The 114,768-nt window shown below is 67.2% G+C and carries 109 protein-coding genes, 1 tRNA gene, 1 other RNA gene and 1 pseudogene (2 of these 112 cut by a window edge); 72 read left to right on the top strand and 40 right to left on the bottom strand.

The window, feature by feature from the left end:
- The 4 genes from KIK15_RS10980 to KIK15_RS10965 all read left to right on the top strand — a co-directional run.
- Nucleotides 1-244 carry the 3' end of an NADP-dependent succinic semialdehyde dehydrogenase gene (locus KIK15_RS10980; RefSeq protein ID WP_214244324.1) on the top strand. 1,130 nt of this gene lie to the left of the window's left edge, so only the last 244 of its 1,374 coding nucleotides appear in the window; its start codon lies off the left edge, out of view; the stop codon is at nt 242-244.
- Nucleotides 245-338: 94 nt separating this feature from the next.
- Nucleotides 339-953: a lipocalin family protein gene (locus KIK15_RS10975; RefSeq protein WP_214244323.1), complete on the top strand. Its 615-nt coding sequence runs from the start codon at nt 339-341 to the stop codon at nt 951-953.
- 187 nt (nt 954-1,140) lie between these two features.
- Entirely contained in the window at nt 1,141-1,545 is a 405-nt protein-coding gene (locus tag KIK15_RS10970; RefSeq protein ID WP_214244321.1) for a TetR/AcrR family transcriptional regulator, read from the top strand.
- Nucleotides 1,542-2,690, top strand: coding sequence for a diguanylate cyclase (locus tag KIK15_RS10965; protein WP_214244319.1), 1,149 nt, complete (start codon nt 1,542-1,544; stop codon nt 2,688-2,690). Before KIK15_RS10970 ends, KIK15_RS10965 begins: the two co-directional genes overlap by 4 nt.
- A 49-nt stretch (nt 2,691-2,739) precedes the next feature.
- On the opposite strand, the gene egtD is transcribed toward KIK15_RS10965, so the two are convergent.
- The 6 genes from egtD to KIK15_RS10935 all read right to left on the bottom strand — a co-directional run bounded on the left by egtD (nt 2,740) and on the right by KIK15_RS10935 (nt 9,661).
- Nucleotides 2,740-3,711 (bottom strand): L-histidine N(alpha)-methyltransferase, encoded by a 972-nt coding sequence (gene egtD / locus KIK15_RS10960; protein ID WP_374222845.1) that lies wholly within the window; start codon nt 3,709-3,711, stop codon nt 2,740-2,742.
- Between the two features lie 33 nt (nt 3,712-3,744).
- Nucleotides 3,745-4,503, bottom strand: coding sequence for an ergothioneine biosynthesis protein EgtC (gene egtC, locus KIK15_RS10955; RefSeq protein ID WP_214244317.1), 759 nt, complete (start codon nt 4,501-4,503; stop codon nt 3,745-3,747).
- Between the two features lie 4 nt (nt 4,504-4,507).
- A complete protein-coding gene (gene egtB / locus KIK15_RS10950; protein WP_214244315.1) occupies nt 4,508-5,827 on the bottom strand; it encodes an ergothioneine biosynthesis protein EgtB in 1,320 nt (439 codons plus the stop codon).
- Entirely contained in the window at nt 5,827-7,110 is a 1,284-nt protein-coding gene (egtA, locus tag KIK15_RS10945) for an ergothioneine biosynthesis glutamate--cysteine ligase EgtA (protein ID WP_214244313.1), read from the bottom strand. Before egtA ends, egtB begins: the two co-directional genes overlap by 1 nt.
- Before the next feature lie 374 nt (nt 7,111-7,484).
- Entirely contained in the window at nt 7,485-8,960 is a 1,476-nt protein-coding gene (locus KIK15_RS18770; protein WP_214244311.1) for a HAMP domain-containing sensor histidine kinase, read from the bottom strand.
- Nucleotides 8,957-9,661, bottom strand: a complete 705-nt coding sequence (locus KIK15_RS10935) for a response regulator transcription factor (protein ID WP_307851835.1) — start codon at nt 9,659-9,661, stop codon at nt 8,957-8,959. The genes KIK15_RS18770 and KIK15_RS10935 overlap by 4 nt, the downstream gene beginning before the upstream one ends.
- Nucleotides 9,662-9,848: 187 nt before the next feature.
- On the opposite strand from KIK15_RS10935, the gene KIK15_RS10930 reads away from it, so the two are divergent.
- From KIK15_RS10930 to KIK15_RS10885, 10 genes and pseudogenes are all read left to right on the top strand, one after another.
- The gene (locus KIK15_RS10930) at nt 9,849-10,442 is read left to right on the top strand and encodes a hypothetical protein (protein WP_214244309.1); all 594 of its coding nucleotides are present in this window, start codon (nt 9,849-9,851) and stop codon (nt 10,440-10,442) included.
- A gap of 120 nt (nt 10,443-10,562) precedes the next feature.
- Nucleotides 10,563-10,928: a helix-turn-helix transcriptional regulator gene (locus tag KIK15_RS10925; RefSeq protein ID WP_214244308.1), complete on the top strand. Its 366-nt coding sequence runs from the start codon at nt 10,563-10,565 to the stop codon at nt 10,926-10,928.
- Nucleotides 10,925-12,037: an ACR3 family arsenite efflux transporter gene (arsB, locus tag KIK15_RS10920; RefSeq protein ID WP_214244306.1), complete on the top strand. Its 1,113-nt coding sequence runs from the start codon at nt 10,925-10,927 to the stop codon at nt 12,035-12,037. Before KIK15_RS10925 ends, arsB begins: the two co-directional genes overlap by 4 nt.
- 70 nt (nt 12,038-12,107) lie before the next feature.
- Nucleotides 12,108-12,328 (top strand): annotated as a pseudogene (locus tag KIK15_RS10915) (hypothetical protein).
- A 19-nt stretch (nt 12,329-12,347) separates the two neighbouring features.
- A complete protein-coding gene (locus KIK15_RS10910) occupies nt 12,348-12,809 on the top strand; it encodes an ArsI/CadI family heavy metal resistance metalloenzyme (protein ID WP_214244304.1) in 462 nt (153 codons plus the stop codon).
- A 192-nt stretch (nt 12,810-13,001) separates the two neighbouring features.
- A complete protein-coding gene (locus tag KIK15_RS10905; RefSeq protein WP_307851834.1) occupies nt 13,002-13,577 on the top strand; it encodes an HNH endonuclease family protein in 576 nt (191 codons plus the stop codon).
- Nucleotides 13,578-13,596: 19 nt separating this feature from the next.
- On the top strand, nt 13,597-13,857 hold the full coding sequence (locus KIK15_RS10900; protein ID WP_214244302.1) for a hypothetical protein: 261 nt from the start codon (nt 13,597-13,599) through the stop codon (nt 13,855-13,857).
- A gap of 102 nt (nt 13,858-13,959) precedes the next feature.
- On the top strand, nt 13,960-14,808 hold the full coding sequence (locus KIK15_RS10895; RefSeq protein WP_214244300.1) for a glycosyltransferase: 849 nt from the start codon (nt 13,960-13,962) through the stop codon (nt 14,806-14,808).
- A complete protein-coding gene (locus KIK15_RS10890; protein ID WP_214244298.1) occupies nt 14,805-15,593 on the top strand; it encodes a putative protein N(5)-glutamine methyltransferase in 789 nt (262 codons plus the stop codon). Before KIK15_RS10895 ends, KIK15_RS10890 begins: the two co-directional genes overlap by 4 nt.
- A 171-nt stretch (nt 15,594-15,764) precedes the next feature.
- Nucleotides 15,765-17,243, top strand: a complete 1,479-nt coding sequence (locus KIK15_RS10885; RefSeq protein WP_214244296.1) for an SDR family oxidoreductase — start codon at nt 15,765-15,767, stop codon at nt 17,241-17,243.
- Nucleotide 17,244: 1 nt separating this feature from the next.
- On the opposite strand, the gene KIK15_RS10880 is transcribed toward KIK15_RS10885, so the two are convergent.
- Both KIK15_RS10880 and KIK15_RS10875 read right to left on the bottom strand, forming a co-directional pair.
- A complete protein-coding gene (locus KIK15_RS10880; RefSeq protein ID WP_214244295.1) occupies nt 17,245-18,492 on the bottom strand; it encodes an APC family permease in 1,248 nt (415 codons plus the stop codon).
- Nucleotides 18,493-18,620: 128 nt separating this feature from the next.
- On the bottom strand, nt 18,621-19,562 hold the full coding sequence (locus KIK15_RS10875) for an alpha/beta hydrolase family protein (RefSeq protein ID WP_214244294.1): 942 nt from the start codon (nt 19,560-19,562) through the stop codon (nt 18,621-18,623).
- A gap of 170 nt (nt 19,563-19,732) precedes the next feature.
- Here KIK15_RS10875 and KIK15_RS10870 point away from each other — a divergent pair, with 170 nt between their 5' ends.
- Together KIK15_RS10870 and KIK15_RS10865 are read left to right on the top strand one after the other, a co-directional pair.
- The gene (locus KIK15_RS10870) at nt 19,733-20,209 is read left to right on the top strand and encodes a MarR family winged helix-turn-helix transcriptional regulator (protein ID WP_214244292.1); all 477 of its coding nucleotides are present in this window, start codon (nt 19,733-19,735) and stop codon (nt 20,207-20,209) included.
- Between the two features lie 59 nt (nt 20,210-20,268).
- Entirely contained in the window at nt 20,269-22,074 is a 1,806-nt protein-coding gene (locus KIK15_RS10865) for an MFS transporter (protein WP_250324438.1), read from the top strand.
- Between the two features lie 94 nt (nt 22,075-22,168).
- On the opposite strand, the gene KIK15_RS10860 is transcribed toward KIK15_RS10865, so the two are convergent.
- Entirely contained in the window at nt 22,169-22,381 is a 213-nt protein-coding gene (locus tag KIK15_RS10860) for a molybdopterin-binding protein (protein ID WP_214244288.1), read from the bottom strand.
- A 227-nt stretch (nt 22,382-22,608) separates the two neighbouring features.
- On the opposite strand from KIK15_RS10860, the gene KIK15_RS10855 reads away from it, so the two are divergent.
- From KIK15_RS10855 to KIK15_RS10845, 3 genes are read left to right on the top strand one after another with little or no spacing between them, the layout of a single operon-like run.
- Nucleotides 22,609-23,754 (top strand): acyl-CoA dehydrogenase family protein, encoded by a 1,146-nt coding sequence (locus KIK15_RS10855; RefSeq protein ID WP_214244286.1) that lies wholly within the window; start codon nt 22,609-22,611, stop codon nt 23,752-23,754.
- 50 nt (nt 23,755-23,804) lie between these two features.
- Nucleotides 23,805-24,569 carry an SDR family NAD(P)-dependent oxidoreductase gene (locus KIK15_RS10850; protein WP_214244284.1) on the top strand — a complete coding sequence of 255 codons (765 nt, stop codon included), beginning with the start codon at nt 23,805-23,807 and terminating at the stop codon, nt 24,567-24,569.
- Between the two features lie 46 nt (nt 24,570-24,615).
- Nucleotides 24,616-25,008, top strand: coding sequence for an ankyrin repeat domain-containing protein (locus KIK15_RS10845; RefSeq protein WP_214244282.1), 393 nt, complete (start codon nt 24,616-24,618; stop codon nt 25,006-25,008).
- Between the two features lie 8 nt (nt 25,009-25,016).
- Here KIK15_RS10845 and KIK15_RS10840 read toward each other — a convergent pair whose 3' ends face one another.
- Complete coding sequence (locus tag KIK15_RS10840) at nt 25,017-25,349, bottom strand: hypothetical protein (RefSeq protein ID WP_214244280.1); 333 nt, start codon at nt 25,347-25,349, stop codon at nt 25,017-25,019.
- A gap of 98 nt (nt 25,350-25,447) precedes the next feature.
- On the opposite strand from KIK15_RS10840, the gene KIK15_RS10835 reads away from it, so the two are divergent.
- The 10 genes from KIK15_RS10835 to KIK15_RS10790 all read left to right on the top strand — a co-directional run bounded on the left by KIK15_RS10835 (nt 25,448) and on the right by KIK15_RS10790 (nt 38,245).
- Nucleotides 25,448-26,401, top strand: a complete 954-nt coding sequence (locus KIK15_RS10835; protein WP_214244279.1) for a hypothetical protein — start codon at nt 25,448-25,450, stop codon at nt 26,399-26,401.
- A 39-nt stretch (nt 26,402-26,440) separates the two neighbouring features.
- Complete coding sequence (locus KIK15_RS10830) at nt 26,441-26,959, top strand: hypothetical protein (RefSeq protein WP_214244277.1); 519 nt, start codon at nt 26,441-26,443, stop codon at nt 26,957-26,959.
- A gap of 339 nt (nt 26,960-27,298) precedes the next feature.
- Nucleotides 27,299-27,754 carry a hypothetical protein gene (locus tag KIK15_RS10825; RefSeq protein WP_214244275.1) on the top strand — a complete coding sequence of 152 codons (456 nt, stop codon included), beginning with the start codon at nt 27,299-27,301 and terminating at the stop codon, nt 27,752-27,754.
- A gap of 232 nt (nt 27,755-27,986) precedes the next feature.
- Nucleotides 27,987-29,153, top strand: a complete 1,167-nt coding sequence (locus tag KIK15_RS10820; protein WP_214244273.1) for an acyl-CoA dehydrogenase family protein — start codon at nt 27,987-27,989, stop codon at nt 29,151-29,153.
- Nucleotides 29,154-29,241: 88 nt separating this feature from the next.
- Nucleotides 29,242-31,002, top strand: a complete 1,761-nt coding sequence (locus tag KIK15_RS10815; protein ID WP_214244271.1) for a long-chain fatty acid--CoA ligase — start codon at nt 29,242-29,244, stop codon at nt 31,000-31,002.
- Between the two features lie 55 nt (nt 31,003-31,057).
- A complete protein-coding gene (locus KIK15_RS10810) occupies nt 31,058-32,269 on the top strand; it encodes an acetyl-CoA C-acetyltransferase (RefSeq protein ID WP_214244269.1) in 1,212 nt (403 codons plus the stop codon).
- A gap of 70 nt (nt 32,270-32,339) precedes the next feature.
- Nucleotides 32,340-34,526: a 3-hydroxyacyl-CoA dehydrogenase NAD-binding domain-containing protein gene (locus KIK15_RS10805; protein ID WP_214244267.1), complete on the top strand. Its 2,187-nt coding sequence runs from the start codon at nt 32,340-32,342 to the stop codon at nt 34,524-34,526.
- 4 nt (nt 34,527-34,530) lie between these two features.
- Nucleotides 34,531-35,163, top strand: a complete 633-nt coding sequence (locus KIK15_RS10800; RefSeq protein ID WP_307851833.1) for a helix-turn-helix domain-containing protein — start codon at nt 34,531-34,533, stop codon at nt 35,161-35,163.
- Nucleotides 35,164-35,198: 35 nt separating this feature from the next.
- A complete protein-coding gene (locus KIK15_RS10795; RefSeq protein WP_214244263.1) occupies nt 35,199-36,731 on the top strand; it encodes a long-chain fatty acid--CoA ligase in 1,533 nt (510 codons plus the stop codon).
- Complete coding sequence (locus tag KIK15_RS10790; protein ID WP_214244261.1) at nt 36,728-38,245, top strand: aldehyde dehydrogenase family protein; 1,518 nt, start codon at nt 36,728-36,730, stop codon at nt 38,243-38,245. The genes KIK15_RS10795 and KIK15_RS10790 overlap by 4 nt, the downstream gene beginning before the upstream one ends.
- A gap of 12 nt (nt 38,246-38,257) precedes the next feature.
- Here KIK15_RS10790 and KIK15_RS10785 read toward each other — a convergent pair whose 3' ends face one another.
- The gene (locus tag KIK15_RS10785) at nt 38,258-38,875 is read right to left on the bottom strand and encodes a TetR/AcrR family transcriptional regulator (protein WP_214244258.1); all 618 of its coding nucleotides are present in this window, start codon (nt 38,873-38,875) and stop codon (nt 38,258-38,260) included.
- Nucleotides 38,876-38,996: 121 nt separating this feature from the next.
- On the opposite strand from KIK15_RS10785, the gene KIK15_RS10780 reads away from it, so the two are divergent.
- The 7 genes from KIK15_RS10780 (at nt 38,997) to KIK15_RS10750 (ending at nt 48,706) form a co-directional block, all read left to right on the top strand.
- Nucleotides 38,997-39,947 (top strand): metal-dependent hydrolase, encoded by a 951-nt coding sequence (locus KIK15_RS10780; RefSeq protein WP_214244257.1) that lies wholly within the window; start codon nt 38,997-38,999, stop codon nt 39,945-39,947.
- Nucleotides 39,948-39,949: 2 nt separating this feature from the next.
- Nucleotides 39,950-41,047 carry a PDR/VanB family oxidoreductase gene (locus tag KIK15_RS10775; protein ID WP_214244255.1) on the top strand — a complete coding sequence of 366 codons (1,098 nt, stop codon included), beginning with the start codon at nt 39,950-39,952 and terminating at the stop codon, nt 41,045-41,047.
- A gap of 33 nt (nt 41,048-41,080) precedes the next feature.
- Complete coding sequence (locus KIK15_RS10770; protein WP_214244253.1) at nt 41,081-42,658, top strand: NAD(P)/FAD-dependent oxidoreductase; 1,578 nt, start codon at nt 41,081-41,083, stop codon at nt 42,656-42,658.
- A complete protein-coding gene (locus KIK15_RS10765; RefSeq protein ID WP_307851832.1) occupies nt 42,655-43,488 on the top strand; it encodes an SDR family NAD(P)-dependent oxidoreductase in 834 nt (277 codons plus the stop codon). Before KIK15_RS10770 ends, KIK15_RS10765 begins: the two co-directional genes overlap by 4 nt.
- Nucleotides 43,489-43,536: 48 nt before the next feature.
- On the top strand, nt 43,537-44,646 hold the full coding sequence (locus KIK15_RS10760) for a DUF1524 domain-containing protein (RefSeq protein ID WP_374222844.1): 1,110 nt from the start codon (nt 43,537-43,539) through the stop codon (nt 44,644-44,646).
- 423 nt (nt 44,647-45,069) lie between these two features.
- Nucleotides 45,070-47,904: a DEAD/DEAH box helicase gene (locus KIK15_RS10755; RefSeq protein ID WP_214244595.1), complete on the top strand. Its 2,835-nt coding sequence runs from the start codon at nt 45,070-45,072 to the stop codon at nt 47,902-47,904.
- 31 nt (nt 47,905-47,935) lie between these two features.
- The gene (locus KIK15_RS10750) at nt 47,936-48,706 is read left to right on the top strand and encodes an SWIM zinc finger family protein (protein ID WP_214244251.1); all 771 of its coding nucleotides are present in this window, start codon (nt 47,936-47,938) and stop codon (nt 48,704-48,706) included.
- 27 nt (nt 48,707-48,733) lie between these two features.
- Here KIK15_RS10750 and KIK15_RS10745 read toward each other — a convergent pair whose 3' ends face one another.
- The 3 genes from KIK15_RS10745 to KIK15_RS10735 form a co-directional block, all read right to left on the bottom strand.
- On the bottom strand, nt 48,734-49,987 hold the full coding sequence (locus KIK15_RS10745) for an FAD-dependent oxidoreductase (RefSeq protein WP_214244249.1): 1,254 nt from the start codon (nt 49,985-49,987) through the stop codon (nt 48,734-48,736).
- Complete coding sequence (locus tag KIK15_RS10740; RefSeq protein ID WP_214244247.1) at nt 49,980-51,803, bottom strand: NAD-binding protein; 1,824 nt, start codon at nt 51,801-51,803, stop codon at nt 49,980-49,982. Before KIK15_RS10740 ends, KIK15_RS10745 begins: the two co-directional genes overlap by 8 nt.
- 84 nt (nt 51,804-51,887) lie before the next feature.
- Complete coding sequence (locus KIK15_RS10735) at nt 51,888-53,393, bottom strand: NAD(P)/FAD-dependent oxidoreductase (protein ID WP_214244244.1); 1,506 nt, start codon at nt 53,391-53,393, stop codon at nt 51,888-51,890.
- Nucleotides 53,394-53,619: 226 nt separating this feature from the next.
- On the opposite strand from KIK15_RS10735, the gene KIK15_RS10730 reads away from it, so the two are divergent.
- From KIK15_RS10730 to KIK15_RS10715, 4 genes are all read left to right on the top strand, one after another.
- A complete protein-coding gene (locus KIK15_RS10730) occupies nt 53,620-54,954 on the top strand; it encodes a lipase family protein (RefSeq protein ID WP_214244243.1) in 1,335 nt (444 codons plus the stop codon).
- Between the two features lie 155 nt (nt 54,955-55,109).
- Nucleotides 55,110-55,625 carry a hypothetical protein gene (locus KIK15_RS10725; RefSeq protein ID WP_214244241.1) on the top strand — a complete coding sequence of 172 codons (516 nt, stop codon included), beginning with the start codon at nt 55,110-55,112 and terminating at the stop codon, nt 55,623-55,625.
- A gap of 102 nt (nt 55,626-55,727) precedes the next feature.
- Nucleotides 55,728-56,453: a thioredoxin domain-containing protein gene (locus tag KIK15_RS10720; RefSeq protein ID WP_214244239.1), complete on the top strand. Its 726-nt coding sequence runs from the start codon at nt 55,728-55,730 to the stop codon at nt 56,451-56,453.
- Nucleotides 56,450-57,091, top strand: a complete 642-nt coding sequence (locus KIK15_RS10715) for a vitamin K epoxide reductase family protein (RefSeq protein WP_214244237.1) — start codon at nt 56,450-56,452, stop codon at nt 57,089-57,091. The genes KIK15_RS10720 and KIK15_RS10715 overlap by 4 nt, the downstream gene beginning before the upstream one ends.
- Before the next feature lie 54 nt (nt 57,092-57,145).
- Here the strand turns inward: KIK15_RS10715 and sigC are convergent, their stop codons facing one another.
- Complete coding sequence (gene sigC, locus KIK15_RS10710) at nt 57,146-57,703, bottom strand: RNA polymerase sigma factor SigC (RefSeq protein ID WP_214244235.1); 558 nt, start codon at nt 57,701-57,703, stop codon at nt 57,146-57,148.
- Between the two features lie 143 nt (nt 57,704-57,846).
- Here sigC and KIK15_RS10705 point away from each other — a divergent pair, with 143 nt between their 5' ends.
- Nucleotides 57,847-60,201 (top strand): cation-translocating P-type ATPase, encoded by a 2,355-nt coding sequence (locus KIK15_RS10705; RefSeq protein WP_214244233.1) that lies wholly within the window; start codon nt 57,847-57,849, stop codon nt 60,199-60,201.
- Nucleotides 60,202-60,289: 88 nt separating this feature from the next.
- Here KIK15_RS10705 and KIK15_RS18895 read toward each other — a convergent pair whose 3' ends face one another.
- The 5 genes from KIK15_RS18895 to KIK15_RS10680 all read right to left on the bottom strand — a co-directional run bounded on the left by KIK15_RS18895 (nt 60,290) and on the right by KIK15_RS10680 (nt 62,679).
- The gene (locus KIK15_RS18895; protein WP_374222849.1) at nt 60,290-60,625 is read right to left on the bottom strand and encodes a lysophospholipid acyltransferase family protein; all 336 of its coding nucleotides are present in this window, start codon (nt 60,623-60,625) and stop codon (nt 60,290-60,292) included.
- Nucleotides 60,597-61,631, bottom strand: coding sequence for an Ldh family oxidoreductase (locus tag KIK15_RS10695; protein WP_214244231.1), 1,035 nt, complete (start codon nt 61,629-61,631; stop codon nt 60,597-60,599). The genes KIK15_RS18895 and KIK15_RS10695 overlap by 29 nt, the downstream gene beginning before the upstream one ends.
- A 236-nt stretch (nt 61,632-61,867) precedes the next feature.
- Nucleotides 61,868-62,248 carry a glyoxalase gene (locus tag KIK15_RS10690; protein WP_214244229.1) on the bottom strand — a complete coding sequence of 127 codons (381 nt, stop codon included), beginning with the start codon at nt 62,246-62,248 and terminating at the stop codon, nt 61,868-61,870.
- 37 nt (nt 62,249-62,285) lie between these two features.
- A complete protein-coding gene (locus KIK15_RS10685; protein WP_214244227.1) occupies nt 62,286-62,531 on the bottom strand; it encodes a hypothetical protein in 246 nt (81 codons plus the stop codon).
- A 63-nt stretch (nt 62,532-62,594) separates the two neighbouring features.
- Nucleotides 62,595-62,679, bottom strand: a tRNA-Ser gene (locus KIK15_RS10680).
- Between the two features lie 96 nt (nt 62,680-62,775).
- Here KIK15_RS10680 and ffs point away from each other — a divergent pair.
- The 8 genes from ffs to KIK15_RS10640 all read left to right on the top strand — a co-directional run bounded on the left by ffs (nt 62,776) and on the right by KIK15_RS10640 (nt 70,940).
- An RNA gene (gene ffs, locus KIK15_RS10675) (signal recognition particle sRNA small type) lies at nt 62,776-62,870 on the top strand.
- 36 nt (nt 62,871-62,906) lie between these two features.
- Nucleotides 62,907-64,187 carry an aminotransferase class I/II-fold pyridoxal phosphate-dependent enzyme gene (locus KIK15_RS10670; protein ID WP_214244225.1) on the top strand — a complete coding sequence of 427 codons (1,281 nt, stop codon included), beginning with the start codon at nt 62,907-62,909 and terminating at the stop codon, nt 64,185-64,187.
- Between the two features lie 8 nt (nt 64,188-64,195).
- On the top strand, nt 64,196-65,527 hold the full coding sequence (locus KIK15_RS10665) for a glycosyltransferase 87 family protein (RefSeq protein ID WP_214244223.1): 1,332 nt from the start codon (nt 64,196-64,198) through the stop codon (nt 65,525-65,527).
- Between the two features lie 43 nt (nt 65,528-65,570).
- Nucleotides 65,571-66,947 (top strand): glycosyltransferase 87 family protein, encoded by a 1,377-nt coding sequence (locus KIK15_RS10660; protein ID WP_214244221.1) that lies wholly within the window; start codon nt 65,571-65,573, stop codon nt 66,945-66,947.
- 10 nt (nt 66,948-66,957) lie between these two features.
- The gene (locus tag KIK15_RS10655) at nt 66,958-69,114 is read left to right on the top strand and encodes a DNA polymerase III subunit gamma and tau (protein WP_214244219.1); all 2,157 of its coding nucleotides are present in this window, start codon (nt 66,958-66,960) and stop codon (nt 69,112-69,114) included.
- 228 nt (nt 69,115-69,342) lie between these two features.
- Complete coding sequence (gene msrB, locus KIK15_RS10650; protein WP_214244217.1) at nt 69,343-69,831, top strand: peptide-methionine (R)-S-oxide reductase MsrB; 489 nt, start codon at nt 69,343-69,345, stop codon at nt 69,829-69,831.
- Entirely contained in the window at nt 69,831-70,379 is a 549-nt protein-coding gene (gene msrA, locus KIK15_RS10645; protein ID WP_214244215.1) for a peptide-methionine (S)-S-oxide reductase MsrA, read from the top strand. Before msrB ends, msrA begins: the two co-directional genes overlap by 1 nt.
- A 66-nt stretch (nt 70,380-70,445) precedes the next feature.
- Nucleotides 70,446-70,940: an HD domain-containing protein gene (locus tag KIK15_RS10640; RefSeq protein WP_214244213.1), complete on the top strand. Its 495-nt coding sequence runs from the start codon at nt 70,446-70,448 to the stop codon at nt 70,938-70,940.
- Here the strand turns inward: KIK15_RS10640 and KIK15_RS10635 are convergent.
- Genes KIK15_RS10635 through KIK15_RS10625 form a run of 3 tightly spaced genes read right to left on the bottom strand, consistent with a single transcriptional unit; the run spans nt 70,937 to nt 74,809 of the window.
- Nucleotides 70,937-72,034 carry an NAD(P)/FAD-dependent oxidoreductase gene (locus KIK15_RS10635; RefSeq protein WP_214244212.1) on the bottom strand — a complete coding sequence of 366 codons (1,098 nt, stop codon included), beginning with the start codon at nt 72,032-72,034 and terminating at the stop codon, nt 70,937-70,939. The two genes, KIK15_RS10640 and KIK15_RS10635, sit on opposite strands and share 4 nt — an antisense overlap.
- Nucleotides 72,035-72,059: 25 nt before the next feature.
- Nucleotides 72,060-73,412: a class I SAM-dependent methyltransferase gene (locus tag KIK15_RS10630; protein ID WP_214244211.1), complete on the bottom strand. Its 1,353-nt coding sequence runs from the start codon at nt 73,410-73,412 to the stop codon at nt 72,060-72,062.
- Nucleotides 73,409-74,809 (bottom strand): FAD-binding oxidoreductase, encoded by a 1,401-nt coding sequence (locus tag KIK15_RS10625; protein ID WP_214244591.1) that lies wholly within the window; start codon nt 74,807-74,809, stop codon nt 73,409-73,411. Before KIK15_RS10625 ends, KIK15_RS10630 begins: the two co-directional genes overlap by 4 nt.
- A gap of 156 nt (nt 74,810-74,965) precedes the next feature.
- Here KIK15_RS10625 and KIK15_RS10620 point away from each other — a divergent pair, with 156 nt between their 5' ends.
- From KIK15_RS10620 to KIK15_RS10590, 7 genes are all read left to right on the top strand, one after another.
- Complete coding sequence (locus KIK15_RS10620) at nt 74,966-75,400, top strand: OsmC family protein (protein ID WP_250324436.1); 435 nt, start codon at nt 74,966-74,968, stop codon at nt 75,398-75,400.
- A gap of 140 nt (nt 75,401-75,540) precedes the next feature.
- Entirely contained in the window at nt 75,541-75,978 is a 438-nt protein-coding gene (locus KIK15_RS10615) for an SRPBCC family protein (protein ID WP_214244209.1), read from the top strand.
- A gap of 29 nt (nt 75,979-76,007) precedes the next feature.
- Nucleotides 76,008-76,937 (top strand): pseudouridine synthase, encoded by a 930-nt coding sequence (locus KIK15_RS10610; protein ID WP_214244207.1) that lies wholly within the window; start codon nt 76,008-76,010, stop codon nt 76,935-76,937.
- Nucleotides 76,938-76,989: 52 nt separating this feature from the next.
- Nucleotides 76,990-77,328, top strand: coding sequence for a hypothetical protein (locus KIK15_RS10605; protein ID WP_214244205.1), 339 nt, complete (start codon nt 76,990-76,992; stop codon nt 77,326-77,328).
- Nucleotides 77,329-77,397: 69 nt separating this feature from the next.
- The gene (locus tag KIK15_RS10600; RefSeq protein WP_214244589.1) at nt 77,398-77,706 is read left to right on the top strand and encodes a YbaB/EbfC family nucleoid-associated protein; all 309 of its coding nucleotides are present in this window, start codon (nt 77,398-77,400) and stop codon (nt 77,704-77,706) included.
- A gap of 7 nt (nt 77,707-77,713) precedes the next feature.
- Nucleotides 77,714-78,325, top strand: coding sequence for a recombination mediator RecR (recR, locus tag KIK15_RS10595; RefSeq protein WP_214244203.1), 612 nt, complete (start codon nt 77,714-77,716; stop codon nt 78,323-78,325).
- Nucleotides 78,322-78,876 (top strand): uridine kinase, encoded by a 555-nt coding sequence (locus KIK15_RS10590; RefSeq protein WP_214244201.1) that lies wholly within the window; start codon nt 78,322-78,324, stop codon nt 78,874-78,876. Before recR ends, KIK15_RS10590 begins: the two co-directional genes overlap by 4 nt.
- On the opposite strand, the gene KIK15_RS10585 is transcribed toward KIK15_RS10590, so the two are convergent.
- The 4 genes from KIK15_RS10585 to KIK15_RS10570 form a co-directional block, all read right to left on the bottom strand.
- Nucleotides 78,870-79,499, bottom strand: a complete 630-nt coding sequence (locus KIK15_RS10585; RefSeq protein ID WP_214244199.1) for a hypothetical protein — start codon at nt 79,497-79,499, stop codon at nt 78,870-78,872. The two genes, KIK15_RS10590 and KIK15_RS10585, sit on opposite strands and share 7 nt — an antisense overlap.
- A gap of 109 nt (nt 79,500-79,608) precedes the next feature.
- Nucleotides 79,609-80,325: a type 1 glutamine amidotransferase gene (locus tag KIK15_RS10580; protein ID WP_214244197.1), complete on the bottom strand. Its 717-nt coding sequence runs from the start codon at nt 80,323-80,325 to the stop codon at nt 79,609-79,611.
- On the bottom strand, nt 80,318-81,583 hold the full coding sequence (locus KIK15_RS10575) for a Mur ligase family protein (RefSeq protein ID WP_214244195.1): 1,266 nt from the start codon (nt 81,581-81,583) through the stop codon (nt 80,318-80,320). The genes KIK15_RS10580 and KIK15_RS10575 overlap by 8 nt, the downstream gene beginning before the upstream one ends.
- Before the next feature lie 201 nt (nt 81,584-81,784).
- Nucleotides 81,785-84,535, bottom strand: a complete 2,751-nt coding sequence (locus tag KIK15_RS10570; RefSeq protein WP_214244193.1) for a tetratricopeptide repeat protein — start codon at nt 84,533-84,535, stop codon at nt 81,785-81,787.
- Nucleotides 84,536-84,684: 149 nt separating this feature from the next.
- On the opposite strand from KIK15_RS10570, the gene rarD reads away from it, so the two are divergent.
- A complete protein-coding gene (rarD, locus tag KIK15_RS10565) occupies nt 84,685-85,569 on the top strand; it encodes an EamA family transporter RarD (protein WP_214244588.1) in 885 nt (294 codons plus the stop codon).
- A complete protein-coding gene (locus KIK15_RS18765) occupies nt 85,566-86,267 on the top strand; it encodes an HAD family hydrolase (protein WP_214244190.1) in 702 nt (233 codons plus the stop codon). The genes rarD and KIK15_RS18765 overlap by 4 nt, the downstream gene beginning before the upstream one ends.
- Before the next feature lie 123 nt (nt 86,268-86,390).
- Here KIK15_RS18765 and leuA read toward each other — a convergent pair whose 3' ends face one another.
- The 3 genes from leuA to KIK15_RS10545 form a co-directional block, all read right to left on the bottom strand.
- Nucleotides 86,391-88,205: a 2-isopropylmalate synthase gene (gene leuA, locus KIK15_RS10555; RefSeq protein ID WP_214244188.1), complete on the bottom strand. Its 1,815-nt coding sequence runs from the start codon at nt 88,203-88,205 to the stop codon at nt 86,391-86,393.
- A gap of 187 nt (nt 88,206-88,392) precedes the next feature.
- Nucleotides 88,393-88,962 (bottom strand): nitroreductase family protein, encoded by a 570-nt coding sequence (locus KIK15_RS10550; protein ID WP_214244186.1) that lies wholly within the window; start codon nt 88,960-88,962, stop codon nt 88,393-88,395.
- Between the two features lie 57 nt (nt 88,963-89,019).
- The gene (locus KIK15_RS10545; RefSeq protein ID WP_214244184.1) at nt 89,020-90,531 is read right to left on the bottom strand and encodes an MFS transporter; all 1,512 of its coding nucleotides are present in this window, start codon (nt 90,529-90,531) and stop codon (nt 89,020-89,022) included.
- Nucleotides 90,532-90,631: 100 nt separating this feature from the next.
- Here KIK15_RS10545 and KIK15_RS10540 point away from each other — a divergent pair, with 100 nt between their 5' ends.
- Nucleotides 90,632-91,363, top strand: coding sequence for a TetR/AcrR family transcriptional regulator (locus tag KIK15_RS10540; protein WP_214244182.1), 732 nt, complete (start codon nt 90,632-90,634; stop codon nt 91,361-91,363).
- 47 nt (nt 91,364-91,410) lie between these two features.
- On the opposite strand, the gene KIK15_RS10535 is transcribed toward KIK15_RS10540, so the two are convergent.
- Complete coding sequence (locus KIK15_RS10535; RefSeq protein WP_214244180.1) at nt 91,411-92,430, bottom strand: TerC family protein; 1,020 nt, start codon at nt 92,428-92,430, stop codon at nt 91,411-91,413.
- Nucleotides 92,431-92,614: 184 nt separating this feature from the next.
- Complete coding sequence (locus KIK15_RS10530) at nt 92,615-93,919, bottom strand: hypothetical protein (RefSeq protein WP_374222843.1); 1,305 nt, start codon at nt 93,917-93,919, stop codon at nt 92,615-92,617.
- Between the two features lie 129 nt (nt 93,920-94,048).
- Between KIK15_RS10530 and KIK15_RS10525 the strand changes: the two genes are divergently transcribed.
- The 6 genes from KIK15_RS10525 (at nt 94,049) to KIK15_RS10500 (ending at nt 98,312) form a co-directional block, all read left to right on the top strand.
- Nucleotides 94,049-95,314 carry an aspartate kinase gene (locus tag KIK15_RS10525; RefSeq protein ID WP_214244178.1) on the top strand — a complete coding sequence of 422 codons (1,266 nt, stop codon included), beginning with the start codon at nt 94,049-94,051 and terminating at the stop codon, nt 95,312-95,314.
- Between the two features lie 3 nt (nt 95,315-95,317).
- Complete coding sequence (locus KIK15_RS10520; RefSeq protein WP_214244176.1) at nt 95,318-96,337, top strand: aspartate-semialdehyde dehydrogenase; 1,020 nt, start codon at nt 95,318-95,320, stop codon at nt 96,335-96,337.
- A gap of 13 nt (nt 96,338-96,350) precedes the next feature.
- Entirely contained in the window at nt 96,351-96,971 is a 621-nt protein-coding gene (locus tag KIK15_RS10515) for a hypothetical protein (protein ID WP_214244174.1), read from the top strand.
- Nucleotides 96,972-97,039: 68 nt separating this feature from the next.
- On the top strand, nt 97,040-97,471 hold the full coding sequence (locus KIK15_RS10510) for an Ohr family peroxiredoxin (RefSeq protein ID WP_214244172.1): 432 nt from the start codon (nt 97,040-97,042) through the stop codon (nt 97,469-97,471).
- A gap of 26 nt (nt 97,472-97,497) precedes the next feature.
- On the top strand, nt 97,498-97,944 hold the full coding sequence (locus KIK15_RS10505) for a CrcB family protein (RefSeq protein WP_214244170.1): 447 nt from the start codon (nt 97,498-97,500) through the stop codon (nt 97,942-97,944).
- Nucleotides 97,920-98,312, top strand: coding sequence for a CrcB family protein (locus KIK15_RS10500; RefSeq protein WP_307851830.1), 393 nt, complete (start codon nt 97,920-97,922; stop codon nt 98,310-98,312). The genes KIK15_RS10505 and KIK15_RS10500 overlap by 25 nt, the downstream gene beginning before the upstream one ends.
- A 187-nt stretch (nt 98,313-98,499) precedes the next feature.
- On the opposite strand, the gene KIK15_RS10495 is transcribed toward KIK15_RS10500, so the two are convergent.
- The 6 genes from KIK15_RS10495 to KIK15_RS10470 form a co-directional block, all read right to left on the bottom strand.
- Nucleotides 98,500-99,252, bottom strand: coding sequence for an AIM24 family protein (locus KIK15_RS10495; RefSeq protein WP_214244168.1), 753 nt, complete (start codon nt 99,250-99,252; stop codon nt 98,500-98,502).
- 10 nt (nt 99,253-99,262) lie between these two features.
- Nucleotides 99,263-99,952 carry an AIM24 family protein gene (locus KIK15_RS10490; RefSeq protein ID WP_214244166.1) on the bottom strand — a complete coding sequence of 230 codons (690 nt, stop codon included), beginning with the start codon at nt 99,950-99,952 and terminating at the stop codon, nt 99,263-99,265.
- Between the two features lie 5 nt (nt 99,953-99,957).
- On the bottom strand, nt 99,958-100,605 hold the full coding sequence (locus KIK15_RS10485) for an AIM24 family protein (RefSeq protein ID WP_214244164.1): 648 nt from the start codon (nt 100,603-100,605) through the stop codon (nt 99,958-99,960).
- 136 nt (nt 100,606-100,741) lie between these two features.
- A complete protein-coding gene (locus tag KIK15_RS10480) occupies nt 100,742-101,197 on the bottom strand; it encodes a 6,7-dimethyl-8-ribityllumazine synthase (RefSeq protein ID WP_214244162.1) in 456 nt (151 codons plus the stop codon).
- A gap of 79 nt (nt 101,198-101,276) precedes the next feature.
- Nucleotides 101,277-102,653, bottom strand: a complete 1,377-nt coding sequence (locus KIK15_RS10475) for an NAD(P)/FAD-dependent oxidoreductase (RefSeq protein ID WP_250324435.1) — start codon at nt 102,651-102,653, stop codon at nt 101,277-101,279.
- Between the two features lie 54 nt (nt 102,654-102,707).
- Nucleotides 102,708-103,553: an SDR family oxidoreductase gene (locus tag KIK15_RS10470; protein ID WP_214244160.1), complete on the bottom strand. Its 846-nt coding sequence runs from the start codon at nt 103,551-103,553 to the stop codon at nt 102,708-102,710.
- 217 nt (nt 103,554-103,770) lie between these two features.
- Between KIK15_RS10470 and KIK15_RS10465 the strand changes: the two genes are divergently transcribed.
- The gene (locus KIK15_RS10465) at nt 103,771-104,370 is read left to right on the top strand and encodes a TetR/AcrR family transcriptional regulator (protein WP_214244159.1); all 600 of its coding nucleotides are present in this window, start codon (nt 103,771-103,773) and stop codon (nt 104,368-104,370) included.
- A gap of 1 nt (nt 104,371) precedes the next feature.
- Here the strand turns inward: KIK15_RS10465 and KIK15_RS18600 are convergent, their stop codons facing one another.
- A complete protein-coding gene (locus tag KIK15_RS18600) occupies nt 104,372-104,998 on the bottom strand; it encodes a TetR/AcrR family transcriptional regulator (protein WP_214244157.1) in 627 nt (208 codons plus the stop codon).
- 144 nt (nt 104,999-105,142) lie between these two features.
- Between KIK15_RS18600 and KIK15_RS10455 the strand changes: the two genes are divergently transcribed.
- The gene (locus KIK15_RS10455; protein ID WP_214244155.1) at nt 105,143-106,597 is read left to right on the top strand and encodes an NAD(P)/FAD-dependent oxidoreductase; all 1,455 of its coding nucleotides are present in this window, start codon (nt 105,143-105,145) and stop codon (nt 106,595-106,597) included.
- Nucleotides 106,598-106,618: 21 nt separating this feature from the next.
- Here the strand turns inward: KIK15_RS10455 and KIK15_RS10450 are convergent, their stop codons facing one another.
- Nucleotides 106,619-108,106: a bifunctional phosphatase PAP2/diacylglycerol kinase family protein gene (locus tag KIK15_RS10450; RefSeq protein ID WP_214244580.1), complete on the bottom strand. Its 1,488-nt coding sequence runs from the start codon at nt 108,104-108,106 to the stop codon at nt 106,619-106,621.
- A 189-nt stretch (nt 108,107-108,295) separates the two neighbouring features.
- On the opposite strand from KIK15_RS10450, the gene KIK15_RS10445 reads away from it, so the two are divergent.
- From KIK15_RS10445 to KIK15_RS10425, 5 genes are all read left to right on the top strand, one after another.
- Nucleotides 108,296-110,890, top strand: a complete 2,595-nt coding sequence (locus tag KIK15_RS10445) for an alpha/beta fold hydrolase (protein WP_214244153.1) — start codon at nt 108,296-108,298, stop codon at nt 110,888-110,890.
- Entirely contained in the window at nt 110,887-111,816 is a 930-nt protein-coding gene (locus KIK15_RS10440) for an ABC transporter permease (RefSeq protein WP_214244151.1), read from the top strand. The genes KIK15_RS10445 and KIK15_RS10440 overlap by 4 nt, the downstream gene beginning before the upstream one ends.
- 148 nt (nt 111,817-111,964) lie before the next feature.
- A complete protein-coding gene (locus KIK15_RS10435) occupies nt 111,965-113,485 on the top strand; it encodes an aldehyde dehydrogenase family protein (RefSeq protein ID WP_214244149.1) in 1,521 nt (506 codons plus the stop codon).
- Between the two features lie 100 nt (nt 113,486-113,585).
- Nucleotides 113,586-114,599, top strand: a complete 1,014-nt coding sequence (locus tag KIK15_RS10430; RefSeq protein WP_214244147.1) for a zinc-dependent alcohol dehydrogenase — start codon at nt 113,586-113,588, stop codon at nt 114,597-114,599.
- Between the two features lie 42 nt (nt 114,600-114,641).
- Nucleotides 114,642-114,768, top strand: the 5' end (the start) of a protein-coding gene (locus KIK15_RS10425) for a response regulator transcription factor (RefSeq protein WP_214244145.1). The gene runs 533 nt beyond the window's last position; only the first 127 of its 660 coding nucleotides appear in the window; it begins with the start codon at nt 114,642-114,644; its stop codon lies off the right edge, out of view.

Below are 114,768 nucleotides of genomic sequence, written 5' to 3'. Positions count from 1 at the left end.
CGACGCCCTGCGCATCGCCAACGACTCCGTTTTCGGACTCGGGTCCAACGTGTGGACCACCGACGCCGGCGAGATCGAACGGTGCATCGACGAGTTGCAGGCCGGGCAGGTCTTCGTCAACGGCATGACCACCTCGTACCCCGAGATCGCGTTCGGCGGGATCAAGACCAGCGGGCACGGCCGTGAGCTGGCGAATTACGGCATGCTGGAGTTCTGTAACATCAAGACCGTGTGGGTCGCCTGAGGGGGGTCCTGCCCGGTGCGCAAAGCAGTTGTGCGCCAACGAGATCACTGCAATTCTCGCCGTTCGGCGAGACACTTTTCGACAGGAGCACTCCATGAGCACGTCCTCCACCCGTCGCCGGTCGGCGCTGGTCGCTGCGATCATCTCGCTGGCGAGCGTCATCGGACTCGTCGTCGGCGCCGGCGGCGCGGCCGCCGCCCCGTTGGCCCCGGTGGCCAAGCTGGACCTCACCCGGTACGTGGGCGTCTGGAACCAGGTGGCTGCCATCCCGGCGCCGTTCAACATCGACTGCCTGCGCAACACCCAGGCCCGTTACACCAAGCTCAGCGACATCGACATCAAGGTGGAGAACTCCTGCACCCCGCTGGTCGGGCCGCGACGCACCATCGTCGGCAACGCCCGCCTCAACGACAAGAAGACCAACGCTGCGTTGCACGTCAGCTTCCCGTCGGTACCGTTCATGAACTCCAAGGACGGCCCCAGCAACTACATCGTCAGCTACATCGCGCCGGACTACTCGTGGGCGCTGGTCGGTAGCTCCGAGCGCCTGTCGGGCTTCGTGCTCAAGCGCGACAAGCAGGTCAACGCCTCGCAGTGGAAGCAGATCAAACAGGTCGTCTCCTCGCGCGGCTACAACACCTGCTTCTTCCTCACCACTCCGATCGACGGCGCGTACCCCAACACGCAGCCGTTGTGCACCGTGCGCTGAATTTTGTGAGCTGACATACCCCGTAGGCCCATTCCGGTCTGCGGGGTTTGTCGTATCCGGCACCATGACAACCATGGTTGTGACATCGGACGGTAATCGGTGTGGTGCCGCAGAGGTGCAGCGCAACCGAGGGGGTCGTCCACGTGATGCGACCGTGGACGCTCGCGTGCTACCAGTGGTGCGCGAGATGTTGATCGACGGGGGGTGGGACGACGTGAGTATCCGTGAGGTGGCGCAGCGCTCGGGGGTGGCGCGGGCGACGATCAACCGCCGCTGGCGGTCCAAAGCCGGACTGGTGGTGCACGCGCTCAGCGGGGATCCCGAGGCGATGGGGCCCCCGATGGCGCGTCCGGCCGTACGGCTGGCCCTGGCGGGGCTGCTGAGCGCGGCCGCACGTGACCCGGACCTGCGATCGGAGCTCCGTGAGCTGTTGTTCGGGCCGATCGGTCCCGACCCCGACGGTGCCGCGCGCGCGGCCATTGCCGCTGCCGCTGTGTTGGTGACCGATCTGCTCGCCGTGGACGACGACCCTCGACTGGCCGCCATCCGCGCTCGCATCGACGCCCACCTCGCCACCGCGATGCCCACATGACGCCTGTGGAGCCCGACGAGGGCCGCGCGGGTCGACGTGCGGCGCCGATCGGCGAAGTGGTGAACGCGTTCAACGCGAAGGTCTCCGAATGGTGGAACACCCCCGGTGACTACGAGTGGTTGATCCGCGAGGTCCGGGTACAGCGCTTCCACCGCACTCTGCTGAGCACGGCCTCGCTTGCCTACGGCACCTCCGGGGTGCTCACGGCCTGGTGGTTCAGTCAGGGCCACGGTCGCCCCGGTGCCGCCCCGGTGGCCCTGATCATCGGGCTCTCGTCGATCCTCATCGCCATCGCCTGGTTGCGGGGACCATTTCCCTCGCAGCGCATGTCGCTGGCGATCATCGCCTACGCCGACATCACCACCGTGCTGGTGGTGGCGATGTACAAGACCTACTTCGACGCGCTGCCTGGGCTGGCGCTGTTGGCGGCCAACGGCATCTATCTCGTCATCCACCACCGGCCCTGGGTGATGGTGGTGCACTTCGTCTTCTCGGTGATCGCCATGTCGTTCTTCGTCACCATGGCCGCCATCCAGGGGCCGGCCCCGGTGGGTCTGGTCGTCAACAGGATGTTCGCGCTGAGCCCGGTGGTGCTGGGTATCCCGCTGATGTTGATGCCGTTGGTGATCGCGTTACGCCGCGACGCCCTGCGCGCGTTCCGCGACCCACTGACCGGGATGAACAACCGGCGTGGATTGTTCGCCGATGTCGAGCAGCTGCCCGACGGCGACAGGGAGGTGACGGCCCTGGTGATCGACATCGACAAGTTCAAGTCGATCAACGACCGGTTCGGACATGCGGTGGGTGACGCGGTGCTGATGGCCGTGGCCGAGATCATCGACCACGTAGTGCCCGACGGCGCGATCACCGCCCGCACCGGGGGTGAGGAGTTCGCGGTCGTGATACCTGCGGGCGTCCGCGCCGACAACGCCGGCCCGGGCGAACGGTTCTGCTGCGACACGCTGGCCGCCCGCCTCCGACGGTCCATCGCCTGGGTGGACGACCGGGTGACGGTGACCATCAGCATCGGGCTGTCCGCCGCGACCACGATCGAGTCTGCACGTGACCTCGACGACCTGTTGGTGGCGGCCGACCTGGCGATGTACCGGGCCAAGACGTTGGGCGGTAACCAGGTCAGTCGGTGACGATCACCCGGGACCACTCACCCGGTGACCGACACCCTGGCCCGCCCGCTCAGCGCCGTTCGGCGAGGACAACTGCGAATCGGTCGTCGGCGTCAGACCAGATGCGTTGCACGTCGAAGCCGGCCGCGGTCAGCTCCTCGGTGATGCCACTACGACGGAACTTCGCGGAGATCTCGGTCAACATCTCCTCGGCCGCCTCGAACGACACCGTCAAATCCAGGTCGTTGACAGCCACGGTCATCGCATGCCGCGCCCGCAGCCGCATCTCGATCCACTCGTTCTCGGCGTCCCACACCGCGACATGGTCGAAACCGCTCGGGTCGAAGTCGGCACCGAACCGGTGGTTGAGTACCGAGAGCACGTTGCGGTTGAACGCTGCGGTCACCCCGGCGGCATCGTCGTAGGCGGGGACCAACACCGCCGGGTCGATGACCAGACCCACCCCGATCAGCAGGTGTTCGCCGGGACGCAATGCCGCAGCGATGCCGGCCAGGAACGGTGCGCGTTGCGCTGGGATCAGATTGCCCAGGGTGCCGCCGAGGAACGCCACGGTCCGCTGCGGGCGTTGGGGGATCGACGCTGTCGTGTCGGTGAAGTCGCTGACGATGCCCGCCACCTCGAGCCCCGGATACTCGACCCCGAGCTCGTCGACCGCCTGCTGCAGCGCGGTCACCGAGACATCCTGGGGCACATAGGTGTGCAGGGTTCCCGCGCGCAGTCCCGCCTCAAGGAGCAGGCGGGTCTTCTCCGACGAGCCCGAGCCCAGCTCGATCAGCGTCGCCATCGATGTGGCCGCGGCGATCTCGTCGGCGTTCGCGGCGAGGATCGCCTTCTCGGTGCGGGTCGGGTAGTACTCGGGCAACCGGGTGATCTGCTCGAACAGGTCGCTACCGTGCGCGTCGTAGAAGTACTTGGGCGGCATCGACTTCGGTGACGCGCTCAGCCCGGTCCGGACATCGGCGATCATCGCCGCGTCCAAAACGTCGGGGCTGATGTGGATCTCCAGTGCTGCAGCGGACACGCTGCCTCCCTTGGGGTCGGTTGGGGATGTGGCTCACAGGGGTGTCACCGCAACGGTGTCGGCGGTGGCGACCACCAGTGAACGATCAGGTACTGCCGTCCAGGTCGGATCGTCGTCGAGGGGTTCTGATGCCAGCACGGTGCTGGTGCCGTCGTGGCGGGTGGACAGTGAGTGGTGCACTGTGGTGGCCCACAGGGTGTGTCCGTCGCCGAGCATCAGGTTCAGCCGCGACTGCGGGGCGCGGTGGTCCAGCTCGGCGACGAGGGCACGTAGTACAGCAGCGGGATCGGCTGTGGCGCAACCGGTGTCGTCGATTCCCAAGCGGTGGCGCACGATGGTCCACAGGGCGGCGGAGTCGGTGGGTGCGGGCAGTGTCAGCAACTGCGCCGCAGGTACCTGCGCGGCCACCTCAGCCAGGCTGTGTGGCCATCCGGTCACCACGCCGTTGTGGCTGAAGGCCCAGCGACCCTCGACGAACGGTGCGCAGGCCTGCGCCGAGACCACCATCCCCACCGTGGCTGAGCGCACCGCGGCCAGCACGGCCGACGACCGCACCTCACCCAGCACCCCGGTCACCGCAGGATCGGACCAGATGGGCATCGCGCAGCGGTGATCACGTGCCGGTGCGGCGTCCTGCGGCCACCATGCGGCACCGTATCCGTCGGCGTTGACCACCGCCGCGCACCGCATGTCCCGCGGCGCCCACGACTGCGTCATCAGCGAATGCGTTCCCCGCGTGAGCATCTCACCGACCGAGACGGTCGGTCCCAGGTATCCCAGATGGCGACACATCGATTCAGGCGACGTCCCGCGCCAGTCGTACCCCGGAGAAGATCTGGCGGCGGATCGGGTGATCCCAGTTGCGGAACGTGGCCCGTACCGCCACCGGGTCGCTGCCGAACGATCCGCCGCGCAGCATGCGGTAGTCGCCACCGAAGAAGACCTCGGAGTACTCCGGATACGGAAACATCGTGAAGTCGGGGTAGGCGTGGAAGCCCGACGACGTCCACTCCCACACGTCACCGAACATCTGCTGCACCCCCGACGGTGATGCACCGTCGGGGTAGGCGCCGATGTCGGCCGGTTCGAGGTGTCGCTGACCCAGATTCGCCTGTGTCGCAGTGGGTTCGTCCTCGCCCCAGGGGTAGCGGGTGCTGCTGGTGGTACCGGTGGCCGGGTCGAAGCGGGCGGCCTTCTCCCATTCGGCTTCGGTGGGCAACCGCTTGCCTGCCCACCGTGCGAAGGCCTGCGCCTCGTGAAAGCTGATGTGCACCACGGGTTGCTGCGCGCGCAGCGCGACGGTGCGGCCGAACATCCGCCGCCACCAGGTGCCGTCGGAGTCCCGCTCCCAGAACTGCGGTGCGGTGAGGTCGGCGGCAACCCGGTGCGCCCACCCTTCCTCGGTCCACAACTCACGCCGCCGGTAGCCGTCGTCGGTGACGAACTCCAGGTAGCGGGCATTGGTCACCGGGAACATCTCGATGGCGAAGGCAGGTACCGAGACCGGATGCGCGGGACGCTCGTTGTCCAGGGCCCACGGGTCGGTGGTGGTGCCCATCGTGAACTCGCCTGCGCCGATGACGATCTCGGCGCAGGCATCGACCGGTCCGGCCGCGCTCGGGGCGGGCGGGGCGGTCAGCAACGGTCCACCGGCGCGCAGCTGGTGGGTGGCCAGCATCGTCTCGTCGTGCTGCTGCTCGTGCTGGGCGATCATCGCGAACACGAAACCGCGGTCGGTCAGCGGATCACCGCTGAGGTCTGCGCCCTCGAGCACCTCCAGCGCGCGGGCACGGACCTGCGCGGTGTAGGCGCGAGCCTGGTCGGGGTCCAACAACGGCAGTCCCGACCGCGACGAGCGGGTGTGCCGGAACGCGTCGTATAGCTCGTCGAGGTCGGCGCGTAGGGGTTCGCGCCTACCCACCTCCCGGATCAGCCACAGCTCCTCCTGGTTGCCGATGTGCGCCAGATCCCAGACCAGCGGGCTCATCAGCGGTGAATGTTGGTGACGCAGTTCGGTGTCGGCGATGTCGGTGAGTGCCGTGGTCCGGGCACGAGCGCGGGTCAGCACCGCGTCGAGGTGTGCGCGCATCGTCATCTGCGGGTCGGTGACCGTCATCAGGCATCCTTTCCGGCGGGGTCGGTGATGGTGGCTTCGTCGGCGGGGGTGTGGCCACGCGCGCACCGGGCGGCCGCGACTCCCAATTCGTTTCGCGCGGTGGGTGAGTCGGTGGCATCGGCGGCCAGGGTCAGCAGGTGACTGGCCGCCACCCGCAGCTGGGGGTCGCGCAGGCCCGCCACGCTGGCGGTGTGCCAGGCGTCGACGGTGTCGGCGACGATGTCCATCGCCGCAGCACCCACCTCGTCGGTCGACAGCAGGGCGGCCACCGCCGATATCGGCACGCCCCACATCCCCGGCGGCTGCCCGTCGAGGTAGCGCACCTCCAGATATCCCTTGGGTCGCACCATCGGGAACACCGTGGACACGTGGTAGTCGAGGTCGGCGGCGGTGGGTCGGCGGCCCACGCGCTCGTCGAGGTGGCCGTCGATCCAGTCGGTGACGGTGGTGCCTGCAGGTGGTGACCACAGCGACCCGTCGGCGCACCGCACGCACAGCAGCGGCACGTCCAGCACCCACTCGGTGTAGTCGTCGACGGTCTGCCCGTGCGGGGGCACCCGACTGCGGTCGGTGCCCAACCAGGTCCGCATCCGCTGCGATGCCCACGATTCGTCGTCGACGCCGTGTAGTCGTGGTGAGTTGGCGAATGCCGCGATCAGCGCCGGGCCGATGGCGTGTAGCAGACCGAACCGCCACATGGCATGTGCCACAGTCGCACCCGCGTCCACGGCCACCTGTACCGCCGCGGTGTTGCACATCATCAACCGGCCCAGTACGCCGCCACGCGAGTAGCTGGCCTCCATGGCCGCGTACCGCTCGTTGCTCAGCAGGCGGTGCGGCGGCCGGAATCCGTCGGCGGCACCGGCGATCATCACGATCCCGTGCGCCGCGAGCAGCCCACGTAGCTGGTGTTCGTCCGCGGCCAGTGCCGCGCGCAGCGTGGCCGCATCGGCGAATGGGCGACTGGAGAGTTCGATCTGACCACCCGGCTCTACGGTGACGATGCTCCCGGAGCTCAGCGGTAGCGCCGGAGAATCCGGCGCGATGGTGGTAGGGGCGTGCGAGCCGAGCGCAGTGGCGAGCAGCTCGAGGTCGGGACGCCTGGTGGTGGCCGACAGGTGCGAGCAGATGACAGGGTCGGCGCCCGAGGGTGCCCGCACGTCGGCGGTGAACCACTCCAACTCGGCACCGATCAGCTGCGGTGGGCCGAGCTTGAAACACACCCGCGTGAGGTATGCCGCAGCCGCCGGGCGTGAGCTGAGCTCGCCGGTGCTGGTCGTCATGAGGCCACTCGTCGTTGGTGCACTGCTGCTGACTCTACGGAGTATCACCGTCGATGCCAGCTCTTCTCGCTTGCGGCGCACAGGGCCCCCATCCACGGGCCACGAGACGACGACCGGCAACTGTGCGATGGTCCGATGTGTGACCGCAGGTGAGATCCCTGCCGCCGCCCCAGGCTCACGGATTTCCGGGTGAAGATGGCACTGGGTGTGGCGCTGGTTTGCTTTCTGGGCACAGGCGCTGCTGTCCACGACGTCAGCATCGAGCATCACTCTCACACTCGGGGTGACACCCGTCGTGATGCCCGCGCTGTCGGGACTGATGAGCAAGGCGCGGGCTGCCCGCCCGCTGCGCTGACCACGTCTCGACACGTCACCTAGCCAGGCTTCATCGGCAACGTCAGCACGAACCGAGCCCCCGGGGTGTGGTCGACGCAGCGCAGGTCACCACCGTGCGCGCGGACCAGGGCGCGGGCGATCGACAGACCCAGGCCCGCTCCCGGGGTGGACCGCGACGCCTCGAGCCGCACCAAGCGGTCGAAGATCCGCTCGCGGTCGGCGACCGGCACCCCCGGCCCGGCATCGGTCACCGTCACCTGCGCCACGCTGTCGATGGCAGTCACCGCGACCTCGATCGGCTGGTCGGGTGGGCAGACGCGGGCGGCGTTGTCGATCAGGTTCGACAGCACCTGCCCGATGCGCCCGGCGTCGAGGTCGACCGGTAGACGGGTGGGGGCACGCAACTCGATCTGCGTGTGCGGGTGGCGCAGGCGGCCCCGTTCCACTGCGTCGCCGACGACCGCGACCAGGTCGGCCGACTCGATCGACAGGCCGGGATCGGCGTCGATGCGGGCCATGTCCAACAGCTCCTCCACCAGCCGTCCGGCCGTGCGAGCCTCGGCGAGCATCAACTCCGTCCAGCGTCCGATGCGTTCAGGGTGGCTGCGACCGTCACGCCCCAACTGTTCGGCCACCGCCGACAGCCCGGCGATGGGGGTGCGTAGTTCGTGGGCAGCGTCGGCCAGAAACCGTTTGGTCTCCGACTCGGCCCGCTCCAACGCGTCGAGCATCTCGTCCATCGACTGAGCCGCCCGCCCCAGTTCGGTGCCGGGGTCGGTGGGGTGCACGCGCCGACCGCGGTCACCGGCGGTGATGTCGCGTGCCACCGCCACCATCGAGTCCAGCGGTCGCAGCGCCCGCCGCACGGCCAGCGCCAGGGCGAATGCGGCGACGACGACCGTCACCACACCTGCACCTCCCATCAACAAGCGCAGCGCGCGCCGCACCTCGGAGATGGCGGAGGTGTCACCCACCAGCGTCAGCACCGAGCCGTCGGGCAGTCGCCGGGTGAGGATCAGCGAGTCGGTGGGCGCGCGCGCGGCCATGCGCCCATGGCTGCCGGGGGTCATGTCGCCTGGCCCGTGATCGCCGGGGCCGACCGGTGGCCCGGTGCGATCGGGTGGACCCATCACATCGGGTTTCGCGCGCCCGTCGGGTGCCGACGGCGGGTCGGGCTGGTCTTCCAGGGTGGGCACCGACCCGTAGGTCGTCCCCTCGGCGGTGCGTACCCGCACCGCGATCCCGTTGCCCTGCAATGCCGAGACCAGTTGCTGCGGTGTGTATCCCGCGTCGGTCAGGGTGCGGGAACGATCTGCGCGATCGGACAACCTCGAGGACAGGTCACTGCGCAGCTGATGGCCCAACGCGATGTCGACCGATACGCCCACCACCACCAGGAGCACCACGAACGAGACCACCACGGTCACCAGTACGCGCCGACGCAGCGATGGGGTGGGTGTTGCGTCAGCGGCCCGGTGGGCAGGCCCAAAGCGCAGCCGCAGCGTCGTGTTCACACGTCGACCCGCAGGCTGTAGCCCAGCCCACGCACGGTGTGGATCATCCGCGGGCCGTGTGCTTCCATCTTGCGACGCAACGCACTGACATGCACCTCCACCAGGTTCACGTCATAGGCGTCGTACCCCCAGACCGCCTGCAGGATCTGCGGTTTGGTGACGGTCCGACCCCGCTGGGCCACCAGGAACTGCGCCAGGCGCAGCTCGGTGGCGGTCACGTCCAACTGCACCCCACCCCGGGTGACGGTGCCTGCATCGGAGTCGACCAGCAGGTCGCCGACGGCCACCGCCGACCCGGTTCCGTGGCGGCGCCGCAACACCGCCTGCCCGCGGGCGATCAACTCGTCGAGAGCAAACGGTTTCACCACGTAGTCATCGGCGCCAGCACGCAATCCGCGTAGCCGATCGTCGATGGCATCGCGTGCGGTCATCATGATGATCCCGGCGTCGCAGCGTGCACGGATCACCTCGATCAATTCGAAGCCGTCGCGGCCGCCGGGCAGCATCACGTCCAAGATCACCAGATCAGGTCGACGGCCAACCACCATGCTCTCCAACTCGGTGCCCGCGGCCGCCCCGTAGGAGATGAACCCGGCGTCGGCGAAGGCGGCCACCACCGGCTCCCGGATGGCATCGGAGTCTTCTACCACCAGCACTCGGGGCGCGGTGGAGAAGTCGGTGGGACGCGCAGCTGTGCTCACATCTACAGATTGTCGTCATCGACCTGAAGCCGCGCTGAAGCTTGACCGTCAGCGCACCGATTTCAGGGCCAGTTCAGGTTCGCCCCGCACCGTCGTGTGCAGGTCCCCGAGTCAGATCAGGGCACCTGGCACACCCCATCGGGCAGGTGTGGGTGTGCAGACCACCAGTGAGATGAGCAGGAGCGAGATGAGCGAGAACACCACACCGTCGGGATCCGATGCCCCCGATGAGCGACCCACCGCACCGATCGGCGACGGTCGGCCGGTGCCCGACCCGGTCGACGAACCCAACCCGTACGCCCAGACCGCACCCCCCCAGACCGCACCCCCCCAGTCCGCACCCGCGCCCACCTCACGGCGCGCCCGGCTCGCACAGGCGGCGCGGTCACGGCCGTGGGTGCCGCTGGCCGGGGTAGGTGTGGGGGCAGCTGTGATCGCCGCCGCCATCACGTCGGCGCTGTTCCTGGCCAACCCGGTAGACGAGGACAGGGCGGGCAACGACCGCGTGGACAACGCGGCGATGTCGCGGCAGATGGACGGGCGCGGTGGACCGGGGATCGGCGAGGGCGCCGACCCCGACGACCAGCGTGGCGGGCGTGCCGATCGTGACGGGGACCGAGCCGGTATGTGCGGCCCCGGCGGGATGCGGGATCGAACCGGTCCCGGTGGTCGGCCGAATCAGGCTCCGCCGCAACCGGGTCAGGGTCAGCAGGCTCCGCAACAGGGGCAGGGTCAAACACCGCAGGGCACTGCTCCGCAGGCCCCCACCCGAACCGGCTAGTCCACCGGTCGTCGCCCCCGGTGTTGCGCGAGCCTGTGACGGCGGCCCGCCGTCGGGGGTGGCCGCCCGATGGCGGCGGCAACCGTTGATCTCTGATTCGGTATCTGTCAATATAGACGCATGTCGAATTTGAAGAGCGGATGTTGCTCACCGCTGGTGCGTGAACCCTTGTCGTCGGAGTGGGCGACGGACCTGGCGGCGATGTTCAAGGCGTTGGCGGATCCGGTGCGCCTGCGGTTGCTGAGCCTGGTCGCCAGCCACGAGGGCGGTGAAGCCTGTGTCTGTGACATCTCGCCGTCGTTCGACCTGTCACAGCCCACCATCTCTCATCATCTGAAGGTGCTGCGGTCCGCTGGTCTGTTGGACTGCGAGCGCCGCGGCACCTGGGTGTACTACTGGGTCATTCCTGGCGCCCTGCAGCAGCTCTCATCTGTGCTCGAGGCCTCGAGCCTCGGGGCCGGCGACACCGGGCTGGTCACCGCATGAGCGCCACCGACACCACAGAGCCCACTGGCGGGGTGGTGGGCAAACTCTCCACGCTCGACCGGTTCCTGCCGGTGTGGATCGGTGTGGCGATGGCCGCGGGACTGGGGCTGGGCGCAGCCGTGCCCGGGCTCGATGACGCGCTGTCAGCGATCTCGGTAGACGGGGTCTCGCTGCCGATCGCGATCGGGCTGTTGGTGATGATGTACCCGGTGCTGGCCAAGGTCCGCTACGACCGCCTCGACTCGGTCACCGGCGACCGTCGGATGTTGGCCTCATCGCTGGTGTTGAACTGGATTGTCGGGCCCGCGTTGATGTTTGCCCTCGCCTGGCTGCTGCTGCCGGACCTGCCGGAGTATCGGACCGGGTTGATCATCGTCGGTCTCGCCCGCTGCATCGCCATGGTCATCATCTGGAATGACCTGGCCTGCGGTGACACCGAAGCTGCCGCAGTCCTCGTCGCGATCAACTCCGTCTTCCAGGTCGTCATGTTCGCTGTGCTGGGCTGGTTCTACCTCTCGGTGCTGCCGGGCTGGCTGGGTCTGCAGCAGACCACGATCGCCACCTCGCCGTGGCAGATCGCCACGTCGGTGCTGGTGTTCCTGGGAATCCCGCTCGTAGCGGGCTTCCTGTCGCGCCGCCTCGGTGAGCGTGCCCGCGGCCGCGACTGGTACGAGCAGCGTTTCCTGCCACGTATCGGCCCCTGGGCGTTGTACGGACTTCTGTTCACCATCGTCATCCTGTTCGCGTTGCAGGGCAAGGAGATCACCTCCAAGCCGCTCGACGTCGTGCGCATCGCGGTGCCGCTGTTGATCTACTTCGCGGTCATGTGGGGTGGCGGATTCCTTCTGGGCTGGGTGATGGGGTTGAGCTACGAACGCACTACGACACTCGCGTTCACCGCTGCGGGCAACAATTTCGAGCTCGCGATCGCTGTCGCCATCGCCACCTATGGCGCGACCTCGGGACAAGCGCTTGCCGGCGTCGTCGGGCCGCTCATCGAGGTTCCTGTTCTCGTCGGCCTGGTGTACGTATCGCTGGCGCTGCGCAGGAAGTTCACCACCAGACCGGGGTCCCCGCCCACCGCCGTCGCCGTCGCCGAGCAACAGTGATGTCAGACCATCACCCCCAGCCCAGCCCAGCCCAGCCCTGCCCAGCCGCAGTCCGGAGGACTCGGCCACGATGGCGAACACGCCGTCGGTGCTGTTCGTGTGTGTGAAGAACGGCGGCAAATCGCAGATGGCCGCCGGACTCATGCGAGCCGCCGCCGGGACACCGACGAACCATCCCGGCGTGGCATCGAAGGAACCGATCGCATGCGACTGATCCGCGACGACATCAGCCGCCGCGTCGACGACCTCGTCATCCGACTGCGCAGCCAGCAGACCACCGCGCACCATTGATCAGCAAGGACACCACGCCATGTCGCGAATGCAACTCGCACTCAACGTCGATGATCTCGACACCGCCATCGCCTTCTACACCACCCTGTTCGACACCATCCCGGCGAAGGTGAAACCCGGCTACGCCAACTTCGCTGTCGCCGACCCACCACTGAAACTCGTCCTCATCGAGAACCCGGGCAAGGGCGGCACCATCAACCACCTCGGCGTCGAGGTCGCCGACAGCGACGTCGTGCACCGCGAGATCGCCCGACTCGGCGACGCCGGACTGTTCACCGACGAAGAGATCAACACCACCTGCTGCTTTGCCACCCAGGACAAGGTGTGGGTGACCGGCCCTGCCGAGGAGAGGTGGGAGATCTACACCGTGCTGGCTGATTCGGACACCTGTGGCTCCAACTCGCCGGCACTGACCCCCCGGCCCGACGACACCACCGCAACCACGCACTCCACGCAGCCCCGGCCGACAGCCTGCTGCTGACCCCCATCGAGTCGCCCAACCTTCAGATGGCGGTCACGTCCCGGCCACCCCCACCCCATAGCGTCAGCCGTGGGGTGGGGACCCGGATCGGAAGGCGTGATCATCAAAGCCCGCAACAGTTGTCGACCACTGAACTTCAGACGTAGTTGTGCAGCAACGCTTCTCGCCGCCGTAGCGGTGGTCACGGTCGAGGTGATCAGTACACCGATCGCCTCGGCGACACCGCCGGCCATCCCGTCGGCGGCCACCGCTCGCAGCGAACTCGACCAACTCACCATCGCACCCGAGGGGTCGATGACGGGATACTCGCGTGCCGAGTTCCCGCACTGGATCACGCAGTTCGGTGCATGTGACACCCGCGAGACCGTGCTCAAACGAGACGGCACCGGTGTCAGCGTGGGCACTGACTGCTATCCCACCGCCGGGAGCTGGCGCTCGCCGTATGACGGGGTGACTCTGGCCGCCGCAGCCGACGTCGATGTCGATCACATCGTGCCCCTGGCTGAGGCCTGGCGTTCGGGAGCGGCCGAGTGGACCACCGCCCGCCGGCAGTCTTTCGCCAACGACCTCACCCACGCCCAGCTGATCGCGGTGTCGGCCAGCTCCAACCGCTCCAAAGGCGACCAGGATCCGTCGACATGGCTGCCACCGGTGTCGTCGTATCGCTGCACCTACGCGCGGATGTGGGTTGGTTCGAAGTTCGCGTGGGATCTGACCCTGCAGCAGTCGGAGTACGACCGGCTCTCGTCCATCCTGGATGGATGTTGATCGTGATGGGAGATGCACAGTGATCGCAGATGCTCCGGAGCCGGAGTTGAGCACCGTCGTCACCGCCGGTGCGGGCGGTGTGATGACCGACGAGGTGGGGGTGATCACCGGGTCGGTCGAGCTGGCCAGCCGCCGCGACGCCGACGGTGTGGGTCGGGTCCGGGTGCGCTACGAGGGCGCTGCAGAGTGGTACACCGTCAGTGATGTGGCCCGTCCGCTGGCGTCGGATGGCGACCTGGCAGCGTTCCATGACGCTGTCGTGACCCGCCTGCGCGGGTGAGCGCCGACCGGTGTGGGTCGAGCAGATGACAATCGGGCCACAGGTGCGTCGCGTGTCCGTTCTAGGTTCTCGTCGGCCCCTGCAGCTTGGTACGGTTCGGCCGTGAAACCACGTTTGCTGGTCTGTATCCCGGTTTTCGGTCAACATGATTTTACCCGAGACGTCATCGCTGACCTGGACAAACAGGACAATCGCGACTTCGATGTGGTGGTCATCGACAACCGAGGTGACTACTCGACGACGTCCACCGAGCGGGTGGTGCGGCCTGGGAAGAACCTCGGCTGGGCCGGGGGATCGAACTTCGGCTTCCGCTTGGGCTTCTCCGAGGGCTACCCGCTGGTGATGAGTCTGAACAACGACACCCGTCTCTCACCCGGGTTCATCGACGGGTTGCTGGACCCGCGCCTGCCCGACGACGCAGGCATCGTGGTGCCGATGTATGACGATGTGACCCAGGTTCAGAAGGGCGACTATCTGGGCCCGGCTGCGGACTATCAGCCGGTGCCGAAGGTGCGTCGAGTCGAGCTCTACGACGGCACCGGATTCATCCTCACCTACGAGGCCTGGCTGGCTGTCGGTGAGCTGGAGACACGACTGTTCGGCACCTACTCGTGGGGTGCGGACCGGGACCTGGGCCATCGGGTGATGGAGGCCGGCTTCTCGATCTACGTCTCCGAGCTGTCCTACATGAACCACCTGGGCCGCAAGACCGTCGAGGCCGAGATCGGGCTCAAGCGGTACCTGCTGTCCGCCGCTGGTGGTGTCCTGAACGGTATGCGCAAGACCGGCGGCCTCAAGGCCTGGCGCGAGCGCACCATGGTCCCGGTCGTCACCATCGATCTGCCACCCAAGTCCTCGCTCGCCGATCCGTCGGTGAAACCCACCCTGACGGCCGACGAACTCGATCAGTTGGCCAACGGAACACGGACTGCCGCCGACCGGGCGCGGTGACCTCGGGCGAGGATGCGCACCTGCTGACCGTGGCCGCGCTACGTGCGGCGGGCTGTGTGTTCGCCGAAGACGAGGCTCGGCTGCTGCACCGACACGCGACCTCCGAGGCCGAGTTGCACGAGGTGGTGGCGCGTCGCGCGGCCGGCGAACCGCTGGAACACATCCTCGGCTGGGTGGACTTCTGCGGTCTGCGCATCGCCGTCGATCCGACCGTGTTCGTCCCGCGCCGCCGCACCGAGTTGCTGGCTCAGGTGGGGGTCGATCTGATTGCGCAGGTCTCGTCGCGGTCCCCGATGATCGTCGAATTGTGTTGTGGCGCCGGCGCAGTGTCGGCGGTCCTGGCGCAGCACCATCCCGATGCGCAGATCTGGCTGGTGGACATCGATTCTCGGGCCGTCGAATGCGCGCAACGCAACGTGTCCGGGGCGACGGGATTGATCGGAGACCTCCTCGACCCGCTGCCGCCACACGTGCGCGGCGCGGTGGATGTGATGTGTGCCAACGCCCCGTACGTGCCCACCGACGAGATCGCGCTGATGCCCACCGAAGCGCGCGATCACGAACCGCACACAGCCCTCGACGGCGGCGTCGACGGCACCGCGATCGCCCGGCGGATCATCTCGCAGGCCGCGGACTGGCTGGCACCCGGCGGCCACCTGGCCATCGAGACGTCGCTGCGTCAGGTGCCGCTGCTCATCGCGGCGATGCACGCCGCCGGTCTGGTGGCCACGGTGCAGACCGATCCCGCCATCGACGCCACCGTCGTCCGCGCCCGCCGTCGGTGAACTCGCCATCACTACCCGCGGTGGGTCGACACGCAATCGTGATGGGCCGCGGCAACCGCGTAACAGTCGGCGCAACCGGCCGACCACCGGGCCGCTCGGTCCGTAGAGTCGCAGGTGACGCCGGAGCAGGTGGCGCCACGGCCGGGTTCCCGACCAGACGAAGGTGGTTCGATGAGTGGTCTGACGTGCGTGGTCACCGGCGCGACCGGATACATCGGAGGACGCCTGGCGCCCCGGCTCATCGCTCGCGGACACCAGGTGCGCGCCATCGCCCGCACCCCCGAGAAGCTGGCCGCTGCCCCGTGGGCGACGCCCGGGCGGGTGGTTCGCGGTGACCTGTCCGATCGTGCGTCACTCGACGCCGCGTTCGCCGGAGCAGATGTGGTGTACCACCTCGTCCATTCCATGGGGTTGTCCGAGGATTTCATGGCCGAGGAACGCGCGTCGGCGACCAACGTGGCGTTGGCGGCCCGCGAGGCCGGGGTGGCGCGCATCGTCTATCTGAGCGGCCTACACCCGCAGGGAGTCGAACTGTCCGATCACCTCACCTCCCGGGTGGAGGTGGGGGAGATCCTGATGGCCTCGGGCATCGCGACCATGGTCCTGCAGGCCGGGGTGGTCATCGGCAACGGCTCGGCGTCGTTCGAGTTGATCCGCCACCTCACCGACCGACTACCGGTGATGACCACGCCACGCTGGGTGCACAACAAGATTCAGCCGATCTCCATCCGCGACACCCTCCACTACCTGGTGGAGGCGGCGACATGTGAACTCCCCGAACGCAACCGCACCTGGGACATCGGTGGCCCCAACGTGTTCGAGTACGGCGAGATGATGCAGATCTACGCCGAGGCGGCCGGACTGCGTAAGCGTCAGATGGTGGTGTTGCCGTTCCTCACCCCCAGCCTGGCCAGCCGGTGGGTGTCCACGGTCACCCCGGTGCCCGGTGGGCTGGCGCGTCCGCTGATCGAGTCGCTGGCGTGTGACGCGGTGATGTCTGAACACGACATCGACGGCGTCATCGCACCGCCCGAGGGTGGATTGCAAACCTACCGTGAGGCTTTGACGGCCGCGCTGGATCGGGTGAAACGCGCCGACACCGACAAGAGCTGGAACAACGCCGAGGCCACCGTGTCGCCGGCCGAACCGCTGCCATCGGACCCGCCGTGGGCCGGGGAGGACGTGTTCACCGAGAACCGCTCGCAGGACACCACGGCGTCGGCGGCAGCGCTGTGGCGCGTCATCGAACAGATCGGTGGCGAAAACGGTTGGTACTCCCTGCCATTCGGTTGGACCGCCCGCGCCGCGATCGATCAGGTGGTGGGTGGACCGGGGCTGCGCAAACGCAAGTCGCCCGGCGGGCCGGCCGTCGGACAGCCACTGGACTGGTGGCGCGTGGAGGCCATCGAACCGGGAAAGATGTTGCGGCTACGGGCCGAGACGAAGATGCCGGGTACCGCCTGGTTGGAGCTGACGGTGGTGCCTACCGCAGCGGGGTCGCGGCTGCAGCAGCGCACCGTGTTCTACGCGCGCGGGCTGGCGGGTCTGGCCTACTGGTACGGCCAGCTGCCGCTGCATCGACTGGTGTTCGCCACCATGGTCCGCAACATCGTGAAAGAGGCTGAGAAGCAAAGAGATCCGGTCGGGTGAGTCAGCCGGTCCGGCGTGCGCGCAGCGATCGGGTGGCCAGTCGCCAGCCCACGCCTACGGCCACCACGATGCTGCCGGCCACGATGGCCGAGGTGGGCAGTGTGGCCACCAACAACACGCAGCCCGCCGCGCCGATCACCTGCAGCACCCGCGGATAGCGGCGGTTCGGTTGTTGCTGGGTGAACGCGGCCAGGTTGGCCACCAGGTAGTACAGCAGCACGCCGAACGACGAGAACCCGATGGCGGCACGAAGATCTACCGTCACCACCAGGACGCAGACCACCACTGCGACGGTGATCTCGGCGCGGTGAGGCACCTGATGACGCGGATTCACCGCAGCCAGGACCGGGGGCAGATCACCGGTGCGGGCCATCGCCAAGGTGGTGCGACCAACCCCGGCGATCAACGCCAGCAACGCTCCGAGCGCGGCCAGCCCGGCCCCGACCCGCACGATCGGGGCCAGCGCGTCGGCGCCGCCCGCGGTGGCCACATCGACCAGCGGGGCGCTGGATCGGGCCAGCGCGTCGGGACCCAGTACCCACAACGCGGTCACCGCGATCACCGTGTAGACCACCAACGTCATCCCCAACGCCACCACGATCGCACGAGGGATGGCACGGGCCGGATCGCGCACCTCCTCACCGAGGGTGGCGATGCGGGCGTATCCGGCGAAGGCGAAGAACAGCAGTCCTGCTGACTGCAGGACTGCATAGGCACCCACGTCGTGGGTCGGGTGTGCGGGGTGTGGGAGGGGTCCGGCCAGCAGACCGGCCACCACCACCAGCACCAACACCGCCAGCACCACCGTCACGATGACGCGGGTGAGGGTGGCGGTCCGGGTGATGCCAAAGCAGTTGACCACGGTCAGCGTCACCACCGCCATCACGGCCACCGGTCGCGCGGCGGCGTCGGGGACCAGATAGGTCACCGCGGTCAGGGCCATGGCCGCGCAGCTGGCCGTCTTGCCGATGACGAAGGTCCAGCCGGCCAGGAACCCGGCCCACTCGCCCAGTCGCTCGCGGCCGTACACGTAGGTGCCGCCGGATTCGGGGTATTGCGCGGCCAGCTGTGCCGAGGCGGTCGCGTTGCAGAACGCCACCACCGCAGCGATGGCCAGGCCGATCAGCAGGGCGGTCCCGGCGACGTCGGCGGCAGGGGCGAAGACGGCGAACACTCCCGCACCGATCATCGAGCCCAGCCCGATGACGACCGCATCGCCGGTGGACAGGCGTCGTGCCAGATTCGTCATCGGGTTCCTGTCATGACCAAGCCTGAGTCAGGTCGTCAGAGCGGGTGGGCCCTAGACGAGTACGCCCCGGTCGACGCGACGAAGATGTCATCGTGTCGCCGGGGCGAACGTCGGTCTGCTGTACCGGATCAGGCGCCGATGGAGGGCCCGAGCGTGGAGAACCAGGCTTCGTGGAGCCGGTTCTGCCAGTCGACCCAGAAGTGGACGCCCTTGGCGGTGATGTGCACCACGGGGTTGATGCCGTTGATCCGCAAGACCCCCACGTACTGCTGGCTGGCGATCGAGGCAGCGACCTCCAGCGGCACCAGTTGGGCGAACTTGGTGGGTTCCTTGGTGGGGTCGATGTTCGAGCCGCCGGACCCCGAGGAGATGTAGACCCGCTTGCCGCGCAGTCGAGCTGCGTTGAGACCGGGGTCGTTGGCCAGCCAACTGCCGCCGGGCCACACGCCCCACATGTTGTTCACGTCGCCACCGATCTGGCTGACGGCCACGCCGATGCCTTGGGCGAACCCGGGCTGGCTGGTCAGTGGGTAGCCACTGAACGAGGCGACGCCGCGGTAGAGGTTGGGGTGGCGGGTGGCCAGGTTGAGCGCCGAGGTGCCCGACATCGACAGGCCGGCGATCGCGTTGCGCACGCCGTCGCTGCCGTACTTCGCCTTCATCACGGCGGGCAGTTCGCGGGTCAGGAAGCTTTCCCACTTGGGCCACCCCAGTTTTGGATCCGGGCGCTGCCAGTCGGTGTAGAAGGTGCCTGCGCCGCCGAACGGCAGCACCACGTTGACGTTCTTGTTGGCGAAGAACGAGACGACGTCGGTGTTGATCAGCCAGCCACTGTTGTCGTTCGGGGCGCGCAGGCCGTCGAGCAGGTACAGGGTGGGCGCGTTGTTGCTGCCGTTGGCCGCGCGCAGGATCTTGACCGGGATGGTGCGCTTCATGGCCGCGGAGTAGACGCCGGTGGTGAAGTTCTGGGCCTGGGCCGGTGCGGCGGTGACCGCGGTGGTCAGCCCTGCGGTGCAGGCGGCGGCGACCAGGCCCGCAGCGATGCGTGTCCGCAGCGTTCGAATCGGCATTGATCGGGTCCTTTTGTTCTCACGGGTCAACGTCTCGAGCACAGTAACAGTCCGATAACCGTGAGGCCGACCTGAGAACCGGGACTGCAGCGTTCCCAGTGCAGGCCAGACCCCAGTTGCTTTAGTTAGCGCTATGCAACTAATGTCGGACGGGCCGCGCCCAGTCCGGCATGACGGAGGTGACCGCGTTGCCGTTCTTCGACCACGCCGAGCAGTCGGCATCGCTGGCGTACACGTCCATCGCCCGGATCCTGCGGGCCCTGCGAAGCCAGGCCGGAGCGCCCACGCTGAGCATGGGGTCCACCTCAGCCCTGTGGACGCTGGTCAATCAGCATCCGATGCGGATGTCGGAGCTTGCCCAACGCGAAGGCGTCGCGGTGCCGACGATGTCGCGGATCGTGGCCATTCTCGAGCGCAACGCCCTGGTGGTGCGCGAGGCCGACCCCAATGACCGCCGCGCCAGCCTGCTGACCCCCACCGACGAGGGCATCGATCTGGTCAACGGGACCACCTCGGCCCGGGTGAAGTTGATGGAAGAGGCGCTGGCTCAACTCGATCCGGCCGATCGGGCGGCCGCAGAGCGGTCGCTGGTGCTGCTGGCCGAGGTCATCACCAAGGATGCCCGCTCCCCACGTCTTCCACCGTGAGCCCTCCCACATCACCGCACACACCACCCACCGATCACGAAAGTCAGCCAATGGCACTCATGTCGCTTCGAACACCCCGCCGCCAGGCGCCGACCGCGGCTGAGCTGGGACCGCACTACAAGTGGATCGCGTTGTCCAACACCACCCTTGGGCTGTTGATCGCCACCATCAACTCCTCGATCGTGTTGATCGCGCTGCCCGACATCTTCAAGGGCATCAACCTCAACCCGTTGAAGCCGGAGAACACCAGCTACCTGTTGTGGATGATGACCGGGTTCCTGGTGGTCACCGCGGTGCTGGTGGTCAGCTTCGGTCGCCTCGGGGACATGTTCGGCCGGGCGCGGATGTACAACATCGGCTTCCTCATCTTCACCGTGTCGTCGGTGTTCCTGGCCATCACGTGGTTCGACGGAACCGCGGCCGCGTTGTGGCTCATCGGTTGGCGCGTGGTGCAGGGCATCGGCGGGGCGTTCCTGATGGCCAACTCCTCGGCCATCCTCACCGATGCGTTCCCGCCCGAGCAGCGCGGACTGGCGCTGGGCATCAACGGCGTGGCCGCCATCGGGGGGTCGTTCCTGGGTCTGCTGATCGGGGGCGTGTTGGCGCCCATCAACTGGCACCTGATCTTCCTGGTGTCGGTGCCCTTCGGGCTGGTGGGAACGGTCTGGGCCTATCTGAAGCTGCACGACACCGGTGTTCGCCGTAAGTCGACGATGGACTGGTGGGGCAACCTCACCTTCGGCCTGGGTCTGGTCGGGATCCTGGTGGGCATCACCTATGCCATTGCCCCCTACAAAGATTCGCAGATGGCGTGGGGTCGGCCGTTTGTGCTGTTCTGTCTCATCGGAGGTGCGGCACTGCTCGTCGTGTTCGCAGTGGTGGAGACCCGAGTGGCCAACCCGCTGTTCGATCTGTCGTTGTTCAACAACAGTTCGTTCCTGTTCGGCAACATCGCCAACTTCGCCGCCAACATCGGCCGAGGCGGTCTGCAGTTCATCCTGATCATCTGGCTGCAGGGGATCTGGTTGCCGCAGCACGGATACGACTATTCCCGCACGCCGCTGTGGGCCGGAATCTACATGGTGCCCATCACCATCGGGTTCCTGTTGACGGCGCCGGTGTCGGGTATGTTGTCCGATCGCCTGGGCACCAAGTACTTCACCACCATCGGATCGTTGATCACCGCGGGCACATTCTTCGCGTTGATCGCCATCCCGGTCGACTTCGCCTACCCGGTGTTCGCGATCATCCTGCTGATCAACGGCGTCGGCATGGGGCTGTTCATGTCGCCCAACCGTGCCGAGGTGATGAACAGCCTGCCCGCCCACGCACGCGGGTCGGGTGCAGGCATGATGACGACTTTCCAGAACGCCGCGATGGTCCTGTCGATCGGTGTGTTCTTCAGCCTGTTGATCGCCGGGTTGAGCACGCACCTACCCGCCGCTTTGCAGGGCGGGTTGACCGCCAACGGGGTGTCAGCGAGCAGTGCCTCTGAGGTCTCGAACCTGCCGACGGTGGCGGTCTTGTTCGCGGCGTTTCTCGGCTACAACCCGGTCAAGGAACTGCTCGGTGGGCAGATCAACGGACTGCCGGCGAGCGCCCAGGAAAATCTGACCGGGCTGAAGTTCTTCCCGCACTTGATCTCCGAGCCGTTCGCCGACGGGCTCAACGCAGCCTTCACCTTCGCCATCGTGTGCTGCTTGATCGCGGCCATCGCGTCGCTGTTCACCGGAAAAGACCGAGCGCAGACCCTGCGGTCACCGCACACCGAGACCGTCGGCGAGGAACTGGTGGCGGCCTCAGCGGGTCTCTCGGTGGGCGTCGATGTGGAGCGCACCGAAACCGATCAACCCCGTCGCACCTGACCCGGCTGCCGAAAACTGCCCTGTGGCGATGGATGGGGGGAATGGTCCCCCGGAGCTCTGGCTGGAAGCAGTTTTCAGCAGCGAACCCGGGCCGCTATTCGACGCCGATGGTCACCTCGGTCGACTTCACCAGCACGGTGGCCTTCTGTCCCACGGTCAACCCCAGGTCCTCGACGGCTTCCTTGGTGATGGACGAGACGACGGTCTGCTCGCCCCCGTCGAGTTTCACCTTCACCGTCGCCATCACCGAGCCCAGGTTGACCTCGATGATCTCGCCGGAGAGTTGGTTGCGGGTGGACAGTCGCATGGCACATGCCTTTCGTCGGGAACGTCGAGCGCCACGGTAACGACCGGCCACCGCGCCTGCCAGCAGGAACGCAGCCGCGAACGGGTCGCCGCCGCGGTGCCGCGCGTGCGGGTCGCAGCATCGTCGCCCGACGGGCACCACCCCGCGTCGCGCTCACCGGGTGTTGTCACGGACCATGGGGGAGACAACCCACGGCTTCGGCCGGATCACCGCACCTGGAGTACGTGATGCGCAGGACCCTGTACGGCCCCGACCACCTGGCGTTCGGCGAATCGGTCACCGAGTTCGTCGACCGCTACGTCAAGCCCCGACACCAGGCGATCATCGAGCAACGGTTCATCGACCGTGAGGTCTGGAAGCGGGCCGGGGAGTCGGGGTTCCTGGGCTTGGAGATCCCCGAGGTCTACGGCGGCTCCGAGGCCGGCGACTACCGGTTCAACGCGATGCTCACCGAGGTGCTCTCCGGGGTCAGCGCCGCCATCCCGTCGGCGTTCGGCATCCACGTCGACATCGTGGCCCCCTACCTGACCGAGCTGACCACCGAGGAACAGCGCTCGCGCTGGCTACCGGGGTTCTGCACCGGCGACATCGTCACCGCCATCGGCATGACCGAGCCCGCCGCCGGATCGGATCTGGCCGGCATCAAGACCACTGCCCGCCAGGAGGGCACCGACTGGGTCATCAACGGCTCGAAGACCTTCATCACCAACGGCTACAACGCCGACCTGGTGGTGGTGGCGGTCAAGACCTCGCCGGACAAGAAGGCCAAGGGCATCACCCTGTTCGCCGTCGAGAAGGGGATGCCCGGATTCGAACGGGGACGCAAGCTCGACAAGATCGGACAGCCCGAATCCGACACGGCAGAGCTGTTCTTCGAAGACGTCCGGGTGCCGGCGCACAACGTCATCGGTGAGGTGGACCGCGGCTTCATCCACATGATGACCTTCTTGCCGCAGGAGCGACTCAACTGCGCGGTGTCGAACCTGGCCCACGCCAAGGCATTGTTCGCCGAGACGCTGACGTACGTGAGCGATCGCAAGGCGTTCGGTCAGGCAATCGGATCGTTCCAGTTCAACAAGTTCACCATCGCCGAGGTGGCCACCAAGATCGACGTGACCCAGGCCTTCGTCGACGCCTGCGTGGACGCCCACGCCGACGGTGAACTCTCGGCCACCGACGCCGCCAAGGCCAAGTGGTGGACCGCCGAGATCCAGAACACCATCCTCGACACCTGCCTGCAGTTGCACGGCGGGTACGGCTACATGAACGAGTACCGCATCGCCCAGGCGTGGAAGGACGCGCGCGTGACCCGCATCTGGGCCGGGTCCAACGAGATCATGAAAGAGATCATCGGGCGCGATCTCGGGTTCTGATCTCTCTGCACGGCAACCCTTTTCGATCAGCAGCTACAAAGGAGTACCTGATGGCAGTTCTGGACATGTTCCGTCTCGACGGCAAGGTGGTCATCGTGACGGGGGCCTCGGCCGGCTTGGGTGTCGCGTTCGCGAAGGGGTTCGCCGAGGCGGGTGCAGCGGGGGTGGTGCTGGCGGCGCGCCGCGTCGACAAACTCGAGTCGACCGCGGAGTTGGTCCGCGCGGCCGGGGCCACACCACTGTCGGTGGCCACCGATGTCGCCGATCCCGTTGCGGTGCAGACGATGGTCGATGCCGCCATGGCCGAGTTCGGGCGCGTGGACGTGTTGATCAACAATGCAGGTGTCGGGACCGCCTACCCCGCCACCCGGGAGACCCCCGAGCAGTTCCGTGCGGTGATCGACATCAACCTCAACGGAAGTTATTGGGCTGCACAGGCTGTGGGCAAAGTGATGCAGCCGGGCAGTGCGATCGTCAACATCTCCAGCATCCTGGGGTTGACCACCGCCGGGTTGCCGCAGGCCGCCTACGCCGCGAGCAAGGCCGGTGTGATCGGTCTGACCCGCGACCTCGCCCAACAGTGGGGCACACGAAAAGGTATCCGCGTCAACGCAATCGCACCGGGATTCTTCGAGTCGGAGATGACCCAGCAGTACAAGGACGGCTACATGGAGTCCCAACAGCCCCGCCAGGTGTTGGGCCGTGGCGGCGATCCGGCTGAGCTGGCGGCCACCGCGGTGTGGCTGGCCTCGCCCGCCGGCGGATACGTGACTGGGCAGACCGTGGTCGTCGACGGCGGCGTCACCATCAATTGACCGCTCGGGCACCCCAGCTCGGTGGCGCAGTCCGCGAGAGGACTCCATGACAGACCAGCTCGGGCGTAGCGAGTTGCACTTCGCCGCGATGGACGGCACCGCGCAGCTCGTGCGCTCATTGATCGAGTCCGGCGACGACGCCAACGTTCGTGACGCCAACCTGTCCACGCCGCTGCACCTCGCGGCGCGGGAGGGCAACCTGGCCGCAGCAGCAGAGCTGCTCGCGTCGGGTGCGCACGTGGATGCTCAGAACGACGACGGCAACACCCCGCTGTGGAATGCGGTGTTCACCGCGACCGACGACGGCCGGGCGATCGCGCGGTTGTTGTTGCAGCATGGGGCCGATCCGCGGCACCGCAACGTCTTTCAGCGCACGCCGCAGTCGATCGTGGACAGTCTGTTCAGCGGCGAGCTCAAGGCCATCTTCGCGCCGTATTGACGCAGGAGTCAGTGCTCGAGATTCAGGCCAGACGCTGCTGACCTGTTGTGTGCGGAGTTACTAGCTTCGGTTCCTGAGTACTTGTTCGCTGCCGCGACCATCAAGTGGGAGTCCTTCGTCAATTCGCCGGTAAGCTTTCCGGAATGTGATCGAAGCTCCTTCACGGCCGTGACCAGTGCCTTCTTGGAGTCGCCAATCCAGCCTGCTTCGTGTGACTCTATGGCGTTGAATCCCTTTTCCGCAGCACCCGCCGCCATGGTGGCCTTGATCGCAACCTGATGTGCGGCAAGCCGAAGCTCGGCTACATCCACCAGCAGCGGCTTCTTGGGTTTGTCAGTCACTGTGGCCTTCCAGTTGGGTTCGTTGGGAGCCATCGCTACACTGACCCCGATCGGTCACCGGCAGTCGGTACGGTATGAGTGTGCGAGTGGAGTCGAGCATGGCCTCGCTGCAGATTTCCGATATCGCCAGGTGGGACGCCGTTGCAGTGGGTGCGGTGGCCGATGCATGCAAGGATCTGAGCAAGTTGTTCAGTGACGAGACCGATGATCTCGACCGCCTTCCGGTCTTCGAGACGTGGCGAGGGGATGCCGCAGATGCCGCTGCGGGCAAGTTCCGAAAATTGAAGAGCGATGCCGACAAATTCTTGAGTGGTCTCTTGATTGTAGGTGGCGCATCCGCATCTGCGAAGGATGCGATTGATGAATTACATCGGGAGTTGGCTGCGATTCGCGTAGATGCTGAGGCTGCTGGCTTGGAGATAATTGGTGAAACCAGTACGGTGCACATCGCGCCCACAACGGGTGGTCTGAACGACGAGAGAATCGCCGAACTAGACATCGCAATAGGGCAAATTGGTAATAGGATTGCGAAGTTGATAGAGAAGGCAGAGGCAACTGATAAGTCTCTCGCAATTGCACTGGGCAAGCTCGCGCCGCATACGAAGGATAGTGTGTGGTCGATCAATGGCGCAGACGCTGCTGGATATGCTGTTGGGGTCTTGAAGTCAGTGCAAACGGACATGCTGACCGAGTTTGGAAAAGAGCTTCTCAAGGGTTCAGGTAGCAAGACTCTCGCATGGCTTGACGATCTACATAGATTCATCCCGGTCAATCGCGTTGGCGTGATCGGAACCGTCGCGATGACTGTGCCTTCGATCATTTCAGACATGGGAAAGGGTGATGGATTTTTGGAAGCCACAACAAAGGAGGGCGCTGGTGCCGTAGCGGGAATCGCAGCCGGAATGGCCTCTGGTGCAGGTACTGGTGCGGTGCTGGGAACTTTCGTTCCAGCGCCAGGCGTGGCCACTGCTGCTGGCGTAGTCGTAGGCGCTGTTGTCGGTGGATTTGCCGCGTTGGCGACGACGAAATTCGTGGGGCAACTGTGGGACTGAACCGTGAGTCGCTGCCGCATGGCGATCGAAGGTGAATCGATGAAAATCGATGCAACGCGCATCAAGCGAGTTGAGGTTGTCGCGCACATCGAAGAACTCGGGTTCGGAGTCACCTCGCTTCCCCACGGCTGGTTACATTTGTCCAACACGCTCGGTATCCTGAAGTCAGGCGACATCTGGTCGGACCCGAGAGAATTTGACGTCAGCGAACGTAGAGAGTTGAACGCGGGAATTCAATTCAGATCTGTCGCCTTCGCGGTTGCATGGCTTATCGACGCTCCTGGGACTAGACTTCCCGATATTCTTGATTACATTTCTGACACAGGATCATCCGTTCCATCTTGGAGCCGTCGCGAAACGCTTATCGACCCGAATAATGCTCACGGTCTGATTCATCTAGGCACGTTATCCTCTCCCGAAGGAATGCTGGCATCCAATACCCATACGATAGTAGAGGAAAATCCGCATGGGCTCGCTGTCATACAGTTGGCGGTCACTGCGACGCAATATCACTTTCATTCCGCTGACAACGTTCTCTTGAAGCGCCAGTCCGATTGACGGGAGGTGTTCTAAGTGGGTAGATCTCGAAAGATTTCGCCATTCGCGGAAAAGGTACGTGTGCGGTGGACGAACTATGGCCGTACCGCGATCCGATCACCATCGGTACTCCTAGCGGGGGTCACTGGCTCGATCTTCATCGCACTTGTCAGCGCCTTCGTTGTTGCTGGCCTGTGGGCGGGAGTCCCGATTGCGTTGGGTTGTCTCACGTACTCGATCTCCTTTGCGATCCCAGCACGCCCGAGGTTGACGATCCGTTCCGACTCAGTTGAGATCGCGCGCCCTGTCTGGTGGCGTAGCCAGCCAGTTTATGCCAGCGTCGCCAGCACTCTCATTGGTGTGACCTTCGTGCTGAGCTGGACCTCAGGCGGCTCAGTGATCGTTGCCGGGCTGGGGCTGTTCTTGGTCGTCATCGGAATCCTCGGCGTGTGGGCGACGATGCGCAAGCATTCACCAATCGTGCTGACTGGCTCCGATATCCGTTTCGCCCGCGGCAGTGATCGATATGCGCTGAGTGAGCTGGAGATGACATTCAAGCAGGAGATGAACGTTCCTGCGTACGTGACCATCAAACGACCTGGAGATCCTGCGCGGAAGAACACAAGACACATCCAATATCGATTTTATGCAGTCAACGCGAACTCGTTCATGTCGGCAGTGGCTCAGATGCAGGAGTGGCGCGCGGATTCAGCCGAGTTCGACCCACGGGTGGTTGCGTCCATCTTGTCGTTGCCCGACCAGCCGATCGAGGTCGGCGAGACCGTCGAGGTCGAGGTTCAGCTTCCGCCGGTGTAGCGCCGTGGGTTCCGCGGAACGCGGGCTCGCGCGGTCGCAGACCGTGACACACCGGCCAGGCTGTGCGACCGATTGCACCCCGCACGTACACGCGGCGGCTGTTTCGCATTGGCAATGACCAGGTCTGTCCTGCGGTTGTTTGGTGACGCTTGACACGGTCCGGCCGAAGATTGCACCCTTGTTGGCATTGCGCCAACAAGGCGCAGTCACCGCCGACTACGAGGTAGCTGCCATGACTGCAATCGCCGAACGTCCCGCCGTCCCCACAGACTCCGCCGACGCCGAGCTCGCCGAGGTGGCGGCCCTGGCCCGCTCGTTCTTCGAGAAGGAGGTGGCGCCGCGACGTGAAGAGTTCGCCGCCGCCGGCCGACCGGCCCGCGAGGTCTACCGCCGCGCTGGTGAACTGGGCCTGCTGGGCATGTCCATCCCCGAGGAGTTCGGGGGTGGGGGCGGGGACTTCCGGCACGAGGCGGTGCTGTTCACCGAGCAGGTCCGTGCGGGCGACTCGTCACTGCAGCTCGGCGTGCACTGCGGCATCGTGCCCCACTACATCCTCGACTACGCCTCCGACGAGAAGAAGCGTGAGTGGCTGCCCAAGCTGTGCAGCGGCGAGTACATCGGCGCCATCGCCATGACCGAGCCCGGCACCGGCTCGGATCTGCAGAACATCTCCACCCGCGCGGTGCGTGAGGGTGACGAGTACGTGATCACCGGGGCCAAGACGTTCATCTCCAACGGGGCCAACTGCGACCTGTTGATCATCGCTGCCAAGACCGATCCCACCGCAGGTGCGCGCGGCATTTCGCTGTTGGTGGCCGAGGTGTCCGACGACACCCCCGGGTTCCACCGTGGCCGTGTGCTGCACAAGATCGGCCAAAAGGGGCAGGACACTGCGGAATTGATGTTCGACGGTCTGCGTGTGCCTGCCGCCAACATCCTCGGTGCCGAGGGCCAGGGCTTCATCCAGCTGATGCAGCAGCTCCCGCAGGAGCGACTGATCTGTGGTGTCGCAGCGGCCGCCCAGATCGACGCCGCAGTGACCGCGACCGTCCAGTACACCAAGGAGCGCAAGGCATTCGGTCGCACGCTCTTCGATCTGCAGAACACCAAGTTCGAGCTGGCCGAGTGCGCCACCCTGGGAAAGGTGGTCTCCGCCTTCGTCGATGACGCGCTGGCCAAGCACCTGCGCGGCGAACTCGATGTGCCCACCGCGGCCATGATCAAGTACTGGACCACCGACCGGCAGTTCGAGGTGGTTGACCGCTGCCTGCAGCTCTTCGGTGGCTACGGCTACATGGAGGAGTACCCCATCGCGCGGATGTTCACCGACAGTCGTATCGCCCGCATCTACGCCGGCTCCAACGAGGTCATGAAGGACCTCATCTCGCGGTCGCTGTAGACCTCAGCGCCTGCTGCCACCTGCCTTGCCTGATCGTCACCGACCTGACCGCAACGAAACCCATACGAGACTCGGGGGATAGACAACGATGACCACCCAGACCGCCACCACACTCGTCGAGGCGTTCCGCGCCACCGTCGCAGGCAGGCCCGGTGCCGTGGCCCTGCGTTCATCCGATGGAACGCGCACTTTCACCTGGCGCCAGTACGCCGATCAGGTCGACAAGATCGCGGCCGGGTTGGCCGGGCTGGGCGTCGGCCGTGGTGACACGGTGGCGCTGATGTTGACCAACCGCCCGGAGTTCAGCCTCATCGACACCGCGGCGATGCACCTGGGTGCGTTGCCGTTCTCGATCTACAACACCAGCTCGCCCGAACAGGTCGCGTACCTGTTGCAGCACTCCGATGCCTCGGTCGCGGTGGTCGAAGCACAGTTCGTGCCCACCGTGGTGGCCAGTGGGGTGAGCCTCAAACATCTCGTGGTGCTCGACGGTCCGGCCGATGGTGCCACCATCGCCTTCGAGGACCTGGCCACGGTTGCCCCAGCCGATTTCGATGTGGCCGCGGCCGGTGCCGCCGTCACCGCCGACGATCTGCTCACCCTCATTTACACCTCCGGCACCACCGGAACCCCCAAGGGTGTGGAGCTGACCCACGCCAACGTTCTCGCAGCCATCCGCTCGTTCAACGCGGTGGCAACCACGCTGGCCGGCGAGCGCACCATCTCCTACCTTCCTTCCGCTCACGTCGCCGACCGCCTGCTGTCGCACTACATGCCGATGCTCATCGGCGTGGAGGTCACCTACCTGGCCGACCCCAAGCAGATCGCCACCGTGCTGCCGCAGGTGCGTCCCAACCTCTGGCTGGGCGTGCCCCGCATCTGGGAGAAGATCAAGTTCGCCGTGGAGGCCAAGCTGGCCGCCGAGACCAGCCCGGTCAAGAAGAAGCTGGCCGAGCGGGCAATTGCGCTGGGCGTCAAGCGAGTTCGCAACGGCGGCAAGCTCTCGGCGTTGGACGAGGCGCAGTTCAAGCTGTTGGACAAGGTGGTGCTGTCCAAGGTGCGGGCGACCCTGGGCCTCGACGAACTCCGTTTCGGATTCTCCGGAGCGGCCCCGATCGCCGCTGACACCCTGGAATTCTTTGCTGCCCTTGGTATCACGATCGGGGAGGTGTGGGGTCTGTCGGAGACCTGCGCCGGCACCACCCTCAACCCGCCCGGTGCCATCCGGATCGGCACGGTCGGAAAGCCGGTCCCCGGTGTGGAACTGAAGCTGGCCGCCGACGGCGAGATCCTGGTGCGGGGACCCATGGTGATGCGCGGTTACCGCAAGGACCCGGAGAAGACCGCCGAGGTGCTCGATGCCGACGGCTGGTTCACCACCGGTGACATCGGGGTGATCGAGGCCGACGGCTACGTCCGCATCGTCGATCGCAAGAAGGACATGATCATCAACGCCAGCGGCAAGAACATGTCGCCCTCGGCCATCGAGAACACCCTCAAGACCGATCTGCCGTTGGCGCAGGCCGTGGTCTTGGTGGGCGATGCCAAGCCCTACAACGTCGCCCTCATCTCCCTCGATGCCGAGGCCGCCGCAGCGGTGGCCGCCGCCGCCGGCCGCACCGTGACCGACCCGGCTGATCTTGCCGCCGATCCGGCCGTCGTGGCCGCAGTGGCCGCCGGCGTGGCTGCGGGCAACTCCCGGCTCTCGCGGGTGGAGCAGGTCAAAAAGCACGTCATCGTGCCCGAGGCGTGGTTGCCTGGCGGCAACGAGCTGACCCCCACCCTGAAGGTGCGGCGCAAGCCGGTGGAGACGGCCTACGCCGACACCATCGAAAGCCTCTACGCCTGAGCGTATTCGGCCCACACGGCCGGCGCCCCCGTTCGACCAGCAGGAGAGTTCCGTCATGACCGAAGCCTTCATCTACGACGCCGTACGTACCCCCCGTGGCCGCGGCAAGTCCAGCGGTGCTCTACACACGGTCAAACCGATCGATTTGGTCGGGAACCTGGTGCGCGACCTGCTGGCTCGCCAATCGCAGCTCGATCCGGCGCTGATCGACGACATCGTGCTGGGTGTGGTCTCGCCGGTGGGTGATCAGGGCTGCGACATCGCCCGCACCGCGGCAATGGTGGCCGGTCTGCCGGATTCGGTTGCCGGAGTGCAGCTCAACCGCTTCTGCGGCTCCGGGTTGGAGGCAGTGAACACCGCCGCGCAGCGGGTGCGGTCGGGGTTCGACCAGTTGATCGTCGCCGGCGGTGTGGAGTCGATGTCCCGGGTGCCACTCGGAGCCGACGGGGGTGCCTGGCCGGCGGACCCGAAGACCAACTACGACACCTACTTCATCCCCCAGGGCATCAGTGCCGACCTGATCGCCACCGTCGAGGGTTTCACCCGTGATGACGTCGACGCCTACGCGGTGCGCAGCCAGCAGCGGGCGGCCGCCGCCTGGTCGGGTGGGTTTTTTGCCAAATCCGTTCTGCCCGTGCGGGACATCAACGGATTCACCCTCCTCGACCACGACGAGCTGATGCGTCCGCAGACCACCACCGCCGACCTGGGTGCGCTGTCACCGTCGTTCGCCGACATGGGCAAGCTCGCCGGATTCGATGCGGTGGCGCTGCAGAAGTTCCACTTCATCGAACGCATCGAGCACATCCATCACGCCGGGAACTCCTCGGGCATCGTCGACGGATCGGCGTTGGTGCTCGTCGGGTCGGAGCAGGCGGGAGCCGCCGGCGGTCTCACCCCGCGTGGTCGCGTGGTGGCCACGGCGGTGTCGGGATCCGACCCGACCCTGATGCTCACCGGACCGGTGCCCGCATCGGAGAAGGTGCTGCGCGCTGCAGGTCTCACCGTCGACGACATCGCGATCTTCGAGGTGAACGAGGCGTTCGCCTCGGTGGTGTTGAACTACCAGAAGAAGCTCGGCATCGGCGACGACCGGGTCAACGTCAACGGCGGCGCCATCGCCATGGGTCACCCGCTCGGCGCCACCGGAGCCATCCTCACCGGTATCGCCCTGGACGAGTTGGAGCGACGAGGTGAGCGCTACGCCCTGATCACCCTGTGCATCGGGGCCGGGATGGGTGTCGCCACCGTCATCGAACGACTCTGAGCCGCACGGCTGTTCGCGGCCGACCACACGACCCGATCCCTTCGACCCACCCCATCCGAGGACTCTGCACATGAGCGACACCGTGACGTCAGCACCGGCGCTGACCACACCCACCATCTCCGGCGTCATCGACGACGACCGCGTCCTGACCCTGACCATGGACGACCCGAGTCAGTCGGCCAACACGATGAACGAGCCCTTCGGTGTCTCGCTGGGTCAGACGCTGGACTGGTTGGAGGCCAACAAGGATGCCTACGTCGGGGTGGTGGTCACCTCGGCCAAGGATTCGTTCTTCTCCGGCGGCGACCTCGAACGCCTGATGAACGCCGGGCCGGGTGACGAGGAGAACATCGCCCGCGACCTCGACTACACCAAGTTGCAGTTCCGGCGCTTGGAGACCCTGGGTCGCCCGGTGGTGGCCGCGCTCAACGGCACGGCGCTCGGTGGCGGACTGGAGATCGCGCTGGCGTGTCATCACCGGATCGCCCTGTCGCGCAACGATGCCCGCTTCGGTCTGCCCGAGGTGACGTTGGGATTGCTGCCCGGTGCCGGTGGGGTGACCCGCACGGTCCGGATGCTGGGGTTGATGCCCGCACTGATGTCGGTGATCGGCCAGGGCCAGCGCCACCACCCGGCCAAGGCACTCGAGGTGGGCATCATCGACGCTCTCGTCGACAGCCCCGAGGAACTGCTCGCCACCGCCAAAGCCTGGGTCATGGCCAACCCGGATGCTGTGCAGCCGTGGGATCGCAAGGGATTTCGGATTCCCGGCGGCACTCCGTCCAGCCCGGCACTGATGGCGCAGCTGCCTGCGTTCGGAGCCACCGTGCGCAGCCAGACCAAGGGTGCCCCGATGCCTGCGCCGATCTCGGTGCTGGCGACTGCGGTGGAAGGCGCCGCACTCGATTTCGACAACGCCACCAAGGTGGAGACCCGCTACTGCACCGCACTCGCGTGTGGGCCGGTGTCGGGCAACCTGATCAAGGCGATGTTCTTCGACATGGGCGCCATCACCAAGGGTGCTTCCCGCCCGGCCGACGTCCCGCGCTTCACGCCCACCAAGGCGCTGGTGCTGGGCGCGGGCATGATGGGTTCGGCCATCGCATATGTGATCGCTTCCGCCGGGATTCCGGTTGTCCTGCGCGATGTTTCGGCTGAGGCTGCCGAGAAGGGCAAGGGCTACTCGGCGGCGCTGCTGGACAAGGCGGTGGCCAAGGGTCGTCGCACTGCCGATCAGCGCCAGGCACTGCTCGACCTCATCACCCCCACCGGTGACATCGCCGACGCGCAGGGGTGTGATCTGGTGGTCGAGGCGATCTTCGAAGATGTTGCGGTGAAACAGAATGCGTTCACCGAGGTGGAGAAGTACCTCGCCGACGATGCGCTGTTGTGCTCCAACACCTCCACCCTGCCCATCACCACCCTGGCCGAGGGCGTGCCGCGTCCGGCCGCGTTCATCGGCACCCACTTCTTCTCGCCCGTGGACAAGATGCCGCTGGTCGAGATCGTGGTGGGTGAGCAGACCGACGACGTGGCCCTGGCCCGTGCGTTCGACTTCGTGCGCGCGATCAAGAAGACGCCCATCGTCGTCAACGACAGCCACGGCTTCTTCACCACCCGCGTGATCGGTCAGTTCATGGACGAAGCCATCGCGCTGGTGGCCGAGGGTGTGCACCCGGCATCGGTGGAACAGGCTGCGCTGCAGGCGGGTTACCCGTCGGGCGCCCTGGCCCTGATGGACGAGATCTCCCTGACGCTGTCCCGCCACATCCGCGAGGGGATGGCCCAGGCCTTCGGCGACAAGTGGGTGCCCTCAGTCGGCTATCCGTTGGTGGATCGGATGATCGACGAGTTCGGTCGGCCCGGTCGCAAGGCCGGAGCCGGCTTCTACGCCTACGACGAATCCGGGCGTAAGGCCGGCATCTGGCCGGGGCTGATCGAGCACTACACCCGCGACGACCACGGGATCCCGTGGGAGGACATGGGTGAGCGCATGTTGATCGCCCAGACCCTGGACACGGTGCGGTGTCTGGACGCCGGTGTGTTGCGCACGGTGGCTGATGCCAACGTGGGGTCGATCCTCGGGATCGGTTTCCCCGCCTGGACCGGTGGAGTTCTGCAGTACGCCAACCAGTTCCGGGGTGGTTTGGCCGGATTCGTGGCTCGTGCCGATGAACTACACGCCCGCTATGGTGAGCGCTTTGCCGTGCCTGACTCTTTGCGGACCCGCGCCGCGGCCGACGAACGGTATCTGTGACCGCGTGGTGACCACCGATACCGAGGCACCCAGGTTCTCGCGGCTGGAACCTGATGAGCGTCGCACCCAGATCCTGCGGAGTGCGGTGCGGCTGTTCGCCAGTCAGCCCTACAGCAAGGTGTCGATGAGTGACGTGGCCGAGGCGGCCGGCGTCGCGCGTGGCTTGCTGCACCATTATTTCGGCGGTAAGCGTGGGCTGTACCTGGAAGTGTTGCGCTACATGGTGATCGTGCCGCCGCTGGACACCGTCACCCTGCCCAGTGGCTCCCTCGAGGAGCGGGTGTCGGGCTGTGTGCGGTGGCTGACCGGCGTCATCGAAGTACACGGTCACACCTGGGTCACCATGGTCGGCGGTACCGGGGCCGACGTGGAGGTGGACGCCATCCTCGACGAGGCCGACGATCTGGCCGCCAACCGGGTGCTCGAGGCGATCGCCTTCGCGGGGTCGGACTCCGAGCGGGCCGTCATGGTCGCCCACATCCGTGCCTTCGGTGGGTTGGTGAAGGCGGCCGGCCGGGAGTGGATGGAACGTCACAGCCTCACCAGGTCACAGGTCGAAGCCCTTCTCACCGAAACGCTGCTCGCGATAGTGCGGATGGCCCCACAATCAGACCGAGGTTCGACCATCTCGGCGTGAGCTCAAGCGCCCCAACTAATTTCGGAGGACAACGAATGTATTTGACCCAGGGACTCCATCGCGCCGCCGTGGCCACGCCGGACAAGGCCGCCACCATCTTCAACGGCCGGACGACCACCTTCGCCCAGCAGATCGACCGGGTGGCCCGGCTCGCGGCTGGACTGCAGAAGCTCGGCGTCGCCACCGGTGACCGGGTGGCCATGCTGGGGCTCAACAGTGATCGCTACTCGGAGTACTTGCTGGCCGTGCCGTGGGCGGGGGCGGTGCTCAACCCCATCAACATCCGCTGGAGCCCCACCGAGATCGCCTACGCCCTCAACGATTCCGGCACCACCGTGTTGCTGATCGACGACGCGTTCGCCCCGGCCGCCCCCGCGTTGCGGGCGAATTGCCCCACGCTGACGAGCATCGTCTTCGCTGGTGAAGGGGACCTGCCCGACGGGATGGTGGCGTACGAGGCGTTGATCGCCGACAACGAACCGGTCGCCGATGCGCGGCGCTCCGGCGACGATCTGGCCGGGCTGTTCTACACCGGCGGCACCACCGGCTTTCCCAAGGGCGTCATGCTCACCCACACCAACATGGTCACCTCGTCCCTGGGCACCATGGCGACCGGACAGCTGCTGGACGAGGGGTCGATCTTCCTGCACGCCGCGCCGATGTTCCACCTGGCCGACCTCGCGGCCTGGACCGGTCAGGTGATGCTCGGCGGCACGCACGTGATGATCCCGTTCTTCGACCCGGCCGCCATCTGCGCCACCATCGAGGCGCAGAAGGTGACCGAAACCCTGTTGGTGCCCACCATGATCCAGATGCTGGTCGATCATCCGGCCATCGGCGATCATGATCTGAGCAGCCTGCAGCGCATGCTCTACGGCGGGTCGGTGATCTCCAAGGGCGTACTGGAGCGCACCCTGGCCACGCTGCCCGGCATCAAGATGACCCAGGCCTACGGCATGACCGAGCTGGCCCCGGTGGCGTCGTTGCTGTGGCCGGCCGACCATGTGGGCGAACGGTTGTCGTCGGCCGGACGCGCCGCACCGCACGCTGAGATCGTCATCCGTGACATCGACGGCAACGAGCTCCCCACCGGTCATGTCGGTGAGATCTGTGTGCGCGGTGGGCATGTCATGGCCGGGTACTGGAACAAGCCCGAGGAGACCGCCGCGGCCCTGCAGGACGGGTGGATGCACACCGGTGATGCCGGCTACCTCGACGCGCAGGGCTACCTGTTCGTGGTCGACCGCATCAAGGACATGATCATCACCGGTGGTGAGAACGTGTACTCGGCCGAGGTGGAGAGCGCACTGAGCACTCACGCGGCGGTCGCTGCGGTGGCGGTGATCGGTATCCCCGACGATCGGTGGGGCGAGACGGTACACGCGGTGGTGGTGCTGGCTCCGGGCGCGCAGGCGTCCGAGGACGAACTGCGTGAGCACGCCCGCGGCTTGATCGCCGGCTACAAGGTGCCGCGCAGCGTCGAGTTCGTCGAGGCCATGCCGGTCAGCGGCGCGGGCAAGATCATCAAGCGCGACCTGCGCGCCGCCCACGAGAAGGCCGACGCATGACGACGCTGTCGCCGGCGGCTGACCTGGATTCGACGGCACGACAACCGCGCCGGGTGCAATCCCTGTCGCCGCTTGACGGTTCGACGGTGGTGGATCTGCCGGTGCACGAGCCTGCCGATGTCGCCGACACGGTGGCTCAGGCCCGGGTGACTGCGCAATCATGGGCGGCGCTGCCGGTTGCCCAGCGGGTGCACCACCTGCGTCGGTGGCGAGGTTGGATGTGGCGACATCGCTCCGAGATCGTCGATCTGATCCACCGGGAGAACGGCAAACCCGCCGACGACGGATTGGTCGAACTGGTTCTGACACTGGAACATCTGGCGTGGGTGGAGAAGAACGCGCCACGGTTGCTGCGTACCCGCCGGGTGCAGCCGGGCATCCTGTTGGCCAACTACTCGGCGCGGGTGGACACCGTGGCGCTGGGAGTGGTGGGCGTGATCGGCCCGTGGAACTACCCGCTGTACGCCCCCAACGGGGCCGTCGGTGCGGCGTTGGCCGCAGGCAACACCGTGGTGCTCAAACCCAGCGAGTACACCCCGGGTGTCTCACAGTGGTACGTCGATGCTTTTGCCGCGGCCAATCCCGAACTGCCGCAGGGTGTCTTGTCGCTGGTGGTCGGATTCGGTGAGACCGGCGCAGCCCTGTGCAATGCCGGGGTCGACAAGATCTCGTTCACCGGGTCCACGGCCACCGGGAAACGGATCCTCGCGCAGTGCGCGACGACCATGACCCCGGCGGTGCTCGAATGCGGTGGCAAGGATCCGGTCATCGTGGCCGCCGACGCCGATGTCGCAGCGGCCGCCGAGGCGGTGGCCTGGGGCGCGTTCACCAACTCCGGTCAGACCTGCGTAGGAGTGGAACGGGTGTACGTGCACGCCGCTGTGTACCAACCGTTCCTCGACGCCCTCACCCGGCATGCGGCGGCGATCACGCCGGGAACCTCTCGGAGCGCCACCTACGGGCCCATGACCATGCCCAAGCAGGTCGACATCGTGCGTCGCCACATCAGCGACGCGCTGGCCGCAGGCGGGCGTGCGGTGATCGGCGGGATCGACGCCATCGACGACCGGGTGATCGGCCCGACCATCCTGATCGACACCCCCGAGGACTGCTCGGCGGTGCGCGAGGAGACGTTCGGGCCCACCGTCACGGTGCGCTCGGTGGCCGACGTCGACGAAGCAGTGCGGTTGGCCAACGACCACGACTACGCGTTGAGCGCGTCGGTGTTCTCCAAGCGCAACGGCCACCAGATCGCCCAGCGGTTGCGGGCCGGTCAGGTGACGGTGAACTCGGTGATCGCGTTCGCCGGCATGGGTTCGGTGCCGATGGGGGGTGTGGGTGCCAGCGGGTTCGGCCGCCTGCACGGTGACGAGGGTTTCTCGGAGTTCGTGCGGCCGCGTGGCCGGGTGGCCCAGGGGTTCGCCATTCCGGGCTTCAATTTGGTGACCCTGAACCGCAGGCCGTGGGTGATGCCGATCATCGATCGCGTTCTGGCCCTGCGGCATCGGGGCTGAGGACTGGTCCGCTCAGTTCGGCGACACCAGATCGTCGGACTGGGTGGGGCAGACACAGATGGCGGGCAGCAGCGTGGACAGTGCGAATTCGACCAGGTCGTCGTAGGTGGACAGGGGGGCGGCCACCTCGGGGGTGAGCAGGATGGAATGGGCCACCCGCACCAGCAGCTCGTTGGCGTAGGGCAGCACCGGCACCACACCGGGCACCTGGTCTTCGACGGCGGTGTCGATCATCGACTGGGTGGCCATCATCGCCGCGCCCAGGATCTCCCCGCCTGCGGTGGTGAGCTGACCCAGCACCAGGTCGGTGCCGCTCTGCGACATGGCCACCAGCACCGGATTGCTGCGCACCGACTCCACCGTGGTGGCGAAGCCATGAGCCAGCCGCTCGGAGAAGGTGGGCTGGGCCTTGGCCGCGGCCGCGACCGCCTCGAACAATCGCACGGCTTCTCGCGCCATGACTGCGGCGACCAGCTCCACCTTGGACCCGATGCGGCGGTACACGGTGACCCGGTTGACCCCGGCCTTGCGCGCCACGTCGTTGATGGTGGTGCGTTCGATCCCCAGGTCTCCAAACAGTTCCAATGCGGCGTCGAGAAGGTCTTCGTCGACATCTGTGGGGGTCGTCATGCGGCCCAGGGTAACGGATCAAAAAAGTTTCAGTGCAACATTGCAACACCGAGTGTTGCGCTGTTACATTCCACTGGTGAGGCACACCGAGGTGCCCCTTTTCCCTTCCGGAGGAGTAGCCATGACGACCCAGATCCCGGCCCCTGAGACCGTCCGCGCCACCGCGACACCGACTCCCAACCCCACGGTCCCGGTGACCGCGACCGCGGAGTACACCGACGAGTCGTACGCGATCACTGCGCGTGCGGTGTCCTTCGACTGGACGGGTGTTCCACTCACCTATATCCCGGGCGAATGGTTTGCGACGCAGTTCTGGAACGTCATGCACCTGGTGCTCCCCGAGGGCGAGCGGGCCATGGCGGACGTGTTCGGGCGGGCGCTGCCCTTCATCGATGATCGTCGGCTGCACGAAGAGGTCATCGGATTCGTCGGCCAGGAGAACACCCACGCCGCCTCGCACGAGAGCTTCCGCGAGTACCTTGCCGCCAACGGCGTGGAGACCGAGACCATCCTGCGGCGCATCCGCTACTCGGTCGGGGTGGTCTTCGGCGATCACGGGCTGACCGGACGGGCCGGTCGGGCCTGGCTGAACGAGCGGCTGGGCATGTACGCCGCCGCCGAGCACTTCACCGCCGTGGTCGGTGAGTGGCTGTTGGACAACCAGGAATTCGACAAGCGCCCGGTCGATCCGACCATGTTGGATCTGCTCCGCTGGCACGGCGCCGAAGAGCTCGAGCACCGCAACGTGGCGTTCGATGCCTACCAGTACGTCGACGGTGGCTACTTCCGTCGCCTGCGCACCGCGCTGATCGCCTGCGCCGGCCTGGCCATCCTGTGGTTCACCACCGTCGCCCACATGTACAACAAGGACGCCGAGCGCAAGTCGCGTCTGTGGTGGCCGCTGGCCTATGTGCGCGCAGCACGCAAGGGCCTGGTCCCGGGTGGCTCGTTCATGGTCAAGCAGTTCCTCATCTACTCGCGCCCGGGCTTCCACCCGTCCGGGATGGGTGACATCGACAAGGCGGTCCGCTACCTGGCCACCTCCCCGGCGGCATTGGCGGCCCAGGGATGACCGTGCCCGATTCTCGGCCGGTCCGACCGGTCGCCGAGCCGGTCGAGAACCCCAGCCTGAGCCTGCGCGCTCTCAACGCGATCGCGCATGTCTACGCCAAAGCGGTCTCGGAGAACCCGGTGGTGCAGAAGGTCTCGCCCGCGCGGCCGCAACGGTTCGCCGGCTACGAGTTCCCGGTGCGGGTCGAGGCTGTGGTCGACGAAGCCGACGGGGTCAAGTCGCTCACGTTGGCTCGCACCGACGGCAAGCGGATGCCGGGGTGGCTCCCGGGTGCGCACATCGACGTCACCCTGCCCAGTGGTCGCCGCCGCCAGTACTCCCTGGCCGGCAAACCGCCGGTGGAGGATCGTTACCGGATCGCGGTGCGGCGCATCGATGACGGCCTGGTGTCTCCGGAGATCCACGCGCTGAGCGAGGGTGCCGAGCTGACCGTCCGCGGGCCACGCAACGCGTTCCCGATGGCGGCCGAGGAGCATTACCTCTTCGTGGCCGCGGGCATCGGTATCACCCCCATCCTGGGGATGATCCAGGCCGCTGCGGCGGCGCGCGCCGACTGGACGCTGTACTACCACGGGCGAACTCGCGACAGCATGCCATTCCTCGCCGAGCTCGAGGCGCTGGCTGCAGGCACCGACAACACGGTGATCGTGGCGTCGGATGACCTCGACGGGGTCCCGCACATCGACTCGGTGCTGCGGCTCGCTCGTGAAGACAGCGCGCTGTACGTGTGCGGGCCGATCGGGTTGTCGCTGGCCCTGCGTGACCGCATTCCGGCGGTGGCGCCGGGGGTCAAGTTTCACACCGAGTTGTTCAGTCCAGCACCGGTTGTCGACGGCAAGCCGTTCGCCATCCGGCTGTCCACCACCGACGAGGTGGTGCAGGTCGGCGCAACCGAGACCGCGCTGGATGCGGTGCGACGAGCTCGGCCCGATCAAGCCTTCTCGTGCCGGCAAGGCTTCTGCGGTGCCTGCATCGTGGGCATGCGGTCTGGCGCCCCGGTGCATCGTGATCGCGCATTGCGTCCCGACGAACAGGGCACGGCTTTCGCCCTGTGCGTGTCACGCGCCGACGCCGATTCTGAACTCGTACTCGACATCTGAGCCCAGACTGCCCTTTCGGCAGAAGGATTGACCATGACTGAGACATCTGTAGCTCCTGCTGTGCCCGAATCCACCCCGACGCCGCACATCGACGTCGCGATCATCGGTTCGGGCTTCGGCGGGCTCGGCGCCGCGATCCGACTCACCCAGGAGGGTCGCGGGGATTTCCTTGTCTTCGAACGTAACTCCGGTCTCGGGGGCACCTGGCACGTCAACACCTATCCGGGCGCCCAGTGCGACATTCCGTCGGCGTTGTATTCGTTCTCCTTTGCGCCCAACCCGAACTGGACGCGGCTCTACCCGTTGCAGGACGAGATCGAGCAGTACCTCAACGACTGTGCTGACCAGTTCGACGTTCGCCACAAGATTCGATTCGGCCATGACGTGCACTCCACCTCGTGGGATGACGCCACCGCGCGGTGGACCGTGGTGACCAGTCAGGGCACCTGGACTGCTCGGGTGTTGATCGCGGCGTTGGGGCCGTTCAGCGAGCCCGCCGTCCCCGACATCGCAGGCCTGGACACCTTCGCCGGAACCGTGTTTCATTCGGCGAAGTGGGACCACGACCACGACCTGACCGGCGAGCGGGTCGGCGTCATCGGGACGGGGGCCTCGGCGGTGCAGTTCGTGCCGCACGTGGCCGCCATCGCCGGCCACCTCACGCTGTTCCAGCGCACGCCCACCTGGATCATGCCGCATCCCGACCGCCCCGTGGCTCCGGCGCTACGCCGGATCTTCGCGAAAGCCCCGGTGACGCAACGTGGTCTGCGTAGCCTGTGCAACCTGGCTCAGGAGGCGCTGGTGCCGGGACTGGTCCGCTGGCCCGGGCTGTTGAAATCGGCTGCCGTCGTGGCCCGAATGCACATCCGTCGGCAGGTGTCCGATCCGCAGCTACGCGAGAAGCTCACGCCCACATACTCGTTCGGCTGCAAGCGGCCAACGTTTTCCAACAAGTTCTACCCCGCACTCACCCGTCCCAACGTGACGGTGGAGACGACGGGGATCAGATCGGTCCGTCCCACCGGGATCGAGACGGTGGACGGCACGCTGCACGAGCTCGACACCATCGTGCTGGGTACCGGCTTCGCGGTGGCCAAACATCCCGGGTTCGGTCTGATCCACGGCCGGGGTGGCAAGAGCCTGGCTGCAGTGTGGCCCAACGGCGAGATGCATTCCTACCGTGGGACCACGGTGCCGGGCTTCCCGAACCTGTTCATCCTGCTGGGCCCCAACTCGGTGGTCTACACCTCCCAGGTGGTCACCATCGAGGCCCAGGTGCAGCACATCGTGTCGGCGCTCGACGAGATGGATGCGCGTGGGGTGGACGCCGTGGAGGTGACCGAGGCGGCCGAACACGAGTTCGTGCACCACACCGACGAGGTGCTCTCACACTCGGTGTGGAACACCGGCGGCTGCAGCAGCTACTACCTGTCGCCGTCGGGACGAAACTTCACCTACTGGCCGGGTTCTGTGCGCAACTTCACCAAGGTAATGTCGACGATCGACATGAACCACTACACAGTCGAAACGTCGGTGTCTGCGGCTGATCGCGCCGCCACTCCGGGCCCGGGATCACCGGCTGTCTCAGCCGGTCCCGCGGTCCCGCGGTGAGCTCTCGGATCTCCCTGGACTCTGCAACGGTCTTCATCACCGGCGGTGCGGCCGGCATCGGCGCCTGCACCGTACGTCGGCTGCTGGCCGCCGGTGCCAACGTCGCGGTGTTCGACCTCACCGACGCCGCCGCCGAGCTCGGTGCGCACGAGCGTCTGCTGGCTCTCACCGGTGATGTCCGTGATCAGGCCGCGGTGAGCGCGGCGGTGGCCGCCACGATCGCACGGTTTGGTGCGGTGACGGTGGCCATCGCCAACGCAGGCATCACTCCGCCGCCGGGCACCATCAGGCAGGTCGATCGGGCCTTGTTCGACCGGGTGATCGACGTCAACCTGCACGGCGTGGTCAACGTCATCCGCGCCACCTCCGATGAGATCGTGCGTACCGGTGGACACATGTCGCTGATCTGCTCGGGGGCCGCGTTCACGCCCGGGATGGGCGGGGCGGCGTACATGATCAGCAAGGCGGCCGTCGAGCAACTCGGCCGGGCGTTGAGCATCGAGTTGTCGGCGGTCGGGGCGTCGGCGGGGCTGGTCTACTTCGGTGTCGTGGACACCGGGCTGGCCCACGCCACCCTGGACCAGGATCCGCTGGGGCGGCGCATGGGCGAGCGTCTGCCGTGGCCGTTGAGTCGGCGTCTGAGTGCCGAGGCCGCCGCAGCGATCGTGGTGCGATCTGTGCAGCGGCGATCGGTCCGCGCCATCGGCGGCAAGTCCTGGTACGGGTACTACTGGCTGCGCGGCCTGATCAACCCGATCCTGGAGGCCCAGCTGATCCGGGATCGCAGCGTCCATCAGCTGATTCGTGATCTCGAAGCTCGAGTGCCGTAACTGCACGAATGCCGCTCAGCCGTACGCCTGAGCTGCTTCAATGGCGTGGTGACCTTTGACCCGATCGGCCCGGACTGGCAGCGGCCCGCGGGATACAAGAAGTCGGCGGTGGTGCGCCGCCGTCGCTGGCCGTGGATAGCCGGTGCGGGGGTCGCGACAGTGCTGGTGATCGGGCTGATCGCCCCCGACGACACCAAACAGGTCACCGATCGGGCCGCAGCCGTGGTGGCCGCGCCGTCGGGGGCTGCGACATCGTCGACCACTTCGTCGACTCCGGCCACCACGAGCTCGGTCGAACCCAGCCTTGCTCCGCTGAGTTCGGCTGCGCCGGTGGCTGATTCGGGAGCCGCCCAGCAGGCGTTGACGTTGCTGGCGACGGTCGCGGTGAAGGGGCGTGCCCCCCGGACCGGGTACAGCCGTGCCCAATTCGGGCAGGCATGGTCTGATGACGTGACCGTCGACGGTGGCCGCAACGGGTGCGACACGCGCAACGACATCCTGCGCCGCGATCTGACCGGAGCGGTCCTCAAGGCCGGTACCCGCGGTTGTGTGGTCCTCTCAGGCACGCTGGCCGACCCCTACACCGGCCGAGACATCGCTTTCACCCGCGGGCCGGGAACGTCGACCGCCGTACAGATCGATCACGTGGTGGCCCTCGATGACGCGTGGCAGAAAGGGGCACAACAACTCTCACCGGATCGGCGCCGCGACTTCGCCAACGATCCGCGCAACCTGCAGGCCACCGACGGTCCCACCAACCAACGCAAGGGATCAGGCGACGCCGCCACCTGGCTGCCGCCGAACAGGGCCTACCGCTGCACCTATGTGGCGCGGCAGGTGGAGGTGAAGGCGGCCTACAGCCTGTGGGTGACCGCGGCCGAACGTGATGCGATCACGCGTGTGCTGAGGAGTTGCGGAGCAACACCACCAGAGTCCGACCCGACGCCCAGCGCGACCCGCACCCAGACCCCGATCCCGGCGGTTCCCCGAACCACCGATGCCCCACCGCCGCCCCCGCCCGCTCCGCCTGACGGCGGCGGCGTCTACTACGAGAACTGCACCGCGGCGCGGGCGGCCGGCGCAGCACCGATCCGGGTCGGCGAACCCGGGTACCGGCCGAAACTCGACCGCAACAACGACGGCGTCGCCTGCGAGTAACCCTCCCAGTAGACGCGGCCTCGTGTGCCTACTGCGTCGAGTGGGCGGAAAACCCCGTCGAGTGGGCAGAAAACCCCGTCGAGTGGGCGGAAAATCGCCGTCGACTGGGCAGCAGACAGCGCCGCCCAGTCGACGGCGCTGTTCCACCCACTCGACAGTGCACAGGTCAGCCAGCTTTCCTCGACTGCCATCCGAACATCCATATGAGCCAGAGCAGTACGGCCATGGGCGATCACCGACAAGACCACAACTGTCGACGTTGACGCGATACGGCCGGGGTAGACGGCGCTGTTCAACCCACTCGACATCGCTGTTCCACCGACACGACAGGGGCGGCGCCGAGGTGATGTCACGGTTGCGTGCCACGATTGATCGGTGTTCCCGAAGACCCGTGCGCACTGCCTGTGGCGTCCGGGTGTGGGGATGTCGGTGTGGTTCACCGACTCCTTGGGGGCACCCACCGACACGCGTGATCTCGACGGGGTGCCTACGCCGCTGGCCGAGGTGGTGGCCGGACGAACCCTTCGTCGACAGGTCAGCATCGTCGGGCCCGGCGGCGCCACCTGCACCGCAGGAACCCTGACGTTGGGGCCGGCGGCGTGGGTGGATCTATTCGACAGCCTCGACGCGCCCGACGCCGAGTTCGCCTTCTATGGCCACGTGCTGCTCTCGGTGCGCGCTTTTGTCGCAGCCCGTGCGGTCACGCCGTCGCTGGTGTTCACCGACGGTGAGTGGTCGGCGCGGTGGGCGCCGCTGCCCACGGTCCACTGGCGCAGCTGGCTGGCTCAGATCTGTGCGGCCGCACCAGAAGTGTTGCAGGCCAACGGTGGAGAGGTGGCCATTGCCGACTTCGCCACGGAAATGGTCGATCTGGTGAGCCGCCGTGCCCTGGCGGAGGTGGACCCGGGGGTGTTGCGTTCCCCACTGGTGCGGGCCTTGCTCCCCGATCAGGTCGCCACGCTGCCGGTCGACCGTGCATCCACCGCCGCGCATGCGTGGACGACGTGGGCTGAGGCGATCCGAGACAGCGAAAGCCTGCTGGTGCTGCGGCTGCACGAACCCGATGCGGCTGATGACGCCGACCCCCTCGACACCGATACCGATCGCTGGCGGCTGCAGGTGTGTCGCAGCACGCCCGACGGGCTCGACGAACCCGTCGAGATCGATCGACTCGGACCGGGGCAACTCGATGAGATCACCACCGAGGTGGCCGGTGCGGTGCGCGCGTTCAGCGCATTGTCCACGGCTGGGCACGACCGTTCCACCCTCGACTTCCTGCTGACCGATCACCTGGTGACCGAGCTGCTCGACACCGGTGCCGCGGCGCTGGCGCACGCCGGGATCGTGGTGCTGCTGCCCCGCACGCTGGCCGAGGTGACCCCGCGGGTGGCGTTGCGCGCCGGCCCGGGCGTGGGCGCCACCGTCGAGCGTTCGGTGATGGTGGGGTTGGCTGAAATCCGAGACTTCCAGTGGCAGTTGGCCATCGGCGACAACCTGCTGGACGACGGTGACCTGCGGGCACTCGCCGAGGAGAAGGGGTCGCTGGTGCGGGTGCAGGGCGTGTGGGTGCGCGCGGATTCTGGCGCCCTCAAGCGGGCCGCCGACTTCATCGTCACCCAGCGCGCCCTGGCCGCATCTGGGCATCCGCCCGACATGGGTGAGCTGTTCGGTCTGGTGACCGGCGGCGACGACCGGCTGGGGGTGCCGGTTAACGCGGTGCACGGCTTGTCCTGGTTGGACGAGATAGCCGACACCGGAACCCTCACCCCGCCGCCGCGTCCGGCCCCGCCGGGGCTGGCGGCCGAGCTACGTGGGTATCAGCAGCGTGGGCTGGAGTGGCTGTGCCACTTGGATTCCCTGGGTATCGGGGCGGTGCTGGCCGACGACATGGGGTTGGGTAAGACCGTGCAGATCATCGCTCTGCTGTGCGCTGAACGTGGCGCCGATGCGGGCCCGGGTCCCACCTTGATCGTGTGTCCGATGTCGGTTGTGGGCAACTGGGAACGTGAGATTGATTCTTTCGCACCGCATCTCGACGTCGTGGTGCATCATGGGCCGTCCCGTGCAGTTGGTGACGACCTGGTGCGTACGGCCGGTGCGGCTGACGTCACCATCACCACCTTCGCCCTCGCCGCGCGCGATCAGCAGACGCTGCAACAGATCTCGTGGCACCGGGTGGTGATCGACGAGGCCCAACACGTCAAGAACGTGCGCACCGCAGCGGCCCGGGCGCTACGGGCGATCGGGGCCCGTACCCGGGTGGCGTTGACCGGAACGCCGGTGGAGAACCGACTCGAGGACCTGCGGGCGGTGATCGACCTGGTGAACCCGGGGCTGCTGGGGTCGCCGTCGGTGTTCAAGGCCCGATACGCCGAGGCCATCGAGCGCGAGCGTGACCCGGTTGCTGTGCAGCGACTCTCGGCCATCACCTCACCGTTCATCCTGCGTCGCGTCAAGACCGATCCCACCATCGTGGCCGATCTGCCGGAGAAGGTCGAGTTGACGGTGCGAGCCAACCTCACCGTCGAACAGGCCGCGTTGTATCGGGCCGTGACCGAAGACCTGATGCAGGCGTTGGGCCGCGACCCCGACACCAGCCGGGAGGGGCACCGGGTGCGGACGGTGCTGGCCGCCCTCACCCGGCTCAAGCAGGTCTGCAACCACCCCGCCCATTTCCTCGGTGACGGATCGGCGGTGGTGCGCCGCAACGTGCACCGCTCGGGCAAGCTGGAGCTGTTGTCCGACATCGTGTCCACCATCGTCGCGAGAGACGAACGGGCCCTGGTGTTCACCCAGTTCGCCGCGTTCGGGGAGATGATCGCGCCGTGGCTGGGCACGGTCGCCGGCGGCGAGGTGGCTTTCCTGCACGGGGGACTGTCGCGCGGTGCGCGCGATCAGATCGTCACCGGGTTCCAACGCGACGACGGTCCGCCGGTGTTGATCGCCTCCCTGCAGGCCGGTGGCACCGGATTGAATCTCACTGCGGCCAATCATGTTGTGCACCTTGACCGGTGGTGGAATCCGGCGGTGGAGGCCCAGGCCACCGACCGCGCCTATCGCATCGGGCAGACCCGCCGGGTGCAGGTGCGGACCTTCGTGTGTGTGGGGACCATCGAGGAGCGTATCGACGCGATGATCCGGGACAAGCGGGCGCTGTCAGACCTCACCGTCAGCGCGGGCGCACATTGGCTGGCCGACATCGGAGACGATGAGCTGTTCGAGCTGATGCGGTTGCGCGACGAGGCGGTCGGCGAATGATCAAGATGCAGTGGTGGTGGGTGGTGTCGGGATGAGTCGCAGACAGGCGCCGCCGCCGCGTGGCTACGGACTGACGCCGTGGTCACGGGCCGTGTTGTCGGTGGTCGACCGACCGTCCGATGTGCGGCGGATGAACAAGGCGCGCAGCTATTTTCGGGATCGCAAGGTGATCGATCTGCGGGTGCGGCCGGGCCGCGTGACCGCCTTGGTGCAGGGCAGCCAACTCGATCCGTTCGAGACGACCCTGACCGCACGCACCGTCGAACCGGCCACCGTGGTCGAGTTGCTGCGCAGCCGCGACGCCACCGACGATCTGGTGGTGTTGGCGCGTGGACGCCAGCCGGTCACGTTGGGGGAGTTGGTGTTACCCACCGAGCCCGCCGACATCGAGGGTGATTGCAGTTGCCCCGATGACGAACCGCGATGTATCCACGTCCTGGCCGTCACCTACGAGCTGTGCGCGCAGATCGACGCCCGGCCCGCCCTGGCATTGACGTTGATGGGTGCTGACACGACGGTGTTGTTGAAACTGCTGGAACAGAGCGCCGACGGTCCCGGGCGCGCCGCGCGAACGCCCCAGGCCACCGGATCGTCCACGGCCACATTGCGATCGGACTACTACGGTGCCGGGATGCCGCTGCCACCGTTACCCTTGCCGCCCCCGGTCAACGTGCTCACCGAGCTCGACGTGACCGCGCTCGGGGCGGCGCTACGGGCATCAGGGACAGCACCAGCCGATGTCGCCGAGGCGATCGACGAGCTCGCCGAACTCTACGACCGGTTCCACGGGCGTACCCGATGACCTGATCAGCCCAGCACCCAAGGCCCGCTACGCGAGAGCCCGCGCGAGGGCAGCGGCGGCCCGACCTCCGGAGACCAACGCGCCCTGGATCGACGGCGTGTCTCGATGATCGCCGGCCACCGCGACCCTCAGACCGGCCATCACGCTGCGCTGCACCGGGGTGCCCGCCGGTTGCACCGGTAACGCATCGGGGATGTCGTGGCGGATGATCAGCGGCCACGTGCGCGTACCCACCCCCCACAGCCGCTGGGCTTCGGCTCGCACCTCGACCTCGGGCGCAGGACCGCGTGCGTCGAGCAGGGTGGTGACCTGCACCAACGTCTGGCCCGGTGGCGCGTAGCTGGATGCCACCGCGCTGAGTTGAGCGGTGTTGACCACATGGCCGCCGGCCCCCGACACCCGGACGAACGGGTCATCGGAACGCAGGTTGTCAGCATGGAACCACCAGGTCGACAGCCCACGCATCCCCGTCACCGGCACACCGGTCAACCGATGTGCCGACGGGCTCGCGGTCGCCACCACCACCGCGCGGGATCGCAGGGTGGACCCGTCGGCCAACCGGACCTGCGGGGTCAACCCGTCGACGACCTGTTCGACCGGGGTGTCGTAGTGCACCGCTGCCCCCAGCCCGTCGGCGAGTTGTCGTGGCAGCGCGCCCATTCCGGCGGCGGGGACCCCTGGGGTGGCGGCGAGGAAACTCTTGATGACCAGCCGCACGTACCGGTCGGAGGTCTCCCAGGTCCCGTCGGCGAGCACGCCGGTGAGAAACGGGGCGAGGACCGTGTCACGCAGCGGGCCGCGCAGTCCGAGGCTGTCCCAGCGTTGCGCCAGCGGGGCGTCGGGACGTGCGATGAGGGAGCGGGCCGAGCCGAACGCCGGCCATACCCAGCGCAGCGCCCCGAGGATGGCCCGCGGGCTCACCATCCCCGCGGCCACCGCGTCGCGCACGGTGGTCGCCAGCAGCCGGGGATGCCGAGTGGGGTCGGCCAGCGTGCGAACGGTGCCGTAGGCGTCCACCGAACGCACTCCTCGGCCGCTGATCTGCAGGTTCAGGGCGTCGAGGTCGATGTGGCGGCGCACCGCGGGATAGCTGGGGTTGAGCAGTTGAAACCCACGGTCGCATCGGAATCCGTCGATCACGTCGGTCTGGATGCGTCCACCCGGTGCGGAGTCGGCTTCGAGCACCCTCACCTGCAGGCCATCCGAGCGCAGTGCGCCGGCGGCGCGCAGACCGGCCAGGCCCGCGCCCACCACCACCACGTCGGCGTCGAGTTCAGTCACCGGTCAATCGAACCACGGACCGCTGATGTTCCAGCACGGCCAGCAGTTCCTCGTAGGGTCCCACCACGTAGGCGTCGTCACCGGCGGCGAACGCGGTCTCACGACGCGGCGGATATTCCAGCTCGTCGGTGGCCACCCGGCGGATGGCGATCACCCGGGTGTTGGCCGACAGCTCCTGCATGCGAACCCCCACCAGGCCACCGTCGGGGGCGATCTGCAGCCGGCCCACCATGAACGAGCGGTTCTGCACCGAGAAGGTGCTCAACACCTCCAAGCCCAGTGCGGCGCCGATGAACCACGGTGCGGCCAGCTCGGCGGTGGAGCGGACATGTCGGAAATCGAAGCGCCGCGACACCGCATCGGCCATGGCGCGGTTGAACACTCGCAGCACCACCGGGGTGCTCGGTGCACCGGGTGCAGCGTCCCAGCGCTTGCCCGCGATGGCGCGGACGGCGATGGCGGTCTCCACGTTGGCCATGTCGTCGCTGGTCAACACGGCCACCGCCGCGGCGTGCTGCACCCGGGCGTCGAGCAGGGTCTCGGCGACGGTGGCGTCACCGAGCACCACGGGCAGATCGAATTGTGCTGCGGTGGAGAGGAACCGGTTGGTGGGTGATCGTTCGATGATCAGCACCTCGTGGCCCCGGGCGGCGATCTCGCGCGCCACTCGGATCCCGAACGCGCCCAACCCGATCACCACCACGTGTCCGGTCATGAAGCGGGCTTTGCGGCGGCCGGCGGCCTCGGCGATCCGCCGCGAGATGAGCAGCTCGGCGAGAAACGCCATGATCATCGCGGTGGTGGTCAACCCGGTGAACATCAGGACGATCGACCAGATGCGCAGCGCCGGAGGCTGATCGGCGAAGTTGAAGTCGCCGTAGCCGACGGTGGCCACGGTCTCGGTGCTGAAGTACACCGCATCCAGCACGCTCATCCCCGGCTTCTGATAGAACAACCGCAGGATCGCCGTGGAGGTGATGAGCAACAGCAGCAGCACACCCAGCATCCGAAAGAAGTTGGGGTTGGCGTCGGAGACGAAGGCGCGCACCGCATATCGGGCGCGAGTCAGTGGGTTGGGCCGGGCGCTGCGTTGCGTGGGCGACTGTCGGTCCAGGATCACCCCGGCGGCGGCGAACTGGGCCGGTGTGCCGACGAGGGAGACGGTGTCGCCGAGCAACACCGGGTGGTCGCGGCCGGGACAGATGGTGGTGGTCGGTGGACGGATCATCCCGCCGGTCGCCGTCGATCCGGTGGTCACCGCCAACGGCGCCAGATCGCCGAATCGGGTGCGCAGGGTGCCGGGCTGATCGACGGTCACCTCGGCGGTCACGAAGTCGACCCCGCCCACCGGTACGTGGTGGCTGCGGATGCCCAGACACGCCTCCACCACCGACGGCGACGCGAGATCGGCGACGTCGAGAACTGTGCAGTTGCGGGTCTGGTCGGAGGGCTGGGTGCTCATGGCCCCGGCCACGGTCGGATTGGTCAGCTCGGTGATCACCCGGACATCGCTGCGTAGTTGCCCGGCGACGAGTGCCGCCTCGAGGTTCCACACCTCGGTGTCGTCGACACACACCACGGCCATCGCGGTGTCCAGGGATGCCTCACGCAGTGCGTCGGCCACGCTGACCAGCGCGGTGTGTACCGGGATCTGCCAGCGGGCCACGGCGGCGTCGATAGCTGGGTCGACCGCCTTGACCAGCAACACCACCTGCTCGCCGGTGGCGATGAACTGGTCGATGATGCGCAACGCCAGACCGCCGAAACCGCAGACGATGACGTGTCCTGAGGGTGTGGGTGGTGCAGTCCGGTCCATCGCACCTCCCCTGCTGCGCCCGTAGGTGTCACGCGGCAGGCACCGCGTGTGCTCGCCAGATGACACTACGGTTCAGACGGCGGATCAGCGCGTCGAGTGACCTGCTGCAGCACCAGACGCCGCCGCCGGCGACTCCCAGCGGTAGTCGGCCTCGTCGAAGCGACGCATCCGCCCGATGTAGGCGGTCGTCGATCGCGGCCAGTTGGTGGTGTTGCGGCCCTGGGAGTCGAGATACCAACTGCGACAGCCCTGACTCCACACGGTCTCGGCCAACGCTGTCTCCATCTCCTCGACGAATCGCTGCTGCACCTGTGGCCGCACCTCCACCGCCGCCGCGCCGGTACGCCGCAGCGCCTGCACCATCTCGACGACCCGACGCATCTGCGCTTCGAGCATCAGGATGATCGAGTTGTGGCCCAGGTTGGTGTTGGGTCCGTACAGCAGGAACATGTTCGGGAACCCGGGCACGGTGAGCCCGAGGTGAGCGCGCGCGCCATCGCTCCACGTGTCCGCCAGCGTCGCCCCGGCCCGTCCGGTCACGGAGATGCCGTGCAGGAAACCCGTTGCTGCGAAACCGGTTCCGTAGATGATGGTGTCCACGTCGTGGACAGTGCCGTCGTCGGTGCGGATCGCCGACGCGCTCACCTCGGCGATCGTGGAGGTGACCACCTCGACGTTGGGTGCCGACACCGCGGGCAGGTAGTCGTTGGAGATCAACACCCGCTTGCAGCCCACCGGGTGATCGGGGGTCAGCGCTGCGCGCAACTGCGGATCGGGCACCTGGGCGGCGCGGTGCTGATCGGACACCCACCGCACCGCCTGCAGCAGCGCCGGGTAGCGGGTGAACCCCACCCCGCGGGGTTCGAGGATGGCGTAGGTGAACCAGCGCGGGATGCGTTGCAGCGCAGGCGCTCTGCTGAACAGACGCCGGACTGCGGTGGGGTAGGGATAGTCGGTCTTGGGGATGATGTGGGGTGCTGAACGCTGGAACAGCACCACCTTCTCGGCCTCGGTGACCAGGTGTGGCACGAACTGGATGGCCGAGGCCCCGGTCCCGATCACCGCTACCCGACGTCCGGCGGGAGAGAAGTCGTGATCCCACTGTGCGGAGTGGAACACGTTGCCGCGAAACGACTCCACTCCGGGCAGGCTCGGGATAGACGGTTGGCTCAGCTGCCCGCATGCGAACACCAACAGGTCGGCGTGGCGGGTGGAGCCGTCGGCGCAGTGCACCGTCCACCGGTGCGCGTCGTCGTCGTAGGAGGCGGCGCTCACCTCAGCGCGCAGCGTGATGCGGTCGGTCAGCCCGAACTTCTCGGCGCAATCCTGGAGGTAGGCCAGGATCTCGGGCTGGCGGGCGAAACGCCGCGTCCAGTGAGGGTTGGGGGCGAAGGAGAACGAGTACAGATACGAGGGCACGTCGCAGGCCGCGCCGGGATAGGTGTTGTCACGCCAGCACCCGCCCACGTCGTCGCCGCGTTCGAGGATGCGCACGTCGCGCACTCCGGCGCGCAGCAGCGACACGGCCATTCCCAGACCGCCGAACCCCGCGCCCACCACGATCGCCGACTGCGGTCCTGTGTTCGTCATGCCTGCTCCCTGTCGATCACGATTTCTCGACCATCCTGCGTCGATGGTGGCATGCGCGCTCTCGGCGGGGCGGGCGTTCTGGTGCGTCGGCGTCATCAGGCGTGGTGGTCCGATCGAGTCCACCGCAGGTGCAGGCAACGACGGGGGTCGCCATCGACTGGGCGAGCTGGGCTATCGTCAGCGCGCACATCGATACCGTCGCGCGATCTCGTCAGGGGAGTGGGCCATGAGTGAGGCATATGCCGCCCGGCAGCCCGAACACGCCCCGGTCGACATCTCGGTGCCGGAGGTGCTCGGCGGCCGTCCACGGCTGCCCGCCGACGACCCGTTCCACCAGCCGCCGGTCGGGTTCGAGTCGATGCCGTTGGGCTCGGTGCTGCGTGCCCGCGAGGTGCGAGTCGCGTTCTTCGGGCTGGTGCCGCAGCGGGTCCGCGCGACCCAACTGTTGTTCCGCACCAGCGGAGCCGACGGCGAACCGATGGCGGCGGTCACCACCGTGCTCACCCCGACCGGCTCGGCTGCGCAACCGGGGTCACGGCCGGTCGTGTCGTACCAGTGCGCCATCGATGCCATCACCTCCCGCTGCTTCCCGTCGTATGCGCTGCTGCGTGGGGCCGTCGCCTTCGGGGCGTTGGCCCAGGTGGAGTACCTGGTGATCGCCTCGCTACTGGCCCGCGGATGGGCCGTGGCCATCCCTGATCACGAGGGGCCACAGGGCCTGTGGGGGATGCCACGGATGCCCGGGTACATCACCCTCGACGGTCTGCGGGCCGCGGTCGCCCATGACGGACTGGCCGTGCACGCCGACGATCCGATCGCGTTGTGGGGGTACTCCGGCGGCGGGCTGGCCAGCGCCTGGGCAGCCGAGCTGTGGGCGCACTACGCCCCGGAACTGAACGTGGTCGGCGCCGTGTTGGGGTCGCCGGTCGGAGACCTGGGCAACACGTACTCGCGGCTCAACGGTGGACTGTTCTCCGGCCTGCCCGCCATGGTGGTCAGCGCCCTGTCGCAGGTCTACCCGGACCTTCAGCGGGTGCTCGCTGAGCATGCCACCGCGCGCGGTCGAGCCCGGCTGCAGCGACTGAGTCGGATGACCACGGTGGAGGCGGTGCTGCGGTTCCTTTTCTCCGACATGGGTCGCATGTTGGACCGGCCACTGACGGAGATCCTGGCGCTGCCAGAGGTGCGGGCGGTGTTCGAGGCGATCCGGCTGGGGCGATCCATCCCGCAGATGCCGGTGCTGGTCATCCAATCCGCCACCGACCTGATCATGTCGGCAGGCGACATCGACGACCTGGTGCAGACCTACCGCGACGGCGGCGCCGACGTCACCTATCACCGCGAACCGCTGGGTGAACACATCCTGCTGCATCCCATCTCCACGCCGTTGGCGCTGCGCTGGCTCTCCGATCGTTTCCGCGGTCGATCCACCGACGCGGATCGACGGGGGTCGGGCCCTGCCTGGCCCACCGTCCTCACCCCGACCGGGGCACGGGGACTGCTGACGTTGGCCGGGGTGGCGGTTCGAGTGGCCACCGGTCGCACCCTGTCGTCTCACTGATCGGGATCAGCGCGTCCGTCTCGGGTGTTTCGGGCGCTCTCAGCAGATCCACATCAGGCCGGGGTGGCATTGCGCGCGCAAACGCAGCACTCTGGGAACCGGTGTCGGTTGGCAACCGACTACTGAATCGGGTCCAGGTGAGGAGTTGATCGCAGATGACGCGGCAACACGAGCGCTCACGCCTCGATCGGGAGCTCGCGGCCATCGAGCGTTCGGTGCTCGACGACATGCATCTCGGTCGGCGGCGCCTGCTGCTGGCCGCGGTCGACGGGGCGTTGGTGGTCTGTCTGATCATGGCGGTGGGCAGCATCGCTGACAGTGCGCGTACCGACGGCCAGATGTGTGGTCTGGCCATCGCGGGTACCGCGGTCGGGTCGTTGGCTGCGCTGCTGACCGCCGTCGGGGTGGTTCACCCGCGTTTTCGCGTCTGCTGGATGGCTGCGGCCACCTCAGCTGTCGGCACCTTCCTGTTGCTGCTGGGCTTCTGGTCGCTGCGCACCGGTCCGGCCGCGCACCTGGCGACCCCGTTGCTGGCGGCTACCGGCTGCACCCTGCTCGTCGGTGTCGCCTGGGTCGGACTGATGCTGGCCCCACTCTCGAGTTCCCATCCCGACGCTCGCCGAGCCCCCGACACAGCGGGGCCAGCGCACCCGAACAGGAGCGACATCTAGATGGCCGTCACCGGCAACAATTCGAAGCCTTCGATCCCCAGGGGCCCCAAGCCCAATCGCGGGAAGTCGATCAGCCCCGCAGCCGCCGAGCGGCGGCGCACGATGACCATCCGCATCGTCGGCACGCTGGTGGTGGTGGTGATCGCGGTGGCCGTGGGCATCGGGTTGATCGCAACCAAGAGCAACAAGGACGCCCAGGGCGGCAAGACCCCCACGGTGGTCAGCGCCGACGGCGGGTTCGTCGTCAAGAACGCCGCGACCACGGTCCCTGGCCGCCCGCCCGTACCGGCCAGGGCGACGCTGACGGTCATCGAGGACTTCCAGTGCCCGATCTGCAAGGACTTCGAGGCCACCTACGGCGACGCGATCACGCAGCTGCAGGTCACGCCTGGGCTGACCATCGAATACAAGCCGATCGCATTCTTGGATCGGGCCTCGACGACGGAGTATTCGACGCGGGCGGGGAGCGCATCGTTGTGTGTCGCCGAGGCGACTGCGGGTAGCGGCAACTACGACACCTGGCTGAAGTTCCACAACGTGCTCTATGCCAACCAGCCCGCAGAGAACTCCGCTGGACTGCCGAACTCGAAGCTCAAGGAACTCGCCGCCTCCGCCGGCGCGCCTGCGTCGGTCAACTCCTGCATCGACAACGTCGACTACAAGAAGTGGTTGGCCCGCCAGACCGCGAAGGTCCTGCCGACGATCCAGGGGACACCGACGTTGTTGCTCAACGGCAAGCCGCTGCAGACCACCGATGCTGCGGGCAACCCGCTGCCGCCGGCCGACCTGATCACCACGATCACCGCCGCCGCGAAGGCCACGCCGTGACGCTCACCGACACCCCCACCCCGCCCGACCCCGAGGTGGTGTCCGGCGACGACGACCAGGTCGAGACCGACTGGCTACCCGGTCGAGTGACATCGCTGGTGGTGCTGCTGCTGGGGGCCATCGGCTTGCTGGCTGCGGCCACCCTCACCATCGAGCGTTTCGAGATGCTCAAGGACCCCGGTTACCGGCCCAGCTGCAGCATCAACCCGGTGCTGTCGTGCGGTTCGGTGATGGTCACCGAGCAGGCGTCGTTCTTCGGCTTCCCCAACCCGCTGATCGGCATAGCGGCGTACTCGGTGGTCATCGTGGTCGGAGTGCTGGCACTGAGTGGGGTGCCGATGCCCACGTGGTTCTGGGGCGGCCTCACCGTCGGCAGCGCGCTGGGCATGGTCGGGGTCGGGTATCTGATCACCCAGAGCATCTACCGCATAAACGCGCTGTGCCCGTACTGCATGGTGGTGTGGACCATCACGCCCATCCTGTTGGTGCTCTCGGCACGGATCACCGCGCGGCTGTCGGGAAACGTTGCCGCGCAACGATTCACCGAGTGGCTGTGGCCGGCTCTGATCGTGTTCTACACCGTGGTGATCCTGCTGATCGCCAACCATTTCTGGTACTACTGGTCAACCTTGCTCTGACGAGCCCGTGCGTGTTTGTGGTGGGCCGGCCCACCACAAACACGCACGGGGCGATCAGCCAGTTTCGGTGACGTCGGCGTGGTACGCCCGTACCAGGTCATCGCGGGCCCGAGCCACGCGTGAGCGGATGGTGCCCACCGGGCAGCCGCACACGTCGGCGGCGTCGGCATACGACAGGCCCAGGAACTGGGTCAGCAAGAACGCCTCGCGACGGGTGGGTTCCAGCTGGTTGACCAGCAGATCCCACTCGACCTGTTCCTCGTAGCGATGTGCCACCGGCAACTCGACCACCGCATCGGCGCCCGACCCGAATGCTGATGGTGGCCGGGCGCGATCGTGGCGCACCTGGTCGACCACCACGCGCCGGGCGATCGACAGCAGCCACGTTCGGGCGGTGGACCGACCCGAGAACCGGGGCAGCGCGCCGATGGCGCGGATGTAGGTCTCCTGGGTCAGATCGTCGGCACGACCGGCGTCGGAGAGATAGGTCACGAACCGCCAGACATCGGCCTGAGTAGCCTTGATGAAGGCCTCCAGGGCAGCGCGGTCACCGCGGGCAGCCGCAAACGCCAAGCTGGTGACGTGCTCGTCATCGGCGGCGTCGGCTCTCACGAGTGCCACGCTAGCGCGCCAAGCCGTCGAGAATCGAACCGCAGCCGGAACCGAACGGCCTGCGACTCCGACTACTCGAGTGGACGGTTGTCGATCGCCGCAGCACCCGGGGATGGCCGACCCGCACCGAACACAGGAGAGACATGACCAGCATCACCGGCGACGCGCTCGTTCGACCGGACACCGTGGGTTCGCGACCGGGGTCCCGCCGAGTCGAACTCGAGGTGTCCGGGATGACGTGTGGGTCGTGTGCGGCGCGGGTGGAACGCAAGCTGACGAAGGTCGACGGGGTGAAGGCCTCGGTCAACTACGCCACCCGCATCGCCACCATCGACGCCGATCCGGCGATCAGTACCGATGAGCTCGTAGCCGTGGTCGATCGCGCCGGCTTCGGCGCCGCCGAACGTGTCGGAGTCGGTGCCACCCATTCCGATCCCGACCGCGACCACGCCCGCACGCTGTTCCGTCGACTGGTGGTCGCGCTGATCCTGTTCGTGCCCTTGGCTGACCTGTCGATCATGTTCTCCGCGGTCCCCGACACCCGCATCCCCGGATGGCAGGCCATCCTGATCGCGCTGGCCGCCCCGGTGCTCACCTGGTGTGCATGGCCGTTCTATCGGGTGGCCGCCCACAACCTGAAGGTGGGCGCCTTGAGCATGGAGACACTGATCTCCCTCGGCGTGCTGTCGGCGGCCGGGTGGTCGCTGTACACGATGTTCGGACCCGGCCTCGACGGTGACAACGCACCCGACGGGGTGTGGGACGCCATCACCTCCAGCAAGTCGATCTACCTGGAGGTGGCGGCCGGGGTGACGGTGTTCGTGCTGGCCGGGCGCTATTTCGAGGCCCGCGCCAAATCGACTGCCGGGGGTGCGTTGCGGGCGTTGGCGGCGATCAGTGCCAAAGAGGTGTCGGTCCTGTTGGGCGACGACAGCGAGATGCGTATCCCGGTGGCCGAACTCAAAGAGGGCCAACGGTTTGTGGTGCGTCCGGGCGAAACCATCGCCACCGACGGACTCGTCGTCCAAGGCGCCGCCGCGGTGGACATGAGCGCGATGACCGGTGAGTCGCGTCCGGTCGATGTCGCTACCGGGGCCAGTGTCGTGGGAGGCACGGTCTCGTTGAACGGGCGGTTGATCGTGGAAGCCGCTGCGGTGGGCCCGGACACCAAGTTCGCGGCGATGATGCGGCTGGTCGAAGACGCACAGTCGGGGAAGGCCGCGGTCCAGCGGCTCGCCGACCGCATCTCCACGGTGTTCGTGCCGGCGGTGATCGTGTTGGCGCTGCTCACGCTGGCCGGGTGGGTGCTCGCAGGGTCGGGTCTGCAGTCGGGGATCTCAGCGGCGCTGGCGGTGCTGGTCATCGCGTGCCCGTGTGCCCTGGGGCTGGCCACGCCCACCGCGCTGATGGTCGCCTCGGGTCGTGGGGCGCAGTTGGGCATCTTCCTCAAGGGGCATCAGGCGCTGGACGCGTCGCGGCAGATCGACACCGTCGTGTTCGACAAGACCGGCACCCTGACCAACGGTGAGCTGACCGTGGTGGACATTACTGTGCGGGAAGGTTTTTCCCGTGACGAGGTGATGGCGTCGGTGGCTGCGGTGGAGCGCGCCTCCGAACACGCAGTGGCTCAGGCGATCGCCGACAGCGTCGACGATGACGCCATCGATGTGCTGGGCGCGGTGGCTGATTTCGTGGCCGCGCCCGGTCAGGGTGTATCGGCTGTGGTGGGTGGCCGCCAGGTGGCGGTGGGCTCGCCGCGGTGGATCAGCGCCTCGCGCATGGTGCATGCAGATCTGGCGCGGGCTCGACGCCGCGGCGAGGAGGCCGGGCACACGGTGGTCTACGCCCGCATCGAGGACGAGGTGTGTGCTGTCATCGCCGTCGCTGATTCGGTGAAAGACGACGCGGCCCAGGCCATCACCGAGCTGCACCGGTTGGGTTTGCGTACCCTGCTGGTCACCGGCGACAACACCGTCGCCGCCGAATCCGTTGCGGCACAGGTGGGAATCGATGAGGTGATCGCGGAGGTGTTGCCCGAGGGCAAGGTCGAGGTGATCGAGGAGTTGCGGGCCGCGGGTGCCACCGTGGCCATGGTGGGCGACGGCATCAACGACGGGCCCGCGTTGGCCACCGCCGATCTGGGGTTGGCCATCGGGCGCGGCACCGACGTGGCCATCGGTGCGGCCGACATCATCCTGGTGCGCAGCGCGCTGATGACGGTGCCCGAGGCGCTGGGCTTGGCACGGATGACGCAGAAGACTATTCGTACCAACATGATCTGGGCGTTCGGCTACAACGTCGCTGCCATCCCGATCGCCGCCGCCGGGTTGTTGAACCCGCTGATCGCCGGCGCGGCGATGGCGTTCTCGTCGTTCTTCGTCGTCAGCAACAGTCTGCGCATCCGCGGCTTCGCGCGCCGTGCGGCACCGGGCCGCGGGCGCACCGACCGCCCCAACGTCTACGCACCCGACTACTTCGACGACCACCGCACCGTCTGACCGTCGGTTGGGCGCTAATCCCCGTCGGTTGGGCGCTAAACCCCGTCGGTTGGGCGCTAATCCCCGTCGGTTGGGCGGAAAAGCTGTGTCATCTCGCGTCTCGGGTGTGATCCTGGTCGGGATGGCGGTCCACGTAGTCCTGGCCGGTGAGACGTTGAATGGCGGCCATCAGCTCATCCGTCGCTGCCCGCCACGCCGCCGGGTCGTCGGCTGCCGCGCGCCACGGTTCAAGACAGATCGGCTCGCCGATCGTGATATCGACACGACCGCGGCGCCAACCGCGTACCCCTGGCCGATCCACGGAATCGGTGCCGCAGATCCCGACTGGCACCACCGGATGACCTCCCGGCAAAGCCACCCGCATCACGCCGGTTCGGCCACGCCACAACCGGCCGTCAGGGGACCGCTTCCCTTCGGGGTAGATCGCCCAGACCCCGCCATGCGCCAGGATCTCGCCTGCAGTGCACTGTCTGCGCTACCGGAGCCGTCGCGGGAGATCGGGATCTGCCCGGTCGCGCGGCACAGCCGTCCGTAGAGCCGCGCTCCCACGCCACAGCACCTGCGTGACGCCGCGGGCGCCGGCCAGGCCGGAACGCTCGGGCTGCCTTCCCGCGGCCACCGATGCCGGTGGCGAAGTCGACGATGAAGGGACGACTGCCCTCGAGAGGTGCGACGAGGCACACTGCGTCGTTGCCGAGCGTCGCTCGTCCCGCACCGGATGCCGCGACGCTGGGGCCCGAGACGTTGAACACCAGGCCCACGACGCCGTGCCGGGTGAACGAGCCACGGTACGCCGCCAGCATGCCGATGTGGTTGCTGCCACGGACACCGACCGCGGCGATACCCGACATGGTGGCGTCCTCGGCCACGGTCTCAGCGGCCAGCTCGGCCGCGACCTGTCCGAAGCCACCCTGCGCGTCGAGGACCTTGACGACGCCCATTTCACTGACCCACTGCGGGTCGGCCACCGGGTCGATGCCGCCTGCACGGATCCGGTCGACGTACATGGGCAGCAGCCCGACGCCGTGCGAGAAGTGACCGCGGGCATCCGCGTCGATGAGCACCCGGGCGACGAGAGCAGCACGCCGCGGCGCCACGCCTTCGGCGCACAGTGTCGCGGTCACCAGCTCAGTGAGGTTGGCCAAGACGATGACCGGATCTTGGACCGCCGACGCGGCGGGATCTGTGGGCGGCTCGACCTCGACCTGCCGGTCGGCGGCTGCAGCGAGCTGCTCGTCGGCGGTGACGAGAAGCACTGCTGCTCCGCCACCGGCGAGCTCGTGCACCTCGGAGATCGAGGCTCCTGCAGGCGCCGTGCCGGCGTCGACGACGATCGCCCCAGCTGGAGCCGAGGTTGCCGACCCTGTCGAGCTCGACTGTGACCAGCCCTCGCGGGGTGCGGGGGGCGATGCGTCGCGACGTGCTCGCACCCACCGAGATCAGCCCGTACTGGGCCTGCCGGCGGCCACTCAGTGTCTCGACGAGCGATGCCGCAACGTCACGAGTTGGGCATCGCAGCGCGACCACCTCGCCGGGCTGCGCGTGCGCGGTCAGACCGGGCACGACGATGGACTCGTTCCCGGTCGGTCCCTGCGCGACGATGAGATCGGTGATGTGGATCCCGCCACCGGCTCTGCCGGATGACCGCGCCCCCCGAGAGCGCTCATCAGTTCTTCGGTTCGAGGAACTCGAGGCGATTGCCGAGCTTGTCGAAGGCGTAAAACCGCTCGTGGCCAGGGAAGTTGTCGTCCCACGTCACCTCATGCCCTTGGTCCTCCAGCCGGGCGGCCAGGCCATGGATCGAGGACACGAGGATGCCAGGGTGAGCCTTCTTGGCCGGGCTGAAGTCCTGCTCGACGCCAAGGTGCACCTCGAGTCCCCCGCCGCGGAACCAGCACCCGCCTCTCGCGGCCAGCACGGGCGGCTTCTCAAGTTCGGTCATGCCGAGCACCTCTCCCCAGAACTCGCGGCACTGGTCCTCGGCGCCCGCGGGAATCGCGAGCTGGACGTGGTGAAGCCCCTCGAGGCTGTAGTCGTTCGTGGTCATCTTCGAACTCTCCTTGTGATGGGTGATCAGAACTGCGTCAGGAAATGGTCTGGGTGGTCTGGCCCGTCCAACCGCTCGCCTTGACGGTGAAGTGCATGGCACCGACTCCTTCCTGTGCTCTCGCCAGCGCCTCGGCGACGGTGTCACCCAACGCACACACATGTGCTGCTCTGGCGAACGAGCCGGTGACGCCCTCGAGGCGATCACCGATGTCGCGAAGCACGTCGGCAAATAAGATCGTCCGACGGGTGACTTCGGCACGTTCGACGGGGGATTTCGGCACGGTCGACGCATCGAAGAAAGAGAAAGGGGCCTCCGAACACTGCCGGAGACCCCGATCTCAGCGCGGAGGATAGGGGATTTGAACCCCTGAGGGCGTTAACCCAACCCGCGTTCCAGGCGAGCGCCATAGGCCACTAGGCGAATCCTCCAGTACGGGCAAGCATAGCCGCGCTCCCCGAGCGGCACCAAAAGTGCGCTGGTCATCGCCGAGTGTGTGCCGGTCAGGGGGGACGTCTACACTCGACCTCGGATCCCGCGCGGCGTGCATCCTGTGAACTCCCCCAGGGCCGGAAGGCAGCAAGGGTCAACGGGCTCTGACGGGTGCGCGGGGTCCTCTTCTACGTCTCGATCGCAGGGGTGACCAGGGAAGGCCCGCGTGAACTATCACTCGATGAGCCCCGCCGAGCTCGCCAGCACACGCGCAGACCTTCACGACAAGTACGACGCCCTGCGTGCGGCCGGTCTGTCTCTCGACCTCACCCGCGGTAAGCCGGCCCCCGACCAGCTGGACCTGTCCAACGGGCTGTTGGCGCTGCCTGGCGTCGACGACTATCGCGACGCGACCGGTGCCGACTGCCGCAACTACGGCAACCTGCTCGGGCTACCCGAGCTGCGGGCCATCTTCGGTGAGCTGTTGGCCGTCCCGGCCGATCAGCTGGCCGCCGCCAACAACTCCAGCCTGCAGTTGATGCACGACCTGACCGTGTTCGCGATGCTGCACGGCACCCCCGACTCGACGCAGCCGTGGGGCCGCGAACCCATCAAGTTTCTGGCGCCCGCTCCCGGCTATGACCGCCACTTCGGCATCTGCGAAACCCTCGGCATCGAGATGATCACCGTCGACATGTTGCCCGACGGTCCCGACGTGGTGGCGTGTGCACGACTGGCCGCTGCCGACCCGTCCATCAAGGGCATCTGGTTGGTGCCCACCTACGCCAACCCCACCGGTGCGGTCACCAGCCGCGATGCGCTCAAGGCGCTGCTGGAGATGCCCGCAGCACCCGACTTCCGCATCTACTGGGACAACGCCTACGCGGTACACACCCTCACCGACACCACCCCCGAGCCACTGCCCATCCTCGACATGGCGCAGGCAGCGGGAAACCCCAACCGCCCGTACGTGTTCGCGTCCACCTCCAAGATCACCTTCGCCGGCAGCGGTGTCTCCTTCCTGGGTACCTCCGCGCAGAATCTGGCGTGGTACGGCAAGCACATGTCCTATGCCAGCATCGGCCCGGACAAGCTCAACCAGCTGCGCCACGTCCGGTTCTTCGGTGATGCCGACGGCGTGCGCACCCACATGGCCAAGCATCGAAACCTGTTGGCGCCCAAGTTCGCATTGGTGTCACAGATCCTTGAAGACCGCCTCGGTGACGCCAAGGTGGCGTCGTGGACCGACCCCGAAGGCGGCTACTTCGTCAGTCTCGACGTGATCGACGGGACCGCCTCAACCGTGGTGAAGCTGGCCAAGGACGCCGGAATCGCCTTGACTGCAGCGGGTTCCACGTTCCCCTACAAGCGTGACCCCAACGATCGCAACATCCGGTTGGCCCCCACGTTCCCCACCCTCGACGAGTTGGGTACCGCGATGAACGGGGTGGCCACCTGTGTCCTGTTGGCGGCAGCAGACAAGCTGCTCGCCGGCCAGACCCGCTGAGCCTGGCCATGTCGACCACCGCCGATCCCGCACCGCCGCAATCGGACATTTCCGTCGTCACGGTCAACCGTCGACGCCTGCATCCGAATGCCGTGACCGGGATCTTCGTGGTGCTCGGGGTGGTGTCCATCTGGCTGCAGAACGTACTCGTGCCGTTCCGGGAACCGTTTTGGGGACTCTTCGACAACCAACTCGACCTCGAGGTCTACCGCGCCGGCGCCCGCACCGTCCTCGACGGCCACCGTCTGTACGAGGCGAAACTGCTGGGCGTCATGGACTACACCTACGCTCCCATCTCGGTGGTGTTGTTCACCCCGGTGGCGCTCATCTCCTTCGACATGGCCCGCATCGCCTGGACTGTGGCCGTCTACGTCGTGCTCTACGCGGTGATCGTGATGAGCTTCCGGGCGCTGCGCCGCCCGATCACCTGGCGGTTGCGGATCATCGCGGTGTCGCTGGTGGCGATCGCTGCACTGGCCGAGCCGGTGCGCAGCACGTTGTGGTTCGGCCAGGTGAACATCTTCCCGATGGCAATGATCCTGTGGGATCTGCTGCGTCCCAGGGATTCTCGGGGCCAAGGCTTTGTGGCCGGGCTAGCCGCCGGCATCAAGCTGACCCCGCTGATCTTCGTCGCGCACCTGCTGATCACCGGACGTCGCCGGGCCGCGCTGACGCTGCTGGCCGGGTTCGCGAGCACCATCGCGGTGGCGGCGGTGGCGATGCCTCGCGACACCTGGACCTACTGGTCGGGCACCTTCCTCGACTCCGACCGGGTGGGAAGCCCCAATGTGGCGGGCAACCAGTCACTGCGCGGCGCGCTGGCCAACCTGTTGGACTCCGAGCAGCCGCCGATGGCGGCCTGGCTGGCGCTGGCGTTACCCGCCCTGGCGTTGGGGCTCTGCGCCGCGCGGCTGGCCCACACCCGTGGCCATGAACTGTTGGCGCTCACCCTGATCGGGATGACCGCGTGTGTGGTGTCGCCGATGACCTGGGGTCATCACTGGGTGTGGTTCGTGCCGTTGGGGGTCATCGGGGTCGACCAGCTGCTACGGACCCCCGTCCGAGGCCGCACCGTGGTGGCGGGTATCGCCGTCGGTGCGTTGCTGCTGGTCACCTTCTCCTGGCGGACCTACATCCCGGGCCTGATGTTCTACGTCGAGGTCCCCCACCTGCACGCCTATTACACCGGGCTGTTCTTCAAGAACGGCGTCGCTGCACTGCGTTGGTTCACCGTCGCGCCCTACAGCTGGGTGTTCCTGGTCACCGCGGTCGCCACCGTGCTGGTGCTACGACGCACCCCGGCGGTCACAGCTGGGTTGGCGAGCGGGCCGAAGGGATAAGCTTCCCCCCGGACAAGACAACGGATTCTCGGGGAGTCTGGGTGTGATCATCTCGCGGTTGTCGGCGCGTCCGGCGTCGAGGGGCGCCGGCGACCGCCCGACACTGCCCCGACATCCTCTCTTTTTTCTGGCCCTGGTCGCCATCACCGCGGTGGCTGTGTACCTGCAGCTCACCTACGTGCCGCTGCACGCCCGGGTGTTCGGGCTGTTTCAGAACCAGTTGGACCTCAAGGTCTACCGGGCCGGCGCGCTGCATCTGCTGCACGACCGCGCCATCTACAACGGCCCGGTGTATCGCCGGATGGAGTACACCTACCCGCCGTTTTCCACCATCGTGCTGCAACCCTTGGCGTGGGTCAGCAAGTCCACGGCCATCTTCGTCTGGGGCGGGTTGACCATCGCAGCGCTGTTGTTCGTGGTCATCCGCTGTTTCCTGGCCCTCGGCTACCGTCTCGACGCACCGCTGGTAGCCCTGTCGGTGACCGTCGCGGCGGTGGCGTTGCTGTTCGAGCCGGTGCGCACCACCATCTGGTACGGCCAGGTGAACGTCTTCCTGATGGCGGTGATCGTGTGGGACCTGTTGCGGCCCAACGGTGCCGGCCGTTGGGGACGGTTGCGTGGGTTCAGCGTCGGGGTGACCGCCGGCATCAAGCTGACGCCCGGGTTCTTTCTCCTCTACCTCGCTCTCACCCGGCAGTGGCGGGCGGTGGTCACCGCAGTGGCCGTGCTCGCCGCCACGGTTGCTGCGGGGTTTGCGATCATCCCGCGCGCCTCGTGGAGCTTCTTCACCGATCGCGTCTTCGACTCCGGGCGCGTGGGGTTCGCGCGCAACCCGGCCAACCAGTCGTTGCGCGGCGCGCTGGCGACCATCGTCGACACCGACCATCCCAGCCCGGTGCTGTGGATGCTGTGCGCGATCGCGGCGGTGGCCCTGGGACTCAGTGCCGCCTGGGTCGCGCACCGGCTGGGCAACGAGGTGTTGGCGTTGGCGTTGGTCGGCATGACCGCGACCGCCATCTCGCCGTTCTCCTGGGGCCATCACTGGGTGTGGTTCGTGCCGTTGATGGTGGTGGCCGTCGATCTGGTGCTGCGGGCCTGGGCGCGCGGGGACTGGCGCCGAGGCACGCTGCTGCTGTCCGCCCCGATCGCGTTGGTGCTGTCGGTGTTCATGTGGACTGACCGGATACCTGAGGGGGCCTTGGGTTTTCGCCCCTACTACGGGGTCGGGGCGTTCATGAACCCGGCGCCGTCCTGGGTGCGGGTGTTCTCCGCGCAGCCCTATCTGTGGGTGTTCGCGGTGGCGGCGGTGATCACCATCGTCGTCGGCCTCCGACTGCGCAGACCCGATCACCGCACCGATTCGCCCGCGCCCGCCGGCGACAGCCTCGGGCCCGGATCGGCTGTCGGAGGCCGCCGGTAGGCTCTCCCGCGTGGCCCTCTACCGGACGTATCGACCCGCTACGTTTGCCGACGTCGTCGGCCAGGAACACGTCACCGAGCCACTGTGTCGGGCGCTGGACTCCGGTCGCATCAACCACGCCTACCTGTTCTCCGGTCCGCGCGGCTGCGGGAAGACCTCGTCGGCGCGCATCCTCGCCCGCTCCCTCAACTGCGAGCAGGGGCCCACCTCGCGGCCGTGTGGGACGTGTGCGTCGTGTGTCGCGTTGGCTCCGGGCGGGCCCGGCAACCTCGATGTGATCGAGCTCGACGCAGCTAGTCACGGTGGTGTCGAGGACACCCGTGACCTGCGGGACAAGGCGTTCTACGCCCCCGCCGAGTCGCGCTACCGGGTGTTCATCGTCGACGAGGCGCACATGGTGTCCAACGCGGGTTTCAACGCCCTGCTCAAGATCGTCGAAGAGCCGCCCGCGCACCTCATCTTCGTGTTCGCCACCACCGAGCCGGAGAAGGTGTTGCCCACCATCCGCTCGCGTACCCACCACTACCCGTTCCGGCTGTTGGCGCCGCCGGTGATGCGTGGGCTGTTGGAGAAGATCTGCACCCAGGAGCAGGTCACCGTCGCACCGACGGTGTTCCCGCTGGTCATCCGGGCCGGTGGCGGATCACCCCGTGATTCGTTGAGCGTGCTCGATCAGTTGTTGGCCGGCGCCGGCGATCAGGGCGTCACCTACGACCGGGCGTTGACGCTGCTCGGCGTCACCGATGTCGCGTTGATCGATGCGGCGGTGGATGCGTTGGCCGCCGGTGATGGTGCCGCGTTGTTCGGGGCGGTGGAACAACTCGTAGACGCCGGACACGACCCACGCCGCTTCGCCGTCGACCTGCTGGAGCGCTTTCGCGACCTGATCTTGCTGCAGGCGGTGCCCGATGCGGCCGACCGTGGGCTCGTCGAGGCCCCCGATGACCAGCTCGACCGGATGCGGGCCCAGGTGAGCGGACTGGGACCGGCCACGTTGACCCGCCACGCCGACACCGTGCATGCGGCGCTGGGCGAGATGCGTGGCACCACCTCACCGCGCTTGCTGCTGGAGGTGATGTGCGCACGCATGCTGCTGCCGTCTACCACCGATGCGGAATCGGCTGTGCTGCAACGGATCGAACGGATCGAGGCGCAGCTGGCCGGTGGTGTGGTCACCGCCCCCGTCGTTCGGTCGGCCGCTGCCACCGCTTCGCCGCCGGCTGCCGCGGTGAGCGCGCCGCCGGCCGACACCGGATCGCGGTTCGTGCGGCGATCGCAACAGCCGCCACCGGAGCCGCAACCCGCGACTGTGGCCGAACCCGAGGTGGCGGCCCAGGCGGCGTCGGCGCCCGGACCTGCCCCGGCAGCTCCACCGGCCGCAGTTGAGCCCGAGGTCGCTGAACCCGAGGTCACTGAGCCCGAGGTCAGTGAACCCGGCCGCATCGAAGCCCGATCAGAGCCGATCGCCGAGGTGGAACCAGAACCAGAACCAGAACCCGAGGCCGAAAACCAGTCCGAATCCCAACCGCACCAACAGCGGCCCGAGCCGGAACCGTCCGGGCCGGAGCCGGCCGCAGCTGTCGCCGGTGTCGATGTGGCGGCGGTACGCGCAGCCTGGGCCGAGGTACGGGCGGCGGTGCGGGAGCGGGACAAGATCATCGAGGTGATGTTGGCCGGGGTCACCGTCCGCGACATCACCGGTGACACGCTCACCATCAGCCACGAGGCCGCGCCGTTGGTGGCTCGGCTGGCCAGTGATCGCGGCGCCACCGTGATCGCGGATGCGATGGCTGCGGTGTTCGGTGGAACCTGGCGGGTGCATTGCGTGCATCAAGCCAATGATGTTGCGGTACAACCGGTCACGGGATCGTCCGGGTCGACGAACGGTCGCACCGCCAAGCCCGCCGGACAGGCGAGTTACACCCGCAAGGGTCGCTCGCCGGGTGCCGGCGAAGCCCCCGCACCGGGCGCGGGGGACGAGCCGCCACCGCCGGAGGAGCCCTCCCCGGAACCGGTGCCGCCGGTTGCCGACGAGGACCTTACCGACGCCGAGCGTGACGAGATGATCTCTGACGCGCACAACAACGACCCCGATCCGCGTCAGGATCCCGAGCAGGTGGCGTTGAAACTGCTCGCCGACGAGTTGGGTGCCCGCCCCATCGACTGATCGGGCCCAACGTCTGTTCGGATCTGGCTCCCCAGGCGAACACATTGTTCTTCCTATGTCGTGTACCAGCACCACCCTGCTGAGCAGTTTCGGGATTCCGCGAGCCGCGCCGAGCTCACGTTCGTCGGCGTGAGGAGCCGCGACTTTCCGACGCTCGGGACCAAAACGCGGCCCTCGTTCGTTGATCTTCGTAGACGACGCAGCCAGCGTCGTTCGAAGGAGGAAGTGGTGAGCACGAACTACCGCAAAACCGACGAGGCGGTCCGGGCGTTGACGCCTGAGCAGTACCGCGTCACCCAGCAGGAAGGCACCGAGCGGGCGTTCACAGGCGCCTACTGGGACAACCACGAACCCGGCATCTACGTCGACGTCGTGTCCGGGGAACCGCTGTTCTCGTCGACCGACAAATACGACTCCGGCACCGGCTGGCCTAGTTTCACTCGTCCCATCGATGCGGCAGCGGTGACCACCAAGACAGATCGGAAGCTGTTCATGAAACGCACCGAGGTGCGCTCGGCTGCGGCCGACAGTCACCTCGGGCACGTCTTCGACGATGGTCCCCGATCCCAGGGCGGGCAACGGTACTGCATGAATTCTGCTGCGCTGCGGTTCATTCCGGTCGATAAACTCAAAGCCGAAGGTTACGGCCAGTTCCTGTCCCTGTTCGCAGACACCCCCAGCCCGTCCAGTCCGTCCCACACTGAGGAGATCTCCTGATGAGTACTGACACCGGCCAGGTCACCACCCGCACTGGCACCGAGACCGCAGTCTTGGCGGGCGGCTGCTTCTGGGGCATGGAAGACCTCATCCGTCGCCGACCTGGTGTCATCGCGACCCGCGTCGGGTACACCGGCGGCCGCAACGACCATGCCACCTACCGCAACCACCCTGGCCACGCCGAGGCTGTGGAGATCGTGTTCGACCCGTCGCAGACCACGTTCCGCGACATCCTGGCCTTCTTCTTCCAGGCACACGACCCCACCACCAAGGACCGACAGGGCAACGATGTGGGCTCCAGCTACCGCTCGGCCATCTTCCCGCAGTCACCCGAGCAGGAGCGGGTCGCACGCGACACCATCGCCGATGTGAACGCCTCGGGCCTGTGGCCGGGTCCGGTGGTCACCACCATCGAACCCGCCGGACCGTTCTGGCAGGCCGAGCCCGAACACCAGGACTACCTGATCCGCAATCCCGGTGGCTACACCTGCCACTATGTACGCCCGGACTGGGTGCTGCCGCGCCGAGATGAGGCCACCACCGCCTGATCAGTTGTACAATTCACGATGAGGGCGGCTTATCGCCCGCCCTCATCGTGCGACCGGAGGAGCGACATGGGTGACGCGGGGACATCGCTGGTGGCGATCGCTGATGGCATTGCGGCGCAAGCGCATCGGGGCCAGACCGACAAACTCGGGGTCGACTACATCGAACATCCACGCGCGGTGTCGCGCCGGGTGGATCAGTCCGATGAGCACCTGGTGGCTGCGGCCCTACTGCACGACGTGATCGAGGACTCCGAGTTCACCGCCATCGACCTGCTCGCTCGAGGGATCCCGCAGCAGGTCATCGATACAGTCGCGTTGGTGACCCGCGACAAGCAGCAGTCCCCCGACGACTACTACGCGTTGATCCGAACCCATCCGGCTGCGCTGGCGGTCAAGCTTGCTGATCTGGGCGAGAACACCGACCCAAGTCGACTCAGTCGGCTACCGCTGGAACTGCAGCAGAAGTTGATGACCAAGTACACGAAGGCGTTTCGTGCGCTGGGTCGCGACGATCTCGCCGACGAACTGGCCACCCGCACGCCTCTTCCGCCCGAAAGCTAGACCTTCAGCATCTCCACGACACGGTCTGCGATTGCCAGTGACGATGTGAGACCGGGTGATTCGATACCGAACAGCTCAACCAGCCCGGGTGTGCCGGATTCGGCGGGTCCGATGATCGTGAAGTCACCGGCCGGTTGTCCCGGGCCGGTGACCTTCGGGCGGATGCCGCTGTAGTCGGGTGCCAGCGCGTCGTCGGGCAGGTCAGGCCAGTACTGGCGGATCCCTTCGTAGAACGTCTGCGCGCGTGCCGGATCCACGCTGTAGTCCGAGCCGGAGTCGGCGGGGTCCAACCATTGCACGTCGGGTCCGAAACGTGCCGCACCGTCGAGGTCGAGGGTGAGATGGATACCCAGCCCACCGTCGACCGGTACCGGATAGATCAGTCGGGTGAACGGGGCGCGACCCCGCTCTAGCCGAAAGTAGTTGCCTTTGGCCAGGAACCGCGGCGGCGGTGGATTCGCGGCCACCGACCACGCGCCCAACCCGGCTGCGTTGATCACCTCCCGCGCACGAAGCGCGCCGCCGGTGTCACCGGCCACCTCCACCACCAGCCCGTAGGTGCCGGCTCGCACCGCACGGACCGGACTGCGCAGGGCCACATCGCCACCCGCGTCGACCACGTCGCGCCGGTAGCTGCGCATCAGCGCGGCCGAATCGACGATCCCGGTGGACGGGGACAGCAGCGCGCCCTCGGCCTGCACCGCCGGTTCCAGTTCTGTCGCATGACGTTTGGACAACAACTGCAGATCGTCCACCCCGTTGGCTGCGGCTCGCGCTGCGATCCCCGCCAACTGCTGCACCTGATCTTCGTCGGTGGCGACGATCATCTTGCCGATCCGGTGATGCGGCACCCCATGCTCGACGCAGTACCGGTACAGCGCGGAACGACCGGCCACGCAGAGCTGTGCCTTCAACGACCCTGCCGGATAATAGATTCCGGCGTGGATCACTTCAGAACTACGCGAACTGGTCCCCAGGCCGATGTCGTCGAGCGCTTCGAGGACCAGTACTTCGCGGCCGGTGGTCGCCAGCGCGCGTGCCACGGCGAGACCGACCACACCGGCCCCGATGACGACGGAATCGACGTCGGTCATCGCAGCCCGTCGCAGCAGCTGATGCTCAGGCGTTCCACCACGGCCGCAGCGGCAACAGGTTGGAACCCTGATCGTCGAGTTTGGTGGCCAACACCTGATGAAGCTGGATTACATTGCGGTCGAACCCGATTCGGCAGGCCGCCATGTACAGACCCCACAGTCGCGCGGTCGATTCGCCCACTTCGTCCACCGCAGCGTCCCAGTTCGCAACCAGGTTGGCGTTCCAGTCCCGCAGTGTCATCGCATAGTGCTCGCGCAGGTTCTCCTCATGCAGCACCTCCATGCCGCCGAGGTCCTGGATGGCCGAGATGATCGTGCCCGATCCGGTCAGCTCGCCGTCGGGGAACACGTAGCGGTCGATGAACGCGCCCGCCCGGTTCTTGCCCCGGTTGTCGGGACGAGTGATGCAGTGGTTGAGGATCAGCCCACCAGCCTTCACCTTCTCGCGCATGAACCCGAAATACGAGGGATAACTCGCCACACCGATGTGCTCGGTCAACCCGATGGATGACACTGCGTCGAAACCGGATTCGGCTACGTCGCGGTAATCACTGTGGCGCACCTGCGCGAACTCGCCCAGCCCCTCGTCGATGATGGCCTGCTGTGCCCACTGCGCCTGCTCGGCCGACAAGGTGGCACCGATCGCGTAGACGCCGCGGCGGGCGGCGTAGCGCACCATTCCGCCCCAGCCGCAACCGATGTCGAGCAGCCGGTCACCTGCCTTGAGGTTCAGCTTCTCGAACACCAGCCGATACTTGTTGTCCTGCGCGGTTTCCAAGGTCGCGTCACGGTCGGGGTAGCAGGCGCAGGTGTAGGTCATCGACGTACCCAGCACCATCTCGTAGAACGCATTGGACACGTCGTAGTGGTGGCTGATCGCCTCGGCCGAGCGAGCCTTGCTGCTACGCAAGCCATCTGCGATGCGACGCCACCGGGGCTGCGCTTCCTGCGGGGGCGGGGCGATCGGCTTGAAGTGCTCGATTCCCAGCGACCGGGTGATGTTGGCCATCGTCAGCGTGCTGGGGCGGGTGAAGCTCACCTTTTCGCCCACCGCGCGCAGACCGTCGTAGGGATCGCCGGGATGCGCGCCGTGCAGCACCAGATCGCCGGAGATGTAGGCCCGTGCCAGACCCAGGTCTCCGGGCGCGGTCACCAGATAGGTGGTGCCGCGCGGCGAGGTGAGTTCTACGCCGAACTCGGCGTCGGCAGGGCCGGCGGTGCTGCCGTCGTAGGCGCTCACCCGGATCGACAGGTCGCCGCCGACCAGTGCCTCGACGATCTCCGACAGCGTCATCTTGGGGGCCGAGATGATCGAACGGTTCAGCAACCCGGTGTCGTTGCCACTCGTGGTGGAACTGGTGGGTTTGATGGTCGTCATTGCCTGCGCACCGCCTTCGCGTAGAGATCCAGGAATCGGGATGTCGGATCGTAGGTCTTCTTCAACAAGCGCAGGGCCTCACCGCCGTACAGCTCGTCGAACTCGTCTTCGTCGTAGTAAGCGTCTGAGTACAGCGATTTGTGCCCGTCCATCGCAGAAACGGTCTTTTCGATCAGTATGTTGGCCCGACCCTCGGGTTCGCCCGCGATTTTCGGTACCGCCGACCAGAATCCGACGTTGACGTAGGTACGTCGCGGCTCCAGCGGATACAGCGGCCATGGCCGGTCATCATCGGCGCCGGGCGGAGCAGGTTGGTGAAGTCGCAACGGGCACAGCCAGATCGGTTCGATCGGGATGTTCTCCAGGAACCAGCCGACGAACTCGGCGGTCCGTTCGATCGGGACCTCGATGTCCTGGACCACGCGCTCGTTGGGCGGCAACCCCTTACGAGCGTTGAGGCGGTCGGCGATGTCGAATCGATGATCCAGCGCGATCAGCTTCCAATAGAAACTGCTGCGCAACAGGCGTTTCGGCCACAGGCGGCGGATTTTCGGGTTCTGCGCCCCGAAGGCGCGAGAACACCAGAACCAGTCGGTGTCCCATCGCCACAGGTAGTCGGAGATGGTGAGCCGGTCACGCGTGGGGCTGTCACCCGCCGGGTGCTGGATGGAGCGGTAGAAGATCTGCGATCCGGTGTAGTCGCTCACCGGCCCGGCCTCGTCGGTCTGGCGTCCCAGCACCAGATACGACTCGTCGGCGGTGAACACCACACCGTCGAGATAGTCCACCGCCTCGCCGTCCCAGCTGCGTTCGGTCACGATCCGATCCAGCGCCTGCTGTAGCGCCAGCACCGACGGAAAGCGCACATGTCGCAGGGCGACAAAGGGTTTCACCGGTTCCAGGGTGATCTTCAGTCGGGTGCTGTAGCCCAGGGTGCCGTAGGAGTTGGGAAACCCGAAGAACAGGTCGGCGTGCTCGTTGGTGGGGCTTGCGGTGACGATCTCCCCGGTGCCGGTGAAGATGTCCATCTCCACCACGCTCTCGTGCGGCAGCCCACTGCGAAACGACGTGCTCTCGATCCCCAGCCCGGTCACCGCTCCGCCGAGGGTGATGGTCTTGAGTTGCGGAACGACCAACGGAGCCAACCCATATCGCAGGGTGGCGGCCACCAGATCCTCATAGGTACACATTCCCGCGACGTCTGCGGTCATCGCCTCGGGGTCGATGGCGATCACCTTGTTCAGCCCGGACACGTCGAGCCCCGGGTGGGGGTTCTTCGCCCGACTACGGAACAGGTTCGAGGTCTTCTTGGCCAGCCGCACGGTGGCATGGTCGGGGATGGCCGCGTAGCTTTCGCGCAGGGCTCTCACCCCACGTTCGAAAGCCGCCCAGCCCATCTCGTGGTTGTTCGGAGTCGAGGTCGTTGTCATCGTGGGCTGAGCCTATGGCGCACCGGACATACCCGCCAACCACCGCAGGGCACTGTTCGATGACGGCCCGGCATCACATGACCCCACAACGTCACAGGTCGGTCTCATGCGACGATCGTGGGCATGGACGCCTCCGCATTGCGCAACCTTCAAAAGCCCCTCAAGGACACCTATCGGGAGAACCCGTCGGCGGCGATCGCTGCGATCCATGCGGTCGCAACGTTCGAGGGCGACGCCATCACCTGCACCGTCGACTCATGGGCCGGCCCCATCCGTGCCGGCCTGCACCCCACCACTGGAGGCGACGGCAGCGACGCGTGCTCGGGAGACATGTTGTTGCAGGCGCTCGTCGGCTGCGCCGGCGTGACGTTCCGGTCGGTCGCCACCGCGATGTCGGTCAATGTGTCCAACATGGCGATCCGGGCCGAGGGCACCTTCGACGCGCGCGGAACGTTGGGCGTGGACCGTGACACTGCGGTAGGAACCAGTGACCTGATCGTGACCTTCACCTTCGACACCGACGCTGACGACGCGAAGGTGGCCAAGTGCTGGAGGTGACCGAGCGCTACTGCGTGGTGGCGCAGTCGCTGGCGGTCAAGGTCACCCTCGTGCGCGGCTGAGGCTGCGGGTCCGGCCCGTATCGTAGAGGGCATCCATGCCGGTGACGGCATCCATGCGAACACAAGGAGTGACCCGTCGTGGCCCAGGTTTCGGCTACCCAATCGATCGACATCGCCGCCGCACCCAGTGAGGTGCTCGCCGCGCTGAGCGACTACAAGGTGGTGCGCCCGGCCATCCTGCCCGAGCAGTACCGCGACTACACGCTGATCAAGGGTGGAGTCGGCGCAGGCACTGTCGCACACTGGATCCTGCAGGCCACGTCCAAGCGCTCACGTGACGTCCAGGCCACCGTCACCGTGGACGGATCCACCATCACCGAGCGTGACGCCAACTCCACCATGGTCACCACCTACACCGTGACCCCGGCAGGCAACGGCTCCACCGTCTCCACCACCTCGGCGTGGGCCGGGGCCGGTGGTATCGGCGGGTTTTTCGAGAAGACCTTCGCCCCCAAGGGGCTCAACAAGATTCAGGCGGCCCTGCTGGGCAACCTGAAGTCGCGTCTGGAGAAGTGATCGTCGTGGCCGTCCGGCGGCGCTGACCGATGGGTCGGCGTCGTCGGCCGGTGCCGTTGCCGCCGCGCAACGGGGTGGACGCCACCCGCGTGGTCGCGCGCGTCGACGATCAGCGTGTCATCGATGTCCTGCTGACCTCGTCGTCGTTGGCTGACCTCACCGAACCTGCTCTGCGTCAACGCTTTCGCGATGGCGAAGTGGTCGACGGTGCCGGACGGGTCCTGGCGCCCGATGATGTGGTACCTGCCCACACCCCGATGTTTCTCTACCGCGATCTTCCGGTGGAGACCGAGATCGACCACGATATGCCGATCCTGCACCTCGACGACGACATCGTGGTGGTGGACAAACCGCACTTCTTGGCCACCATGCCGCGCGGCGCGCACGTGGTGCAGACGGCGCTGGTGCGCCTGCGGCGCGAACTGGGCAACGATCTGATCAGTCCCGCGCACCGGTTGGACCGGTTGACCGCCGGCGTTCTGCTGCTCACCTGTCGGCCCGAGGTTCGTCGCGCCTATCAACAGCTGTTCGCAGAACGATTGGTACACAAGCAGTATCGCGCCGCTGCGCCTTGTCCATCCGCCGACGTGGTGTTCCCCGCAGAGGTGCGCAACCGGATCCTCAAAGACGCTGGGGATCTGCGCGCACGGGTGGTCGACGGCCCGGTCAACGCGATCAGTCGCATCGAGGTGGATGACTCCGTCACGCGCACAGACGGTTTGACGGAGTATCGGTTGACGCCGGTCACCGGGCGCACCCATCAACTGCGGGTGCACATGGCCGCGTTGGGGATGCCGATCGACGGCGATCCGCTGTACCCGCAGGTTCGTCCCGAACTCGCGGCGCGCCCCGACGCCGGCGACTTCTCGCGTCCGCTGCGTCTGGTCGCGGCCCGGTTGGAGTTCGACGACCCGTATTCCGGCACCCGCCGAACCTTTGTGTCGCTGCGCGACCCGTGAGTGAATGTGGCGTGCCCGCCCTCCAGATTCACGCACGGGGACAATGTGCACCATGATCGTCGTCTCCCACGAGCGCCTGGACTCCCATGGTCTGGAAGCCGTCATCTTCCTCGACTCCGAGAGCGGGGACTGTTTCCAGATCCAGCGTGACCTGTTGATCACCGTTACCGATCGCGCGCCGGTCCACCAGGTGACCACCGGGATGAGTGCACCGGTACCCGGCGGCATCGTCGACTGGCGGGTGGTCGACGGCGAGCGTTTCGAGTTCGCCCTCACCCCGCACGCCGCCCGGATCTTCGGGGGCAGCGACGTCTTGTCGTTCGTGGTCGCCCCTGCTCACGGCACCACCGTCGACGAGATCGTCGAGCACGTGACCCGGTTGCTGCGCTGATGTGGGCGCTGCGCACGGGACCGTCGCCCGACGGCGTTTACTCTGGTCTCCGTGGATCCTGAGAACCCGATGGCGGGCCTGCTGGAGCAGGCGCAGAAGATGCAACAGCAGCTGATGGCGGCGCAGAACCAGATCGCCGCCACCGAGCTGACCGGGAGCGCCGGCGGCGGGCTGGTCACCGTGACCGGCTCGGGTGCCGGTGAGGTGACGGGCGTGCACATCGACCCGAAGGTGGTCGACGCCGACGACGTGGAGACCCTGCAGGACCTCATCGTCGGGGCGCTGGCCGATCTGGCCGCCAAGCGTGACGAGCTGGCCAGCACGGCCATGGGTCCACTCGCCGGTGGGCTGGGCGGGCTACCCGGACTCGGCGGCTGACGCTTCGGTGTACGAGGGACCGATCCAGGACCTGATCGACGAGCTGTCCAAGCTCCCCGGTCTGGGACCCAAGGGTGCCCAACGGATTGCGTTCCACTTGCTCGCCGGGGAGAAGAAGGACATCGACCGGGTGATCGCAGCGATGGCCAACGTGCGCGACAACGTGGTGTTCTGCAGCGAATGCGGCAACGTCTCCGCCGACACCCGGTGCCGCATCTGCAGTGACGCCCGGCGCGACGCGACGAAGATCTGTGTGGTGGAAGAACCCAAGGATGTCCAGGCCATCGAGCGCACCAAGGAGTTCACCGGCCGCTACCACGTTCTCGGCGGGGCCCTCGACCCGCTCGGTGGGGTGGGCCCCGACCAGCTACGCATTCGAGAACTGTTGCGGCGCTTGGCCAATCAGGATGACGGGGTGGATGTCACCGAGGTGATCGTGGCCACCGACCCGAACACCGAGGGTGAAGCGACGGCCACCTACCTGGTGCGGATGCTCAAAGACTTTCCGGGACTGTCGGTCACCCGGTTGGCCTCCGGCCTGCCCATGGGCGGCGACCTGGAGTTCGCCGACGAGCTGACACTCGGCCGCGCCCTGTCGGGGCGTCGCGTCCTGTCGTGAACCACCTCGACGATGCGGCCACGCGCATCGCCGCCGAGTTGCGCAACGGGATCGTCGTGATCGACGGGCCCTCGGGCTCAGGCAAATCCACCTTTGCCGATCGCCTGACCGAAGCGGTGTGGGCGCGTGGCGTGGGGGCGGTGTTGGTGCGCACCGACGATTTCGCCACGTGGGACAACCCGGTCGGATGGTGGCCGGAGTTCGAGGCCGAGATCCTGAAATCGTTTGAGCGCGGCCATGACTACCGCTACCACCCGATGGTCTGGCGCGGCGGTGTCCCCGAACGGGGACCGAGGGTGTGGCTGCGCTGGGAGCCGCTGCTGGTCATCGAGGGGGTGTCGAGCGCACGGTCGGCGATGGCCGGGCGTGCCGACCGCGCGCTCTGGATCGACGGTGGAACCGCTGGGCAGCGGTTGGAGCGGGCGGTGGCGCGGGACGGGGAAACCGAACGCGACCATCTGCGCCGCTGGCAGGATTTCGAGGCCGGCTGGTTTGCCATCGACCGCACCCGCGAACGGTGTGAGGTGCTCGAACTGCCTACGGCTCAATAGGTTTCGTTGCGGTCGCGTGCCAAGGTGAAGCCGGCGGCGCCGTCATAGCAGGTCATCCCGATGGTGGTCGAGGTGCACGAGCGTGTTCCCACCACGATCGACTGGCCGTAGGGCAGCACCTTCGTCTTGTCTGCGCCGAAGTAGATGCCCTGGTTGAAGCAGGCGGCGCTGGCCCGGCCCTTGGCGATGCTGATGCCGTACACGCTGGCCCCGCCGTTCTTGCACACCAGGCCCTGCGCCGTTGGAACCGACGTCACGGCCTGGCATCCGACACCATCGGGCGCGTAGCCGTCGACGTAGATGCCGCAGCCGACGTTGAGGCTGGGCGAGTAGAAGTAGTACGCAGCGCCACCCTGCTCATAGCTGGCGAATGTCTTGGGGTCGACGGTTCCCCGGGCCGGGCTGGTGGGAACAGTGGCGGCCGCCGCAGCGTCCGATGTCGGGTCGGCGTCACCGGGTCTGTCGGCGGGCACCGGTGCCGGTATCGACGGCGATCGGGGTGCCTCTGCGGTGGCGGTGACCGTGGTGGTGCTTCTTCCGCCGTTCGCGGAATCATCACCGCCGCACGCGGTCAGCGACACCAATGCGACCGCGAACACAGCCGCGCCCGCAAGCGAAGTCATCCGTCGTGATGCACCCATCTCCAGCCCCTTACCCGTGTGAACTACCTGTCACAGGGAGCATCGCACAGGTGGTACGCGGCGTTACCACTGCTGTCTGGCGCTGGCGGGCTCAGCGCGCCGCGGCGATCCGCTCGCGGCGCAGCTGGTCGATCTCCGGCAGGTCCAGGGGGGCCAGCTCGTCGACACCCAGTGCTTGGCGCAGCAGCAGGTCGGCCAACTCCGGGTTGCGGGCCAGGGCCGGACCGTGCAGGTAGGTGCCGATCACCGATCCGGTCACCGCGCCGTCGATACGGTCGCCCACTCGATTGCCGTCACCGTGTCTCACGGTCGCCAGCGGCACCGACCCGGACCCCAGAACCGTTCCACCCCGATGGTTTTCGAAGCCGGTCAGCGTCTGGGTGAGCCCCGCCAGCAGCGGTGTGCTCACCAGCTCGCCGATGCTACGTCCAGCCTGGGGGGAGGTGGTCAGGTCCAGCAGGCCCACGGCGTCGACCCGCTCACCGGCCGAGGTCTCGTACCAGTGACCCAACACCTGGATGGCGGCGCAGATGGCCAACACCGGCGCGCCTCGACCGGCCGCCTCCTGTAATCCCGGATACCGCATGAGGTGTCGCGTGGCCAGCCGTTGCGCATAGTCCTCGGCGCCGCCGAGGGTGTAGACGTCGAGTGAGTTCGGAACCGGGTCGTCGAGGGTGATCGAGATTATCTCGGCGTTGATGCCGCGCATCCGGGCCCGCTGCCGCAACACCAACGCGTTCCCACCGTCACCGTAGGTGCCCATCACGTCGGGCAGCACCAGCCCGATCCGCAGAGTCGACTCAGGCATGCGCACCCCGCTCGATCCGATCGATCGCGACCCCGAGATCACGAAAAGCGGTGTAGTTGGCCAACACATCCACCCGACCCGGCGGGCAGGCAGCGATCGCCTTCAGCGGATCGGGCACAGTGGTGTGCTCGGCGCCGGCGTAGAGCAGCCGCACCCCGAGATCGGCCGCGCGTTCGCCTGCGGCGACGACCACGGTGTTCTCGAAGTGCTCGAACCGCACGTCCCACAGCCACGACAGGTCCTCGCCGTCAGGCACCTGACCGTTCACCGCGATCACCAGACCGTCGGCATCGGGATCGATCATCGACAGCGCCTCCTGCCAGCCGGCCGGATTCTTGGCCAGCAGCAACCGGACCGAGTGGGGTCCCACGGTGCGCACCCCGTAGCGTCCGGCCACCTCGCCCACCCCCGACACCGCGCGCACCGCCGCGGCCGGATCGGCTCCGAGTGCCACCGCTGCGGCCACTGCCTGGGTGGCGTTGCCGCGGTTGGCTTTTCCGGGCAGGGTCAGGGTCAGCGGAGCGGTGAAGCCGTTCGGCCCGTGGATGGACACGTCGTCGAACCACCAGTGCGGCTGGGGTCGGGCGAAATCGGTTCCGCTGCTGCGCCATCCACCGTCGAAGTCCCGGATGATCGGTTCCCCGGAGCGGGGGCAGCTCACCGAGTCATTCGCCCAGCCGGCGCCGGCGGCCACCCACACCACATTCGGTGCGTCGTAGGCGGCCGAGGTGACCAGCACGTCGTCGCAGTTGGCCACCACTGTCATCGCCGGATGCCGGGCGATGCCCTCGCGCAGCCGCCGCTCGATGATGTTGATCTCGCCCACCCGATCCAACTGATCGCGGGAAAGGTTCAGCAGCACAAGCACTTCAGGGTTCATCGCGTCGCTGACGTGCGGTACGTGCAACTCGTCGACCTCGATGGCCGCCAACGGTGCGTGCTGCCCCAACGTGAGGGTGGCGATGATGCCTGCGTCCATGTTGGCGCCGTCGGCCTGGGTGATCACCTCGCCACCGATGCTCGCCAACGCGGCTGCGGTCATCTTGGTGGTGGTGGACTTTCCGTTGGTGCCGGTGATCACCACGGTGCGTTTGCCGGCGGCCAACCGTCCCATGATCTGTGGGTCGATCTTGGCGGCGATCAGCCCGCCGATCATGGAGCCTTTGCCACGACCGGTGGTGCGAGAAGCCCAGCGGGCGAGGGCGGCGGCGCCGAGTGCAGCTCGGGTGCGCAGCGGCAGTGATCTGGCGTCGGACATGGCGTGGAGTCTTCCATAACCCGGCGCGGGCGCGCCGCACCGACGGTTCCGGCCGGACTGCCTCCGATCACCACCACCGCACCGACGATCTGCAGGTGAACTCCGTCTGCTGAAAACTGCGCGGGGTCAGGTTGTGGAGGGGAATGGTCCCTCGAAGTATCCTGAGGCAGCAGTTTTCAGCAGCATCCGGGTCGACACCGGTCAGCTGAACGTGTTCACCACGACCATCGCCACCAGGATCACTGCGATGACAGTAGCGATCCCAGCCGAGACGTAGCGCGCCACAGTGGCGCTCGCCTGCTCGACGGCCTCGGCGTGTTTGCCGCGGGCCCGCACGGTGTCGCGGTCGTCGGGGCCCAACACCCGTTCCATGTGCGGGACCAGCGTTGCGAACAGTGCCTTCGCGCCCCGGGCATCGCCGCGGGCCAGCAGCGTCTCAGCCACATCGCTGCGCGTGTCCAGGGTGAGTCGATCGTCAGGACCCAGCACTCGTTCCCGGTCGGTGGCCAGCGCGCGGTAGATGCTCTCGGCTGCGTCGTGATCTCCCTGCGCAGCCAGGCGACGCCCCAGGTTCGAGCGGATCCGCAGAGTGTTGCGGTCATCCGGCGCCCAGGCGACCGCGAGGTCATATGCGTGGCGCAACGCGTCCATCGCCTCGGCGTGTGCTCCGGCCTTCTGCAGAGCGGTGCTGAACCTGTCGAGCACGTTCACCTGATCCTGTCGGCGGTCCTCAGATTCCAAGAACGGCAACACAACTCGGTAGGCCCGCACCGCGTCGGCGTACTGTCCCAGCCCGTACACTGCGTCAGCGGCGGCCTTGCGCGCGGTGATCGTCGCCGGGGCACCTGCGCCTAGGCTCTGCTCCAACAGTTCGGTGGCCCTGCGGAATTCGACCAGCGAGTCTGCGGTGCGGTCACGTCGTTTGAGCAGCACGCCGCGCAGGTAGGCGTTGCGCCCGGCCGCAGCGGGACTGTCACCGTCGGAGGCGAGCCCGGCCAGCGCGGCGTCGGTCACCTCCTCGAGCCCGGCGGTGTCACCGGCCCGCGCCAGTACGTCGCCCAGGTCGCGTGCCGAATCGGCGGTGCTGGGGTGGTTGTCGCCCAACACCCGTCGGCGTAGTTCCCACACCTCGCGATAGCTGCGGATCGCCTCGGCGAGATCGCCCATCTGCTCGAACACGTACGCCCGCGCGGACATCGAGGTGAGCGTGTCCGGCGACTCCGGCCCCACCCTTGCCCGCCGCTCGGCGATCACCTGGTCGAATTCGCTGATGGCCCTGGTGAAGTCCTCGACGTGCCCGTACTCGCGAGCCATGTTGTGGCGGGTCCGGTGGATGTCGGTGATGTCGGATGTGTTCTGCTCACGTTCAGCTGCCGACAACTCGGCCCACATGGCCAGCGCGCGTTGGTGAGATCCGCTGCCGCACAATGCCAAGGCCAGATTACCCAACACCCGCAAGCCCACCCGGCCGTGCTCCACGGCGGTGGCCGCGTGCGGGGTGAGTACCGCGATGGCGTCGGAGTAGCGCTCATCGCGCACGAAGATCACGGCGAGGTCGGCGGCATCCTCGATGCTCACCTCCGCGCCGGCCGGCGCGCGGCGGCGGAACAATTCGATGGCTTCGGCACCACGATCGATGTCGCTCAACGTCATCGCCAGGCTGTGTTCGACCGGGCGTCGCCGCTCGGGATCCAGATCGGCGGCCTCGGTCAGCGCGTGGCGCAGCACCTCGATGCTCTCCTCCACCCGTCCCAGCGACCGCAGCGAGCGGGCGAGATGATGTCGGACGTCGAGCAGTGTTGCCGAACCCAATTGCCCAGCAATGGGTTCGGCCTCACGCAGCACCGCCACGGCGTCGGCGTGACGGTGCTGGGCGGCCAGCCATCCGGCGAACCTGCGGTACATCGCATCGAGATGACCCACATCGGTGGCCAACCGCTCCTTCGACACCTCAAGCGCCAACTGGAACGATCCGCCCACATCGACACCCGCCGATCCGTCGTCGGGTACCCGAGTGATCGCCGCAGTCCATCTACGCACGGCCACCGCAAGATAGGGGCCCTCAGGGATCAGGGTCCGGCCCGAGACCAGGTGTCGGTAGGCGGTGTCGGCCCGACGGTGCTCACCACTGAGGCTGAGGGTGTAGGCGACCTCTTCGGCCACGTCGAAGCTCTCGTTGTGCGTGGGTCCCAGTGCGTCGAGAGTGTCTGCGGCCAGGTCTTCGAGGATGCGCAGTGCTTCCTCGGGACCGTCTTTGTCCCTGATCATGATGGCGATGTGTTTGCGCACCCGAAGGGTGCGTGGGTGGTCGGCACCCTGGGCTACCAGCCGCCGCGCCAGGATTCGCCGATACACCTCGATCGACTGCTCGAGCCGGTCCAGCGAGCGCAACAGGCGTGCCTGATGGGTCAGTACGTCGATCGCCGGGGGGTCATACGGTGACCACACGTGGTCGCTGTCGGCGAGCACCGCACCTATCTCCCCCAGCGCTCGGTCGAGTTCACCCGACCACGCCAACGTGCGCGAGAACTGAAAACGTGCGGTCAGGACCCGCGCGCTGCGTTCGCCGTCGTGTATCCGCCACTGTCGCACCACCTGCTCCCACAGCGCGGCCGCCTCGTCGTCGCGGTCCAGGTGCGACAGCAGCGCCGCTTTGAACTCCAGTGCGCGGGTGGCCGCGGTGCCGGCCGGATCGTCGCGCTGGGCACGTGCCAACACCACGTCCAACGACTCCAAGCCTTCGACGTCGTTGCCCGCGTGGGCCACGGCGGTGGCGTGGTGACAGGTCACCTCCCAGGTCAGTGGGTGGTGGACCCCTAGCTCCGATTCGGCCGTACGCCGCAGCTCGCCCAGGGCCCGGGCGTCGGGTTCGGGCTCGTCGCAGATCGCGGCCAGCCGTTCGCCGATCTCCTCTGCTGACATCACCTCGTCCGATCGCTGCTCTCGAGTCATCCGGGCGCGCGTCACCTACCCGGGCCCGGCCTTTCCGGGCTTCGACGGAGAACGTTAGTGCGGGAACCGACCGGGGGCCAGGGGAGGTGACGCGGCGATAGAGTCATCCGGTGACCCATGACTCGCGCCGGCGCAGCAGGGGTGGACTGATGGCCGGGCTGGGGGCATACGGACTGTGGGGGTTGTTTCCGGCGTTCTTCGAGATGTTCACCTATATGGGTGCCGGGGAGATCCTCGCCCATCGGATCGTCTGGACGTGCCTGCTGATGGTGATCGTGCTGGCCGCCACCGGCCATCTGCGCACGCTGGCTGAACTCGATCGACGCGCCTGGCTGATCGTCGCGGTGTCCTCGGCGGCGATCTCGGTCAACTGGGGTGTCTACGTCTACGCCGTGGTGCACCAGCATGTCGTCGAGGCCGCCCTCGGCTACTTCATCAACCCGTTGGTCAGCGTGCTCTTCGGCGTGGTGTTCTTCGCCGAGCGGATCAACCGATGGCAAAGCGCAGCAGTGGTGTTGGCGGTGGTGGCGGTGGTGGTGCTGACCGTGGATTACGGACGACCACCGGTCATCTCGCTGCTGCTGGCGGTGTCGTTCGCCTTCTACGGTGCGATGAAGAAGATCGTCGGACTCGATCCGCGCACCTCGTTGGCGGCCGAGGGTGTGGTGGGAACCCCGGTCGCCGTGGTCTATCTGGTGGTGCTGGCGATGACTGGGACCTCCACGGCGCTGTCGCACGGCACCGGGCCTGCCTTGCTGCTGGTGGCGGCCGGGCCGGTGACCGCGGTGCCGCTGCTGCTGTTCGGCATTGCCGCACAGCGGGTTCCACTGGTCACGCTGGGGCTGCTGCAGTACCTCACGCCCGGGCTGCAACTGCTGTGGGGTGTGGCGGTCAACGGCGAGTCCATGCCGGCGTCACGGTGGATCGGGTTCGGGCTCATCTGGTGCGCGCTGGCGGTGTTCTCCTTTGACGCCATGGCGCGCATGCGCGAGGGCCGATCGGCCCGGCCGAGCGTGGAGGTGGTGGCACCGTGATCGATCGGCCGCTGGTGGCCTTCCTCGACGTGAACGAGACGTTGTCGGACCTGGATTCGCTGACCCCGGCGTTCGAGGCGGCTGGGCTCAACGCGGCCGACGTCTACCCCTGGTATCTGGCGGTACTGCGCGACGGGTTCGCGGCGACCGTGCTGGGGGACTGTCCACGATTCGCCGACCTCGGTGCGCAGGTGGCCGCCGCCCGCATCCGTGCGGTCGCCGAGGGTCTGTCCGACGACGAGATCGCCACTGCTGCAGCAGATCTCATGAGTGGATTCCTGCGCGCGCAACCGCATCCCGACGTGGTGTCCGGGTTGGTTGCGCTGGCCGATGCGGGGGTGCGCGTGGTGACGCTGAGCAACGGGTCGGCGGCGGTGGCGCGCGCGTTGTTCGAATCCACCGCGGCAGCAACGGTGGTCGAGGAGTACCTCTCCGTCGATGACGCCGGGGCGTGGAAGCCCTCGCCCGTCGCCTATCGGCACGGCCTGGGGTGGGCAGGGATCGACGCCGCCGACGGGCTGATGGTGGCGGTGCACCCATGGGATCTCGAAGGCGCGCGCCGCGTGGGACTGCGCACCGCGTGGATCAATCGACACGGCGCGGTCTACCCCGCCGGCTTCACCACCCCAGACATCGAGGCGACGTCGTTCGACGACCTGGCCCGCATCCTCACCGACGGGCCGACGCCGCAGGTCTAGCCATCGGGGTTCGACGGCTGACGCCACTTGACCTCTTCGACCATGGCCGCATCGGCGCTCATGCTCAGCTCGCGCAGTGTCTGTACTCGTTTCGCCCGCCAGTCCTCGGCCATGCCCCGGACTTCAGGCGCCCGCGTTCTGGTGCCGGCGCGCGCGGTTGACCGCCGACACCACCGCGCGCAGCGACGCCGTGGTGATCGAGGTGGCTATGCCGACACCCCAGACGGTGTCACCGCCGATCTCGGCCTCCACGTAGCTCACCGCGCTTGCGTCGTCGCCTGCGGTCAACGCGTGCTCGCTGTAGTCGAGGATGCGGACGTCGAAACCGACGCCGGCCAGAGCGTCGACGAAGGCCGCAAGCGGACCGTTGCCTGCGCCGGAGATCTCCTTCTCCACACCGTCGACCTTCACCACCGCGGTGATGGTGTCCTCGCCGCCGTCCACCTCAGAGGCGTCCACCCGCTGCCGGATCCGCTCGAGCGGGCGGATGGGCTGCAGGTATTCGGTGGCGAAGACATCCCACATCTCCTTGGGCGACACCTCGCCGCCTTCACCGTCGGTGATCTTCTGGATCTCGCGGCTGAACTCGATCTGCAGTCGACGTGGCATCACCAGACCGTGGTCGGCCTTCATGATGTAGGCGACGCCGCCCTTGCCGGACTGGCTGTTGACCCGGATGACGGCCTCGTAGTTGCGTCCAACGTCTTTCGGGTCGATCGGCAGATAGGGCACCTGCCAGTACAGGTCGTCGACGTCGCAACCGGCTCTCTCGGCATCGACCTTCATCTGATCGAGGCCCTTGTTGATGGCGTCCTGATGGCTGCCGGAGAACGCCGTGTAGACCAGGTCGCCTCCGTAGGGGTGACGCTCAGGCACGTTGAGCTGGTTGCAGTACTCCACGGTGCGCCGGATCTCGTCGATGTCGGCGAAGTTGATCTGCGGGTCCACGCCGCGACTGAACAGGTTCATCCCGAGGGTCACCAGGCACACGTTGCCGGTGCGCTCGCCGTTGCCGAACAGACAGCCCTCGATCCGGTCGGCGCCGGCTTGGAAGCCCAATTCGGCTGCGGCGACGGCAGTTCCACGATCGTTGTGGGGATGCAGGCTCAGGATGATCGAATCGCGGCGCGCCAGGTTGCGGTGCATCCACTCGATGGAGTCGGCGTAGACGTTGGGGGTGGCCATCTCGACCGTGGCGGGCAGGTTGATGATGATCGGGTTCTCCGGCGTCGGGTCGATCACCTCGGCCACCGCGTCGCAGACGTCCTTGGCGTAGCTCAGCTCGGTGCCGGTGTAGGACTCCGGCGAATACTCGTAGCGCCACGTGGTCTCGGGGTACTTCGACTCCTCGCTCTTGCACTTGTGCGCGGCATCGGTGGCGATCGTGGTGATCGCGGCCTTGTCGGCGCGAAACACCACCCGACGCTGCAGCACCGAGGTGGAGTTGTAGAAGTGCACGATCACCGAGCGGGCTCCGGCGCACGCCTGAAAGGTGCGCTCGATCAGCTCGTCACGACTCTGCGTGAGCACCTGGATGGTGACGTCGTCGGGAATGGCCCCGTCGGTGATGATCTCGCGGACGAAGTCGAAATCGGTCTGGCTGGCCGAGGGGAAACCGACCTCGATCTCCTTGTAGCCCATGCGGACCAACAGGTCGAACATGCGGCGCTTGCGGGCCGGGCTCATCGGGTCGATGAGGGCCTGGTTGCCGTCGCGCAGGTCCACCGCACACCAGGCGGGGGCGCGGTCGATCACCCGGTCGGGCCACGTGCGGTCGGGCAGCGAGATCGTCTCGACCTCGTCGGCGAACGACTTGTAGCGGTGCACCGGCAGCGCCGAGTTGCGCTGGGTGTTCCACGGGGCTTGGTCATCGGGAACAGGGCCGGTGGGCTCGACGATGCGGCTCACTCCGGAGGTGAAACTGTCTGCTGCAGGCATGGGAGGTGTCCTTGCTCGGGTCGTGGTGACCGGCACAGCATCGAATCCCGCGGCAGGGAGCCGGTCGGATCAGACCCCGCCGCGGCAACCGAGAAGGAGGTCACGCCGCACGTCGGTCACGATACTCCCGCGCTGTGACCCGGCCAAATGGTTTCGTCGACACAGACCGCAGGCCAGGGCCGATGGTTCAGGGCTCCAGCAGCGGGGTCGGACGTCCCCAGTGAGCCCCGAAGGCGACCTCGGTCAGCGGCAGCCGGGTGCGTTCCTTGGTGTCACGGGCCTGGATCTTCGGGCTGAGGGTGGCCGGATCGGCCAGCGACCCGATCGACACCACCAGCAGCGGACGATGTCCGGCCGGGATCTCGAACGTCTCCACGGCCAGGCCCGACTCGAAGCCGGCCATCGGGTGCGCGGTGTATCCCAGGGCAGTGGCCTGCAGGATCAGCTGTGCAGCGGCCAGACCCAGGTCGACCGCCCCGTAGGTGTGTGCGTTCTCGTCCTCGGCGTCGGCCCGGGTGGTCATCAGGACCAGCGCCGATGCTGACAACGCCCAGTCGTTGCCTGGGGCCAGGGTGGCCGCGATCGCGTCGAAGACCTCGTCGCCGCGCACGCCCACGATCATCCGGACCGGCTGGGTGCCGCCCCAGGTGGGCGCCCAGCGCGCCGCGTCGAGGATCTCGGCCACATCAGACGCCGGGATGGTGGCTGCCGGATCGAGGCCACGTGCGCTCCAACGCTTTTCGAAGATCTCATGCATGCAGCCCATTATGCGCTACGCGCCCGTGCGCGAGTTTGGAGGGCGGGCCCTCCACAATCACTCACGGGTGCGGAGCACACACGCGATGACGACGGCGGTCGCCAGCAGTAGCCCGGCGGCGGTCGCCGCGGCCACGTGCAGGCCGTCGACAAAGGCCACCCGGGCGGTCTCGGCCAGGTCGGCGCCGCGCGTCGACCCGATCTCGCGGGCCCGTTTCAGGGTCTCGCCCAGGGTGTCGGAGAACGGGCGACCGTCGGCGTGGCTGCGGTAGACCACGGTGGCCAGCGATCCGATCAGCGCCAGCCCCAACGACGTACCCAGCTCGAAGCTGGTCTCCGAGATGCCCGATGCGGCACCGGCGCGCTCAGGCGGTGCGGCGGCGATCGCCACCTCCGACACCAGGCTGAAGATGACGCCGTAGCCCACGCCGGCGACGGTGGTGGCGGCCAGGTAGATCCAGACGGGGGTGTCGGTGCCCAGCAGCAACAGCGCCAGGTTGCCTGTCGCAGAGACCGCCAGCGCGGCGACGAACGCCAGTCGGGTTCCCAACCAGGCTCCGATCCGTGCGGCGCCCAAGGAGAACACCGCCACCGACACTGCCGCCGGGATACCAGCCAGTGCCGCGGCCAACACGTCGTGGTTCAGGACCGACTGCAGATAGATGCCGGTGAGATAGGACGTGGCGCCCAGCGCCATCATGCACACCAGGGCGGCCAGGATGGCTGAGGAGAAGATGGGGCTACGGAACAGGTTGAGCTGTAGCAGTGGATGTTTCGCGGTCTGCTGCTGGCGGAAGAACGCGGCCAGCGCGACCACCCCGATCACGCCGGTGATGACCGCGGTGGCGTCGAGGCCCTCGGCGGCGAGGTGTTTGATCGCGTAGACCAGCGGCAGGATGCCCGCCAACGAGAGCACCACGCCGGTGACGTCAAAGGGTGCCGTTGTGCCGGAACGGTATTCGGGTACCAATCGGGGCGCGAACACCAACAGCAATGCGATCACCGGGACGTTGAGCAGGAACACCGAACCCCACCAGAAGTGATGCAGCATCACCCCGCCGATCACCGGGCCCACCGCCGAGCCGCCTGCGAAACATGCCGTCCACACGCCGATGGCCAGCGACCGGGCCTTGGCGTCGGGGAACATGTTGGTGATCAACGACAGGGTGGCCGGCATCAGGGTGGCCCCACCGATACCCATCAGGGCCCGGGCGCCGATCAAGACCTCGGCGGTCGGGGCGAGGGCGGCGATGACCGAGGCGACACCGAAAACAGTTGCTCCGGTGAGAAGTACGCGCCGGCGACCGAAGCGGTCGCCGATGTTGCCCATGGTGATCAGCAGGCCGGCGATCAGGAACCCGTAGATGTCGAGAATCCAGAGTTGTTCGGCCGCAGAAGGGTTGAGTGCAGTGGTGATGGTGGGCATGGCCAGGTAGAGGATGGAGAAGTCCATCGCCACAAGCAGCACCGGCAGGGTCATGATCGCCAGGCCCAGCCAGGCCCGGGGGTCGGTTCGGGGAGCGCCGGATCCGGGGGTCAGTCCCTCGGTGTGCGGCGCGGCGGTACTCATCACAGGCTCCTTGCTCAGGTGGTGACAGGTCTGTCACCTGCGCGTACGGCGTACGCGTTGTGGATGCGTACAACGTACCCAACCGTTACCATGTGAGCAAATGACATCTTCCCAACCGCGCCTGACCCGGGCAGCGATCGTCGACGCGGCCATCGACATCGCCGACGCCGACGGCTTCGCCGCGGTCACCATGCGCGCCATCGCCGACCGTCTCGGCGTAGGCGCCATGTCGCTCTACCGCCATGTGGCCGACAAGGACGCCCTGCTGACCGCCATGACCGAGGCGGTGGGCGCGCGTTTCCCCTACCCCCACGAGATGCCCGGCGCCCCGGTCCCCACCGATCACCGCGACGCCGCCGCCGTGGTGGGTCATCGACACTGGCGTGAATGCGTGCGCATCGCCACCGACATCGATTGGACGCTCTACCAACGACATCCGTGGGTGGTGCTGGCCTACTCCTCGCCCCGACACAGCATGGGTGCGGCCAGCCTGGGATGCCTGGACTGGATGATGGCCGCGTTCGCGCAGCTGGACGTGACCCCGGTGCGGGCGGCCGAGATGACGGTGACCCTGTGGAGTTTCGTGCAGGGGGTCGCGCTGACCTCGGTGGCCGGTGAGTTGTTGCGCAGCACCGCAGATGCCGCACTCGACGGTGATCTCGTGGCCGTACTCGACGCCCGCGAGACCACCGCCGCCGAACTGGCCGCGTTCCCCCGCGTGGCGACGCTGCGCGGGCTGGGCCACGACAACGGCATCACCGACCTCCGCCGTCGCCTCGACGACGGGGTGGAGTTGCTCTGCGACGGATTCGAGGCCCGGGCGGGTCGCTGAGACGCGAACGAACCCCGGCGAGAACGTACTCCCCGGGGTTCGCCCAATCATCGATCAGCGGTCGACCGGCGCCACAGTGGCTCGAGCTGGGCCTCTTCGTCCGCGGTTGCCACCCGGAAGGGCGATGAGGCCGGCGCGGCCAGCGGTCGACGCTGTTGTCCGCGCGTGGCGAGCAGGCTCGCGATGACCGACGCACCGATGATCGTGATGATCACGGCCAGCGAGATGACCGTCGGGATGTAGAAGACATCCACCTTCAGGGCCATCTTCACGCCCACCCACACCAGCACCAGGGCCAGTCCCACCTTGAGGTAGACGAATCGGTGGATGACGTCGGCGAGTAGGAAGTACATCGCACGCAGACCCAGGATGGCGAAGGCGTTGGCGGTGAACACCAGGAACGCTTCGTCGGTGACCGCGAAGATCGCCGGGATGGAGTCGACGGCGAAGATCACGTCGGTGATCTCCACCAGCACCAACACCGCGAGCAGTGGCGTGGCCATGAGCACGCCGGCGCGCCGGATCAGGAACCGCTGCCCGTGATACGCGTCGGTCATCGGGATGACGCGGCGGAACAGTCGCAGCGTGCGCGACGTGGACGGGTCGATGTGGCTGTCCCGCTGAACCGCCATCTTGATCCCGGTGAACACCAGGAACACGGCGAACAGGTAGAGCACCCAGGCGAAGCGGTCGATCAGCACGGCTCCACCGGCGATGAAGATGCCGCGGAAGACCAACGCGCCCACCACGCCGTAGAACAGCACGCGGTGCTGTACTTCTCGTGGCACCGCGAAGAAGGCGAAGATGATCGCCCACACGAACACGTTGTCCACGGCCAGGGACTTCTCGATGAGATAGCCCGCGAAGTATTGCTGGCCGAGTTCGGCGCCGTACACCGCCCAGATGACCCCACCGAAAGCGACACCACAGGTCACCCAGAAGACCGACCACAGGGCGGCCTCGCGAAGACCGATGACATGAGCGGTGCGGTGGGCGAACAGGTCGATCAGCAGCATGGCGGCGATGACACCGATGACCGCCAGCCATGCCCAGAGTGGAACATTCATCAAGCACCTCACGGGTTTGCGTGGACACATGGTCCGATCCGTGAGGTCTCTCCCGCGCCGGTGGCGCCCCGTAGGCCGGGCTCACACGAATGAGCCGTATTGACGACCTACAGGCGACGGGATACTCCCCTCGTCGCCAAGGATACCGGAGGCGCGACGTCCCGGCACCGGTCGAGCGAGCCGATCAGATGGCGTGCGGGTACACCGTCAACATGTGCGCCCCGAACCAGCAACTCAGGGCGATGACCGATGCCAGCACCCAGATCTGGGTGGACAACCGGCTGCGGGCCAGCGCGATCGCGGCCGGGATGAGCAGGACGAAGGCCGGGAGCAGCAGACGTGGTCGACTCATCATCAGCCCGCTGGAAGCGATGATCGACGCCACCAGCAGCGTGCCGTAGAGCAGCACCGGCCACGGCATTCGCTCCCAGACGGCCACCGCCACCAGCGCCACGCTGGCGATGATGATCCAGGCGCTGGCCACCACCGCCACCTCAGCGGAGCTGGTCAAGGCGTAGCGCACGAATTCCTTTGTAGCCGAACCGAAGTCGAATCGCGTGTCCCAGCCGCGGGTCTGGATGGTGAACCAGCCGGTGGGGCTGCCCGTGTGGTGCCACACCACCGCCAGGTAGCCCAGGTAGCCCAGCGGGCTCAACGCGAGCGCCGCCCAGACGCGCGGTCCCTCGCGCACGGCCACGAGCGCGGCCAGCATCACCACGCCCACGATGACCACCGAGGTGGGGCGGGTCAGCCCGGCGCCCATCGCGGTGAGTCCGGCCAGCAGCCAACGCCTTTCCATCACGGCCACCAGCGCCCACACCGTCAACGCGCAGAACAGGGCCTCGGTGTACGCCATCGACAGCACCACACCCATCGGGGCGGCGGAGAACAGCACCACCAGGATGAGCCCCACGCGACGCGGGTCGACCGGGTCGGCGTCGGTGCGCGCGGTCAGCCACGTCGACACCCGTGCCGAGAACGGCATGGAGTCGGTGAACCAGCCCGGTCGGCGCCGTGCGCGAGCGGCCATACGGGCGGCACACAACGCACCCAGGCGAGCTGCTCCCACTGCGCCCAGACTTCCAGCCACCAGGTTGACCGTCATCGCCGCCCCGTAGGTGGAGAACCCCGGAAGCTTGTCCACCAGCCCGACCAGCATCGGGTATCCGGGAAAGAATGCGTACGGGGTGTTGTCGTCGCGCAGCCCACGTGCGTCCACCTGCGAGTAGGGCACCCGGTTGTAGCCGTACTGCGCGATGGCCAGCATCCACTTGCCGTCCCAGTCCGACAGGTGTCCGCGCACCGTTCCGCCGCGCACGTCGGCGAAGTAGGCCAGCGTGGTGACACTCAGCGCGCGGATGCCCAGGAAGATCAGCACCGGGGTCAACCAATCGCGATGACGCCCCACCAACGAGGCAAGGCGTTGAGCCGCGGAGGCGGCGATCGGTTCGCCGGCGGTGGGGGCGTCGGCGGTGCTGGTGTGCGACACGACGTCGATCGTAGGCCCCGACCCGTCGCGGCCATCGGACCGTCGTCATGGTGGCGGTATGGTGATGAGCGATTGTTCGGGGCCGCTCACTGAGCAGGCATGGCGCGCAGACAGCGGAGGTAGGCCGGCGTGGCACTGGTGGTGCAGAAGTACGGCGGATCGTCGGTCGCCTCAGCCGAACGCATTCGCCGGGTGGCCGAGCGAATCGTCGACGCCAAGAAGGCGGGCAATGACGTGGTGGTGGTGTGCTCGGCCATGGGCGACACCACCGACGAGCTGCTCGAACTGGCCCAGCAGGTCAACCCGGCGCCGCCGCCGCGCGAGATGGACATGTTGCTCACCTCCGGCGAGCGCATCTCCAACGCGCTGGTCGCCATGGCCATCAGCTCGCTGGGCGCCCACGCCCAGTCGTTCACCGGCTCGCAGGCCGGCGTCATCACCACCAGCAGCCATGGGTCGGCCAAGATCATCGCCGTCGACCCCGGCCGACTGCGAAGCGCCCTGGACGAGGGAAAGATCGTGCTGGTCGCGGGGTTCCAGGGCGTCTCCCAGGACACCAAAGATGTCACCACCCTCGGGCGCGGCGGATCAGACACCACCGCCGTCGCGTTGGCCGCAGCGCTCAACGCCGACGTCTGCGAGATCTACACCGACGTCGACGGCATCTACACCGCCGACCCACGCATCGTGCCCGACGCCCGCCACCTCGAGACGGTCTCGTTCGAGGAGATGTTGGAGATGGCCGCGTGTGGGGCCAAGGTCTTGATGCTGCGGTGCGTCGAATACGCGCGCCGCTACAACGTCCCGGTTCACGTGCGCTCGTCGTATACGACCAAACCCGGCACCATCGTGTCCGGATCGATGGAGGACATCGCAGTGGAAGACGCAATTCTCACCGGTGTGGCACACGATCGCAGCGAAGCCAAGATCACCGTCGTCGGGCTCGAAGACCAACCGGGCTTCGCGGCCAAGGTCTTTCGCGCGGTGGCCGATGCCGACATCAACATCGACATGGTGTTGCAGAACGTCTCCAAGGTCGACACCGGCAAGACCGACATCACCTTCACCCTGCCGCGCGAGCTGGGGCCACTGGCGGTGGAGAAGCTGATGGCCCTCAAGGCCGAGATCGGGTTCTCCGAGGTGCTCTACGACGACCACATCGGCAAGGTGTCGTTGGTGGGTGCCGGCATGAAGACCCACCCTGGCGTGACCGCCACCTTCTGTGAGGCGCTGAGCGAGGCCGGCATCAACATCGAGCTCATCTCCACCTCCGAGATCCGGATCTCGGTGCTGTGCCGTGACACCGAACTCGACGACGCGGTGCGCGCCATCCACGCCGCGTTCGATCTCGGCGGCGACGAGCCTGCCGTGGTGCACGCCGGAACGGGGCGCTGAGGTATGCGGATCGGCGTGGTGGGAGCCACCGGTCAGGTGGGCGCAGTGATGCGAACCCTGTTGGCGCAGCGTGATTTTCCCGCCGACGAGGTGCGGTTCTTCGCCTCGGCCCGGTCGGCGGGCACTACGCTGCCGTGGGGCGATGGCGAGATCACCGTGGAGGACGCCGCCACCGCCGACCCGTCCGGTTTGGACATCGCGTTGTTCTCGGCCGGAGCCACCACGTCGCGCGAGCAGGCCCCGCGGTTCGCGGCGGCCGGGGTGATCGTCATCGACAACTCTTCGGCCTGGCGTAAGGATCCCGATGTGCCGCTGGTGGTCTCGGAGGTCAACGGCGAGCTGGCGCACCACCCGCCCAAGGGCATCATCGCCAACCCGAACTGCACCACGATGGCGGCCATGCCGGTGCTCAAGCCGCTGCACGACGAAGCCGGGCTGCGTCGGCTGATCGTCTCGTCGTATCAGGCGGTCTCGGGTAGCGGCCTGGCCGGTGTCGCCGAACTGGCCGATCAATTGCGCGCCGGCATCGACGATGCCGAGGCGCTGGTGCACGACGGCGCCGCGATGTCTGGCCCGGATCCGGTGAAATATGTTGCGCCGATTGGTTTCAACGTGATCCCGCTGGCCGGGTCGATTGTCGAGGACGGATCGTTCGAGACCGACGAGGACCAGAAGCTGCGCAACGAGTCACGCAAGATCCTGGGTCTGCCGGAGCTGCTGGTCAGTGGTACCTGCGTGCGGGTGCCGGTGTTCACCGGCCACTCGCTGTCGATCAACGCCGAGTTCGACCGACCGCTGTCGCCGGCCCGCGCGCAGGAGATCCTCGCCGGTGCACCCGGTGTGCGGTTGGTCGACGTGCCCACCCCACGCGCGGCCGCCGGTGCCGACGAGTCGCTGGTCGGACGGATCCGGGTCGATCCCGGGGTCCCGGACGGCCGCGGCCTGGCCCTGTTCATCTCCGGCGACAACCTACGAAAAGGCGCAGCGCTCAACACGATTCAGATCGCTGAGCTGCTGGTCTGAGGACCGCTGCGCCATGAACCCCACCGGCCCCGACGATCCCGACCGCGTGCCCAGCATGGCTGAGCTCGACGCCATGGACCTCGCGGCCATCGCCGCCGGGCGGACCTCCGCCGACCGTGACTCTCGGCCCGAGGAGATCGGTCCGCCACCCACCGCGCTGCACCACGCCTACCTGTTGTGGCTGGTGTCGGCGGGCGCGGGACTGGTGGTGATGATCCTGGGTCTGCTCGACCTCGGGTCCATCTCTGATGCGCTGCGGATCCGGATGGAATCGTCGGCGCCGGGTGATCCGCAGGGCACCATCACGCCCGAGCAGGCGCGCTCGCTGTCGGAGACTTTCCCGCCGGTGATGTTGGTGGGCATCGGCGTGGTGATTGCCCTGCAGTATCCGCTGCTCACCGCCATCGGGCGTCGTCACAGCCGCAACGTGCGCAGCTTCTTCCTGGCGTTGGTGGTGATCACGCTGATCGCCATCCCGGTCGGCCTCGACCTGCTGTTCAGTTACGACTCCACCTCGGTCCTGGCCCCGGTCCTGGGCTGGACCCAGTTCGGCGCGTTGGTGCTGTGCGCTCTGTTCACGTTGCGGCGCAGCGTCAATCAGTGGCTACCGGAACCGATGAAGTTCCGGCCGTGAGTGCCGGAACAAACTGCGCTGTCTGCGACGTTCTCTCCACGTAACCCCCTTTCGAAAGGACAGCACGTATGAGCATCGAGACCGCGTACACAATCTCCTCCAAGGCCACCGGCGGCGGCCGGGACGGCCAGGTCTACTCGGCCACCGGTCAGATCGATCTCGACCTGCGTCCGCCGAAGGAACTCGGTGGCAGCGGCGAGGGCAGCAACCCTGAGGAACTGTTCTCGGCTGGGTACGCCGCCTGCTTCATGGGTGCTTTGCGCGCCACCGCCGGTCAGGCCGGCCACAAGGTGCCCGACAACGCCGAGGTGAACGTGACCATCGGCATCGGCAAGGATCCCGCCGATGGCGGTTTCGGTCTCACCGCCGACATCGACGTGCTGATCCCCGGCGCCAGCCAGGCCGACGCCGACGCGATGGCCGCCGCCGCGCACGCCTTCTGCCCGTACTCCAAGGCCACCAAGGGCAACATCGAGCAGAAGGTGACCGCTCGCGTCTGATCGCGGCAGTCCACTAGCGTGTAGCGGTGCCTGACAAGACCCATCGCCCACGACACCTGCATTGGCCACTGCTGGCGCTGGTGTTCGTAGGTGGTCTGGCAGGCACCGCTGTGCGTTACGGCGCGGAGACGGCACTGCCTGCCGCTCGCGGCGAGTGGCCGTGGGCGACAATCGGAGTCAATGCCATCGGGTCGTTCATCCTCGGTCTGTTGGCGGCCACCCTCGTCGGCCTCGGTGACGACACGGGTGCTCGGCTGCAGGCCCGGCTACTCGTGGGCGTGGGGTTCTGTGGATCACTGACCACCTATAGCGCGTTTGCGTTGGAAACTGACCGGCTGATCGCCGACGGGCACTGGCTGCCGGCGGTGGGCTACGTGATCGCCACCGTCTCAGTGGGGCTCGCGGGGGCGGCACTGGGCTATCTCGCGGGCCGCCGGACGGTAGGTCTGTGGCGTACGGGTCGGCGCCGATGATCGGGGTGTGGGTCGCCCTGGCCGGCTCGCTGGGGGCGGTGGCGCGGTTCGTGGTCGACGGCGAACTCGTCCACCGCTTTCGGTGGACCACGCCCTGGCAGGTGCTGCTGGTCAACGTCACCGGGTCGATGCTGATCGGTCTGATCGCCGGGATAGTGGCAGCCGGCCACGCCGACCGCACGTGGCTGAGCCTGGTGGGAACCGGATTCTGCGGCGGCTACACCACTTTCAGCACTGTCAGCGTGGAGACCGTCACCCTGCTGCGGACTGGTCGTACCGGTGCCGCCGTCGCCTTTGGCGGCGCGAACCTGCTGCTGTCCCTGCTGGCGTGCGCGATCGGACTCGGCGCGGGTCACCTTCTCGGCTGAGCTTGTCTCGCACGCCTCGCCGCTGTTCGCACGGTGTCAGCACATTCGCACGGTGGCGTGCAGTTCGCACGCTGCATGCACCGTGCGAACTGGAGCCGACCGTGCGAACGGGTGGTGAGCGTGCGAGCGGCAACCTTCCGTGCGAACGGGTGGTGGGCGTGCGAACTGCAGCCGACCGTGCGAGGAGCTACTGCTGCTGCTGCAGGTTGGCGCGTGCGCGGGCGATCACCGACTGCAGTCCGGCCTGCGACAGCCCGGGGATCTGGGCCTCGATGGTCCGCACGATGTCGACATCATTGATGATCTTTTCGGTGGACTGGATGAGAACTGTTCCGGCACCGGTGAAGTCGAACTGCTGCTCCTCACCGCTGCCGGCGCCCATCATCGCCGCACCGGCCGCCATGAAACCGTTGATCCAGTTCTGGTCGTAGTGGTGACTTGGCGACGGACAGTCAGCCCAGCCCACCAACGCCTGCGGGTCCACCCGCAGCGGCGGTTCGGCGAACATCACCGGCCCGTTGGACGAGGCCAGGAACGTTCCGGTGCCCAGTAGCGTGAGAAATCCCGGCACGATCGACTGCTTGAGTTCCAGGCCCGGCTCGAAGGCCAACAGGTTGGCCGCGCGGATCGTGAGGTTGCCTGCGTCGAGATCGTAGGAGTTGATGTCGTAGCCACGGTCACCGATGATCAGGACGCCCTGGCCCTGGGCAATGACGAAGTTGCCCATGTACATCGGGGCGCTGACGGTGCCGGCCAGGTGGCCCAACATCCCAGCGCGCAGACCCTGCATCAGCGCGGTGAACTGCATCTGCCCGTAGTAGGCGATCATCGCGCCCTTGGACATGATCCAGGGCTTCTCCAGGTTCAGGTAGTAAGCGTAGGTGTTGCCGGGGATGTTGTCGCGACCGACAAGTTGCGACGGATTCAGCACAGTGCTCATGGACAGTCCCTCACAACTTCTGTTCGGATGCCTGGACGAAGACGATGCCGTCGCCGGTGCAGTGCAGTTGCATGGCTTCACCAGAGCCACGGCCCACCGCGTCGCGCCAACTCAACGCTGACTTCATTTGCACGGCAACGTTTCCCCACGTTCCGACGAAGGCCTGCGGGTCGACCACCACCGGATGCTGTCCCACCCGCAACTCCATCACCTCACCGTGAGCGAGGAGCACCACCGCACCGGCACCCTGCAGTTGCGTGGTCATCAAGCCGTTGCCGGTCAACACACCGGTGGCCGCACCGCGTAGGGCGCCGCGCAGACCGCCTCCGCCACCACCACCTTGCGCTTGCACGCTGACCACCGAGGACTGCAGCCCCGCGGTGTGCCCGAGCAGGCGAGAGGCGTCAGCCATCAACGTCCCGCCCTGCGGCATGTCGACGACGTGGACGGCAAGTCCACGAAAGCCGTAGTGCACCTCGCCCATTCCCTGGGCCAGCATGGTGCGTTCGTGTTCACCGGCCATCATGCGGCCGGCGATCCCGCCGATGGCCCCCATCCCCGCTCCGCCGCCGGGCATCCCGTGCGGTGCGAAAGTGATTGCGCCGGTGTAGAACAGCATCGCGCCCTTGCGGGCCACCACGCCGCCCGCGCGCCCGATGTCGACCTTGACGACTTTGCTGTTGACCTTCTCGAAGACCATGTCGATCACCGTTCCGCCGGTTGGATGGACACCACGCCGTGGCCTTGCCACCGCAGCGAGAACGCCTCGCCCCCGCCCGCACCGACCGCGTCGCGCCAGCTGACATCGGTGACAAACGATTGCTGTAGTTGACCTTTCGCGGCCACGAACGCATCGGGGTCCACGACCAGCGGCAGATTCGGGTTGACCTCCAGGTGGATCAGCGGCCCGCCCGCCGAGAGCAACGCCACCTGGCCGGTACCGGTGACAGTGGTGGTGAACAGGCCCTGACCCGAACTCATCCCGCCGAGTCCGGCGAAGGTGACGTTGGTCTGCAGGTTGCCTGCCATCGCCAACAGCTGCTGCGACTCGACCTGCAGGGTCTCGTTGTTCAGTGGCAGCACCGTCACGTACTGCCCGTCGACGGCCAGGTGCACCACCCCGTTGCCGGTGCATTCCATCAACGACAGACTCTCGCCGGTCGCCCGCTGCTTCAGCCCGGCCAGCACCCCGGCGCCGCCACCGAAACCAGCTGACTTGAACCCGACTTCACCGAGGTAGGAGACCATCGACCCGGAGATTGCGCGGATCGACGAGTTCTGTAATCGGGCTTCGACGATGCGCTTGGAGTGCTCGACCAGTTCGGCCACGGGCGTCCCCCATCTGTTGTTCATTGCCGGGCAAGTGCACAAATACTAGGGGAACGGTCGGCATCGTGGTGCGCACGATCAACGCGACGTTCCCGGGAGTTCACCCCGGATTGCGTTCTGTCGGGTGCCCCAGGCGGCGGCGATCACCCGGGGGCGGCCGTCACGGGGTGATCGGGGTGAGTGGCTGCAGCGATCGCACGACAGCCGATGCGGCCTCGGCACCCTTCTTCAGGAAGTGCTCGGTGAAGTAGGTCTGGTGTTCGTCGTGTTCGTGGAAGTGGTGGGGGGTGAGCACCACCGAGAACACCGGCACGTCGGTGTCGAGCTGGACCCGCATCAGTCCGTCGATCACGGCGGTGGCCACGAAGTCGTGGCGGTAGATGCCGCCGTCGACGACCAGACCCGCCCCCACGATCGCCTCGTAGTCGCCGCTGCGGGCGAGACGTTGTGCGGCCAGGGGAATCTCGAAGGCGCCCGGCACCTCGAACACGTCGATGTCGTGTCGGGGACGACCCAACGCGGCGAGCTGTTCGATGAATCCGTCCCGCGCCTGATCGACGATGCTGCGATGCCAGGTGGCCTGGATGAAGGCGATGCGTCGGGGCGACGTGGTCATGGGTGAAAGTCTGCCAGACCTCGAAGGACCGACGCCCCCCGGAACCAGACCGGTTCCGGGGGTCGCCTGCTGCCAGGTGTCACACCGATGCGGGCTGTCGGCTCTCGACCGCGTTCTTCATGATGGCGTCGAACTGACCGGGGGTCAGGTCGCTGAACCCGAACTTCGCGCGCACGCGGGCCAACACCTTCTTGTAGGTCTTGGCGTCGACGTAGTTCGCGTGGCGATCGGAGTCGACCAACCTGAGGCCGCCGGTCAGGTCCGGACGGTGCGTGGCGATCGCGTGGTCGAACGCCTCGGCCACCTCGGGTCGGTCCTGCTGGGCTTTGAGGTACTGCCCCACCACGTTCGAGATGTTGTCGAACAGGGTGTAGGCACTGGAGTTCACCTCGAGGTAGCCCAGCGTGAACAGGTTCTTGTGCTTGCGGTTGAACGCGGTCAGGTACTGGTCGGGACGGGTGCCCGACCATTCGAAACACTGGTCGTCGACGTAGGGGATGGCCATCGTGTAGCCCGTCGCGTAGATGACGACGTCGATCTCCTCGCGGCTACCGTCGGTGAAGACCACGTGATCGCCGTCGAAACGCTCCACATCGCCCTTGGCGTGGATGTCGCCGTGCTGAAGGTGGTGCAGCAGTTGCGAGTTGAGCAGCGGGTGGCTTTCGAATAGCTTGTGATCGGGCTTGGGCAGACCCCACCGGGTGACGTCTCCGACCAGCAGTTTCAGAGCACCGGTCATCAGGGGACGCTCGATCCATCGGGGCAGGAACTGGCCGGTCTCGTCGAGCGTGTCCGCCGGCACGCCCAGGACGTGCTTGGGGATGATGTGGTATCCGCGGCGCACGCTGATGAATGCGCGTTCGGCGTTTTGCGCTGCGTCGCAGGCGATGTCGGCGCCGGAGTTGCCCAGTCCGACGATCAGGACGCGCTTGCCCGCGAACTCATTCGCCGCGCGATGGGTGCTGGAGTGGCGGACCTCGCCGTTGAACTGTCCTGGATGCGTGGGCGACTTGGGGAACCAGTTGGTCCCGGTCGCGCAGACCACCGCGCGGTAGCGGCCGGCGGTGCCGTTCGTCGCGGTGACGATCCACGTGTCGCCGTCGGCGACCACCGATTCGATGGCTGTAGCAAAGGTGATCTTCTCGGACAGCCCGAAGGTCTCGGCGAAGTCCTTCGTGTACTGCAAGACCTCGAGCCGGGTGGGGTAGTCGCCGTAGGTCTTCGGCATGGGGAAGTCAAAGAAGCCCGACACGTCACGCGAGGAGATGAAGTGAGCCGACTCGTACATCGGGGTGCCCGGGTTGTCGATGTCCCACAGCCCGCCGACGCCGGTGTGGCGCTCGAAATGGTCGTAGTCGATGCCGAGGTTGGTGAACATACGGGCGGCGGACAGGCCGGCCGGGCCGGCACCGATGATGGCGACGGCGGACGAGCGGTCGGTGAGCTGGGTGGTCATGTCAGGTCCTTTCGAACGGGGGCGGATGGGCTCGGGCGGAGCGATTCATCGCGGTCACGCATTCACGTTGGGGCGCAGACGATCACGCTCGGCCACCTGGGCGAGGTAGCGGTCGCGGCCCTTGGCGCCGAGCTGCTCGGCGTAGGGCATGAGCTTTCGTGCGATGCGCGGGAAGGACTGCATCAACGCGACGAACAGTCCATCGCCACGGGGGATGTGGAGCTCCGGCTTGCCGGTGCGCAGCGCCTCGTCGAAGGCGTCGGCGACATCGTCGATGGTGCTGATCTTGCCGATGAAGTTGAGCGTGCTCCCGCCGGAGGCCGCCTCGTGCTCGAGCATCGGGGTGTCGACCGCGCTGGGGAACAGGGCCGAGACGCTCACCCCGGCCTCACGCACCTCGTGGTGGAGCGCGGTCAAGAACGCGCGTAGACCAGCCTTGGCCGCCGAGTAGGGGGCCGAACCCGGCAGCGCCAGGATGCCGCCGTGGGAGACCGTCGCGACGATCGCGCCGCGACCGCGGGCGACCATCACCGTGGCGGCGGCCTGGGCCAACACGGTGGTGCTGTTGAGCATGATCGTGAGGTGCTTGTCGATGATCTCGGGGGCGATGTCGACGACCTTGCCGGGGATGATGATGCCCGCGTTGAGGAAGGCCACCTCGAGCGCGTCGGCCCATTCGGTCCGGATCCTCTCGGCCAGCGCGGCCGTTGAGTCGCGATCGGACAGGTCGCAGGCCACCGGGACCGAGGAGGCTCCGATCCGCTCGGCCGCAGTGGTGGCCAGCTCGATGTCGCGCTCCACGGCCACGACCGTGTAGCCGCGACGTGCCATCCGACGGGCGACCTCCAGACCGATTCCGCCGGCCGCTCCGGTGATCAATGCGTAACGCGTGGTGCTCATCGGTACTCCTTGGATGTCGTTCTGGTGGTCTCTGGGTGGGTGGTCTCTCGGCGGGTGGTCTCTGGTGGGCTGGTGCCCGGCTGAGCAGGTCGTCTGTTTAGGTCAACTGACCTAAAGGATACCCCGGGGGGTGCGTCTCGATCAACAGGCATCCGACGATCGTTGCCTCGCCGTGATCGGCGACGGGGCCACGATCGGCGCTTTGTAATCTGACCCCATGTCCGAGCCGCGGCGAAACCGCAAGAAGTCGTCCGAGGGGACTCGGCAGTTGCTCATCGAGGCCGCGTTGCGGGTGTTGTCCCGGGACGGAACCCAGGCCGCGACCACTCGGCGCATCGCCGAGGAAGCCGGCGTGCAGCAGGGCCAGGTGCACTACTGGTTCGCCGACAAAGACGAGTTGCTCGAAGAAGCGGTGAAGGCCATCCTCGCCGAGATCAACGAGGCCACCGAAGGGGTGCGCAGCTCAGGTGGCACTGTTGCGCAAACCCTCAGGGCTGCCCTGCAATCGGTGGTCACCGACGATCCCATCCGGCAGCTCGCCGCCTACGACATCACCGTCTACGCGTTGCGTTCACCCAAGCTGCGCGACCTCGCCACTCGGCAATACCGGCTGTATCTGCAGGAGGCGCAACGGCAGCTGCAGCCGTTCGCCGCCGAGATCGAGGCGACGGTCCCCGGCGGCCTGCCCGCGCTGGCCGCCCTGGCCTCGGCCACCTTCGACGGGATCGTGCTGCACTGGCTGGCCGACCCCGACCCGGCCCGGGTCGAGGCTTCGGTGACGGTCCTGATCCACCTGTTGGAGGCCGCAGGCCTCTAGATCAGGCGGTCTCGGTCGCCGCGATCAGGGTGAACATGGCCGCGAACATCTTTCGACATACCTGCAGGATCACGCCGATGTCGCCCACGCCCCCGCCGAGTTCCCAGTCCACCAGCAGCTGATTCACCGCGCCCACCAGGCCGACGGCCGCGTGGTGGGCCATCTCCGGCTCCAGGGTCACCCCGGGTCGGGCCGTGGCGGCCGCCACGATCAGATCGGCGAATCCGTGGATCACGCGGTAGCGGCGCGCCTCCAGCTCCGGGCTCACCCCGATCACCTCGAGCAGCATGATGCGGGCGCGACGACGATCAGAGGTGAGCAGTTCCACGAACACCGTCAGCGCCGTGTCGATCATCGTCTCCAGCGGAGAGTCCACGTCGATCGCGGCCTGGGTGCGTTCGCGGACGGTCGCGGTGATCGAGTCGTACACCCCGACCAGCAGGGCTTCACGGTCGGTGAACGACTCGTAGAAGTAGCGCTGGGTCAGTCCGGCCCGCTCACAGATCTGTTTGACGGTGACGCGTTGGTAGCCACGGGTCCCGAACTCCTCGAGCCCGGCTTCGAGCAACGCCTGACGTCGCAGCTGCCGGCGATCTTCCTGTTCGACCCCGCCGTATCGTCGCCCCACCCGTTCCCAACCTCTGTTCCACCGTTCTTGACGGGCGCTGCGACCCACCGGCCGACCTGTGCCCGGTACGTCGAGTCTAGGGAGGCGGGCCGAGCCGACTCTCAGGCGTATCCGACAACGTTGCTAGTCCGATACCATTTCGGCATGGCGCAGGAACATCAGGTGATCATCATCGGCAGCGGGTTCGGCGGGCAGTGCGCTGCCATCAACCTGCTCAAACGAGGTATCGACGACTTCATCATCCTCGAGCGGCGTGAGTTCATGGGCGGGACGTGGATGCAGAACACCTATCCCGGCGCCGCGGTGGACGTTCAGTCACCGCTGTACTCCATCGCATCAGAGCCGTACCAGTGGTCACAGATGTTCGCCGAGCGCGACGAACTCGAGGAGTACACCAAGCACGTCATCGACAAGCACGGGCTGCGCGAGCGGACCGTCACCAGCGCCAACGTGGAGAAGATCGAGTGGGTGGACAACGCCTGGGCGATCGAGACCACCAAGGGCGAGTTCCGCGCGCAGTTCGTCATCAACGCCACCGGCCCGCTGAGCACACCGGTCATCCCGCCGTTCCCCGGTCGTGAGAAGTTCCGCGGCAAGCAGTTTCACACCAACGACTGGGACCACACCTACGACCACACCGGCAAGACCGTTGCCATCGTGGGCAGCGGGGCCAGCGCCGCCCAGATCATCCCGGCCATCCAACCCGAGGTGAAGCAGCTACACATCTTCCAGCGCACGCCGCACTGGGTGATGCCGCGGCCAGACCGGAAGTTCACCGCCTGGCAGCGCAAGCTGCTGGGGATCACCGCGATCTACCGCGCCATCCGCACCGCCATCTACTTCGGCCTCGAGACCCGCATCGTGGGTTTCAAGTACTCGCGGACGGCCCTGAACTTCGTGGCCGGGCGCAAGGCGCTCAAGCTGCTCGACCGGCAGATCGCCGACCCGGTGTTGCGGGCCAAGCTCACCCCCGACTACACCATCGGGTGCAAGCGGATCATCCTGTCCAACACGCTCTACCCGGCCATCGCCGCCCCCAACTCGACGCTGCACGACAAGAACGACGGCATCAAAGAGGTGACCGAGACCGGTCTGATCACCACCAGCGGCGAGCACATCGACCTCGACCTACTGGTGTGGTCCACCGGATACGACGCCACCGACGGCGTCATCTCCTACCCGGTCATCGGTCGCGACGGCGCCAAGCTCAGCGAGACGTGGTCGGAGTACCCGCACGCCTACATCGGCACGGCCATCCCGTCGTTCCCCAACCTGTTCATCGTCACCGGCCCCAACACCGGGATCGGGCACACCTCGGCGATCTTCGTCATCGAGGCGCAGATGGAATACATCATGACTGCCATCGACAAGGTGCGAAAGCAGCACGCCCGCACCATCGAGGTGCGCGAGGCGGCCGAGAAGCGCTACACCGAGATGGTGCACCACGAGATGGAAGGCACCGTGTGGAAGAGCGGTGGCTGCCACAGCTGGTATCAGTCGAAATCCGGGCATGTCATCGCGATGTTCCCCGGATTCAGCTTCACCTTCCGCAAGATCGCCAAGTCCTTCAAGGAAGACGACCACCTGATCGCCCGCTGATCGCGCGCGCAACCTCTCGGTTCAGCGGTGGCGGTCGCCGTTTCCGTTGTGACCGAACACGGTCAACGCGCTGGGTTCGACGGTGAACACCGCCGACCGATACTCCTGTCCGATCTCGCCGTCGAGGGCCACCACGGTCGGGCCGTCGATGGCCTGGATGCGTACGCCGGTGGTGACCCGCTGGTGGTAGTAGCCATACCGGTCGAGCTGATTTGCCATCAGGGCACCGAACACCCGGAGGCGGGCGAACTTTCGGTCCACGCGCAGGATGCGCATGTCCAGTACGCCGTCGTCGAGCCGGGGTCGGTGCAGGGCGGTGAACTCGGCGGTGGAGTACTCCGAGGTGCCGATGAACAGCATCGTGACGTTCATCAACCGGCCGTCGACGCTGAGCCGGACCGGTGTGTCGTGCAGCAGCATGTACAGCGTGGCCCACGCTGCGGCCAACGGTTTGCCGATGCGGTGTTCCAGCTTCTGGCGTTGCCGCACGAACCGTGGGTAGGCGCCGATGCTGGCGGTGTTGATGAAGATCCGGTCGCCGTTGAGGTTGCCCACGTCCACCCGGGCGAGGTGACCGCCACGGATCATCTCGACGGTGTCATCGACGGTGGCACAACCGATGTCGCGCGCGAAGTTGTTGAACGTGCCGCCCGGGAACACCGCCAGTGGTCGACCGGTCTTCAAGGCCACGGTGGCACCGGCAGCCACCGAACCGTCGCCCCCACCGACCGCGAGGACCGTGGCCCGCTGTGCCACCTCGGTCAGCGTCGCGACCAAGGCGCCGGGCTCATCGAGGGTGACGATCTCCACCCCGGGCAGGTCGCGCCGGATCTGTTCGATGATGCGAAAGCCGGTGCCGCTGCCCGAGGCCGGGTTGACGACGGCGACGATGCCCGTGCCGTCGGTGTCCACCGGGGATGCGATCGTCGACGGGGCCGGCTCGAAGACACGGCGCCGCTTGGGTTTGACCACCTTGCTCAGCGCTGCGGCCAGGCCGCCGCCCAGCGCACCGCCGACCACCACGTCGCTGGGGTAGTGCGCCCCCGTGGCCACCCGCGACACCCCGACCGCCGCGGCCAACGGGGCGAGCAGTCGCCCGGTCGGTCGGTGTTCGAGGTACACCCCGACCGCGAACGCCGCGGCGCTGGCCGAATGGCCCGAGGGCATCGAGCTCGACGTTGGCATCCGTCGCGGTTTGCGCTGGACAGGGACGTCTCTGTGGTCGGGACGCCGACGGCCGCGTAGTCGCTTGGCCCCCTGGTTGGTCACCAGGCTGCTGACCGCCACGCTGGCCATCCCGCGTACGGCAGCGCGTCGGTGTGCGGGTCCCCCGAACAACCACATCCCCGCCGCGATCACCATCCACAGCCGCGAGAACGTGGCCGCCTGGGTCAGTCGCAGCATCACGACGTCGATCACCGGATGCGAGGACGCGGCCACCGAGTCGAAGATCCGGCGATCGGTGGCCGACACCCACCGGGTCACCGTTCGATGGATTCGCCGCCACATTCGGGCCTGGTCTCTCGCCCCGGTCTGGTCTTTCACCCATGTCCTCTCGTCGCCGGCTCGATGCTGCACCGGGTGGTTCACGCCTACCACACGATCCTGGTCGACGCACCGTGGCGACCGATCTCCCCGACCATCTCCGCAGGCCGGGGTGGGTAACGCGCGCCCGCACGCGTAGCGCATGATGGATCGATGAGGGGGATCCGATCGTTTCTCGCCGGTCGCCGCCGATGGTGGGCGCTCTCGGCGGTGATCGTGCTGGTGGTGGTGATCGGATCGGTGTCGTTCGCGGTGTCCGGTGACGACACGGCGTCGTTGACCGAGCAGCAGATGCGCATCGACGGGGTACCCGAGGCCGGACTTCCGGTCACCCTGGACGCGGATCTGTTCCTGCCGCGCTCCACCCCCGCGCCCGCGGTGATCCTGGCCCACGGATTCGGGGGCAGCAAGAGCGACCTCACCGGGCAGGCCCGCTCGCTGGCACGTGCGGGCTACGTGGTGGTCACCTACACCGCTCGCGGGTTCGGCGCCTCGGGTGGGTCGATCCACCTCGATGCCCCCGACTACGAGGTGGCCGACGCGCGCAAGATCATCGACCGCCTGGCCACCATGCCGCAGGTGCGCCGCGACGCGCCCGGCGATCCGCGGGTGGGGATCGCCGGCGCCTCCTACGGCGGTGCACTGGCGCTGCTCACCGCGGGATACGACCGACGGGTGGATGCGGTGGCCGCCGACATCACCTGGAACTCGTTGTCGCAGGCCCTGTTCCCGTCGTTGGGAGCCGAACCCGGTGTGTTCAAACAGTTCTGGGCCGGGGCCTTGTTCGCCCAGGCCGCCGCGCTCCCCACCCCCGACGGCTGCGGCCGGTTCGCACCCGATGTCTGCGCGGCCTACCAGCGGTCGGCTGCCGCAGGCACACCCGACGCACAGCTGCAGCAACTGATGGCCGCCTCCAGCCCGGCGAGCATCCTGAACCGGATCACCGCGCCCACCCTGCTCACGCAGGGGCAACAGGATTCGTTGTTCCCGATCGATCAGGCCGTCCGCAACGCGTTCGGCATCCGGGCTGCCGGCACCCCGGTGCGTATGCAGTGGCGGATCGGCGGACACGACCAACCCGGCGGCACCCCGACCGCGGCGGTCCGGTCGTGGTTCGCGCGCACACTGGCCCGGTCCGACGCGCCGGCCAACGGCGGATTCTCGGTGGAGGTTCCCGACGGCTCGGTGTCCACCGCGACCGGACGGTCCGAGCCCAAACGGGTCAGCGCCACCTCGCTGGCCGACGCGCAGCGGGCCCGTCTGATCGCCCTCGACGGTCCGGCTCAGGTGATCAACGCTCCGGCGGCGGGCACCATCGCAGCCATCACCGCAGTGCCCGGCATCGGGGGATTGCTGTCGGCCGCATCCACATTCGGTGGGGCGGCGGGGGCGTTGTCGGCCATCCCCGGACAGGTGGCCACCTTCACCTCGCCTCGGTTGAATGATTCGGCGTTGCTGGGTGGGTCCTCGAGTGTGCGGCTGGTGATCACCCCGACCACCACCACCGACGCCACCCTGTTCGTGTCCCTGATCGACGTGGCCCCCGACGGTCGCCGCACCCAGCCGTCGGGGTTGGTCACCCCGGTCCGGCTCACCGATCTCACCCCCGGGCTGCCGCGCGCGGTCACCGTGGCGTTGCCCTCGGTGGTCCGCACGGTGGGCTCGGGTCATCGCCTGGCCGTGCAGGTCTCGACCACCGACCTCGGCTACCGCCTACCGGTCGACGCCCGCTCGTACACCGTGGCGCTCGACTCGCCCAACGTCACGCTCTCGACCTTGACCGGCAGCGAGTCCTCCACCCCCATCCCGTGGCGGTGGCCGCTGGCCGGTGTGCTGGCGATGGCCGGGTTCATCGTGGTGGTGCGCTGGATCAACAGGCGCCGCAACGCAACTGAGGACAGCGTGCGCCGGGAGGTCGGCGAGCGTCGCGATGCCGCTGCACGCACCCCCATCGTGGTCCGGGGTCTGAGCAAGGAGTACGGCGACTCCTACCGTGCCGTCGACGACGTGTCGTTCACCGTGTCGGCCGGGCAGGTGGTCGGTCTGCTGGGACCCAACGGGGCAGGCAAGACCACGGTGCTGCGGATGATCGTGGGCCTGATCAGTCCCAGCTCAGGAAGCATCGAGTTGTTCGGCGAGCCGGTGCGCCCGGGTGCCTCGGTACTGGCCCGGGTGGGGGCGTTCATCGAGGGGCCGGGCATGCTGCCGCACCTGAGTGGACGGGCCAACCTCACCCTGTACTGGGCGGCCACCGGCCGGCCGATGGCCGAGGCCGACTTCGAGACCGCCCTGGAGATCGCCGGGCTGGGTGCGTCGGTGGACCGCAAGGTGCGCAAGTACAGCCAGGGCATGCGGCAGCGACTGGCCATCGCCCAGGCGATGCTGGGGCTGCCTGAGCTGCTGATCCTCGACGAACCCACCAACGGTCTCGACCCACCACAGATCGCCGAGATGCGTGAGGTGATGCGGCGATACGCCGCCACCGGGCGCACCGTGGTGGTGTCGAGTCACCTGCTCTCGGAGGTGGAACAGACCTGCAGTCACGTGGTGGTCATGCACAAGGGACGGCTCATCTCGGCGGGCACCGTCGACGCTTTGGCCGGGGCCGCGTCCAGCACCCTGTCGGTCAGCGACGTCGATCGGGCGCGTGAGGTGTTGGCTGCAGCCGGGATCAGCGCGACGGTGGTGGAGTCGCGGCGGCATCTCGAGGATGCGTTCCTGGACTTGATCGGAGATGAATCACGATGAGCGACAAGGCATCGGTCCCGGTGGCGGCCACCCGCAAGGGTGTGCACGACCGACTCGAGTCCCTCGGCCCGGTGGCCCCGGTCGAATTCTGTCCGTCGGCCACGCTGAGCCTGCGGGTGGAGTTGTCCCGGCAGCTGCGCCGGCGCCGCACCCAGATCGCGGCGCTGCTGTTGTTGGTCTTGCCGCCGATCATCGCGGTGGCGTTCTCGTTGAGTGGGGGCGGTGCGAACGCCGACAACGGCAACGGTCGGCAGGCCTCGGCGCTGGCGACCCTGGCCACCGACAGTGCCGCCAACTTCGCGTTGTTCACCGAGTTCGCGGCCGGGTCGTTCCTGTTGACGGTGTTGGTGGCGTTGTTCACCGGCGACACCGTCGCCGGTGAGGCGGGCTGGTCGTCGCTGCGTTATCTGCTGCTCATCCCGGTGCGTCGCGCACATCTGTTGCGGCAGAAGCTGATCGTGGGTCTGGCCACCAGCGCCGCCGCCCTGATCGCGTTGCCGTTGTGGGCCTACGTGATCGGTGGTCTGTTCTTCGGCTGGTCGCCGGCGCAGTCACCCACCGGCGGCACGTTCACCACCGGACAGACCCTGCTGCGACTGGCTCTCGTGGTCGCGTACACGCTGGTGCAGTCGCTGGTGGTGGCCGGGTTCGCATTTGGACTCAGCGTGCTCACCGATGCCCCGCTGGGGGCGGTCGGCGGGGCGACCATGCTGGTCATACTGTCGAACATCCTCGACGCCATCTCGGCGCTCGACCCCTACCGGCAGTATCTGCCCACCCACTATCAGTTGTCCTGGATCGACGCGTTGGACTCCACCATCGTCTACGACGACATGGCCAAGGGCGTCGGGTTGGCGCTGATCTACGCGGCGGTGTTGTTCGGGGCGGCGTTCTGGTGGTTCGACCGCAAGGACATCGTCAGCTGACCCGTGAGGGAATTTAGACCTGCGGCGGTCACAATTCACTCACGGGGGCCGAAGGCCCACTTCCGGGGACCTTTGGCCCTGGGGGCCGGGCGCGGGCGGGGCTGTACTCGAAGGACGAAGCACGTGTCGTCCAGCGAGGAGCACCGTCATGATCTACACCGCACCCGGAGCACCCGACAGCCTGGTCAGCGTGGCCCCGCGCTACGACAACTTCATCGGTGGCAAGTGGATCGCCCCGACCGAGGGACGCTACCGCACCGACCTCGCGCCGGCGACCGGTCGCGCCATCACCGAGGTGGCCGACTCCACCGCCGCTGACGTCGAGTTGGCCCTCGACGCCGCCCACGCCGCCAAGGACGCGTGGGCCGATCAGTCGGCGACCCGCCGCGCCGCGGTGCTCACCGCCATCGCTGAGGCGATCGAGGAGAGTGCCTACATGCTGGCCGTCGCCGAGACGTGGGAGAACGGCAAACCTATCCGCGAGACCCTGAACGCCGACATCCCGTTGGTGGTGGACCACTTTCGGTATTTCGCCGCCGCCATCCGAGCCGAAGAGGGTCGCTCCACCGAGATCGACAAACAGACCGTGGCGTACCACTTTCGCGAGCCGCTCGGCGTGGTCGGGCAGATCATCCCGTTCAACTTCCCGCTGCTGATGGCGGCGTGGAAGTTGGCGCCTGCCCTCGCCGCAGGTAACTGCGTGGTGCTCAAGCCGGCCTCGCCCACACCGTGGTCGATCCTGAAGCTGATGGAGGTCATCGAGGACGTCATCCGCCCGGGTCTGATCAACGTGGTGACCGGTCCCGGCGCCGAGATCGGCAAAGCGCTGGCCACCAGCGGTCGCATCGCCAAGATCGCCTTCACCGGCGAGACCACCACCGGTCGACTGATCATGCAGTACGCCGCGCAGGCGTTGATCCCCTCGACGGTGGAACTAGGCGGCAAGTCGCCCAACATCTTCTTCGCCGACGTGCTGGACCACGACGACACCTTCCTCGACAAAGCCGTCGAGGGCCTGGTGCTCTACGCCTTCAACAAGGGTGAGGTGTGTACCTGTCCGTCGCGGGCGTTGATCGCCGAGGAGATCTACGACGACTTCATGGCCCGCTGCCTCGACCGTATCGCCGCGATCCGGCAGGGCAACCCGCTGGACCTGCAGACCCAACTCGGACCGCAGGTCAGTTCAGCGCAGTTGGACAAGATCAGCTCCTACGTCCAGATCGGGATCGACGAGGGTGCCGAGGTGCTCATCGGTGGCCGGCGGGCCACCATGCCCGGTGAATTCGCCGGCGGCTACTACTTCGAGCCCACGGTGCTGCGCGGGGACAACCACATGCGGGTTTTCCAGGAGGAGATCTTCGGACCCGTGTTGGCCGTCACCACCTTTCGTGACGACGCCGAAGCGCTGGCCATCGCCAACGACAGCCTCTACGGCCTCGGCGCGGGGGTGTGGACGCGAAACGGCAACCGCGCATACGAGATGGGCCGGGCGATCCAGGCGGGTCGGGTGTGGGTGAACTGCTACCACCAGTACCCGGCGGGGGCGGCGTTCGGTGGTTACAAGATCTCGGGCATCGGCCGGGAGAACCACGCGATGATGCTCGACCACTACAGCCAGACCAAGAATCTGCTCGTCAGCTACGACCCGGAGCCGATGGGGCTGTTCTGAACCGGGTCGTGTGAAGCGGGGTCCACACCCTCGGAGGGGTGGGACGCCCGTGTGCCCCCACGTTGCATTCGAATCGTTGTGTCACATTGAGGAGTTCGTCATGAAAGCTGCTGTAGTCACCGCCTTCGACAAGCCACTGGAGATCCAGGACGTACCGGTTCCCGAGATCGGCCCCGACGAGGTCCTGGTGCAGATGGAGACCACCGGGTTGTGTCACACCGACATCCATGCCGCACATGGGGATTGGCCGGTGCGGCCGGTTCCGCCGTTCATCCCCGGCCACGAGGGGATCGGTCACATCGTGGAGATCGGCGCGCGCGTCACCAACCGTGCCGTGGGTGATCGAGTGGCCATCGCATGGCTGGGATACGCCTGCGGTGAATGCCGGGAATGCATCTCCGGGTGGGAGACGCTGTGCGCTGCGCAACGCAACTCGGGCTACTCGGTCAACGGTTCGTTCGCCGAGTTCGCTGCGGTCAACGCCTCATTCGCCACGCCGGTGCCCGACGGGGTGTCGTCGGTGGATGCCGGCCCGCTGTCGTGCGCGGGCGTGACCACCTACAAGGCGGTGAAGGTGGCCAAGGTGGCTCCGGCGGAGACCGTCGCGGTGTTCGGGATCGGCGGGTTGGGTCATCTCGCGGTGCAGTATGCCCGCGCGATGGGGGCCATCGTGATCGCCGTCGACATCGAGGACAGCAAGTTGCAGATGGCCCGCGAACTCGGGGCCGACCATGTGGTCAACGCGGCCACCCGCGATCCGGCCGAGCAGATCGAGGAACTCGGTGGCGCCGATGTGGCCATCGCGTTGGCGGTCAACCCGATCTCCTTCGACCAGGCCTACCGGTCGCTGCGGCGCGGCGGACGGCTGGTGTGTGTGGCGCTGCCGGCTGACAACGGCGCGATGAACGTCCCCATCTTCGACACCGTCATCAACGGCAAATCGATCATCGGATCCATCGTGGGTACCCGCAACGATCTGGCCGACGTGTTCGCCCTGCACGCGGCCGGGCGCACCACCATCGTCAGCCAGACACGCAAGCTCGACGAGGTGAACGAGTCGATCAGTGACGTCCTGGCGGGCACGGTGCCCGCGCGGGTGGTCTTCGAGTTCTGAGCAGTGGGCCCCGGTCGGGGCGAACGGGGCTACTCTGGACTTGTGACCAGTGTTTTTCTCGTCGATGACCACGAGGTGGTCCGGCGCGGCCTGATCGACCTCATCGAGACCGATGTCGAACTCACCGTGATCGGCGAGGCGGGCAACTGCGCGCAGGCGCTCGCCCGGA

The organism is Williamsia sp. CHRR-6, assembly GCF_018474015.1.
Classification (GTDB): Bacteria; Actinomycetota; Actinomycetes; order Mycobacteriales; family Mycobacteriaceae; genus Williamsia_A.
Note: the sequence above shows the minus strand (reverse complement) of the source record. Positions and strands in the feature narration are given on the sequence as shown.

What these genes read in the sequence shown, in the direction of transcription:
- KIK15_RS10820 (WP_214244273.1), top strand. Translation starts at nt 27,987, where the DNA reads ATGACTGCAATCGCCGAACGTCCCGCCGTCCCCACAGACTCCGCCGAC.
- KIK15_RS10720 (WP_214244239.1), top strand. Translation starts at nt 55,728, where the DNA reads ATGACCATCCGCATCGTCGGCACGCTGGTGGTGGTGGTGATCGCGGTG.
- KIK15_RS10690 (WP_214244229.1), bottom strand. Translation starts at nt 62,248, where the DNA reads ATGACCACGAACGACTACAGCCTCGAGGGGCTTCACCACGTCCAGCTC.
- KIK15_RS10665 (WP_214244223.1), top strand. Translation starts at nt 64,196, where the DNA reads ATGTCGACCACCGCCGATCCCGCACCGCCGCAATCGGACATTTCCGTC.
- KIK15_RS10815 (WP_214244271.1), top strand. Translation starts at nt 29,242, where the DNA reads ATGACCACCCAGACCGCCACCACACTCGTCGAGGCGTTCCGCGCCACC.
- KIK15_RS10830 (WP_214244277.1), top strand. Translation starts at nt 26,441, where the DNA reads ATGAAAATCGATGCAACGCGCATCAAGCGAGTTGAGGTTGTCGCGCAC.
- msrA (WP_214244215.1), top strand. Translation starts at nt 69,831, where the DNA reads ATGAGTACTGACACCGGCCAGGTCACCACCCGCACTGGCACCGAGACC.
- KIK15_RS10805 (WP_214244267.1), top strand. Translation starts at nt 32,340, where the DNA reads ATGAGCGACACCGTGACGTCAGCACCGGCGCTGACCACACCCACCATC.
- KIK15_RS10875 (WP_214244294.1), bottom strand. Translation starts at nt 19,562, where the DNA reads ATGCCGATTCGAACGCTGCGGACACGCATCGCTGCGGGCCTGGTCGCC.
- egtB (WP_214244315.1), bottom strand. Translation starts at nt 5,827, where the DNA reads ATGACGGTCACCGACCCGCAGATGACGATGCGCGCACACCTCGACGCG.
- KIK15_RS10755 (WP_214244595.1), top strand. Translation starts at nt 45,070, where the DNA reads ATGTCGGTGTGGTTCACCGACTCCTTGGGGGCACCCACCGACACGCGT.
- KIK15_RS10970 (WP_214244321.1), top strand. Translation starts at nt 1,141, where the DNA reads ATGTTGATCGACGGGGGGTGGGACGACGTGAGTATCCGTGAGGTGGCG.
- KIK15_RS10430 (WP_214244147.1), top strand. Translation starts at nt 113,586, where the DNA reads ATGAAAGCTGCTGTAGTCACCGCCTTCGACAAGCCACTGGAGATCCAG.
- KIK15_RS10925 (WP_214244308.1), top strand. Translation starts at nt 10,563, where the DNA reads ATGTCGAATTTGAAGAGCGGATGTTGCTCACCGCTGGTGCGTGAACCC.
- KIK15_RS10575 (WP_214244195.1), bottom strand. Translation starts at nt 81,583, where the DNA reads ATGTCCGACGCCAGATCACTGCCGCTGCGCACCCGAGCTGCACTCGGC.
- KIK15_RS10545 (WP_214244184.1), bottom strand. Translation starts at nt 90,531, where the DNA reads ATGAGTACCGCCGCGCCGCACACCGAGGGACTGACCCCCGGATCCGGC.
- KIK15_RS10485 (WP_214244164.1), bottom strand. Translation starts at nt 100,605, where the DNA reads ATGAACAACAGATGGGGGACGCCCGTGGCCGAACTGGTCGAGCACTCC.
- egtA (WP_214244313.1), bottom strand. Translation starts at nt 7,110, where the DNA reads ATGACGACCAGCACCGGCGAGCTCAGCTCACGCCCGGCGGCTGCGGCA.
- KIK15_RS10910 (WP_214244304.1), top strand. Translation starts at nt 12,348, where the DNA reads ATGTCGCGAATGCAACTCGCACTCAACGTCGATGATCTCGACACCGCC.
- KIK15_RS10605 (WP_214244205.1), top strand. Translation starts at nt 76,990, where the DNA reads ATGATCGTCGTCTCCCACGAGCGCCTGGACTCCCATGGTCTGGAAGCC.
- KIK15_RS10770 (WP_214244253.1), top strand. Translation starts at nt 41,081, where the DNA reads ATGACTGAGACATCTGTAGCTCCTGCTGTGCCCGAATCCACCCCGACG.
- KIK15_RS10865 (WP_250324438.1), top strand. Translation starts at nt 20,269, where the DNA reads ATGTCGCTTCGAACACCCCGCCGCCAGGCGCCGACCGCGGCTGAGCTG.
- KIK15_RS10540 (WP_214244182.1), top strand. Translation starts at nt 90,632, where the DNA reads ATGACATCTTCCCAACCGCGCCTGACCCGGGCAGCGATCGTCGACGCG.
- KIK15_RS10795 (WP_214244263.1), top strand. Translation starts at nt 35,199, where the DNA reads ATGTATTTGACCCAGGGACTCCATCGCGCCGCCGTGGCCACGCCGGAC.
- KIK15_RS10845 (WP_214244282.1), top strand. Translation starts at nt 24,616, where the DNA reads ATGACAGACCAGCTCGGGCGTAGCGAGTTGCACTTCGCCGCGATGGAC.
- KIK15_RS10740 (WP_214244247.1), bottom strand. Translation starts at nt 51,803, where the DNA reads ATGGACCGGACTGCACCACCCACACCCTCAGGACACGTCATCGTCTGC.
- KIK15_RS10975 (WP_214244323.1), top strand. Translation starts at nt 339, where the DNA reads ATGAGCACGTCCTCCACCCGTCGCCGGTCGGCGCTGGTCGCTGCGATC.
- KIK15_RS10835 (WP_214244279.1), top strand. Translation starts at nt 25,448, where the DNA reads ATGGCCTCGCTGCAGATTTCCGATATCGCCAGGTGGGACGCCGTTGCA.
- KIK15_RS10550 (WP_214244186.1), bottom strand. Translation starts at nt 88,962, where the DNA reads ATGCATGAGATCTTCGAAAAGCGTTGGAGCGCACGTGGCCTCGATCCG.
- KIK15_RS10850 (WP_214244284.1), top strand. Translation starts at nt 23,805, where the DNA reads ATGGCAGTTCTGGACATGTTCCGTCTCGACGGCAAGGTGGTCATCGTG.
- KIK15_RS10965 (WP_214244319.1), top strand. Translation starts at nt 1,542, where the DNA reads ATGACGCCTGTGGAGCCCGACGAGGGCCGCGCGGGTCGACGTGCGGCG.
- KIK15_RS10730 (WP_214244243.1), top strand. Translation starts at nt 53,620, where the DNA reads ATGAGTGAGGCATATGCCGCCCGGCAGCCCGAACACGCCCCGGTCGAC.
- KIK15_RS10640 (WP_214244213.1), top strand. Translation starts at nt 70,446, where the DNA reads ATGGGTGACGCGGGGACATCGCTGGTGGCGATCGCTGATGGCATTGCG.
- KIK15_RS10510 (WP_214244172.1), top strand. Translation starts at nt 97,040, where the DNA reads ATGAGCATCGAGACCGCGTACACAATCTCCTCCAAGGCCACCGGCGGC.
- KIK15_RS10635 (WP_214244212.1), bottom strand. Translation starts at nt 72,034, where the DNA reads ATGACCGACGTCGATTCCGTCGTCATCGGGGCCGGTGTGGTCGGTCTC.
- KIK15_RS10860 (WP_214244288.1), bottom strand. Translation starts at nt 22,381, where the DNA reads ATGCGACTGTCCACCCGCAACCAACTCTCCGGCGAGATCATCGAGGTC.
- KIK15_RS10880 (WP_214244295.1), bottom strand. Translation starts at nt 18,492, where the DNA reads ATGACGAATCTGGCACGACGCCTGTCCACCGGCGATGCGGTCGTCATC.
- KIK15_RS10490 (WP_214244166.1), bottom strand. Translation starts at nt 99,952, where the DNA reads ATGGTCTTCGAGAAGGTCAACAGCAAAGTCGTCAAGGTCGACATCGGG.
- KIK15_RS10450 (WP_214244580.1), bottom strand. Translation starts at nt 108,106, where the DNA reads ATGTGGCGGCGAATCCATCGAACGGTGACCCGGTGGGTGTCGGCCACC.
- KIK15_RS10440 (WP_214244151.1), top strand. Translation starts at nt 110,887, where the DNA reads ATGAGCGACAAGGCATCGGTCCCGGTGGCGGCCACCCGCAAGGGTGTG.
- KIK15_RS10785 (WP_214244258.1), bottom strand. Translation starts at nt 38,875, where the DNA reads ATGACGACCCCCACAGATGTCGACGAAGACCTTCTCGACGCCGCATTG.
- KIK15_RS10570 (WP_214244193.1), bottom strand. Translation starts at nt 84,535, where the DNA reads ATGACTCGAGAGCAGCGATCGGACGAGGTGATGTCAGCAGAGGAGATC.
- KIK15_RS10885 (WP_214244296.1), top strand. Translation starts at nt 15,765, where the DNA reads ATGAGTGGTCTGACGTGCGTGGTCACCGGCGCGACCGGATACATCGGA.
- KIK15_RS10445 (WP_214244153.1), top strand. Translation starts at nt 108,296, where the DNA reads ATGAGGGGGATCCGATCGTTTCTCGCCGGTCGCCGCCGATGGTGGGCG.
- KIK15_RS10520 (WP_214244176.1), top strand. Translation starts at nt 95,318, where the DNA reads ATGCGGATCGGCGTGGTGGGAGCCACCGGTCAGGTGGGCGCAGTGATG.
- KIK15_RS10480 (WP_214244162.1), bottom strand. Translation starts at nt 101,197, where the DNA reads ATGACCACGTCGCCCCGACGCATCGCCTTCATCCAGGCCACCTGGCAT.
- KIK15_RS10585 (WP_214244199.1), bottom strand. Translation starts at nt 79,499, where the DNA reads ATGACTTCGCTTGCGGGCGCGGCTGTGTTCGCGGTCGCATTGGTGTCG.
- KIK15_RS10455 (WP_214244155.1), top strand. Translation starts at nt 105,143, where the DNA reads ATGGCGCAGGAACATCAGGTGATCATCATCGGCAGCGGGTTCGGCGGG.
- KIK15_RS10580 (WP_214244197.1), bottom strand. Translation starts at nt 80,325, where the DNA reads ATGCCTGAGTCGACTCTGCGGATCGGGCTGGTGCTGCCCGACGTGATG.
- KIK15_RS10750 (WP_214244251.1), top strand. Translation starts at nt 47,936, where the DNA reads ATGAGTCGCAGACAGGCGCCGCCGCCGCGTGGCTACGGACTGACGCCG.
- KIK15_RS10810 (WP_214244269.1), top strand. Translation starts at nt 31,058, where the DNA reads ATGACCGAAGCCTTCATCTACGACGCCGTACGTACCCCCCGTGGCCGC.
- KIK15_RS10470 (WP_214244160.1), bottom strand. Translation starts at nt 103,553, where the DNA reads ATGAGCACCACGCGTTACGCATTGATCACCGGAGCGGCCGGCGGAATC.
- KIK15_RS10930 (WP_214244309.1), top strand. Translation starts at nt 9,849, where the DNA reads ATGAGCGAGAACACCACACCGTCGGGATCCGATGCCCCCGATGAGCGA.
- KIK15_RS10620 (WP_250324436.1), top strand. Translation starts at nt 74,966, where the DNA reads ATGGACGCCTCCGCATTGCGCAACCTTCAAAAGCCCCTCAAGGACACC.
- KIK15_RS10855 (WP_214244286.1), top strand. Translation starts at nt 22,609, where the DNA reads ATGCGCAGGACCCTGTACGGCCCCGACCACCTGGCGTTCGGCGAATCG.
- egtC (WP_214244317.1), bottom strand. Translation starts at nt 4,503, where the DNA reads ATGTGTCGCCATCTGGGATACCTGGGACCGACCGTCTCGGTCGGTGAG.
- KIK15_RS10780 (WP_214244257.1), top strand. Translation starts at nt 38,997, where the DNA reads ATGACGACCCAGATCCCGGCCCCTGAGACCGTCCGCGCCACCGCGACA.
- KIK15_RS10870 (WP_214244292.1), top strand. Translation starts at nt 19,733, where the DNA reads ATGACGGAGGTGACCGCGTTGCCGTTCTTCGACCACGCCGAGCAGTCG.
- KIK15_RS10705 (WP_214244233.1), top strand. Translation starts at nt 57,847, where the DNA reads ATGACCAGCATCACCGGCGACGCGCTCGTTCGACCGGACACCGTGGGT.
- KIK15_RS10515 (WP_214244174.1), top strand. Translation starts at nt 96,351, where the DNA reads ATGAACCCCACCGGCCCCGACGATCCCGACCGCGTGCCCAGCATGGCT.
- KIK15_RS10475 (WP_250324435.1), bottom strand. Translation starts at nt 102,653, where the DNA reads ATGACCACCCAGCTCACCGACCGCTCGTCCGCCGTCGCCATCATCGGT.
- KIK15_RS10435 (WP_214244149.1), top strand. Translation starts at nt 111,965, where the DNA reads ATGATCTACACCGCACCCGGAGCACCCGACAGCCTGGTCAGCGTGGCC.
- KIK15_RS10790 (WP_214244261.1), top strand. Translation starts at nt 36,728, where the DNA reads ATGACGACGCTGTCGCCGGCGGCTGACCTGGATTCGACGGCACGACAA.
- leuA (WP_214244188.1), bottom strand. Translation starts at nt 88,205, where the DNA reads ATGCCTGCAGCAGACAGTTTCACCTCCGGAGTGAGCCGCATCGTCGAG.
- KIK15_RS10735 (WP_214244244.1), bottom strand. Translation starts at nt 53,393, where the DNA reads ATGACGAACACAGGACCGCAGTCGGCGATCGTGGTGGGCGCGGGGTTC.
- KIK15_RS10535 (WP_214244180.1), bottom strand. Translation starts at nt 92,430, where the DNA reads ATGAATGTTCCACTCTGGGCATGGCTGGCGGTCATCGGTGTCATCGCC.
- arsB (WP_214244306.1), top strand. Translation starts at nt 10,925, where the DNA reads ATGAGCGCCACCGACACCACAGAGCCCACTGGCGGGGTGGTGGGCAAA.
- KIK15_RS10600 (WP_214244589.1), top strand. Translation starts at nt 77,398, where the DNA reads ATGGCGGGCCTGCTGGAGCAGGCGCAGAAGATGCAACAGCAGCTGATG.
- KIK15_RS10625 (WP_214244591.1), bottom strand. Translation starts at nt 74,809, where the DNA reads ATGGGCTGGGCGGCTTTCGAACGTGGGGTGAGAGCCCTGCGCGAAAGC.
- KIK15_RS10725 (WP_214244241.1), top strand. Translation starts at nt 55,110, where the DNA reads ATGACGCGGCAACACGAGCGCTCACGCCTCGATCGGGAGCTCGCGGCC.
- KIK15_RS10630 (WP_214244211.1), bottom strand. Translation starts at nt 73,412, where the DNA reads ATGACGACCATCAAACCCACCAGTTCCACCACGAGTGGCAACGACACC.
- KIK15_RS10495 (WP_214244168.1), bottom strand. Translation starts at nt 99,252, where the DNA reads ATGAGCACTGTGCTGAATCCGTCGCAACTTGTCGGTCGCGACAACATC.
- rarD (WP_214244588.1), top strand. Translation starts at nt 84,685, where the DNA reads ATGGCCGGGCTGGGGGCATACGGACTGTGGGGGTTGTTTCCGGCGTTC.
- KIK15_RS10465 (WP_214244159.1), top strand. Translation starts at nt 103,771, where the DNA reads ATGTCCGAGCCGCGGCGAAACCGCAAGAAGTCGTCCGAGGGGACTCGG.
- KIK15_RS10610 (WP_214244207.1), top strand. Translation starts at nt 76,008, where the DNA reads ATGGGTCGGCGTCGTCGGCCGGTGCCGTTGCCGCCGCGCAACGGGGTG.